At 73.1% G+C, this 111,322-nt stretch carries 103 protein-coding genes, 7 tRNA genes and 1 pseudogene (2 of these 111 running past the window's edge); 30 read left to right on the top strand and 81 right to left on the bottom strand.

Features of this window, described 5'->3' with window-relative positions; all coding sequences use genetic code 11:
* The 5 genes and pseudogenes from ABTZ91_RS14010 to ABTZ91_RS14030 all read right to left on the bottom strand — a co-directional run.
* Positions 1-267 (bottom strand): annotated as a pseudogene (locus ABTZ91_RS14010) (RNA-guided endonuclease InsQ/TnpB family protein) (it extends 731 nt beyond the left edge of the window).
* A 51-nt stretch (positions 268-318) separates the two neighbouring features.
* On the bottom strand, positions 319-783 hold the full coding sequence (gene ruvX / locus ABTZ91_RS14015) for a Holliday junction resolvase RuvX (protein ID WP_352077572.1): 465 nt from the start codon (positions 781-783) through the stop codon (positions 319-321).
* Between the two features lie 2 nt (positions 784-785).
* Positions 786-3,452, bottom strand: coding sequence for an alanine--tRNA ligase (alaS, locus tag ABTZ91_RS14020; RefSeq protein WP_352077384.1), 2,667 nt, complete (start codon positions 3,450-3,452; stop codon positions 786-788).
* Positions 3,452-3,799: a DUF6167 family protein gene (locus ABTZ91_RS14025; RefSeq protein WP_352077385.1), complete on the bottom strand. Its 348-nt coding sequence runs from the start codon at positions 3,797-3,799 to the stop codon at positions 3,452-3,454. Before ABTZ91_RS14025 ends, alaS begins: the two co-directional genes overlap by 1 nt.
* A gap of 5 nt (positions 3,800-3,804) precedes the next feature.
* A complete protein-coding gene (locus ABTZ91_RS14030) occupies positions 3,805-4,239 on the bottom strand; it encodes a DUF948 domain-containing protein (protein WP_352077386.1) in 435 nt (144 codons plus the stop codon).
* A 177-nt stretch (positions 4,240-4,416) separates the two neighbouring features.
* Here ABTZ91_RS14030 and ABTZ91_RS14035 point away from each other — a divergent pair, with 177 nt between their 5' ends.
* Complete coding sequence (locus ABTZ91_RS14035; RefSeq protein WP_352077387.1) at positions 4,417-6,582, top strand: AAA family ATPase; 2,166 nt, start codon at positions 4,417-4,419, stop codon at positions 6,580-6,582.
* Positions 6,583-6,616: 34 nt separating this feature from the next.
* On the opposite strand, the gene rpsD is transcribed toward ABTZ91_RS14035, so the two are convergent.
* The 5 genes from rpsD to ABTZ91_RS14060 all read right to left on the bottom strand — a co-directional run bounded on the left by rpsD (position 6,617) and on the right by ABTZ91_RS14060 (position 11,808).
* The gene (rpsD, locus tag ABTZ91_RS14040) at positions 6,617-7,231 is read right to left on the bottom strand and encodes a 30S ribosomal protein S4 (protein ID WP_352077388.1); all 615 of its coding nucleotides are present in this window, start codon (positions 7,229-7,231) and stop codon (positions 6,617-6,619) included.
* A gap of 384 nt (positions 7,232-7,615) precedes the next feature.
* On the bottom strand, positions 7,616-8,971 hold the full coding sequence (locus tag ABTZ91_RS14045) for a replication-associated recombination protein A (protein WP_352077389.1): 1,356 nt from the start codon (positions 8,969-8,971) through the stop codon (positions 7,616-7,618).
* A gap of 83 nt (positions 8,972-9,054) precedes the next feature.
* On the bottom strand, positions 9,055-9,681 hold the full coding sequence (locus tag ABTZ91_RS14050; protein WP_352077390.1) for a vitamin K epoxide reductase family protein: 627 nt from the start codon (positions 9,679-9,681) through the stop codon (positions 9,055-9,057).
* Positions 9,682-9,827: 146 nt separating this feature from the next.
* The gene (gene hisS / locus ABTZ91_RS14055; protein ID WP_352077391.1) at positions 9,828-11,090 is read right to left on the bottom strand and encodes a histidine--tRNA ligase; all 1,263 of its coding nucleotides are present in this window, start codon (positions 11,088-11,090) and stop codon (positions 9,828-9,830) included.
* A gap of 10 nt (positions 11,091-11,100) precedes the next feature.
* Entirely contained in the window at positions 11,101-11,808 is a 708-nt protein-coding gene (locus ABTZ91_RS14060) for an MBL fold metallo-hydrolase (RefSeq protein ID WP_352077392.1), read from the bottom strand.
* Between the two features lie 162 nt (positions 11,809-11,970).
* Between ABTZ91_RS14060 and ABTZ91_RS14065 the strand changes: the two genes are divergently transcribed.
* Positions 11,971-12,759 (top strand): peptidylprolyl isomerase, encoded by a 789-nt coding sequence (locus ABTZ91_RS14065; RefSeq protein ID WP_352077393.1) that lies wholly within the window; start codon positions 11,971-11,973, stop codon positions 12,757-12,759.
* A gap of 208 nt (positions 12,760-12,967) precedes the next feature.
* The gene (locus tag ABTZ91_RS14070; RefSeq protein WP_352077394.1) at positions 12,968-14,197 is read left to right on the top strand and encodes a DUF349 domain-containing protein; all 1,230 of its coding nucleotides are present in this window, start codon (positions 12,968-12,970) and stop codon (positions 14,195-14,197) included.
* 73 nt (positions 14,198-14,270) lie between these two features.
* Here the strand turns inward: ABTZ91_RS14070 and ABTZ91_RS14075 are convergent, their stop codons facing one another.
* From ABTZ91_RS14075 to pgsA, 16 genes are all read right to left on the bottom strand, one after another.
* Positions 14,271-16,736 carry a bifunctional (p)ppGpp synthetase/guanosine-3',5'-bis(diphosphate) 3'-pyrophosphohydrolase gene (locus tag ABTZ91_RS14075; RefSeq protein WP_352077395.1) on the bottom strand — a complete coding sequence of 822 codons (2,466 nt, stop codon included), beginning with the start codon at positions 16,734-16,736 and terminating at the stop codon, positions 14,271-14,273.
* 353 nt (positions 16,737-17,089) lie between these two features.
* A complete protein-coding gene (locus tag ABTZ91_RS14080) occupies positions 17,090-17,641 on the bottom strand; it encodes an adenine phosphoribosyltransferase (protein WP_352077396.1) in 552 nt (183 codons plus the stop codon).
* Positions 17,638-18,711, bottom strand: a complete 1,074-nt coding sequence (secF, locus tag ABTZ91_RS14085; protein WP_352077397.1) for a protein translocase subunit SecF — start codon at positions 18,709-18,711, stop codon at positions 17,638-17,640. Before secF ends, ABTZ91_RS14080 begins: the two co-directional genes overlap by 4 nt.
* Before the next feature lies 1 nt (position 18,712).
* Entirely contained in the window at positions 18,713-20,491 is a 1,779-nt protein-coding gene (secD, locus tag ABTZ91_RS14090; protein ID WP_352077398.1) for a protein translocase subunit SecD, read from the bottom strand.
* Between the two features lie 147 nt (positions 20,492-20,638).
* Entirely contained in the window at positions 20,639-21,103 is a 465-nt protein-coding gene (gene yajC, locus ABTZ91_RS14095; protein ID WP_352077573.1) for a preprotein translocase subunit YajC, read from the bottom strand.
* 180 nt (positions 21,104-21,283) lie between these two features.
* Positions 21,284-22,363 (bottom strand): Holliday junction branch migration DNA helicase RuvB, encoded by a 1,080-nt coding sequence (gene ruvB / locus ABTZ91_RS14100; RefSeq protein ID WP_352077399.1) that lies wholly within the window; start codon positions 22,361-22,363, stop codon positions 21,284-21,286.
* A 74-nt stretch (positions 22,364-22,437) separates the two neighbouring features.
* A complete protein-coding gene (gene ruvA / locus ABTZ91_RS14105; protein WP_352077400.1) occupies positions 22,438-23,067 on the bottom strand; it encodes a Holliday junction branch migration protein RuvA in 630 nt (209 codons plus the stop codon).
* Positions 23,064-23,594 (bottom strand): crossover junction endodeoxyribonuclease RuvC, encoded by a 531-nt coding sequence (gene ruvC, locus ABTZ91_RS14110; RefSeq protein ID WP_352077401.1) that lies wholly within the window; start codon positions 23,592-23,594, stop codon positions 23,064-23,066. Before ruvC ends, ruvA begins: the two co-directional genes overlap by 4 nt.
* Before the next feature lie 133 nt (positions 23,595-23,727).
* A complete protein-coding gene (locus tag ABTZ91_RS14115) occupies positions 23,728-24,480 on the bottom strand; it encodes a YebC/PmpR family DNA-binding transcriptional regulator (protein ID WP_345490221.1) in 753 nt (250 codons plus the stop codon).
* Positions 24,481-24,542: 62 nt separating this feature from the next.
* Complete coding sequence (gene pdxT, locus ABTZ91_RS14120; protein WP_352077402.1) at positions 24,543-25,133, bottom strand: pyridoxal 5'-phosphate synthase glutaminase subunit PdxT; 591 nt, start codon at positions 25,131-25,133, stop codon at positions 24,543-24,545.
* A 6-nt stretch (positions 25,134-25,139) separates the two neighbouring features.
* Positions 25,140-26,060: a pyridoxal 5'-phosphate synthase lyase subunit PdxS gene (gene pdxS / locus ABTZ91_RS14125; RefSeq protein ID WP_352077403.1), complete on the bottom strand. Its 921-nt coding sequence runs from the start codon at positions 26,058-26,060 to the stop codon at positions 25,140-25,142.
* A gap of 125 nt (positions 26,061-26,185) precedes the next feature.
* Complete coding sequence (locus ABTZ91_RS14130) at positions 26,186-26,728, bottom strand: hypothetical protein (protein WP_352077404.1); 543 nt, start codon at positions 26,726-26,728, stop codon at positions 26,186-26,188.
* Between the two features lie 11 nt (positions 26,729-26,739).
* Positions 26,740-27,372, bottom strand: coding sequence for an MBL fold metallo-hydrolase (locus tag ABTZ91_RS14135; RefSeq protein ID WP_352077574.1), 633 nt, complete (start codon positions 27,370-27,372; stop codon positions 26,740-26,742).
* 310 nt (positions 27,373-27,682) lie between these two features.
* On the bottom strand, positions 27,683-28,840 hold the full coding sequence (locus ABTZ91_RS14140; RefSeq protein WP_352077405.1) for a glycosyltransferase family 4 protein: 1,158 nt from the start codon (positions 28,838-28,840) through the stop codon (positions 27,683-27,685).
* Entirely contained in the window at positions 28,837-29,988 is a 1,152-nt protein-coding gene (locus tag ABTZ91_RS14145) for a phosphatidylinositol mannoside acyltransferase (protein WP_352077406.1), read from the bottom strand. The genes ABTZ91_RS14140 and ABTZ91_RS14145 overlap by 4 nt, the downstream gene beginning before the upstream one ends.
* Positions 29,985-30,644: a phosphatidylinositol phosphate synthase gene (pgsA, locus tag ABTZ91_RS14150; RefSeq protein ID WP_352077407.1), complete on the bottom strand. Its 660-nt coding sequence runs from the start codon at positions 30,642-30,644 to the stop codon at positions 29,985-29,987. Before pgsA ends, ABTZ91_RS14145 begins: the two co-directional genes overlap by 4 nt.
* Before the next feature lie 277 nt (positions 30,645-30,921).
* On the opposite strand from pgsA, the gene ABTZ91_RS14155 reads away from it, so the two are divergent.
* On the top strand, positions 30,922-33,129 hold the full coding sequence (locus ABTZ91_RS14155) for an elongation factor G-like protein EF-G2 (RefSeq protein WP_352077408.1): 2,208 nt from the start codon (positions 30,922-30,924) through the stop codon (positions 33,127-33,129).
* A 235-nt stretch (positions 33,130-33,364) separates the two neighbouring features.
* Positions 33,365-35,023, top strand: coding sequence for a hypothetical protein (locus ABTZ91_RS14160; protein ID WP_352077409.1), 1,659 nt, complete (start codon positions 33,365-33,367; stop codon positions 35,021-35,023).
* A 29-nt stretch (positions 35,024-35,052) separates the two neighbouring features.
* Here the strand turns inward: ABTZ91_RS14160 and ABTZ91_RS14165 are convergent, their stop codons facing one another.
* From ABTZ91_RS14165 to ABTZ91_RS14180, 4 genes are all read right to left on the bottom strand, one after another.
* Positions 35,053-35,616 (bottom strand): HIT domain-containing protein, encoded by a 564-nt coding sequence (locus ABTZ91_RS14165; protein WP_345490209.1) that lies wholly within the window; start codon positions 35,614-35,616, stop codon positions 35,053-35,055.
* Positions 35,617-35,738: 122 nt separating this feature from the next.
* Positions 35,739-37,715, bottom strand: a complete 1,977-nt coding sequence (thrS, locus tag ABTZ91_RS14170; RefSeq protein WP_352077410.1) for a threonine--tRNA ligase — start codon at positions 37,713-37,715, stop codon at positions 35,739-35,741.
* A gap of 89 nt (positions 37,716-37,804) precedes the next feature.
* Positions 37,805-39,160 (bottom strand): hypothetical protein, encoded by a 1,356-nt coding sequence (locus ABTZ91_RS14175; protein ID WP_352077411.1) that lies wholly within the window; start codon positions 39,158-39,160, stop codon positions 37,805-37,807.
* Positions 39,160-39,813, bottom strand: coding sequence for a DUF4365 domain-containing protein (locus ABTZ91_RS14180; protein ID WP_352077412.1), 654 nt, complete (start codon positions 39,811-39,813; stop codon positions 39,160-39,162). Before ABTZ91_RS14180 ends, ABTZ91_RS14175 begins: the two co-directional genes overlap by 1 nt.
* Positions 39,814-39,933: 120 nt before the next feature.
* On the opposite strand from ABTZ91_RS14180, the gene ABTZ91_RS14185 reads away from it, so the two are divergent.
* The gene (locus tag ABTZ91_RS14185; protein WP_352077413.1) at positions 39,934-40,662 is read left to right on the top strand and encodes a 3'-5' exonuclease; all 729 of its coding nucleotides are present in this window, start codon (positions 39,934-39,936) and stop codon (positions 40,660-40,662) included.
* An 86-nt stretch (positions 40,663-40,748) separates the two neighbouring features.
* Here ABTZ91_RS14185 and ABTZ91_RS14190 read toward each other — a convergent pair.
* Positions 40,749-40,820: transfer RNA gene (locus ABTZ91_RS14190), tRNA-Val, on the bottom strand.
* Positions 40,821-40,859: 39 nt separating this feature from the next.
* Positions 40,860-41,324, bottom strand: a complete 465-nt coding sequence (locus ABTZ91_RS14195) for an SRPBCC family protein (RefSeq protein ID WP_352077414.1) — start codon at positions 41,322-41,324, stop codon at positions 40,860-40,862.
* A gap of 82 nt (positions 41,325-41,406) precedes the next feature.
* On the opposite strand from ABTZ91_RS14195, the gene ABTZ91_RS14200 reads away from it, so the two are divergent.
* Positions 41,407-43,905 carry an SCO7613 C-terminal domain-containing membrane protein gene (locus ABTZ91_RS14200; protein WP_352077415.1) on the top strand — a complete coding sequence of 833 codons (2,499 nt, stop codon included), beginning with the start codon at positions 41,407-41,409 and terminating at the stop codon, positions 43,903-43,905.
* 64 nt (positions 43,906-43,969) lie between these two features.
* Here ABTZ91_RS14200 and ABTZ91_RS14205 read toward each other — a convergent pair.
* Positions 43,970-44,044, bottom strand: a tRNA-Val gene (locus tag ABTZ91_RS14205).
* A 54-nt stretch (positions 44,045-44,098) separates the two neighbouring features.
* The gene (locus tag ABTZ91_RS14210) at positions 44,099-44,545 is read right to left on the bottom strand and encodes a TIGR02611 family protein (RefSeq protein WP_352077416.1); all 447 of its coding nucleotides are present in this window, start codon (positions 44,543-44,545) and stop codon (positions 44,099-44,101) included.
* A gap of 189 nt (positions 44,546-44,734) precedes the next feature.
* Between ABTZ91_RS14210 and ABTZ91_RS14215 the strand changes: the two genes are divergently transcribed.
* A complete protein-coding gene (locus ABTZ91_RS14215) occupies positions 44,735-45,148 on the top strand; it encodes an SsgA family sporulation/cell division regulator (protein ID WP_015032345.1) in 414 nt (137 codons plus the stop codon).
* 194 nt (positions 45,149-45,342) lie between these two features.
* Entirely contained in the window at positions 45,343-45,900 is a 558-nt protein-coding gene (locus tag ABTZ91_RS14220) for a CGNR zinc finger domain-containing protein (protein WP_352077417.1), read from the top strand.
* A 19-nt stretch (positions 45,901-45,919) separates the two neighbouring features.
* On the opposite strand, the gene ABTZ91_RS14225 is transcribed toward ABTZ91_RS14220, so the two are convergent.
* Positions 45,920-46,108: a hypothetical protein gene (locus tag ABTZ91_RS14225; RefSeq protein ID WP_352077418.1), complete on the bottom strand. Its 189-nt coding sequence runs from the start codon at positions 46,106-46,108 to the stop codon at positions 45,920-45,922.
* A 122-nt stretch (positions 46,109-46,230) separates the two neighbouring features.
* Positions 46,231-46,659 carry a hypothetical protein gene (locus ABTZ91_RS14230; protein ID WP_352077419.1) on the bottom strand — a complete coding sequence of 143 codons (429 nt, stop codon included), beginning with the start codon at positions 46,657-46,659 and terminating at the stop codon, positions 46,231-46,233.
* Positions 46,660-46,814: 155 nt separating this feature from the next.
* Here ABTZ91_RS14230 and ABTZ91_RS14235 point away from each other — a divergent pair, with 155 nt between their 5' ends.
* A complete protein-coding gene (locus tag ABTZ91_RS14235; RefSeq protein ID WP_352077420.1) occupies positions 46,815-47,330 on the top strand; it encodes a DsbA family protein in 516 nt (171 codons plus the stop codon).
* Between the two features lie 36 nt (positions 47,331-47,366).
* Here ABTZ91_RS14235 and ABTZ91_RS14240 read toward each other — a convergent pair whose 3' ends face one another.
* From ABTZ91_RS14240 to ABTZ91_RS14250, 3 genes are all read right to left on the bottom strand, one after another.
* A complete protein-coding gene (locus tag ABTZ91_RS14240; RefSeq protein WP_352077421.1) occupies positions 47,367-48,203 on the bottom strand; it encodes a GNAT family N-acetyltransferase in 837 nt (278 codons plus the stop codon).
* Positions 48,204-48,311: 108 nt separating this feature from the next.
* Complete coding sequence (locus ABTZ91_RS14245; protein WP_352077422.1) at positions 48,312-49,142, bottom strand: aminodeoxychorismate lyase; 831 nt, start codon at positions 49,140-49,142, stop codon at positions 48,312-48,314.
* Entirely contained in the window at positions 49,139-50,209 is a 1,071-nt protein-coding gene (locus tag ABTZ91_RS14250) for a chorismate-binding protein (RefSeq protein WP_352077423.1), read from the bottom strand. The genes ABTZ91_RS14245 and ABTZ91_RS14250 overlap by 4 nt, the downstream gene beginning before the upstream one ends.
* A gap of 278 nt (positions 50,210-50,487) precedes the next feature.
* Here ABTZ91_RS14250 and ABTZ91_RS14255 point away from each other — a divergent pair.
* The 5 genes from ABTZ91_RS14255 (at position 50,488) to ABTZ91_RS14275 (ending at position 50,956) form a co-directional block, all read left to right on the top strand.
* Positions 50,488-50,560 (top strand) — tRNA-Gly (locus ABTZ91_RS14255).
* Positions 50,561-50,599: 39 nt separating this feature from the next.
* Positions 50,600-50,673 (top strand) — tRNA-Cys (locus ABTZ91_RS14260).
* Between the two features lies 1 nt (position 50,674).
* Positions 50,675-50,746 (top strand) — tRNA-Val (locus ABTZ91_RS14265).
* 35 nt (positions 50,747-50,781) lie between these two features.
* Positions 50,782-50,853: transfer RNA gene (locus ABTZ91_RS14270), tRNA-Val, on the top strand.
* A 28-nt stretch (positions 50,854-50,881) separates the two neighbouring features.
* Positions 50,882-50,956 (top strand) — tRNA-Val (locus ABTZ91_RS14275).
* A gap of 47 nt (positions 50,957-51,003) precedes the next feature.
* On the opposite strand, the gene ABTZ91_RS14280 is transcribed toward ABTZ91_RS14275, so the two are convergent.
* The 3 genes from ABTZ91_RS14280 to ABTZ91_RS14290 all read right to left on the bottom strand — a co-directional run bounded on the left by ABTZ91_RS14280 (position 51,004) and on the right by ABTZ91_RS14290 (position 52,679).
* Positions 51,004-51,273, bottom strand: coding sequence for a zf-TFIIB domain-containing protein (locus ABTZ91_RS14280; protein ID WP_352077424.1), 270 nt, complete (start codon positions 51,271-51,273; stop codon positions 51,004-51,006).
* Positions 51,274-51,312: 39 nt separating this feature from the next.
* Positions 51,313-52,314 carry an aminoglycoside phosphotransferase family protein gene (locus ABTZ91_RS14285; RefSeq protein ID WP_352077425.1) on the bottom strand — a complete coding sequence of 334 codons (1,002 nt, stop codon included), beginning with the start codon at positions 52,312-52,314 and terminating at the stop codon, positions 51,313-51,315.
* 197 nt (positions 52,315-52,511) lie between these two features.
* Positions 52,512-52,679, bottom strand: coding sequence for a hypothetical protein (locus ABTZ91_RS14290; RefSeq protein ID WP_352077426.1), 168 nt, complete (start codon positions 52,677-52,679; stop codon positions 52,512-52,514).
* Between the two features lie 448 nt (positions 52,680-53,127).
* On the opposite strand from ABTZ91_RS14290, the gene ABTZ91_RS14295 reads away from it, so the two are divergent.
* Positions 53,128-54,336 (top strand): serine/threonine-protein kinase, encoded by a 1,209-nt coding sequence (locus ABTZ91_RS14295; RefSeq protein ID WP_352077427.1) that lies wholly within the window; start codon positions 53,128-53,130, stop codon positions 54,334-54,336.
* Positions 54,337-54,371: 35 nt separating this feature from the next.
* Here the strand turns inward: ABTZ91_RS14295 and ABTZ91_RS14300 are convergent, their stop codons facing one another.
* From ABTZ91_RS14300 to ABTZ91_RS14335, 8 genes are all read right to left on the bottom strand, one after another.
* Positions 54,372-55,190 (bottom strand): RNA methyltransferase, encoded by an 819-nt coding sequence (locus ABTZ91_RS14300; protein ID WP_352077428.1) that lies wholly within the window; start codon positions 55,188-55,190, stop codon positions 54,372-54,374.
* A gap of 71 nt (positions 55,191-55,261) precedes the next feature.
* A complete protein-coding gene (gene cobA, locus ABTZ91_RS14305; RefSeq protein ID WP_352077429.1) occupies positions 55,262-56,503 on the bottom strand; it encodes a uroporphyrinogen-III C-methyltransferase in 1,242 nt (413 codons plus the stop codon).
* 169 nt (positions 56,504-56,672) lie between these two features.
* Entirely contained in the window at positions 56,673-60,167 is a 3,495-nt protein-coding gene (gene cobT, locus ABTZ91_RS14310) for a nicotinate-nucleotide--dimethylbenzimidazole phosphoribosyltransferase (protein ID WP_352077430.1), read from the bottom strand.
* 318 nt (positions 60,168-60,485) lie between these two features.
* A complete protein-coding gene (cbiE, locus tag ABTZ91_RS14315; RefSeq protein WP_352077431.1) occupies positions 60,486-61,673 on the bottom strand; it encodes a precorrin-6y C5,15-methyltransferase (decarboxylating) subunit CbiE in 1,188 nt (395 codons plus the stop codon).
* A 59-nt stretch (positions 61,674-61,732) separates the two neighbouring features.
* Positions 61,733-62,380: a GNAT family N-acetyltransferase gene (locus ABTZ91_RS14320; RefSeq protein WP_407077956.1), complete on the bottom strand. Its 648-nt coding sequence runs from the start codon at positions 62,378-62,380 to the stop codon at positions 61,733-61,735.
* A gap of 126 nt (positions 62,381-62,506) precedes the next feature.
* The gene (locus ABTZ91_RS14325; RefSeq protein ID WP_352077433.1) at positions 62,507-63,364 is read right to left on the bottom strand and encodes a MetQ/NlpA family ABC transporter substrate-binding protein; all 858 of its coding nucleotides are present in this window, start codon (positions 63,362-63,364) and stop codon (positions 62,507-62,509) included.
* Between the two features lie 85 nt (positions 63,365-63,449).
* Complete coding sequence (locus tag ABTZ91_RS14330) at positions 63,450-64,118, bottom strand: methionine ABC transporter permease (protein ID WP_345490186.1); 669 nt, start codon at positions 64,116-64,118, stop codon at positions 63,450-63,452.
* On the bottom strand, positions 64,115-65,173 hold the full coding sequence (locus tag ABTZ91_RS14335; RefSeq protein ID WP_352077434.1) for an ATP-binding cassette domain-containing protein: 1,059 nt from the start codon (positions 65,171-65,173) through the stop codon (positions 64,115-64,117). The genes ABTZ91_RS14330 and ABTZ91_RS14335 overlap by 4 nt, the downstream gene beginning before the upstream one ends.
* 565 nt (positions 65,174-65,738) lie before the next feature.
* On the opposite strand from ABTZ91_RS14335, the gene ABTZ91_RS14340 reads away from it, so the two are divergent.
* Together ABTZ91_RS14340 and ABTZ91_RS14345 are read left to right on the top strand one after the other, a co-directional pair.
* Positions 65,739-66,101, top strand: a complete 363-nt coding sequence (locus tag ABTZ91_RS14340) for a hypothetical protein (RefSeq protein ID WP_345490183.1) — start codon at positions 65,739-65,741, stop codon at positions 66,099-66,101.
* 2 nt (positions 66,102-66,103) lie between these two features.
* Positions 66,104-66,511 (top strand): hypothetical protein, encoded by a 408-nt coding sequence (locus ABTZ91_RS14345; protein ID WP_352077435.1) that lies wholly within the window; start codon positions 66,104-66,106, stop codon positions 66,509-66,511.
* Positions 66,512-66,673: 162 nt separating this feature from the next.
* Here ABTZ91_RS14345 and ABTZ91_RS14350 read toward each other — a convergent pair whose 3' ends face one another.
* Positions 66,674-67,072, bottom strand: coding sequence for a hypothetical protein (locus ABTZ91_RS14350; protein ID WP_352077436.1), 399 nt, complete (start codon positions 67,070-67,072; stop codon positions 66,674-66,676).
* A gap of 160 nt (positions 67,073-67,232) precedes the next feature.
* Between ABTZ91_RS14350 and ABTZ91_RS14355 the strand changes: the two genes are divergently transcribed.
* On the top strand, positions 67,233-68,198 hold the full coding sequence (locus ABTZ91_RS14355; protein ID WP_352077437.1) for a GlxA family transcriptional regulator: 966 nt from the start codon (positions 67,233-67,235) through the stop codon (positions 68,196-68,198).
* Positions 68,199-68,246: 48 nt separating this feature from the next.
* Here ABTZ91_RS14355 and ABTZ91_RS14360 read toward each other — a convergent pair whose 3' ends face one another.
* The 3 genes from ABTZ91_RS14360 to ABTZ91_RS14370 form a co-directional block, all read right to left on the bottom strand.
* Positions 68,247-68,729, bottom strand: a complete 483-nt coding sequence (locus tag ABTZ91_RS14360) for a GNAT family N-acetyltransferase (RefSeq protein WP_352077438.1) — start codon at positions 68,727-68,729, stop codon at positions 68,247-68,249.
* 37 nt (positions 68,730-68,766) lie between these two features.
* Positions 68,767-69,306 (bottom strand): sigma-70 family RNA polymerase sigma factor, encoded by a 540-nt coding sequence (locus ABTZ91_RS14365; RefSeq protein WP_352077439.1) that lies wholly within the window; start codon positions 69,304-69,306, stop codon positions 68,767-68,769.
* 238 nt (positions 69,307-69,544) lie between these two features.
* A complete protein-coding gene (locus tag ABTZ91_RS14370) occupies positions 69,545-70,732 on the bottom strand; it encodes a glycerophosphodiester phosphodiesterase (RefSeq protein WP_352077440.1) in 1,188 nt (395 codons plus the stop codon).
* A 232-nt stretch (positions 70,733-70,964) separates the two neighbouring features.
* Here ABTZ91_RS14370 and ABTZ91_RS14375 point away from each other — a divergent pair, with 232 nt between their 5' ends.
* Positions 70,965-71,639: a lysophospholipid acyltransferase family protein gene (locus ABTZ91_RS14375; RefSeq protein WP_352077441.1), complete on the top strand. Its 675-nt coding sequence runs from the start codon at positions 70,965-70,967 to the stop codon at positions 71,637-71,639.
* 64 nt (positions 71,640-71,703) lie between these two features.
* On the opposite strand, the gene ABTZ91_RS14380 is transcribed toward ABTZ91_RS14375, so the two are convergent.
* Both ABTZ91_RS14380 and ABTZ91_RS14385 read right to left on the bottom strand, forming a co-directional pair.
* On the bottom strand, positions 71,704-73,248 hold the full coding sequence (locus ABTZ91_RS14380) for an MFS transporter (RefSeq protein ID WP_407077957.1): 1,545 nt from the start codon (positions 73,246-73,248) through the stop codon (positions 71,704-71,706).
* On the bottom strand, positions 73,245-73,796 hold the full coding sequence (locus ABTZ91_RS14385; RefSeq protein WP_352077442.1) for a helix-turn-helix domain-containing protein: 552 nt from the start codon (positions 73,794-73,796) through the stop codon (positions 73,245-73,247). The genes ABTZ91_RS14380 and ABTZ91_RS14385 overlap by 4 nt, the downstream gene beginning before the upstream one ends.
* A gap of 85 nt (positions 73,797-73,881) precedes the next feature.
* Here ABTZ91_RS14385 and ABTZ91_RS14390 point away from each other — a divergent pair, with 85 nt between their 5' ends.
* Entirely contained in the window at positions 73,882-74,391 is a 510-nt protein-coding gene (locus tag ABTZ91_RS14390) for an HAD domain-containing protein (RefSeq protein ID WP_352077443.1), read from the top strand.
* A gap of 9 nt (positions 74,392-74,400) precedes the next feature.
* On the opposite strand, the gene argH is transcribed toward ABTZ91_RS14390, so the two are convergent.
* Both argH and ABTZ91_RS14400 read right to left on the bottom strand, forming a co-directional pair.
* Positions 74,401-75,828, bottom strand: a complete 1,428-nt coding sequence (gene argH, locus ABTZ91_RS14395) for an argininosuccinate lyase (protein ID WP_352077444.1) — start codon at positions 75,826-75,828, stop codon at positions 74,401-74,403.
* An 82-nt stretch (positions 75,829-75,910) separates the two neighbouring features.
* The gene (locus tag ABTZ91_RS14400) at positions 75,911-77,104 is read right to left on the bottom strand and encodes an argininosuccinate synthase (RefSeq protein ID WP_352077445.1); all 1,194 of its coding nucleotides are present in this window, start codon (positions 77,102-77,104) and stop codon (positions 75,911-75,913) included.
* A gap of 140 nt (positions 77,105-77,244) precedes the next feature.
* On the opposite strand from ABTZ91_RS14400, the gene ABTZ91_RS14405 reads away from it, so the two are divergent.
* The 3 genes from ABTZ91_RS14405 to ABTZ91_RS14415 are packed head-to-tail and all read left to right on the top strand — an operon-like array spanning position 77,245 to position 80,008.
* Entirely contained in the window at positions 77,245-78,612 is a 1,368-nt protein-coding gene (locus tag ABTZ91_RS14405) for a hypothetical protein (RefSeq protein WP_352077446.1), read from the top strand.
* A 51-nt stretch (positions 78,613-78,663) separates the two neighbouring features.
* Positions 78,664-79,263 (top strand): pyridoxamine 5'-phosphate oxidase family protein, encoded by a 600-nt coding sequence (locus ABTZ91_RS14410; protein WP_352077447.1) that lies wholly within the window; start codon positions 78,664-78,666, stop codon positions 79,261-79,263.
* A 37-nt stretch (positions 79,264-79,300) separates the two neighbouring features.
* A complete protein-coding gene (locus tag ABTZ91_RS14415; RefSeq protein ID WP_352077448.1) occupies positions 79,301-80,008 on the top strand; it encodes a L,D-transpeptidase family protein in 708 nt (235 codons plus the stop codon).
* 7 nt (positions 80,009-80,015) lie between these two features.
* Here ABTZ91_RS14415 and ABTZ91_RS14420 read toward each other — a convergent pair whose 3' ends face one another.
* From ABTZ91_RS14420 to argC, 5 genes are read right to left on the bottom strand one after another with little or no spacing between them, the layout of a single operon-like run.
* Positions 80,016-80,552, bottom strand: coding sequence for an arginine repressor (locus ABTZ91_RS14420; RefSeq protein ID WP_046911235.1), 537 nt, complete (start codon positions 80,550-80,552; stop codon positions 80,016-80,018).
* Positions 80,553-80,559: 7 nt separating this feature from the next.
* Entirely contained in the window at positions 80,560-81,756 is a 1,197-nt protein-coding gene (locus ABTZ91_RS14425) for an acetylornithine transaminase (RefSeq protein ID WP_352077449.1), read from the bottom strand.
* Positions 81,756-82,664, bottom strand: coding sequence for an acetylglutamate kinase (gene argB / locus ABTZ91_RS14430; RefSeq protein WP_352077450.1), 909 nt, complete (start codon positions 82,662-82,664; stop codon positions 81,756-81,758). The genes ABTZ91_RS14425 and argB overlap by 1 nt, the downstream gene beginning before the upstream one ends.
* Positions 82,661-83,827, bottom strand: coding sequence for a bifunctional glutamate N-acetyltransferase/amino-acid acetyltransferase ArgJ (gene argJ / locus ABTZ91_RS14435; protein ID WP_352077451.1), 1,167 nt, complete (start codon positions 83,825-83,827; stop codon positions 82,661-82,663). Before argJ ends, argB begins: the two co-directional genes overlap by 4 nt.
* On the bottom strand, positions 83,824-84,852 hold the full coding sequence (gene argC, locus ABTZ91_RS14440) for an N-acetyl-gamma-glutamyl-phosphate reductase (protein WP_352077452.1): 1,029 nt from the start codon (positions 84,850-84,852) through the stop codon (positions 83,824-83,826). The genes argJ and argC overlap by 4 nt, the downstream gene beginning before the upstream one ends.
* A 211-nt stretch (positions 84,853-85,063) precedes the next feature.
* Here argC and ABTZ91_RS14445 point away from each other — a divergent pair, with 211 nt between their 5' ends.
* A complete protein-coding gene (locus ABTZ91_RS14445; protein ID WP_352077453.1) occupies positions 85,064-86,665 on the top strand; it encodes an ABC-F family ATP-binding cassette domain-containing protein in 1,602 nt (533 codons plus the stop codon).
* A gap of 191 nt (positions 86,666-86,856) precedes the next feature.
* Here the strand turns inward: ABTZ91_RS14445 and ABTZ91_RS14450 are convergent, their stop codons facing one another.
* The 4 genes from ABTZ91_RS14450 to ABTZ91_RS14465 all read right to left on the bottom strand — a co-directional run bounded on the left by ABTZ91_RS14450 (position 86,857) and on the right by ABTZ91_RS14465 (position 90,841).
* Positions 86,857-88,143 carry a methyltransferase gene (locus tag ABTZ91_RS14450; RefSeq protein ID WP_352077454.1) on the bottom strand — a complete coding sequence of 429 codons (1,287 nt, stop codon included), beginning with the start codon at positions 88,141-88,143 and terminating at the stop codon, positions 86,857-86,859.
* 81 nt (positions 88,144-88,224) lie between these two features.
* Positions 88,225-88,800, bottom strand: a complete 576-nt coding sequence (locus ABTZ91_RS14455; protein ID WP_352077455.1) for a histidine phosphatase family protein — start codon at positions 88,798-88,800, stop codon at positions 88,225-88,227.
* Between the two features lie 69 nt (positions 88,801-88,869).
* On the bottom strand, positions 88,870-89,322 hold the full coding sequence (locus tag ABTZ91_RS14460) for a GNAT family N-acetyltransferase (RefSeq protein ID WP_352077456.1): 453 nt from the start codon (positions 89,320-89,322) through the stop codon (positions 88,870-88,872).
* Between the two features lie 82 nt (positions 89,323-89,404).
* Complete coding sequence (locus ABTZ91_RS14465; RefSeq protein ID WP_352077457.1) at positions 89,405-90,841, bottom strand: PLP-dependent aminotransferase family protein; 1,437 nt, start codon at positions 90,839-90,841, stop codon at positions 89,405-89,407.
* Between ABTZ91_RS14465 and ABTZ91_RS14470 the strand changes: the two genes are divergently transcribed.
* On the top strand, positions 90,840-91,865 hold the full coding sequence (locus ABTZ91_RS14470) for a DMT family transporter (RefSeq protein WP_352077458.1): 1,026 nt from the start codon (positions 90,840-90,842) through the stop codon (positions 91,863-91,865). The genes ABTZ91_RS14465 and ABTZ91_RS14470 overlap by 2 nt on opposite strands.
* Before the next feature lie 71 nt (positions 91,866-91,936).
* Complete coding sequence (locus ABTZ91_RS14475; protein WP_352077459.1) at positions 91,937-92,140, top strand: DUF1918 domain-containing protein; 204 nt, start codon at positions 91,937-91,939, stop codon at positions 92,138-92,140.
* A 60-nt stretch (positions 92,141-92,200) separates the two neighbouring features.
* Here the strand turns inward: ABTZ91_RS14475 and ABTZ91_RS14480 are convergent, their stop codons facing one another.
* Positions 92,201-93,445 (bottom strand): family 10 glycosylhydrolase, encoded by a 1,245-nt coding sequence (locus tag ABTZ91_RS14480; protein WP_352077460.1) that lies wholly within the window; start codon positions 93,443-93,445, stop codon positions 92,201-92,203.
* 179 nt (positions 93,446-93,624) lie between these two features.
* Here ABTZ91_RS14480 and ABTZ91_RS14485 point away from each other — a divergent pair, with 179 nt between their 5' ends.
* Positions 93,625-94,485, top strand: coding sequence for a 3-hydroxybutyryl-CoA dehydrogenase (locus ABTZ91_RS14485; RefSeq protein ID WP_345490129.1), 861 nt, complete (start codon positions 93,625-93,627; stop codon positions 94,483-94,485).
* 140 nt (positions 94,486-94,625) lie between these two features.
* Here ABTZ91_RS14485 and ABTZ91_RS14490 read toward each other — a convergent pair whose 3' ends face one another.
* The 10 genes from ABTZ91_RS14490 to infC all read right to left on the bottom strand — a co-directional run bounded on the left by ABTZ91_RS14490 (position 94,626) and on the right by infC (position 106,026).
* Positions 94,626-95,156 (bottom strand): NUDIX domain-containing protein, encoded by a 531-nt coding sequence (locus tag ABTZ91_RS14490; RefSeq protein ID WP_352077461.1) that lies wholly within the window; start codon positions 95,154-95,156, stop codon positions 94,626-94,628.
* Positions 95,157-95,280: 124 nt separating this feature from the next.
* The gene (locus tag ABTZ91_RS14495) at positions 95,281-96,663 is read right to left on the bottom strand and encodes a transcriptional regulator (RefSeq protein ID WP_352077462.1); all 1,383 of its coding nucleotides are present in this window, start codon (positions 96,661-96,663) and stop codon (positions 95,281-95,283) included.
* A gap of 271 nt (positions 96,664-96,934) precedes the next feature.
* Positions 96,935-97,867 carry a PP2C family protein-serine/threonine phosphatase gene (locus tag ABTZ91_RS14500; RefSeq protein WP_352077463.1) on the bottom strand — a complete coding sequence of 311 codons (933 nt, stop codon included), beginning with the start codon at positions 97,865-97,867 and terminating at the stop codon, positions 96,935-96,937.
* A gap of 438 nt (positions 97,868-98,305) precedes the next feature.
* Complete coding sequence (gene pheT, locus ABTZ91_RS14505; protein ID WP_352077464.1) at positions 98,306-100,837, bottom strand: phenylalanine--tRNA ligase subunit beta; 2,532 nt, start codon at positions 100,835-100,837, stop codon at positions 98,306-98,308.
* Entirely contained in the window at positions 100,837-101,964 is a 1,128-nt protein-coding gene (gene pheS / locus ABTZ91_RS14510; RefSeq protein ID WP_345490123.1) for a phenylalanine--tRNA ligase subunit alpha, read from the bottom strand. The genes pheT and pheS overlap by 1 nt, the downstream gene beginning before the upstream one ends.
* A 222-nt stretch (positions 101,965-102,186) precedes the next feature.
* On the bottom strand, positions 102,187-103,281 hold the full coding sequence (locus ABTZ91_RS14515; protein ID WP_407077959.1) for an ATP-binding protein: 1,095 nt from the start codon (positions 103,279-103,281) through the stop codon (positions 102,187-102,189).
* Between the two features lie 234 nt (positions 103,282-103,515).
* A complete protein-coding gene (locus ABTZ91_RS14520) occupies positions 103,516-104,355 on the bottom strand; it encodes an RNA methyltransferase (RefSeq protein ID WP_352077465.1) in 840 nt (279 codons plus the stop codon).
* Positions 104,356-104,514: 159 nt separating this feature from the next.
* On the bottom strand, positions 104,515-104,901 hold the full coding sequence (gene rplT, locus ABTZ91_RS14525) for a 50S ribosomal protein L20 (RefSeq protein ID WP_345282361.1): 387 nt from the start codon (positions 104,899-104,901) through the stop codon (positions 104,515-104,517).
* Between the two features lie 106 nt (positions 104,902-105,007).
* Positions 105,008-105,202, bottom strand: coding sequence for a 50S ribosomal protein L35 (gene rpmI, locus ABTZ91_RS14530; RefSeq protein WP_041128339.1), 195 nt, complete (start codon positions 105,200-105,202; stop codon positions 105,008-105,010).
* Between the two features lie 125 nt (positions 105,203-105,327).
* Complete coding sequence (infC, locus tag ABTZ91_RS14535) at positions 105,328-106,026, bottom strand: translation initiation factor IF-3 (protein WP_352077577.1); 699 nt, start codon at positions 106,024-106,026, stop codon at positions 105,328-105,330.
* Positions 106,027-106,336: 310 nt separating this feature from the next.
* On the opposite strand from infC, the gene ABTZ91_RS14540 reads away from it, so the two are divergent.
* Complete coding sequence (locus ABTZ91_RS14540; RefSeq protein WP_352077466.1) at positions 106,337-106,723, top strand: DUF1844 domain-containing protein; 387 nt, start codon at positions 106,337-106,339, stop codon at positions 106,721-106,723.
* Positions 106,724-106,807: 84 nt separating this feature from the next.
* On the opposite strand, the gene ABTZ91_RS14545 is transcribed toward ABTZ91_RS14540, so the two are convergent.
* Genes ABTZ91_RS14545 through ABTZ91_RS14555 form a run of 3 tightly spaced genes read right to left on the bottom strand, consistent with a single transcriptional unit; the run spans position 106,808 to position 109,686 of the window.
* Complete coding sequence (locus tag ABTZ91_RS14545; protein ID WP_352077467.1) at positions 106,808-107,545, bottom strand: SseB family protein; 738 nt, start codon at positions 107,543-107,545, stop codon at positions 106,808-106,810.
* A 42-nt stretch (positions 107,546-107,587) separates the two neighbouring features.
* Positions 107,588-108,766: a type VII secretion-associated serine protease mycosin gene (gene mycP / locus ABTZ91_RS14550; protein WP_352077468.1), complete on the bottom strand. Its 1,179-nt coding sequence runs from the start codon at positions 108,764-108,766 to the stop codon at positions 107,588-107,590.
* Complete coding sequence (locus ABTZ91_RS14555; RefSeq protein WP_352077469.1) at positions 108,763-109,686, bottom strand: hypothetical protein; 924 nt, start codon at positions 109,684-109,686, stop codon at positions 108,763-108,765. Before ABTZ91_RS14555 ends, mycP begins: the two co-directional genes overlap by 4 nt.
* Positions 109,687-110,868: 1,182 nt before the next feature.
* Between ABTZ91_RS14555 and ABTZ91_RS14560 the strand changes: the two genes are divergently transcribed.
* Positions 110,869-111,322, top strand: partial view of an amino acid deaminase/aldolase gene (locus ABTZ91_RS14560; protein ID WP_352077470.1) — the start only. The gene runs 749 nt beyond the window's last position; the window shows 454 of its 1,203 coding nt (coding positions 1-454); it begins with the start codon at positions 110,869-110,871; its stop codon lies off the right edge, out of view.

The following is a 111,322-nucleotide window of genomic DNA, read 5'->3' on the forward strand; positions in this document are numbered from 1 at the left end:
CAAGTGCCGCAGCGCCTGTTGCAGTGGCACGGAGGACACATCTCTCAGGTAGGCGAATTCGTCAGCCTTCTTCCATTCGGTGAGCATCGCCGAGCTCTGGACATAGGTGACGCGTTCGCGCCTCTGGTACCACGCCTCAGTGCGGGCATGAAGAGCAAGGTTGTACACCTTGCGCACGCAGCCAAAAGTGCGGGACAGCTCTGCCGCCTGCGCAATAGTCGGATAAAAACGGAATTTGAAGGCCCGTCTCACATACTTGCTCTTCACGACTCACACGTTAGCTTCGCAGCCTGCTGGCCACCGAGCCTTCGCGAAACGTCAGACAATCACTTCGACGCCCTCACCGGGCGGATTACCTGATACCCGTTCGGACTCAAGAGCGTTCTGAAGGATGATCACCGCGGCGGCCTGATCGATGACGGACCGCCCCTTCTTGGCCTTCACTCCCGAGGCCCGCAGCCCCTGCGTCGCCGTGACCGTCGTCATCCGCTCGTCCACCAGCCGGACCGGGACCGGGGCGATGCCCTTGGCCATTTCCCGGGCGAAGGCACGGACCTTGGTCGCGGCCGGGCCCTCCCGCCCGCTGAGCGAGCGGGGGAGGCCCACGACGACCTCGATCGGCTCGTACTCCTCGACGAGCCGGCGGAGCCGCCGGTGGGCGGCCGGGACGTCGCGTCCCGGCACGGTCTCCACCGGCGTGGCCAGGACCCCGTCGGGGTCGCAGGAGGCGACCCCGATCCGGGCGTCCCCGACGTCGACGGCGAGTCGTCGTCCTCGGCGCATCGTCACGCGGTTTCCACGACCAGGCGCTCGACCGCGTCGATGGCCTCGCCGACGGCCTGCGGGTTCTGGCCGCCGCCCTGGGCGACGTCCGGCTTGCCGCCACCGCCGCCGCCGAGGGTCTTGGCGGCGGTGCGGACCAGCTCGCCGGCCTTGAAGCCGCGCTCGCGGGCGGCCTCGTTGGTGGCGATGACCGTGAGCGGCTTGCCGCCCACCGTGCTGAACAGGGCCACGACGGCCGGGCGGTCCGACGGGATGCGGCCGCGGACGTCCAGGACCAGCCTGCGCAGGTCGTCGGCGCCGGTGCCGTCCGGCACCTGGCCGGTCACCAGGGCGACGCCGCGGATGTCCTTGGCGGACTCGACCAGACCGGCGGCGGCCTGGAGGACCTTCTCCGCGCGGAACTTCTCGATCTCCTTCTCGGCGTCCTTCAGCTTGCCGAGCATCGAGGAGATCTTCTCCGGCAGCTCCTCCGGGCGGCCCTTGACGAGCTCCTGGAGCTGGGCGACGACCGTGTGCTCCTTGGCGAGGAAGTTGTACGCGTCGACGCCGACGAGGGCCTCGATGCGGCGCACGCCGGAGCCGATGGAGGACTCGCCGAGCAGCTTCACCAGACCCAGCTGGGCGGTGTTGTGCACGTGCGTGCCGCCGCACAGCTCCTTGGAGAAGTCGCCGATGGTGACGACGCGGACCTTCTCGCCGTACTTCTCGCCGAACTCGGCGATGGCGCCCTGGCGCTTGGCCTCGTCGATCGGCATGACCTCGGCGTGCACGTCGAGCTCGCGGGCCAGGACCTCGTTGATCTTCTGCTCGACGTCCATGAGGACGGTGCCGGGGACGGCGTTCGGCGAGCCGAAGTCGAAGCGGAAGCGGCCGGGCTGGTTCTCGGAACCGGCCTGGGCGGCCGTCGGGCCGAGGGCGTCGCGCAGCGCCTGGTGGGTCAGGTGGGTGGCCGAGTGGGCGCGGGCGATGGCCCGGCGGCGGCGCACGTCGATGGCGGCGTAGGCGGTGGCGCCCACGGTGACCTCGCCGACCTGCACCGAGCCCTTGTGCACGGAGACGCCGGGCACCGGCTGCTGCACGTCGCGGACCTCGATGACCGCGCCGGAGTGCAGCTTGATGCGGCCCTGGTCGGCGATCTGGCCGCCGCCCTCGGCGTAGAACGGGGTGCGGTCGAGGACGACCTCGACCTCGTCGCCCTCGGAGGCGGCCGGCGACGGGACGCCGTTGACCAGCAGGCCGACGACGGTGGTCTCGCCCTCGGTGTTGGTGTAGCCGGTGAACTCGGTGGCGCCGGCCGCGTCGGCGATCTCGCGGTACGAGGTCAGGTCGGCGTGGCCGGTCTTCTTGGCCTGGGCGTCGGCCTTGGCGCGCTCCCGCTGCTCCTTCATCAGGCGGCGGAAGCCGTCCTCGTCCACGGTGAGGCCCTGCTCGGCGGCCATCTCGAGGGTGAGGTCGATCGGGAAGCCCCAGGTGTCGTGGAGCAGGAACGCCTTGTCGCCGGAGAGGACGGTGCCGCCGGCGGCCTTGGTCTCGGTGACGGCGGTGTCGAGGATGTTGGTGCCGCCCTTGAGGGCCTTGAGGAAGGCGGCCTCCTCGGCGAGGGCGACGGCCTCGATGCGCTTGCGGTCGGTGACGAGCTCCGGGTACTGCTCGCCCATCGTGGTGATCACGGTGTCGACGAGCTCGCCGACGACCGGGCCGGTGGCGCCGAGCAGGCGCATGTTGCGGATGGCGCGGCGCATGATGCGGCGCAGCACGTAGCCGCGGCCCTCGTTGCCGGGGGTGACGCCGTCGCCGATGAGCATCACGGACGTGCGCATGTGGTCGGCGACCACGCGCAGCGAGACGTCGCTGTCGTGGGCCTTGCCGTAGGTGACGCCGGTGAGCTCGGTGGCCTTGTCGATGACGACCTTGAGGGTGTCGGTCTCGTACATGTTGCGGACGCCCTGGAGGATCATCGCCAGGCGCTCCATGCCGAGGCCGGTGTCGATGTTCTTCGACGGCAGGTCGCCGAGGATCGGGTAGTCCTTGCCCGGGCCCTCGCCGCGCTCGTACTGCATGAAGACGAGGTTCCAGATCTCGACGTACCGCTCGTCGTTGACGGCCGGGCCGCCCTCGACGCCGAACTCGGGGCCGCGGTCGTAGTTGATCTCGGAGCAGGGGCCGCAGGGGCCGGGGACGCCCATGTCCCAGAAGTTGTCCTTCTTGCCGAGGCGCTGGATGCGCTCGGCGGGGACGCCGACGACGTCGCGCCAGATCTGCTCGGCCTCGTCGTCGTCCTGGTAGACGGTGATCCAGAGCTTCTCCGGGTCGAGCCCGTAGCCGCCGTGCTCGACCGAGGAGGTCAGCAGCTCCCAGGCGAGCTTGATGGCGCCTTCCTTGAAGTAGTCGCCGAAGGAGAAGTTGCCGCACATCTGGAAGAACGTGCCGTGGCGGGTGGTCTTGCCGACCTCTTCGATGTCGGGGGTGCGCACGCACTTCTGCACGCTGGCGGCGCGCGCGTAGGGCGGCTTGACCTCGCCCAGGAAGTAGGGCTTGAAGGGCACCATGCCGGCGGGGACGAGCAGCAGAGTCGGGTCGTCCGCGATGAGCGACGCCGAAGGGACGACGGTGTGCCCGCGCTCCTCGAAGAAGCTCAGCCAGCGGCGGCGGATTTCAGCCGACTCCATCAGTGGTCCTCATTCCGGTTGTACGTAAGCGAATAGGTGGTCGTGTCTGGGGTGGTGCGGGGTCCGAGCGCGGCCCTGCGGCGTGGTGCGCCGAGCTCGCGGTCGTCCCTGGGGCCGTCCGGGGCGTCGAGGCCGAGGGCCTCGCCGAGTTCGGCCTCCCGTCGGCGCATGTTCGCCTGCACGTCGAGGGCGAAGTCCTTCAGCCGGTGGCCCGCCTCGACGGCCTTGTCGGCCGCCTGTGCGGCGAGGCTCTCGGGGGTCAGTTGCTTGAGCTTGCGGTTGACCTTGGTGGTGGCCCACACACCGGCGGCCGCGCCGGCGGTGAACCAGAACGTACGGCGGAACATCGTGCTCAGCCCTTCTGCTTCCGGCGCCTCGCGGACGGCACGGTGCGACCGACGATCACCGTACGCCGCTCGCGTCGCGCGGGCGGCGCGTCCTGCCGGTCCCGGCCCAGCGCCTTGCGCACCCCGTAGCCGAAGGCGGCGACCTTGACGAGCGGGCCGCCGAAGGTGGAGGCGACGGTGGTGGACAGCGCGGAGGCGTTGGAGGTGACTTCCTGGACGTCCGAGGCGATGGCGTCGACCCGGTCGAGCTGGGTCCGTGCGGAGCGGACGGTCGCTGAGGCGTCGGCGAGCAGCGGGACGGCCTGCTCGGTCACGTCCGCCACGAGCTTGGTGGTCGCCTTGAGCGTCTGCGCCAGTCTCACCAGCACCACGGCGAGGAAGGAGACGAGAATCGCCCAGAACACGGCCACCAGGATCCCGGCTACCTCACCACCGGTCACGCTGCACCGCTCTCTGCTGTCGTCGGGCCCCGGACGGTCGTCGGACCCCTGCTGATAAACCTCCTCCGACCCTATCGCGCCCGGGCTCTTGTGCCGTACCGCATTACCGCGTGCGGGAGGCGAGCCGTCCGGGGCCGATTGTACGGAGCGCGCGCGGGTGAGTACGCTCCGTGTGCCATGCGACGGAGCAATCTCCCTGCGGAGCTGAATCGGTTCGTGGGACGGGCCGCCGAACAGGACGAAGTGGCCCGGCTGCTCGGCGAGTTCCGGCTGGTCACGGTGGTCGGGGTGGGTGGCGTCGGCAAGACGCGGCTGGCCCTGCGAGCCGCGGGAGCCCTGCAGAAACGCTACGCCGACGGTGTCCGGCTCGCCGAACTGGCTTCGCTGCGCGACCCGGAGCTGGTGGCCCATGCCCTGGTCGAGGCGCTGGGCCTGACCGACCACACCGTGCGCGGGCCGCGCGAGGTGCTCCTGGAGCACCTGGCGGAGCTGCGGCTGCTGCTGGTGGTGGACGGCTTCGAGCACCTGGTGGAGGAGTGCGCGGGGCTGCTGCGGGAGCTGCTTCGGGGCTGCCCGGGGCTCACGGTCCTCGCGGCGGGCCGCCGGCCGCTGCGGGTGGACGGGGAGGCGGTGTTCGGGCTCGCGCCGATGGGCGAGGCGGACGCGCTGGCGCTGCTGACCGGCCGGGCGGCGGAGGCGGGGGCCGCCGCGCCGGGCGACCCGGAGACGCTGCGGGAGCTGGTCCGGCGGCTTGACGGGATTCCGCTGGCGCTCGAACTGGCGGCGGCCCGGCTGCCGCTGCTCACCCCGGAGCAGATGCTGCGGCGGCTCGACGACCGCTTCCGGCTGCTCGACGGCGGCCGGCGGGGCGCGCTCCCCCGGCACCGGACGCTGCGCACGGCGATCGGGTGGAGCCATGAGCTGTGCACGCCCGAGGAGCGGCTGCTGTGGGCGCGGCTCTCGGTGTTCGCGGGGCCGTTCGACCTGGAGGCGGTGGAGTACGTCTGCGGGGGCCCGGAGCTGCCGGCGGACCGGGTGCTCGACGTGCTCGGCGAGCTGCTCGCGCAGTCCCTGGTGGCGCGGGAGGAGACGGCGGCGGGGACGCGTTACCGGATGCTCGACACGGTGAGCGCGTACGGGGCGGAGTGGCTGGCGGCGCTCGGCGACACCGGTCGGATGCGGCGCCGGCACCGGGACTGGTACATGGGTCTGGCCACCTGGTGCGAGCTGGAGTGGTTCAGCCCCCGGCAGGCGGAGGTGGCGGCGTGTACGGACGTGGCGCTGCCGAATCTGCGCGCGGCCCTGGAGCTGTGTCTGGAGTCGCCCGAGGAGGCCGCGCTCGCCCAGCATCTGGCGGGGACGCTGTGGTTCTACTGGGCCGGGTGCGGGCGGTTGTCGGAGGGGCGGCACTGGCTGGACCGGTCGCTGGCCATGCCGGGTGCCGGGGAGGTGACGCTGCAGGAGGACGCCCGGCTCAAAGCGCTGTGGGTGCTCGGCTATGTGGCGATCCTGCAGGGCGATCCGACGGCGGCGGTGGCGGCGCTGCACGAGTGCGCGGAGCGGGCCCGGATCACGGGGAACGAGGTGGCGCGGGCGTACGCGACGCACCGGATGGGCTGTCTGGCGCTGCTCTCGGACGACATGCCGCGGGCCGAGGAACTGATCGGCGGGGCGCTCGCGACCTACCGGGAGCTCGGCGAGCTGAACAGCAACGTGCTGATGGGCCAGGTCGAGCTGGCGATGGCGCGTGCCTTCCAGGGTGATCTGGAGGGTGCGGCGGCGCTGTCGGCGGAGGTGCGGGAGGTCTGCGAGGAGCGGGGCGAGCGCTGGACGCGGGCGTACGCGCTCTACGTGCTCGCGTACGCGGCGCTGACCGGGGGCGATCACGGGACGGCGCGGGAGCTGCTCGTCGAGTGCGTCTCGATCAACCACACCTTCCACGATCTGGTGGGCCTTGTCCTGGCGCTGGAGCTGCTGGCGCTGGTGACGGCGGCCGAGGGGGACGCGGCGGAGGCGGCGGTGCTGCAGGGTGCGGCGCGACCGGTGTGGGACTCGGTGGGGGTGCCGCTGTTCGGTTCGTCGTACTTCAACGGGCCGAGGGAGCTGTGCGGGCGGCAGCTGGGCGAGGTGCTGGGCGCCGACGGGTACGAGGTGCGCTATCGGGAGGGGCTGGCGCTGTCGCTGGACGAGGCGGTGGAGCGGGCGCTCGCCGACCGTGGGGATCGGGGCGGGGAGGGGCGTACGGAGGCGGCGCGTCCGTTCCGTACGGGCGGGTCTCCGGTCCCGGACGCGCGAAAGCCCGCCGGCTCCCCCACCGTGCGGGGCGGGGAAGCGGCGGGCTGAACACCGCGGGGGCGGTACTACGGGCCGGCTGGGATCAGCGGGCGTAGTACTCGACGACCAGCTGCTCGTCGCAGATGACCGGGATCTCCTTGCGGTTCGGGTCGCGGTCGAGGCGGAAGGCCAGGGCCTTCAGGTTGACCTGCAGGTAGCGCGGGGTCTCGCCCTCGGCGGCGAAGCCACCCTCGCGAGCGACCTGGAAGAGGGTCTTGCTGCGGGACTTCTCGCGGACCATCACGACGTCGTCGGGACGGACGCGGAAGGACGGCTTGTCGACCTTCTGGCCGTTGACCTGGATGTGGCCGTGGACGACCATCTGACGGGCCTGGTAGATGGTGCGGGCGATGCCCGAACGCAGGACCAGGGCGTCGAGACGACGCTCGAGCTCGACGACCAGGGCCTCGCCCGTCTTGCCCTCGGCCTTCTTGGCGCGGTCGTAGGCGCGGGCCATCTGGCGCTCGCTGATGTCGTACTGGGCGCGCAGACGCTGCTTCTCGAGCAGACGGACCTTGTAGTCCGAGTTCTGCTTGCGGCCACGGCCGTGCTCGCCCGGCGGGTAGGGGCGGGCCTCGAAGTACTTGACGGCCTTCGGCGTCAGGGCGATGCCGAGGGCACGCGACTTCTTGACCTTGGGACGGGACTGGTTCGGCATGAACCAACCTCTCTACTGTTTCGAATACGGCTTCACCAGGGTTCGGGAGGTCGCAATCCGCAGCCGGGGAAACCCGCCGGGTCCACGAGGGGACCTGCCGGGCAGCCGCTCCCTGGTCTGGGCACATACGTGCAGCACGCGAACGGCCCACCGCCGCTCCGGGGATTCCCGGTGGTGGTGGGTTGCCCGCGACACCTTCGAAGGTGCGCGACGCTCCTGGAACTCCGCACGGAGGCGGTGTTCCGGCTGACTGTCCCGCTCTGGTGATGTCGGCCGAGGCCGGACACGGAACGCAGCACTTCCGACCAGCATACCGGGTCCGCCGGCGCCTTCCGCACCGAGGTCGCCCGGCCCGGGGTCGGGAGCTTCCGGCCGGCGCCGCCGTCAGCCGCCCTCGCCCTTCAGGCGCTCCCTGACCTTCTCCACCACGTCCGCGTACCGCGCCTCGGCGCCGTACCGGGTCGGCTCGTAGTAGCGCCTGCCGTGGACGGTGTCCGGGGCGTACTGCTGGGGTGCGATGGCGCCGGGGACGTCGTGGGGATACACATAGCCCTGGGCGTGGCCGAGCTTGGCGGCGCCCTTGTAGTGGCCGTCGCGCAGATGGGGCGGCACGGGGCCCGCGAGGCCGTTGCGGACGTCGGCGCGGGCCGCCATGATCGCGTTCGTCGCCGCGTTCGACTTCGGGGCGAGGGCGAGGGCGATGGTGGCGTGGCTCAGGGTCAGCGCCGCCTCGGGGAAGCCGATCATCGCCACGGCCTGGGCGGCGGCGACGGCCAGCGGCAGCGCGTTCGGATCGGCCAGGCCGATGTCCTCACTGGCCGAGATCATCAGCCGCCGGGCGATGAACCGGGGGTCCTCCCCCGCCTCGATCATCCGGGCCAGATAGTGCAGCGCCGCGTCCACGTCCGAGCCGCGGATCGACTTGATGAGGGCGCTCGCCACGTCGTAGTGCTGGTCGCCGTCCCGGTCGTACGTCACCGCCGCGCGGTCGACGGTCTCCTCGAGCGTCGCCAGGGTGATCTCCGGCTCGCCCTTGTCGAGGGCCGCGCCCGCCGCCGCCTCCAGGGCGGTCAGGGCGCGCCGGGCGTCGCCGCCGGCGATCCGCAGCAGATGGGCCTCGGCGTCCTCGGGCAGGGTCACCGCGCCGCCGAGCCCCCGCTCCTCCTCCAGGGCGCGGCGCAGCAGCCCGCGCAGGTCGTCGTCGGTCAGCGGCTCCAGGGTGAGCAGGAGCGAGCGGGAGAGCAGCGGGGAGATCACCGAGAAGTACGGGTTCTCGGTGGTGGCGGCGATGAGCGTCACCCAGCGGTTCTCGACGGCCGGGAGCAGGGAGTCCTGCTGGGCCTTGGAGAAGCGGTGGATCTCGTCGAGGAAGAGGACGGTCTCCTTGCCGTAGCCGCCGGAGGCCCGCCGGGCCCCGTCGATGACGGCGCGGACCTCCTTGACGCCCGCGGTGATCGCGGAGAGCTCGACGAAGCGCTTGTCGGTGGCCTTCGACACGACGTACGCGAGGGTCGTCTTGCCGATGCCGGGCGGGCCCCACAGGATGACGGAGGAGGCGCCGGCCGGGCCGCCGTTGCCCTCGCCCACGAGCCGGCGCAGCGGCGAGCCGGGCTTGAGCAGATGCCGCTGGCCCACGACCTCGTCGAGGGTGCGCGGGCGCATCCGGACGGCCAGGGGGCTGCTGGACGGGTCCTTCTCCTGGCGTTCTTCGGCGGCGGCGGTAAACAGGTCGGGCTCCACGTCATGAAGCCTAAGTCAGAGCACTGACAACGCCGGACGGGCGGCGGCCGCCCGTCCTCCGGCCCGTCCGGTGGCCCGGCCCGTCAGCCGGTCCAGAAGTCCCACCAGCGGGTCAGGACCAGCATGCCGATGACGGCGGTGTGCAGCACGGGCAGGACCCAGGTGAACTCGTCGAGGAAGGTGCGCAGGCCCGCGGGCGCGGGCAGGACGCCTCGGCGGACGTTGTGCGAGGTGGTGTACCAGAACATGACGAGGGTGGCGACCCAGGCGAGGCAGCACCACAGGCACAGCGCGTTGATCTCGTACAGCGACTGGATCATGAGCCAGGTGCAGAAACCGACGCCGAAGAGGGTGCCGGCGTTGAGGCCGAGCCAGTACCAGCGGCGGTAGCGGGCGCCCGCGAGCAGGCCGACGCCGAGGGCGACGACGACGGCGTACGTGACGAGGCCCAGCATCGGGTTGGGGAAGCCGAACGCCGCGGCCTGCTCGCTCTTCATCACGCCGCCGCAGGAGACGATCGGATTCAGGCTGCACGCGGGCGTGAAGTTCGGGTCTTCCAGGAGCTTGAACTTGTCGAGCGTGATCACCCAGGAGGCGAGCAGTCCGGCGGCGCCGGTGATCACCAGGAGCCAGGCGAGGCCACGGCCGGCGCCGATGGCGCGGGAGTCCTCCCGCTCCGCGGTCCGGTTCGCTGCCGCTGCGTTCGTCATGTCGCTGTGCTCGCTCTTCTCGCTCTGTCGCGTCCGCCGACCGGCCACGGTCATTGTGCCGCACAGCGTGGCACGCCCGGCGTGAGCGGAGGTTAAAGGGCCCCGGCCGCCCATGGCCGGGGCCCTTCACGTGCCGCGGGGCGCGGTCAGGCGAGCTTGGCCTTGACCGCCTCGACCAGCGCGTCCAGGGCGACCGCCTGCTGCTCGCCGGAATCCATGTCCTTGAGCTGGACGACGCCCTCGGCGAGGTCGCGCTCGCCGGCGACGAGGGTGAGGCGGGCGCCGGAGCGGTTGGCGTCCTTCATCGAGCCCTTGAGTCCCTTGCCGCCGAAGGAGAAGTCGGCGGCGACGCCGGCCTTGCGGAGCTCGGTGACCTTGCCGAACAGCACCCGGCGCGCCTCCTCGCCGATGGCGACGGCGAAGACGCTGGTGGTCGCGGGCAGGTCGAGCGCCACGCCCTCGGCCTCCAGGGCGAGGACGGTGCGGTCCACGCCGAGCGCCCAGCCGACGGACGGCAGCGCGGGGCCGCCGATCATCTCGGACAGGCCGTCGTAGCGGCCGCCGCCGCCGACCGCGGACTGCGAGCCGAGGCCGTCGTGGACGAACTCGAAGGTGGTCCGGGTGTAGTAGTCGAGGCCGCGCACCAGCTTGGGGTCGTCCTCGAAGACCACGCCCGCCGCGGTGATCAGCGCGCGCACCTCCTCGTGGTACGCCTTGCACGCGTCGCACAGGTAGTCGCGCAGCAGCGGGGCGTCGGCCAGCTGCTTCTGCACCGACTCGCGCTTGTCGTCGAGGACCCGCAGCGGGTTGATCTCGGCGCGGCGCAGGGTGTCCTCGTCGAGGTCGAGGCCGCGCAGGAAGGTCTGCAGGGTCTCCCGGTAGACGGGGCGGCACTCCTTGTCGCCGAGCGAGTTCAGCAGGATGCGGTAGTCCCGCAGGCCGAGGGCGCGGTAGGCCTGGTCGGCCAGGATGATCAGCTCGGCGTCGAGGGCGGGATCCTCGGCGCCGATCGCCTCGGCGCCGACCTGGGAGAAGTGGCGGTAGCGGCCCGCCTGGGCCCGCTCGTAGCGGTAGTAGGAGCCGGAGTACCAGAGCTTGACCGGCAGGTTGCCCTGCTTGTGCAGGTTGGCCTGGAGGGCGGCGCGCAGGACGGAGGCGGTGCCCTCGGGACGCAGGGCGAGCTGGTCGCCGCCCTTCGTGGTGAGGGTGTACATCTCCTTGGTGACGATGTCGGTGGACTCGCCGACGCCGCGGGCGAAGAGGTTCACGTCCTCGAAGCCGGGGGTCTCGACGTAGCCGTAGCCGGCGTTCCTCACCTGGGTGGCGATCGCGTCGCGGACCGCCAGGAACACGGCGGAACGCGGGGGGATCAGGTCGTACGTGCCCTTGGGGGCCTGAAAGGTGCTCACGTGGGTCTCGTCACATTCCTCGTCGGGGAGCGTCCGCGCTCCCGAGGCCGGAGGCCACCTGCCGCAGATAGGGGTTGGTGGCGCGCTCCTGGCCGATGGTCGTCTGGGGACCGTGCCCCGACAGCACCACGGTCGAGTTGTCGAGCGGCAGGCACACGCGGGCCAGCGACCGCAGCATCTCGTCCATGTCACCGCCGGGCAGGTCGGTGCGTCCGATGGAGCCGGCGAACAGCAGGTCACCGGAGAAGAAGACGGAGGGGACCTCCGTGGTCTCCGGTGTCCGGAAGGTCACCGACCCCTTGGTATGACCGGGCGCGTGCGCGACGGAGAACTCCAGTCCGGCGAGCTTCAGCGCGGCGCCGTCGGTGAGCTCGTGCACGTCGTCCGGCTCGCCCACGGTCAGCTCGCCCATGAGGGGCATCCCGATGGAGCGGCCGAGGGCCTTCTCCGGGTCGCTCATCATGTACCGGTCGGCGGGGTGGATCCACGCGGGCACGTCATGGGCGCCGCAGACCGGGACGACGGAGGCGACGTGGTCGATGTGGCCATGGGTGAGGACCACGGCGACGGGCTTGAGCCGATGCTTCTTCAGCGTCTCCTCGACACCCTGGGCGGCCTGGTGGCCCGGGTCGATGATGACGCACTCCTCGCCTGCGGCGGGGGCGACCACGTAACAGTTGGTGCCCCAGGCCCCGGCGGGGAACCCGGCAATCAGCACGATCGTCCTTATTTGTCGTCCGGCAGAGGGCCGCTGCGGTGCGCTGTGCAGCGGAATGCAGCAGATCAGAGCCTACCGGCGCTGCGTATTCCACAGCCAACCCGTATACGGTACGGGCCATCCGGCCAGGACAGAACAGACGATCGACAAGGAGCGGACCCGGTGGTCACCAGCGATCAGCGGCGGCGGCAGCTCGCCAGAGAGAAGTACCTGCGGCAGCAGCAGCGGCGCGAGGAGGCGCGGCGCAGGTCGCGCCGGAACATCGTCATCGCCTCGACGCTGGCGGTGGTGCTCGCCGCGGGCGGCGCGGTGTGGGCGTCGGTGGCGCTGACCGGCGACGACGCGAAGGGCCCGGACGACGTGGCGTCCAGCCCGTCGGACACCCCGAGCCCGGAGCAGAGCACGCCCTCGCAGCCCGAGCCGAAGATGGCGATCGACACCAAGGCCTCGTACACGATGGCCCTGACGACCAACCTCGGGGACATCACGATCACGATGGACGCGGCGAAGGCCCCGCGCACCGTGAACTCCTTCAAGCACCTCGCGGACAAGAAGTACTTCGACGGCACCAAGTGCCACCGCCTCACCACCTCGGGCATCTTCGTGCTCCAGTGCGGCGACCCGAAGGGCGACGGCACCGGCGGCCCGGGCTACTCCATCCCGGACGAGAACCTGACCGGCCTCGGCAAGGCGGGGGCGGACGGCTCGGTGACGTACCCGAAGGGCACCGTGGCGATGGCCAACGCCGGCCCGAACACCGGCGGCAGCCAGTTCTTCCTGGTCTACAAGGACACCAAGCTGCCGCCGAGCTACACCCCCTTCGGCACCTTCGACGCGAAGGGCGTGAAGCTCGTCGAGGACGTCGCGAAGGCCGGTGTCGCGGGCGGCTCCGGCGACGGGGCGCCGCAGAAGGCCGTCACCATCCAGAAGGCCGCCGTCACCAAGAAGTGAGGCGCGGCGGCCCGGGAGCCGCACCCGCGCGTGACCGCCGAATTTCGGTCGCGCTGAGTGCGGACAGCCGGGCCGCCGTTCGCCTAGATTGGCGTTGTGCAGCGCAGGCCGTCGGCCGCGCTGTGGAGGGCGGGCGAGGCCCGCCGGGAAACCGTGGACGATGCCAGGGGGCGGGGCCCCCGAGTCGGCATCATGTTGAGGAGGCGCTGTGAGCAGCGACCCGTGGGGCCGCGTCGACGAGACGGGCACCGTGTACGTGCGTACGGCCGAGGGCGAGAAGGTCGTCGGTTCGTGGCAGGCCGGCAGCCCCGAGGAGGCGCTGGCCTACTTCGAGCGCAAGTACGAGGGCCTGGTGGTCGAGATCGGCCTCCTCGAAAAGCGGGTGAGGACCACCGACCTCTCGGCGAAGGACGCGCAGGCGGCCATCGACCACATCCGCCAGCAGGTCGACGAGCACCACGCGGTGGGCGACCTGGCCGCGCTGTCGGCCCGGCTCGACAAGCTGACGGAGACGGTGGAGGCGCGCCGCGAGGAGCGCAAGGCGCAGAAGGCGAAGCAGGCCGACGAGGCCCGCGCCGCCAAGGAGGCGCTGGTCACCGAGGCCGAGGAGCTGGCGCAGAGCGAGCAGTGGCGGGCCGCGGGCGAGCGGCTCCGGGCGCTCGTGGACACCTGGAAGGGCCTGCCGAGGCTCGACCGGAAGTCGGACGACGAGCTGTGGCACCGCTTCTCGCACGCCCGCTCGGCCTTCTCCAAGCGCCGCAAGGCCCACTTCGCGGCGCTGGACGCGCAGCGCGAGGAGGCCCGCAAGACGAAGGAGAAGCTGGTCGCCGAGGCCGAGGCCCTGTCGAACTCCACCGACTGGGGTGCGACGGCCGCCCGCTACCGCGAGCTGATGGCGGACTGGAAGGCGGCGGGCCGGGCCCAGCGCGAGCACGAGGACGAGCTGTGGAACCGCTTCCGCGGCGCCCAGGACGTGTTCTTCGCGGCGCGCGGCGAGGTCTTCGCCGAGCGCGACGCCGAGCAGACCGAGAACCTCAAGCTGAAGGAGGAGCTCGCGGCCGAGGCGGAGAAGCTGGTGCCGGTGTCGGACCTGAAGGCGGCCCGTGCCGCGTTCCGCTCCCTCAACGAGCGCTGGGAGGCCATCGGCCACGTGCCGCGCGACGCCCGCCCGAAGGTCGAGGGCCGGATGCACGCGGTGGAGCGGGCGATCCAGGAGGCCGAGGAGGCCGAGTGGCGCCGCACCAACCCGGAGGCGCGGGCGCGTGCCGCGGGTCTGACGGGCCAGCTGCAGGACGCGGTCGACAAGCTGCGGAAGCAGATCGACGCGGCCCGCGCGGCGGGCAACGACGCCAAGGCCGACAAGCTCGCCAAGGAGCTGGAGGGCCGCCAGGCGCTGCTCGACCAGGCTCTGAAGGGTCTGCAGGAGTTCGGCGGCTGAGAGGCTGAGACGCCGGCGCCGATACGCGAAGGGCCCCCGGGACGCGTCCCGGGGGCCCTTGCCGTACGTACGGCTACGGGCGCCGCGCGCTGGTGACCCGGTACACGTCGTAGACGCCCTCCACTCCCCGCACGGCCTTCAGGACGTGCCCGAGGTGCTTGGGGTCGCCCATCTCGAAGGTGAAGCGGGAGGTGGCCACCCGGTCGCGGGAGGTCTGCACCGCCGCCGACAGGATGTTGACGTGCTGGTCCGACAGGACCCGGGTGACGTCCGAGAGCAGCCGGGAGCGGTCCAGGGCCTCGACCTGGATGGCGACGAGGAACACCGAGGACTGGGTGGGCGCCCACTCGACGTCGAGGATCCGCTCCGGCTCCCGGGACAGCGACTCGACGTTGACGCAGTCGCTGCGGTGCACCGAGACGCCGCTGCCGCGGGTGACGAAGCCGATGATCGGATCGCCGGGCACCGGGGTGCAGCAGCGGGCCAGCTTCACCCAGACGTCCTCGACGCCCTTGACGACCACGCCCGGGTCGGCGCTGGAGCGGCGCTTGGAGCGGCCCCGCGAGGGCGGGGAGGTCTCGGCGATGTCCTCGGTCGCGGCCTCTTCGCCGCCGAGGGCCTGCACCAGCTTCTGGACGATGGACTGGGCGGTGACATGGCCCTCGCCGATCGCCGCGTACAGCGAGGAGATGTCGCTGTAGCGCATCTCGTGGGCGAGGGTGACCAGCGAGTCGCCGGTGAGGATCCGCTGGATCGGCAGGTTCTGCTTGCGCATGGCCCGCGCGATGGCGTCCTTGCCCTGCTCGATGGCCTCGTCGCGGCGCTCCTTGGAGAACCAGGCGCGGATCTTGTTGCGGGCGCGGGGCGACTTGACGAAGCCCAGCCAGTCCCGGGAGGGTCCGGCGCCGGGCGCCTTGGAGGTGAAGACCTCGACCAGGTCGCCGTTGTCGAGGGTCGACTCCAGCGGGACGAGCCGGCCGTTGACCCGGGCGCCTATGGTGCGGTGGCCGACCTCGGTGTGGACGGCGTAGGCGAAGTCGACCGGGGTGGCGCCGGCGGGCAGCGCTATGACGTCGCCCTTGGGGGTGAAGACGAAGACCTCGTTTCGGGAGAGGTCGAAGCGCAGCGACTCCAGGAACTCGCTGGGGTCCTCGGTCTCCTTCTGCCAGTCGAGCAGCTGGCGCAGCCACGCCATGTCGTTGATGTGGTCGTCCTTGCCGGGCTTCCGCGGCACGTCGGTGCGCACCTTGGAGGCGCCGGCGACGGCCTCCTGCTTGTACTTCCAGTGGGCGGCGATGCCGTACTCGGCGCGCCGGTGCATGTCGAAGGTGCGGATCTGCAGCTCGACCGGCTTGCCGTTGGGTCCGATGACCGTCGTGTGCAGCGACTGGTACATGTTGAACTTCGGCATCGCGATGTAGTCCTTGAACCGGCCGGGGACCGGGTTCCATCGCGCGTGGACGGTGCCGAGGGCCGCGTAGCAGTCGCGGACGGTGTCCACGAGGACGCGGATGCCGACCAGGTCGTAGATCTCCGCGAAGTCCCGGCCGCGGACGATCATCTTCTGGTAGACGCTGTAGTAGTGCTTGGGACGGCCGGTGACGGTGGCCTTGATGCGGGCGGCCCGCAGGTCGGCCTGGACCTCGTCGGTCACTATGGCGAGGTACTCGTCGCGCTTGGGGGCGCGCTCGGCGACGAGCCGGACGATCTCGTCGTACATCTTGGGGTAGAGGATCGCGAAGGCGAGGTCCTCCAGCTCCCACTTGATGGTGTTCATGCCCAGCCGGTGGGCCAGCGGGGCGTAGATCTCCAGGGTCTCGCGGGCCTTCTTCTCCTGCTTCTCCCGCTTGAGATAGCGCATGGTGCGCATGTTGTGCAGGCGGTCGGCGAGCTTGATGACCAGGACCCGGGGGTCCTTGGCCATGGCGACGACCATCTTGCGGACGGTCTCGGCCTGCGCGGCCTCGCCGAACTTGACCTTGTCGAGCTTGGTGACGCCGTCGACGAGCAGGGCGACCTGGTCGCCGAAGTCGCGGCGCAGGGTGTCGAGGCCGTACTCGGTGTCCTCGACGGTGTCGTGCAGGAGCCCGGCCATCAGGGTCGCCGGGTCCATGCCGAGCTCGGCGAGGATGGTGGTAACGGCGAGCGGGTGGGTGATGTACGGGTCGCCGCTCTTGCGCTTCTGGCCGCGGTGCCAGCGCTCGGCGACCTGGTAGGCCCGCTCGATCTGGCGGAGCGTCGCGGTCTCGATCTTCGGGTCGTTGGAGCGGACGATCCGCAGCAGCGGTTCGAGGACCGGGTTGTACGGGGAGGAGCGCTGGACGCCCAGGCGGGCGAGCCGGGCGCGGACCCGGCTGGAGGAGCCGCCGGAGCGAGCGGGCGCGGCGGGCGCGGGCCGGGCGGACGGGGCCGGTGCGGGTGCCGCGGGCCTGGGCCGGCCCTCCGCGGGCTGGTTCTGGGACGCGGCGGGGCCCGGCGCGGCCTTCTCGGCCTTGGGGTCGGGCTGCGCGGCGGAGAGTGGCTGGGCCTCGTCTGGCAAGAGCGCTCCTTGAGGGGTCCCCCCGGACGGACTCTGGGGGAGGTTCCGGGTCCCCCGGTCAGGCCCGGAAAGGCCATCGTATCGACCTGGAAGCGCCTGTGCTCAAACAGCCTGGAGGCTGAGACGCGCTGGTGCGGCCGAGGTGCCTCACCGGGTCCCCGTTCCGGGGCCTGTCCGGAAAACGACGGGGGCGGCCCGGGGATTCCCCGGGCCGCCCTGGTGCCGGTCGGGCCGGCGCCTGTGTCGTCGGTCCGTCGTCGGACGGTTCCGTCGTCGAACGGTTTCCGTCGTCCTCAGACGGTTCCGTCAATCGTCAGACGGTTCCGTCCGTCGTCAGACAGTTCCGTCCGTCGTCAGACGGTGATGAGCGCGGTGAGCGGAGCGCCGCCGAGGGCGGGCTCGAGCCGGGCCCGGCCCGGCAGGAAGCCGAGCTCCATGAGCACGGCGACACCGGCGACCTCGGCCCCGGCGCGCCGGATGAGCTCGACGGAGGCCTCGGCGGTGCCGCCGGTGGCGAGGACGTCGTCGATGACCATGACGCGGTCACCGGCGGCCAGGTCCTCGGCGTGCACCTCGATCTCGGCGGTGCCGTACTCCAGCTCGTAGGCCTGCCGCAGGGTGGCCCCGGGCAGCTTGCCGGCCTTGCGGACCGGGATGAAGCCCAGTCCGGCGCGGACGGCGACCGGCGCGGCCAGGATGAAGCCGCGGGCCTCCAGGCCGACGATCTTCGTGGCGCCCTGCTCGCGGCAGAGCGCCGCGAGGGCGTCGGTGAGCGCGGTGAACGCCTCCGGGTCCGCGAGCAGCGGGGTGATGTCCTTGAACAGCACCCCCGGCTTCGGGTAGTCGGGGACGTCCCGGATCCGGCTGAGCAGCAGCTCGGTGGTGCTCGGTGCGACGGCCGTCATCCGCGGCGCTCCGAGGAGCGGTCCCGGCGGGCCTGGCCGACGACGGCGGCCTCGCCCGCGAGGGCGTCCTCCTGGAGGTCGCCGTCGGACTCGCCCCGGGCCGTCCCGTCGGCCCGCCGGGCCAGGACCTTCCTCCGCAGGGACTTCATGGCCGGCTCGCGCTCCTTGAGGTCGGCGACGAGCGGGGTGGCGATGAAGATCGAGGAGTAGGCGCCGGCGGCGAGACCCACGAACAGCGACAGCGAGATGTCGTTCAGCATGCCGGCGCCGAGGACGCCGCCGCCGATGAAGAGCAGACCGGCGACCGGCAGCAGGGCCACGACCGTGGTGTTGATCGAACGGACCAGGGTGCTGTTGATCGAGCGGTTGGCGATGTCGCTGTAGGTCCAGCGGTTCTGCTTGCGGATGTCCTTCGTCTGTTCCTTGAGGGAGTCGAAGACGACGACGGTGTCGTACAGCGAGTAACCGAGAATGGTCAGCAGACCGATCACCGTACCGACCGTGACCTCGAAGCCGACCAGCGAGTAGATGCCGACCGTGATGGTGAGGTCGTGGATGAGCGCGATGAGGGCCGCGACCGCCATGCGCCACTCGAAGGCGATCGCCAGATAGATCACCACGAGGATCATGAAGACCCCGAGGCCCGTCCAGGCCTTCGTGGCGATCTGCTCACCCCAGCTGGGGCCGACGAGCTCGGCCGCGATCCTCGTCTCGGGGACGTTCAGGTCCTTGGCGAGCTCCGCGCGGACCTGGTCGGACTTCTCGGTGTCGAGACCGCCGACCTGGATGCGCAGGGTGCCGTTGCCGAGCTGCTGGACGATGGCGTCGTGGCCGGAGGCCTCTTCCGCGTACTCGGTGGCCTGGCTGACCGTGACGTCCGTCTTCGGGGTGGTGAAGACGGCGCCGCCCTGGAACTCGATGCCCATGTTGAGTCCGCGGACCGCGAGGGCGACGATCGCCGTGATGGTGATCAGGATCGAGATGCCGTACCAGATCTTGCGGTTGCCGATGAAGTCGTAGCCGACCTCACCGCGGTGGAGTCGGGCGCCGAGATCGCCGAGCTTCGACATCTCACGCCTCCTTCGGGTCGATGGGGCCGGCGGCCGGGGCGGACGGGCGGCGGGTGCGGCGCAGCGGCGGCTTGGCGCCGAGGCGCTTGGGGTCCAGACCGGACCACGCGTGGCCGTTGCCGAAGAACTTGGTGCGCGCGAGGAGCGTCATCACCGGCTTGGTGAAGAGGAACACCACCACGATGTCGAGCAGCGTGGTCAGACCGAGGGTGAACGCGAAGCCCTGGACCTTGCCGACGGTGACGATGAACAGCACGGCGGCGGCGAGGAACGACACGAAGTCGGAGACCAGGATGGTGCGCCGGGCCCGCGGCCAGGCGCGCTCGACGGCCGGGCGCAGGGTGCGGCCCTCGCGGACCTCGTCGCGGATGCGCTCGAAGTACACGATGAACGAGTCCGCGGTGATGCCGATGGCGACGATGGCGCCGCAGACGGCCGGCAGGTTGAGCGCGAAGCCGATGGCCGGGCCGAGCAGGGCCATGATCACGTAGGTGAGCAGGGCCGAGGCGCCGAGGCTGAGGATGGCGATCAGCGACAGGCCGCGGTAGTAGACCACCAGGTAGATGACGACCAGGGCGAGACCGATGGCGCCGGCGATCAGGCCGGCCTCCAGCTGCTCGCCGCCGAGGGCGGCGGTGACGGTGTCGACGCTCTGGGTGTCGAAGGAGAGCGGCAGGGCGCCGTAGGACAGGATGTTGCCGAGGTCCTGGGCCGACTGCTGGTTGAAGCTGCCGGAGATCTCGGCGCTGGCGCTCAGGGTCTGGCGCACGGACGGGGCCGAGACGACCTCGCCGTCCAGGACGATCGCGAACTGGTTCTGCGGCTCGGTCTGCTGCGACAGCTTGCTGGTGATCTTCTGGAACTTCTTCGAGCCCTCGCCCGTGAAGTCCATGGTGACGATCCACATGCCGCGCTGCTGGTCGAAGACGCCCTTGGCGTCGTCGACGTCCCTGCCCTCGACCTCGGCCGGGCCGAGCAGGTACTTCTCCCACTGGCCGATGGAGTTCTTGCCGCAGGCGACGGTCGGCTCGGTCGGCTTGACGCCCTGGCCGGCGGCGGAGCGCTGCTTGGGGTCGAGGCAGTTGAGCGCCGTGAACTTCTTCTGCAGGGCGTCGGTGGCGGCATCGCCGGTCCCGGTCGGCTTGGGCGTCGTGGACGCCTTCGGCGACGCGGAGGAGCTCGCGGTCGGCGTCGGGCTCGGGGCCTTCAGCGCCTCGGTGAGGGCGCGGCCCTGCGTGGAGGCGCTCGACGACGGGGTGGCGGTGGTGTCGCCCTTGCCCTTGTCCGCGGTGGCGCCGGAAGCGGTGGGCTTCGGCGAGGCGGAGGGGGAGCCGCTCGGCGAGGAGCTGGGGTTCGGCGCGGGCTGCTCGGCCGCGGCGACGGCCAGGACCGGCCGGAAGTACAGCTGGGCGGTCGTACCGACCTGCTCGCGGGCCTGCTTCTCGTTCGTCCCCTTGGGGATGTTCACGATGATGTTCTCGCGGCCCTGCGTCTGGACCTCGGCCTCGGAGACACCGAGACCGTTGACACGGCGCTCGATGATGCCGACCGCCGTGTTCATGTTGGTCTCGTTGACGGCGGACTCCTGTCCGGGCTCCGCCTTCGCCTTGAGCGTGATCGACGTGCCGCCGGCGAGGTCGATGCCCAGGCGCGGGGTGGTGTGCCCCGACCAGAACATGCCGCCGGTGAGCGCCACCATGGCGATCAGAATGAGTGCCAGGGCGCGGCCCGGCCGGCCCTGGCCCCCCGCCGGCCTTCGGCCCTTCTTCGGTGCTGCCACCTGTCGTTTCTCCCTGTCCAAACCGTCGCGGCGCCGGTGGGCGCGCGACGGCCACGAAGTGTGTGTGGGGACCTGCCCCCGCGGTCGAAACCGTCGCCGGAGCCGCGCGCCCGCCGGGTGGGCGTGACGCGCGGCTCCGGCAGCGAACTACTTCGCTTCGGTCTCGCCGTCGGCCTTGCCGCCCTTGTCGCCCTCGCCCGCGTCCGTCTTCTTGGTGAGATCGGCCTTGGCGTCCGCGGTGGTCTCGCCGCTGTCGTCTGCCTCGTCGGCCTTCTCCGCGGTCTCGGCGGGCTCGGCGGTCTCGGTCAGCGAGGAGGCGTCGTCCGGGACGACGGTGTCGTCGTCGCCGTGGACGATGCGGTTGTACTCGGCGTCCTCGAGGACGGCGCCGATGGCGTTCTTCGCGTAGACCGCGTGGACGCCGGGCGCGACCTCGAGGAGGACGGTCTCGTCGCCGACCTCCTTGACGGTGGCGTACATCCCCCCGATGGTGCGTACGCCGGAGCCGGGCTGCATCTGGTTGCGCATCTCCACCGCCTGCTGCTGCTTCTTCTTGGCAGAGCGGGTCATGAGGAACATGGCCCCGATGAGCACGATGAACGGGAGGAGCATGCCGATGTTATTCACGGGACGGAATTTCCTTCGCAAGGCCGGGGAAGACTCCGCGGCCTGATTCGGGGGTGGGTGCGCCGACCACAAGGAGCGGCATCGGCGGAGTCTAGGCGAGTCCGCATCGATGGAACAACGCCCAGCATCGCACCCCGGTTCCCGAACGGGCGAGTCTCCGCGCCGTCACGCCCCGAAGAGCCCCTGTTGTCCGGTTCCCGCGCCGTTCCCCGCCGCTGCCTGCGGCGGAGCCAGTCCGAGGTGGGTCCAGGCCGCCGGAGTGGCGACCCGGCCACGGGGCGTGCGGGCGAGCAGCCCCTCCCGTACGAGGAAGGGCTCGGCGACCTCCTCGACGGTCTCGCGCTCCTCCCCCACCGCGACCGCGAGGGTGGACAGGCCGACGGGGCCGCCGCCGAAGAGCTTGAGCAGGGCTTCCAGGACCGCCCGGTCGAGGCGGTCGAGGCCGCGGCTGTCGACCTCGTAGACGGCGAGGGCGGCGGCGGCGATCTCGCGGTCGATCACCCCGTCGGCCCTCACCTGGGCGTAGTCGCGGACGCGGCGGAGCAGCCGGTTGGCGATGCGGGGGGTGCCGCGGGAGCGGCCGGCGATCTCGGCGGCGCCGTCGGTGTCGATCTCGACGTCCAGGAGTCCGGCGGAGCGGCGCACGACCCGCTCCAGCTCGTGGGGCTCGTAGAACTCCATGTGGGCGGTGAAGCCGAAGCGGTCGCGCAGCGGGGGCGGCAGCAGACCGGCCCGGGTGGTGGCGCCGACCAGGGTGAAGGGCGGCAGTTCCAGGGGGATGGCGGTGGCCCCGGGGCCCTTGCCGACGATCACGTCGACGCGGAAGTCCTCCATCGCCATGTAGAGCATCTCCTCGGCGGGCCGGGACATCCGGTGGATCTCGTCGAGGAAGAGGATCTCGCCCTCCTGGAGGGAGGAGAGGATGGCGGCGAGGTCGCCGGCGTGCTGGATGGCGGGGCCGCTGGTGATCCTGATCGGGGCGTTCATCTCCGCCGCGATGATCATCGACAGGGTGGTCTTGCCGAGGCCGGGGGCGCCGGAGAGCAGGACGTGGTCGGCGGTGGCACCGCGCTGGCGGGCGGCCTTGAGGACCAGGTCGAGCTGCTGGCGGACCTTCTCCTGGCCGACGAACTCGCTGAGGTCCTTGGGGCGCAGCGCGGCCTCGACGGCCTGGTCGTCGCCTTCGGCGGCGGAGCCGACGATCCGCGCGTCCGGCTCGGCGGTGCTGTCGTCGTCCCAGTTCACGGGGGAGTCTGCCTTCTTGTGGGTGGGGTGGGCGGGGATGCGAAGGGGCCGCCGGAGAGGGCCCCCGGGGTGTGTCAGCGGGCGCGGTTCAGGGTCTGGAGGGCGGCGCGCAGGAGCTGGGGCACGGGGGCGGAGCCGGTCTCGGCGAGGGCGGCCTCGGCCTGCGGGGTGACGGCGGCGACGGCTTCCTCCGCCTCGCGGCTCGCGTAGCCGAGGCCGATGAGGGCGGCGGAGAGCTGCTCGGTCCAGGGGGCGGGGCCGGTCGCCCCGCGCTGCTGGCCGACGAGGCCGCTGCTGCCGAGCGGCTGACCCAGCTTGTCCTTCAGTTCGAGCAGGAGCTTCTGCGCGCCCTTCTTGCCGATGCCGGGCACGGCGGTGAGGGCCTTCTCGTCGCCGGTGGAGACGGCGAGCCGCAGCGCGTCGGGGCTGTGCACGCCGAGCATGGCCTGGGCGAGCCGGGGTCCGACGCCGCTGGCGGTCTGGAGCAGCTCGAAGACCTGCCGTTCGTCGTCGTCCGCGAAGCCGTACAGGGTCAGCGAGTCCTCGCGGACGACCAGCGAGGTGGCCAGGCGGGTGTGTTCGCCGACGCGGAGTCCGGCGATGGTGTTCGGGGTGCACTGGACGGCCATGCCGACGCCGCCGACCTCGACGACGGCGGTCGTGGGGGCGAGGGCGGCCACCGGGCCGCTGACGAAGGCGATCATGACGGGCGGCCTTTCGAGGCGTGCAGGGCGACGGCCTGCTGGAGGCGGTTCTGGGCGGGCGCGCGCCAGATGTGGCAGATGGCGAGGGCGAGGGCGTCGGCGGCGTCGGCCGGCTTCGGCGGGGCGGAGAGCCGCAGGAGGCGGGTGACCATGGCGCCGACCTGTGCCTTGTCGGCGCGTCCGCTGCCGGTGACGGCGGCCTTGACCTCGCTGGGGGTGTGCAGGGCGACGGGCAGTCCGCGGCGGGCGGCGCACAGGATGGCGACGGCGCTGGCCTGGGCGGTGCCCATCACCGTACGGACGTTGTGCTGGCTGAACACCCGCTCGACGGCGACGAGTTCGGGCTCGTAGCGGTCGAGCCACTCCTCTATGCCGCGCTCGATGCCGACCAGCCTGGGACCGGTGTCCGCGTCCGCCGGGGTCCGCACGACACCGACGCCGAGCATCGTCAACGGTCTGCCGGCCACGCCCTCGACGACGCCGACGCCGCACCGGGTGAGCCCCGGGTCCACCCCGAGTACGCGCACGTCGCCCCTCCCTGATCCCGCACCGATCGCAAGTCTGTTTGTGCAGGCTATCGGCTGCCACTGACAACGCAGCGGGCCGACGGGGTGTGTCCCGTCGGCCCGCTGGCACGGATGACCGTGTCGAAGCCCGCGATCAGGCGTCGACCTTCGCCATGACCTCGTCGCTGACGTCGAAGTTGGCGAAGACGTTCTGCACGTCGTCGCTGTCCTCGAGCGCGTCGATCAGCTTGAACATCTTGCGCGCGCCCTCTTCGTCGAGCTCGACCTGCATGGTCGGGACGAAGCTGGACTCGGCCGAGTCGTAGTCGATGCCGGCTTCCTGGAGCGCGGTGCGGACCGCGACCAGGTCGGTGGCCTCGCTGATGATCTCGAAGTTGTCGCCGAGGTCGTTGACCTCCTCGGCGCCGGCCTCCAGGACGACCTCCAGGACGTCGTCCTCGGTCAGTTCGCCCTTGGGGAGCACGACGACGCCCTTGCGGTTGAACAGGTACGAGACGGAGCCCGGGTCGGCCATGGAGCCGCCGTTGCGGGTCATGGCGACGCGCACGTCGGAGGCCGCGCGGTTGCGGTTGTCGGTGAGGCACTCGATGAGCACCGCGACGCCGTTCGGGCCGTAACCCTCGTACATGATCGTCGCGTAGTCGACGCCGCCGGCCTCCAGGCCGCCGCCGCGCTTGACCGCGGAGTCGATGTTCTTGTTCGGGACGGAGCTCTTCTTGGCCTTCTGGATGGCGTCGAAGAGGGTCGGGTTGCCGTCCGGGTCGGCACCGCCGGTGCGGGCGGCGACCTCGATGTTCTTGATCAGCTTCGCGAAGAGCTTGCCGCGCTTGGCGTCGATCACGGCCTTCTTGTGCTTCGTCGTAGCCCATTTAGAGTGGCCGGACATCTGCCTGTCTCCTTCGCGTAACCAATTTCCCTACGAACCCCAGAGATCCTACCGGGATCCGTTCACCGCTCCGCGCGCACCATGTCCACGAACAACTCGTGGATCCGGTGGTCGCCGGTGAGCTCGGGGTGGAACGAGGTCGCGAGGGCCCTGCCCTGTCGAACGGCGACGATGTGGCCCTCGTGCTCGGCGAGCACCTCGACCTCGGCGCCGACCGACTCGACCCACGGGGCGCGGATGAAGACGCCCTCGACGGGGGAGTCGATGCCGGTCACGGTGACACCGGCCTCGAAGGACTCGTTCTGCCGGCCGAAGGCGTTGCGGCGCACGATCATGTCGATGCCGCCGAAGGTCTCCTGGCCCGAGCGGGGGTCGAGGATCTTGTCGGCGAGCATGATCAGGCCGGCGCAGGTGCCGTAGACGGGCATGCCGTCCGCGATCCGCTCGCGCAGGGGCTCCATCAGGCCGAAGAGGACGGCCAGCTTGGAGATGGTGGTGGACTCGCCACCCGGCACAACGAGGCCGTCGACCTCGGCGAGCTCTTCGGGGCGCCGGACCGGCCTGGCCACGGCATCGGCCGCGGCCAGGGCGATCAGGTGCTCCCGTACGTCGCCCTGGAGGGCCAGGACACCGATCACGGGAGTGCTGCTCATCGGTGTTTACCAGCCCCGGTTGGCGTAGCGCTCGGACTCGGGCAGGGTGTCGCAGTTGATGCCGACCATGGCCTCGCCCAGGTTGCGGGAGGCGTCCGCGATGATCTTCGGGTCGTCGTAGAAGGTGGTGGCCTTCACGATGGCGGCGGCGCGCTTGGCCGGGTCGCCCGACTTGAAGATGCCGGAGCCGACGAAGACGCCCTCGGCGCCGAGCTGGCGCATCAGCGCGGCGTCGGCCGGGGTGGCCACGCCACCGGCGGAGAACAGCACGACCGGCAGCTTGCCGAGCTCGGCGACCTCCTTGACGAGCTCGTACGGGGCGCGCAGCTCCTTGGCGGCGGCGTAGAGCTCGTTGTTGTCGAAGCCGCGCAGCCTGGCGATCTCGTTCTTGATCTGGCGCAGGTGGCGGACGGCCTCGACGACGTTGCCGGTGCCGGCCTCGCCCTTGGAGCGGATCATGGCCGCGCCCTCGGCGATGCGGCGCAGGGCCTCGCCCAGGTTGGTGGCGCCACAGACGAAGGGGGTGGTGAAGGCCCACTTGTCGGAGTGGTTGACCTCGTCGGCCGGGGTGAGGACCTCGGACTCGTCGATGTAGTCGACGCCGAGGGACTGCAGGACCTGGGCCTCGACGAAGTGGCCGATGCGGGACTTGGCCATCACCGGGATGGAGACGGCGTTGATGATGCCCTCGATCATGTCCGGGTCGGACATGCGGGCGACGCCGCCGTCCTTGCGGATGTCGGCGGGAACCCGCTCCAGGGCCATGACGGCGACCGCGCCGGCGTCCTCGGCGATCTTCGCCTGCTCCGGGGTGACGACGTCCATGATCACGCCGCCCTTGAGCTGCTCGGCCATGCCGCGCTTGACGCGGGACGTGCCGATGGCCGAGGTCTCGGACTGGGGGGTGGTGGAAGGCGTGGTGGACACGGGGTACCTCACTCGTGACAACGGGGTTGACGACAAGAGTGAGGAAACAGGCCACGTGCGGTCCACATCAAGGGCCAATGTGCAGCCGGTGGATCGTTTTCGCGGCTTACGAAGGCGAGAGTCGCTCAGGCCGGACGATCCGCAAGGGCGACGGGCGGTTCGTCGTCCATTTCGAAGGCGAGCGGGAACGGGGCGTGGCCGGCGAGCCGGAACCAGCGGACCTTGCGGTGCCGGCGCAGCGCCCGTGCGGCCCGTACGGCGTCGTTGTGGAACCGCCGCGCCATCGGCACCCGCCGGACGGCGGCGGCCAGTTCGCCCGCGGCCTCCTCGCCTCCGGGCGCCTGCCGCAGGATCTCGACCTGCTCGGGCTCCCCGAACACGGCCCGCAGCGCCTGGCTGAGCTCGCTCTCGGCGACCTCCCGGTGGTCCTCCTCGGCCTGCCGGGCCGCGTGCGCGGCCTCGTAGAGGACGATGGAGGCGGCCGGGTCGAGGACGCCGGAGGTGGCCAGCTCCTGGGCGACCGAGGCGCGCCGCAGCAGCTGCGCGTCGAGCGCGGCCCGCGCGGCGTCGATCCGCGCGTGCAGCCGGTCGAGCCGGCCGGCGGTCCAGCTCAGGTAGACGCCGACGAGGATCAGCGCGACGACGGTCCAGATCAGGGTTTCGGTCACGGGCGCACAGGCTACCGGGGCAGCGGCAGCGTCCCTTCCCAGACGGCGTGGTCGTGCGCGAACAGCACCCGCACCGGCCGCCCCGCCGCGAGTTGCCCGAGCCGCCCGAGCCAGGGGCGGTACGGGGTCCCGAACTCGTGCGCGAAGTCGTACGCCTGTCCGGCGAGCACGGTCACGCGCTCGCCGTGGTCGAGGACGAGCGACTGGTGGCCTTCGGTGTGGCCGGGCGTGGGGACGATCCGGACCCCGGGCGCGATCTCGTGCTCCCCGTCGATCTCCTCGTAACGCACCCCCGGGAGCAGCGAGTCGATGGTGTAGTCACCGGCGAGGGCGGTGGCGAGCTCGGTGCGCTGGACGAGGACGGGGGTGCCGGGGAACCGCTGGTTGCCGCCGATGTGGTCGAAGTGCAGGTGGCAGTTGACGACCAGGTCGACGTCGTCCGGGCCGACGGGCAGGGGCTTGCGCACGGGCCGGTAGTGCGCGTCCGCCTCCGGTGAGCCCTCCCCCATCCCCGTGTCGAAGACGAGGGCGCCGCCCTCGTACCGCACGAGATAGCCGAGCGCCGGCTCCTCGCGGTCGTGGGGGCCGCCCCATTCGGCGGCGGGGCGGGTGAAGTACCCGAGGTCGAGCGTCTCGATGGACATCATGGGGGCAGCCTGCCCCGGGGGAGGGCGGAGGATGACGGGGTCCGCCGAGAGCGGACGGGGCGGGCCCTCGCGCGAGCGTGTGGCGGGCCCACCGCCGACCCTACGCACGCGCGCGTGGCGCGGGCTCACCGTAACCCCACGCACCGGCGCGTGACGCGGGCCCACCGCCAACCCCACGCACGCGCGCGTGGCACGGACCCACCCCAACCCCACGCACCGGCGCGTGACGCGGGCCCACCGCCGACCCCTACGCACGCGCGCGTGGCACGGACCCACCGCAACCCCACGCCCGCCATGCGGTCGCCCGCTACAGACCCAGCCTCGCGCGCAAACCCCCCGTCGCCCTCTCGTCCGTCGCCACCGAGGCCGCGCCGTCCGTCACCGTCTCGTAGACCGCCAGGATGTCCGCGCCGACCGTCGACCAGTCGAAGCGGCGGACGTGGGCGGTGCCGCGCTCGCGGAGTTCGTCGCGGCGGGGCTCGTCGGCGAGGAGGCGGATCGCGCGGGCGGCGAGGTCGTCGGCGTCCTCGTTGGTGAAGAGCTCGCCGGCGGCGCCCTGGTCGAGGACCTGGGCGAAGGCGTCGAGGTCGGCCGCGAGAACGGGGGCGCCGGCGGACAGGGCCTCGACGAGGATGATGCCGAAGCTCTCGCCGCCGGTGTTGGGAGCGACGTACACGTCGACGCTGCGCAGCAGCCGTGCCTTGTCCTCGTCGCTGACCATGCCGAGGAACTCGACCTTCGACCGCATCTCGCGCGGCAGACAGGCGACGGCCTCCTCCTCGTCGCCGCGCCCGGCGACGAGGAGCCGGGTGTCGGGCCGCTCGGCGAGGATCTTCGGCAGGGCCCTCATCAGGACGGGCAGGCCCTTGCGGGGCTCGTCGATGCGCCCGATGAAGCCGAGCGTCCCGCCCTGCCACTCCTTCTTCGGCTCGGCGCGGGCGAAGAAGTCGACGTCGACGCCGTTGGGGATGACGACCGCGTCGCCGCCGAGGTGCTCGACGAGCGTGCGCCGGGCGTACTCGCTGACCGCGATCCGCGCGCTGATCTTCTCCAGGGCGGGCTGGAGGATCGGATACGCGGCGATCATCGCCCGCGAGCGCGGGTTGGAGGTGTGGAAGGTGGCCACGAGCGGTCCCGTCGCCGCCCAGCAGGTGAGCAGTCCGAGCGACGGCGAGGTGGGCTCGTGGATGTGGACGACGTCGAAGGTGCCGTCGTGCAGCCAGCGACGGACCCGCGCCGCCGAGAGGAAGCCGAAGTTGAGCCGGGCGACGGAACCGTTGTACGGCACGGGCACGGCGCGGCCCGCGGACACCACGTACGGCGGGAGCGGGGTCTCGTCGTCGGCGGGGGCGAGGACGGAGACGTGATGGCCGAGCCGGATGAGGTGCTCGGCGAGGTCGCGGATGTGGAACTGGACGCCGCCCGGCACGTCCCAGGAGTACGGGCAGACGATGCCGATCCTCAAGACCGCCGCTCCCCCTCGCGCGCCTCGCGCACCTCGCTGGCCCCAGACGCCTCACTGGTCCCGGGCACCTCACCGGCCTCGCGCGTCCCGTCGGCCACATCGGCCTCACGAGTCCCTCGGGCCGCACCGGTCTCACGCGTCCCGCGTGCTCCGGGCGCCCCCCGCTCCTCCAGGTCCGCCAGCCACAGTCGCTGCAGCATGTGCCAGTCCTCCGGGTGGTCGGCGATGCCCCCGGCGAAGACGTCGGCGAGGGCCTGTGTCATCGAGGACGTCTTCTCGGCGCGGGTACCTGACTCGGGTACGCCGATCGGGGCGTGGACCCGGCCCCGCATGACGTCGGTGTCGTCGTACCAGAGCGTCACCGGCAGCAGCAGCGCCCCGGTCTGCTGGGCGAGCATCGCGGGCCCGGCGGGCATCCGCGCCGTCTCGCCGAAGAAGGAGACCTCCACGCCGGAGGCGGACAGGTCGCGGTCGGCGACCAGGCACACCAGGCCGCCGGCGCGCAGCCGCCGTGCGAGGGTGCCGAAGGCGGCGCCGCCGGTGTGCGGCAGCACCTCCATGCCCAGCGACTCGCGATAGGCGACGAAACGGTCGTACAGCGACTCGGGCTTGAGCCGTTCGGCGACCGTCGTGAACGGCACGCCCAGCGCACGGGTGACCCAGACGCCGGCGAGGTCCCAGTTGGCCATGTGCGGCAGGGCGATGATCACGCCGCGGCCGGAGGCGAGGCCGTCCTTGAGGTGATGGACGTCCTTGGGGTCGAAGCTGCCGGCGGCCCGCTCCTGGCTCCAGGTGGGGAGCCGGAAGGACTCCATCCAATAGCGCATGTACGAGCGCATGCCGGCCTTCGACAGCTCGGCGAGGCGCTCGGGGGACGCGTCGGGCACGACCCGCGCGAGGTTGGACTCCAGGCGCAGGACGCTCGCGCCGCGCCGCTTCCACACCGTGTCGGCGATCCGCCGGCCGAGGCCGCGGGCCACGGGCTCGGGCAGTTTCTTGACCGTCGCCCAGCCGAGGCCGTACAGCCCGTCGGTCAGTCTGTCCTTGAACCCGCTGTCCTTGGGCCCGCTGCCCTTGCGCTCGCTGTCCTTGGGCCCGCTGCCCTTGCGCTCGCTGTCCTTGCGCCCGCTGCCCGGGACCCCGCTCATGATGTCGCCTCGCTCCCCCTGGCGGCGGCGTCCGCCTCCGCCGACTCCCTGCGTACGGTCACCACACGCTGCCCCAGGGTCACGGCCGAGCCGACCGCCACGATCCACAGGGCGATGGGCAGCAGCACCTGGATGCCCGGCACACCGAAGCCGTGCAGTCCGGCGAGACCGGCCGCGACCAGCGAGATCACCAGCCGTTCGGCCCGTTCCACGAGGCCGTTGACGGCGACCGGCAGGCCGATCGACTCGCCGCGCGCCTTGGTGTACGACACGACCTGGCCGCTCGCCAGGCAGAAGATGGCGACCGCGCACAGCACGTTGTCGTCGCCCTTGCCCGCGTACCAGAGGGCGAAACCGCCGAAGATCGCCCCGTCGGCGACCCGGTCGAGGGTCGAGTCGAGGAAGGCGCCCCAGCGGCTGGAGATGCCCGCCTGCCGGGCCATGTTGCCGTCGACGAGGTCCGAGAAGACGAAGAGCGTGATGACGATGGTGCCCCAGAAGAACTCCCCGCGGGGGAAGAAGACCAGGGCGCCGGCGACCACGCCGGCGGTGCCGACGAGCGTGACCGCGTCGGGGCTGACGCCCCGGCGGAGCAGAAACGCTGCGAAGGGTGTGAGGACACGCGTGAAAAACGCACGCGCGTACTTGTTCAGCATGGCCTTCCCGAGGTTCGGTGGGCCGCGCGGCCCCTACGACCACCGGCTCACCCATCGTAGCCACGCGGGCCCCCGCCGAAGCGGCGGCACCCGGGGAGGGCGGCGGCCGGGCCGCGCGCATCCGACGTATGGACGCACCGTGACGTCGGTGCAAAGCTCGAAGGACAACCGCGGGCGTCGCCGGAGCCGCACGCGACAGCGGCCGTGCGCCGCCAGGTGCTGCCACTCCCCCGCGTCCGCGCCCCGCCTCACCGTACGAGCAGTCGGGAGGAACATCATGGGCGACAAGGCGAACACCCACTCCGGGGCCGCCGGCAGGGCTCCAACGGCCGACCAGCCCTCGGCCATACGGAACGTGGTGCTGGTCGGCCACAGCGGATCGGGCAAGACGACCCTCGTCGAGGCCCTGGCGCAGACCGCGGGCGCGGTGAACCGCGCCGGGCGCGTCGAGGACGGCGGGACGATCTCCGACTACGACGAGATCGAGCACCGCCAGCAGCGCTCCGTACAGCTCTCCCTCGTCCCGGTGGAGTGGGACGGCTGCAAGATCAACCTGCTGGACACGCCCGGGTACGCCGACTTCGTCGGGGAGCTGAGGGCCGGTCTGCGCGCGGCGGACGCGGCCCTCTTCGTCGTCTCGGCGGCCCAGGAGGCCGACGCGGTCGTCGGCTCGACCCGCGCGGTGTGGGAGGAGTGCGCCGCGGTCGGCATGCCCCGGGCGATCGTCGTCACCCACCTCGACACGGCCCGCACCGACTACACCCGGCTGACCGAGGTCCTCGCCGAGCTGTTCGGCGGCGACGACCCCGACGCCGTCCTTCCCCTGTACCTGCCGGTGCGCGGCGCCGAGGGCGCCGACGGGCACGCCCCCGCCACCGGTCTGGTGGGGCTGCTCACCGAGCGGATCTTCGACTACTCGACCGGGGTACGGCGCGAGGATCCGCCCGACGAGACGCAGAAGCCGCTGATCGCCGAGGCCCGGGCCCGGCTGATCGAGGGGATCATCGCCGAGAGCGAGGACGAGACCCTCATGGACCGCTATCTGGGCGGCGAGGACATCGATCTGAAGACGCTGATCGACGACCTGGAGAAGGCGGTCGCGCGCGGCACCTTCCATCCGGTGCTGGCGGCCGCCCCTGCCGCCGACGGCGGCCGGCAGGGACTCGGCACGGTCGAGCTCCTGGAGCTGATCACCCGCGGCTTCCCCACGCCGCTGGAGCGCGAGGCCCCGGCGGTCACCACGCCGGACGGCCGACCGCGGCCGGCGCTCACCTGCGATCCGGACGGGCCGCTGGTCGCCGAGGTCGTCAAGACCTCGTCGGACCCCTACGTGGGCCGGATCTCGCTGGTGCGGGTCTTCTCCGGCACCCTGCGGCCCGACGAGACGGTGCACGTGTCGGGGCACGGCCTCGCCGACCGGGGGCACGAGGACCATGACGTCGACGAGCGGGTCGGGGCCCTGACCTCCCCGTTCGGCAGACAGCAGCGCACGCTGGCGCACTGCGTGGCCGGTGACCTCGCGTGTGTCGGCAAGCTGGCGCGGGCGGAGACCGGCGACACGCTGTCGGCGAAGGACGACCCGCTCCTGATGGAGCCGTGGTCGATGCCGGAGCCGCTGCTGCCGCTGGCGATCGAGGCGCACAGCAAGGCCGACGAGGACCGGCTCTCGCAGGGTCTGGCCCGGCTGGTCGCCGAGGATCCGACGATGCGGCTGGAACAGAACCAGGACACCCGCCAGGTCGTCCTGTGGTGTCTGGGCGAGGCGCACGCGGACGTGGCCCTGGAGCGGCTGCGCGGGCGGTACGGCGTCCAGGTCGACACCGTGCCGCACAAGGTGGCGCTGCGCGAGACCTTCGGCGCGCCGTCGTCCGGGCGCGGCCGGCATGTGAAGCAGTCGGGCGGGCACGGCCAGTACGCGATCTGCGAGATCGACGTGGAGCCGCTGCCGCCGGGGAGCGGCATCGAGTTCGTCGACAAGGTGGTCGGCGGCGCCGTCCCGCGCCAGTTCGTCCCCTCCGTGGAGAAGGGCGTCCGGGCGCAGGCGGCCAAGGGCGTGGCGGCCGGCTACCCGCTGGTCGACATCCGGGTGACCCTGCGCGACGGCAAGGCGCACTCGGTGGACTCCTCCGACGCGGCCTTCCAGACGGCGGGCGCCCTGGCCCTGCGCGAGGCCGCCGCCGATGTCCCCATCCACCTCCTGGAGCCGGTGGCCGAGGTGCAGGTGCTCGTCCCGGACGACTACGTGGGGCCCGTGATGAGCGACCTGTCGGGCCGGCGGGGCCGGGTGGTCGGCACCGAGCAGGCGGGACCGGGGCGCACGGTGGTGCGCGCCGAGGTGCCGGAGATCGAGATCGGCCGTTACGCGGTCGACCTGCGCTCCGTCGCCCATGGCACCGGCAGCTTCGACCGCTCGTACGCGCGGCACGAGGCGATGCCGCCGCATCTGGCGGAGAAGATCCGCGCGGAGGCGCAGAAGGGTTCGTGAGCCCGGTGCCGTCGGCGTACGGACCGGATCCCGGCGGGACCTGTCGGACTCCGACCGGCTCCTGACGGGCCGACAGGTGGATGCCGCCCGCCGACTGCTCTGCCGCGGGCGGCATCCGGTCGTGCTTCCGTGCTCCGGTGACGCATCCGTCGCCACCCGGTTACGCTGTGGTGCCCAGCTCAGAAGGTGTGCGGGGCGCGGCAGTTGGGAACAGCCCGCACAGGGAACCGTGGCGATGGGGGCGGCAGTGACGATCGGCAGTTTCGGACCCGGGGCGCAGATTCCCCTGCAGGGCTCGGACGCGCAGACGGCGGCGACCGCTGCCCTCGCCTCCGTCGCGTACCGCGACAGCCCGGTCGAGGAGATCCTCAAGGCCAACAACGACCTGCACAAGTCGACGGTGAAGCCGGGCAAGTGGCAGAAGCTGTTCCGGCCCGATCTCGGGGAGGCCTTCTCCCGCGCCGTGCAGGTCCGCATGCTCGGCGGCGCCCGCAAGCCGCTCATCCAGTCCTTCGGCGCCGATCCGCAGCCCGTGGTGGAGCACTGCCTCGCGGCCACCGGCATCCGCAGGCAGCGCGATGTGAAGCTGACGCTGGTGACCCTCGTCTTCGGGGTGCTGTTCCTGCCGGGGCTGCTGCTCTGGCTCGGCGTGATCCAGCTCCGCCGGCTGGCCGCCGGCTCCGAGAACAAGCGCACCAGCGCGATCGGCACGGCCCTGATGATCGCGGCCGGGTTCATCGCCCTGCTGTTCCTGCTGAAGCTGCCCTTCGACGGCGTGCTTCCGAACTATCTGCGCGTCATGATCGTGGCCCCGGTGGCGGGCTGGTTCCTGGCGCGCCGGATCTGCGAGAACACCGCCCAGGTCCTGCGCGAGCGCTGGACGGCACTGCTCAGCGGCGGCGGGATCGGTGCCGCCGTCCCCCAGGCCGTGCCGAAGGACCCGACCGAGAAGTCGGCCGAGGAGCTGCGCCTCAACCTGGAGAAGCTGACCGCGGAGCAGCAGTCCAACATCGTCTTCTACGCGGGGCCCAAGGGAATACTGGGCATGGGCACGCGCTGGGGCAGCTGGGCCCTCGCCGAGGAGCTGGTCCCGCGCGAGGGCAAGGAGATCCACGACTTCCGCGCCTGGGACGTCGTCCGCCAGATCCACACCGAGCTGACGCTGCTCGAACGCGGTTCGCTGAAGACCGGCTTCCCGAAGCCGACCGTGAAGCACTGGATCGTCTCGCCGGTCGGCGAGGGCGCCGACGAGGTCGCGCGCCCCGAGGGCGAGAACATCGTCGCCTTCCAGGTGAAGCCGCACGAGATACAGCGCATCTGCAACGACCAGCAGTTCGGCGCGGGCAACCGGCACTATCTGGGCGTCCAGTTCACGCTGTGGGACGGGCAGTTGGTCCTGACGATGATGGTGACGGTCACCTCGCTCCACCGCACGCTGCGCGTCGAGGTCACGGGCCATGCCCTCGGCCCGGTGCACAGCCTGTTCACCACCAAGCCGGCGGCGAAGACGAAGGAGGTCTCCAAGACCGTCAGGTTCTGGGAGACCAAGGAGATCAAGCTGCCGCTGACGGACACGGACGACGTGGTGCGCCAGGCCGTGCGGGCCCCGCTCACCTGGTTCCCCCCGGTCCTGGACTTCCTCGGCGGGAAGCTGGTGCTGCCGGAGCCCTTCGGACTGCGCCACCCCTGGGCGAGTCCGCCGTGGAAGAACCGCTTCATGGCCGACGACGCGATCCGCGCGGCCACTCCGGTGCTGCGCGCGGTCCACGCCGCGACCATCCGGGTTCTCGACGATCACAACGTGGACACCGAGCGCTTCACCAACCGCTCGCTGGTCCTCAGCGGCGGCGTCCAGGAGGCCGGCCCGAAGAAGGCCGACGTCTACGACGCGTAGGGCCTGTCCTCCGGGTCGATCGGCTCGGATCAGATGCCGGCCGGCCAGGCGTCGGCCAGCATCCTGCGGGTGTCGGCGAGCAGCTGCGGCAGCACCTTGGTGTGGCCGACCACCGGCATGAAGTTCGTGTCCCCGCCCCAGCGCGGCACGATGTGCTGGTGCAGGTGGGCCGCGATCCCGGCGCCCGCCACCGTGCCCTGGTTCATCCCGATGTTGAAGCCGTGCGCACCGGAGGCGGACCGCAGCGCGACCATGGCCCGCTTGGTGAACTCCGCGAGCTCCTCGGTCTCCGCCGCGTCGAGGTCCGTGTAGTCGGCGACATGGCGGTACGGGACCACCATCAGGTGTCCGCCGTTGTACGGGTAGAGGTTGAGCACCGCGTACACGTGCGTGCCGCGCGCGATCACCAGACCGTCCTCGTCCGACTTCGACGGGATCGTGCAGAAGGGACAGCCGTCCTCGGCACCCGGCCCGGTCGGCTTGTTCTCGCCCTGGATGTACGCCATCCGATGAGGCGTCCACAGGCGCTGGAACGCGTCCTGCGTCCCCACTCCGATCTGCTGCTCCGGCTCAGTCGTCATGCTGAGCAGCATATGGCTTCGCCCGTTCGGATCGTGTCGCCGGGGCGGAGGATCCGTGCGGGGGCCGACGGGAGGAGGCCCCCGGGGACTCCCGGGGGCCTCCTGAGTCCGTCACGTCACGGGGCGGCGGGCCGTCAGACCTGGACGCGGTCCTCGACGATCTTGGCGATCTTGGCGATGGCCTCGTCGACCGGGACGCCGTTCTCCTGGGAACCGTCGCGGTAGCGGAAGGAGACGGCGCCGTTGGCCATGTCCTCGTCACCGGCGATGATCATGAACGGGACCTTCTGCTTCTGCGCGTTGCGGATCTTCTTCTGCATCCGGTCCGAGGAGGCGTCGACCTCCACGCGCAGCCCCTGCTTCTTCGCCTTGGCGGCGAACTCCTGCAGGTACTCCACGTGCGCGTCGCCGATCGGGATGCCGGTCGCCTGCACCGGGGCCAGCCAGGCCGGGAACGCGCCCGCGTAGTGCTCCAGGAGCACCGCGAAGAAGCGCTCGATCGAGCCGAACAGCGCGCGGTGGATCATGACCGGGCGCTGCTTGGTGCCGTCCGGGGCGGTGTACTCCAGGTCGAAGCGCTCCGGCAGGTTGAAGTCGAGCTGCACCGTCGACATCTGCCAGGTGCGGCCGATGGCGTCGCGCGCCTGCACGGAGATCTTCGGGCCGTAGAACGCGGCGCCGCCCGGGTCCGGGGTCAGCGGCAGGCCCTGCTTCTCGGCGACCTGCTGAAGGACGGCGGTGGCCTCCTCCCACACCTCGTCGGAGCCGACGTACTTCTCGGGGTCCTTGGTGGACAGCTCCAGGTAGAAGTCGGTCAGACCGTAGTCGCGCAGCAGGTTCAGGACGAAGGTGAGCGTCTTGTCGAGCTCGTCCGCCATCTGCTCGCGGGTGCAGTAGATGTGCGCGTCGTCCTGGGTGAAGCCGCGGGCCCGGGTGAGGCCGTGGACGACGCCGGACTTCTCGTACCGGTACACGGTGCCGAACTCGAACAGGCGCAGCGGCAGCTCACGGTAGGAGCGCCCGCGCGCGTCGAAGATCAGGTTGTGCATCGGGCAGTTCATGGGCTTGAGGTAGTAGTCCACGCCCTCGTCGAGCTGCATGGGCGGGTACATGCCCTCGGCGTACCAGTCGAGGTGACCGGACTTCTCGAAGAGCTTGCCCTTGGTGGCGTGCGGCGTGTAGACGAACTCGTAGCCCTCCTCCTCGTGCCGGCGGCGCGAGTAGTCCTCCATCACCCGGCGGACGATGCCGCCCTTGGGGTGGAAGACGGCGAGGCCGGAGCCGATCTCGTCCGGGACGGAGAACAGGTCGAGCTCGTTGCCGAGCTTGCGGTGGTCGCGCTTCTCGGCCTCGGCGAGGAAGTCGAGGTGGGCCTTCAGCTCGTCCTTCGACGGCCAGGCGGTGCCGTAGATGCGCTGGAGCATCGGGTTCTTCTCGCTGCCGCGCCAGTAGGCGGCGGCGTTGCGCATCAGCTTGAAGGCCGGGATGTTGCGGGTGGTGGGCAGGTGCGGACCGCGGCAGAGGTCCTTCCAGCACAGCTCGCCCGTCTTGGCGTCCAGGTTGTCGTAGATGGTCAGCTCGCCGCCGCCCACCTCGACGTTCGCACCGTCGTCGGTCGACGCGGCGCCCTTGATGCCGATGAGCTCCAGCTTGTACGGCTCGGAGCTGAGCTCCTCGCGGGCCTCCTCGTCCGTGACGACCCGGCGGGCGAAGCGCTGGCCGCGCTTCTGGATCTCCTGCATCTTCTTCTCGATGGCCTTGAGATCCTCGGGCGTGAACGGCTTCTCGACGTCGAAGTCGTAGTAGAAACCGTCCCGGACCGGCGGGCCGATGCCCAGCTTGGCCTCCGGGAACAGCTCCTGCACGGCCTGGGCCATGACGTGCGCGGTGGAGTGGCGCAGGATGTTCAGGCCGTCCTCGGAGGAGATCTCGACGCCCTCGACGACGTCGCCCTCGGCGAGCTCGTAGGACAGGTCCTTCAGCTCACCCCCGACACGGGCGGCGATGACGGTGCGGTCGTCGGCGAACAGGGCGCCGGCCGTGGTGCCCGCGCTCACCGTCCTCTCCTCTGGTCCCGAGGCGGACTGGACGGTCACACGGACTTCAGACACGGGTGCTCCATACATAGGGGCGCAGGCAGACACGAGGTGCCGGCGCCGGCGGTGCGCGGCAGAGACGAGGTGCCGCGCAGGCCTTGATCCTACCCGGGGGCCGTGCCGGGCCCGCGGTCCTCGCCCGGGCCGCACGCCTCCTCGAACAGTTCCAGGTCCTCCTGGAGCGACTTCATCAGCCGGTCCCGCACCGCCTCGTCCACCTGCACCGGTACGACCTCGGTGGCGTCGGTCAGGCGGCGGAAGCCGCCCCGGCTCTCCAGGCGGCCGACGACCCGGATCGGCAGGCCGACGAGGTGGGCGTGGCCCGCGGTGCGGTACGCCTCCTCGTCGAGGCCGACCCGGACGTGACCCACCTCGGCGCCGGCCAGCACCCGCAGCCGTACCGTGCCCCCGCCGCGCGGGCCGGAGCGGCGCATGCGGACGACGGCGCCGGTGATCCGGACCGGCACCGACGGCTCGTCGGTGAGATAGCGGGCGCCCGCGGCGCGCAGGGCCGGCAGGTCGCCGGGCGAGAACTCGACGGGCTCGGGCCGGGCGGCGCAGCCGCCCGGCGGGCCGGCGGCCGGGGACCACTCCAGGGCGATGCCGGCGCCCTCCGTGCCGCGGACCAGGGCGACCAGGGCCTCGGTGAGCTCGCGGCTCACCCCGGCCTCGACGGCGGTGTCGAACGCCTCCATGCGGCCGGTCGCCCGCTGGTAGTCGACGGCCTCCCGGGCCGCGTACAGCGCGTGGTAGAGCCGGACGGCGACGGGCCGGCCGGGGTCGACGGGCAGGAAGGCGGTCAGGCCGCGCCCGCCGGGGGCCGCGCCGACGACGACGCTCTCCAGGGACGCCTGGGCCCGTCGGCGGTTGCGGGCCCCGTGGTAGCCGGCCCGGCCGCGTACGGCGAGGGCGCCGGCGAGCAGCACCCCACGGGCGGCGGCCCTGAGCCGTTCCTGTACGGGCCAGGGCACGGCGCCCGCCGGGCCGGGCGGCACGTCGCGCCACCAGCGGATCTCGTCGCTGGGCACGGTGAGCCCGGTCAGCACCTCGCGGGCGGAGGGCGCGGCGCAGCGGGCGAGGGCGGTGAGCGCCTCGCCGAGCAGGTCCTCGCTGTCGGGGAAGGCGCGGCTCTCCGGTACGAGGAGGCTGGTGCCGCGGCTGCCCGCCTCGGGGCCGGGCGGCGACCAGCGGCTGTAGCGGCCGGCCGCGCCGCCGCGCCGCCGCCAGCCGTGCCGGGCGAGGAGCGCGCCGAGGACCCGGGGGTCGACGCGGCCGGGGTCGGGGATCTCCCCGGCGTCGGCCCAGGGCCCGGCGGGGGCGGCGGGCACTCCGGTCCAGTGGCCGGGGAGCTCGCCGGGTACCGGGTGGGGCTGCGGCCGGGGCCGCGGGTGGCTGAGCGGATACATGGGGGCGGGGCCGTGGCCCGCTCCGTTCTCCGGTTCGTCGGTCGGCCGGTGCATCAGGGTCTCCCTCCCACGCCGACCCGGGCCATGATCTCGCAGAGCGCCCGGTCGTCGAAGATCCGTGTCGTCGGGATGCGCACGGTGGTCCTCTGCCGTCCCGTGACCGGGTGGCCGGCCAGGTTGATCCAGTAGCAGCAGTGCCGCAGGTCGAGCCGGTCGTGCCCGGCCCGCAGCCAGTCCTCCCGGTCCCGCGGCACGAGCATCACGACCAGGATCTTGTGGACCGCCACGGGGGTCCGCGCGAGCTTGACCAGGTGCTCGTTGTCGAGCGTGAAGGAGAACGCTCCCGAACCCGGCCCGGAGCCGGAGCGGGATCCGGAGCCGGAGCGGGCGCCGGAGCGGGCGCCGGTACTGGTGCCGGTGCCGGAATCGGCTTCCGGCGAGCGCGGCGGTATCTGGTAGGTGCACTTCAGCTGCACCTTGATGGTCACTTCGTCGTCGATGGTGTGGCCGGGAGCGCTGTGGCTCACGTGCCAGTCGATGCCGTTGTCCGGAAACGGCTGCGACAGCGAGCAGCCCGCCGCCGCCGCGACCGCGTGGAGGTAACCGACCTGGAGGGTCTCCATGCAGGCGGTGGTGGCGAGTGAGCCGCGAAGCGGTGCTGCCCGCTGAGGCGGCAGCCCTCCCGATTCGGGCTGGGCGAGCGCCATGTCAATTTCCTTCCCCGTCCCCTGTGTTGTCACCGGTCCGCGTACGGCGCAAACAGCACGGGTATCAACGATTCGGGCAGGGGGTTGGCCATCTGCCCGGTGGGTGCGAGGAGTTCGGGGATGACGACGCACTGGTACGAGGGGCCCCTGGCCGCTTTCGACACGGAGACCACGGGAGTCGACGTCGAGGAGGACCGGATCGTGTCCGCCGCCCTCGTCGTCCAGGACGCGACGGGCATGCGCCCGCGGGTGACGCGCTGGCTGGTGAACCCGGGCGTCCCGGTGCCGCCGGAGGCCACCGCCGTACACGGACTGACGGACGATCACCTCCAGCGCAACGGGCGGTGGCCGTCGCCGGTGATGGAGGAGCTGGGCCGGGGGATAGCCGAACAGTGCGCGGCGGGGCGGCCGTTGGTGGTGATGAACGCGCCCTTCGACCTGACGATCCTGGACCGGGAGCTGCGCCGCCACCGCGCCTCCTCGCTGGGCCGCTATCTGGAGCACGTCCCGCTGTGCGTGCTCGACCCGCGGGTCCTGGACAAGCACCTGGACCGCTATCGCAAGGGCCGGCGGACGCTGACCGACCTGTGCGAGGAGTACGAGGTGGTGCTGGACGGCGCCCACGACGCGGCGGCGGACGCCCAGGCGGCGCTGGACGTCGTACGGGCTCTGGGGCGGCGGTTCGCCGCGCGGCTCGACCGGCTGTCACCGGCCGAACTGCACACGCTGCAGGCCGTCTGGCACGCGGCGCAGGCGCGCGGCCTGCAGGCGTGGTTCGCGCGGCAGGGCACCCCGGAGGCGGTGGACCCGGCGTGGCCGCTGCGACCGGAGTGGCGTACGGCGGCGTGAACCACCCCTGCGGCGGGCGGGGCGGCGCGAGCCTGCCCGAAAACGGCCGAGGCCGGTCCGTCGTCTGACGGACCGGCCTCTCCCGGTGGGCGATACTGGGATCGAACCAGTGACCCCTTCGGTGTGAACGAAGTGCTCTCCCGCTGAGCTAATCGCCCGGGAACGGGTTGAACCATACAGGGCTCACGGGGCTCGGTTCAAACCGGCCGCCGCCCTCGGCGCAGGTGGGCGGCGAGACCGCGGCGTCCGCCGCGCATCATCAGGGCGTGGTTGAACCGGAAGAGCGGGCGGCCCGGGACGGCGAGGGCGCGCATCAGGGGCCTGCGGACCTCGACCTCCTGCTCGTAGAGGGCGCGGGTGCCGCTGCCGCCGGGAAGGGCGGTGAGGGTCCAGCGGGCCCAGCCCTCCAGGTCGCCGTGGAGCGCGCTCTCCAGGACCCCGGCGGCGGGGTCGCGGCGGCGGGCCGCGACGGTGACGACGAGGTCGTACGGGAGGAGGGAGCGGAGGCGGGCGGTGCCGGTCGTGTCGTCGTGGGCCACGGCCTCGCGGACCTGGGGCCACCACCGCGGGTAGTCCTCGGCGCGCTCCAGGACGGCGTAGACCGCGTCGGGCGGGGCGGCGAGGCGCCAGACGCTGCGGAAGCGGTAGCGGCACCAGTCCATGGCTCCAGTGTGGGCTACTCAGAGGCGGATCTGAGTACGCGTGCGCATCCCCTTCCCGTGTGTCCGGCGCCACACTCCGCCTATGGACTCCTCCCTGCCTCCCGCGGAAGAGCTGGTGCTCGTCGACCGCGAACTGGCCCGACTCGACGCCCGGCGGGCCCAGTTGCTGGTCCGCCGGGACTGGCTGCTGCGGACGCTGCACGCGCAGGCGGGCGCGCCGCCGGTCGCGCCGGCGCCGTTCCCCGTGCCGCCGCGGGTGCCGCCCCGGCCCGAGGCGACGCCGCGCAGCACCCAGAACGTGCTGCTGACCCTGGGCGGGGTGCTGCTGACCGTCGCCGCGCTCGTCTTCACGCTGGTGAGCTGGGGCACGATGGGCATCGGCGGCCGGGCGGCCGTGCTGGCGGTCGTGACCTCGGGCGCGCTGCTCACCCCGGTTGCGCTGCTGCGCCGGGGCCTCGCGTCCACGGCGGAGGCGGTGGCCGCGCTCGGTCTGGTCCTCACGCTCCTGGACGCGTACGCGCTGCACCGGGTGGCGCTGCCGGACACGGGCGGGCCGGCCTACGCGGCGGTGGCCTCGGCCGTCCTCGCGGGGGCGTGGGCCTCGTACGGCTCCGTGCTGCCCCGGCTGCGCGTCCCGCTGCCGGCGGCCGTGGTCGCCGCCCAACTGCCGCTGCCCCTGGGGGTGCTGGCCGCAGGCGGCGGTGTGCTCGCCTTCGCGTGGGCGGCCCTGGTCACGGCGGTGCTCGACCTGGTGGTGGTCCTGCGGGCCGGGGCGCCGCCCGTGCGGGTGACCGCCGGAACCGGCGCGGCCGCGCTGGGCGGCTGGGCCCTGCTGACCGGCCTGGGCCTGTCGGTCAGCGGTCCGGGCCGGGCCCTCCCGCTGCTCCTCGCGACCGCCGCGGTCCTGCTGCTGCTCGCGGCCCGTCACGTCCCCTCCGCCCTCGCCTCGACCGCCGTCGCCGGTCTGGCGGTCGTCGCCGCCGTGGGCGGTCTGCTGCGGTCCGTGCTGCCGGACGACTGGACGGTGCCGGGGTACGCCCTGTGCGCGGTGGCCGTGGCGGCGGTTTCGCTGTGGGGCCGGGGAGCGGACGGTACGGCTCCGTCCGGTGGCCGGTTCGTGCCGTCGCGGGGCATGCGGCAGGGCCTGGCCGCGGCGGGCGGCGGCGTGCTGGCGGTCGCCGCGGCGTGGGCGCTGCCGCCGGTGGTCGCGGGGCTCCTCGGGCCGCTGGCGCGGACGACGGACGTCTGGTCGGGCGCGCACGCGGAGCCGGTCCTCGCCGGGTATCCGGCGACCGCCCCGCTGGTGCCGCTGCTCGCGGCCGCCGCCCTGGCGGTGGTGCCGCGCCTGTGGGCCCGCTGCGGCGCCCTGGTGCTGGTCTGGGCGGTGCTCACCGCCCTGCCGGTGTCCCTGGGCCTGCCGTACGCGGTGACGCCGGTGCTCCAGCTCCTGACGGTCGCGGCGGGCCTGGCGCTCGCGGTGCGTCCGGCGCCGCTGACCCGGGGCCTGCGGGCCGGCCGGGGTTCGGCCACCGAGGCCGCGGCGTCGGTGACGGCAGGGGCGTGGCCCGGGTGGGCGCCCGGCCCGCGGGGGTCCGCGATCCGGCGCGTGGCGCCTGAGGGGGTCGTGGGGTGGGTGGCGTACGGGTGCGGCCTCGTGTCCGCGACCGCGGCCGTGGCGCTCGCCCTGGACACGAGGGCGGCGACGTTCGGGGTGCTCGGTGTGCTGGCCGTGCTGTTCGGCGCGGTGGCGGTGCTCGGCACCGGTGGGCGGCGGCTCGTCGGGGCCGTGGGCGCGGTGCTCGCGACGGCCGGTCTCGTGGGGGCCGGGGCGGCGGCCGCGCACCTGGGCGCGGCGGTGAGCGGCCTGGTGCTGCTCGCCGTGCCCGCGGGGACCGCCGCGGTCGGTGCGCGGCTGCGGCGGCATCCGGTGGCCGTGGCGGTGGAGGGCGCGGGCGCGGCCGTGGGGCTGTGCGCCGTCGGCCTGACGGCGGGACGGCCGGCGCTGCTCGCCCTGGCGCTGGCGCTCGGCGGTGTGGTCGCGGCGGCGACGGCGGTACGGCCGGAGCGCCGGGCGGTGGCCTCGTGGGTGGCGGCGGTGCTGTTCCTGCTGGCCACGTGGGTGCGGCTCGCGGTGTGGGAGGTGACGACGCCGGAGGCGTACACGCTGCCGGTGACCGTCCCGGCCCTGGTGGTGGGTGCGCTGCGGCGGCGCCGCGACGCGGAGACCTCGTCCTGGACGGCGTACGGGCCGGGGCTGGCGGCGACGCTGGTGCCGAGCCTGCTGGCGGCCTGGGTCGACCCGCACTGGGCGCGGCCGCTGGCCCTGGGGCTCGCGGCGCTCGTGGTGACGCTGCTGGGCGCGCGGTTCCGGCTGCAGGCGCCGCTGCTGCTCGGCGGGACGGTGCTGGCCCTTGACGGGCTGCACGAGCTGGCGCCGTACGTGGTGCAGGTGGTGGGTGCGCTGCCGCGCTGGCTGCCGCCGGCCCTGGCGGGTCTGCTGCTGCTCGCGGTGGGCGCGACGTACGAGCAGCGGCTGCGCGACGCGCGGCGGCTGCGGGAGCGCCTCGGCCGGATGCGCTGAGGCGGCCGGGCGGACAGACGCCGAGGGCCCGGAGACGGTGTCGTCTCCGGGCCCTCGGTCCGGGTGGTGGGCGATACTGGGTTCGAACCAGTGACCTCTTCGGTGTGAACGAAGCGCTCTCCCACTGAGCTAATCGCCCGGGCGCACCGCACACATTACCCCATGTCAGCGGGGCTCCCGAACCGCGTTCGGATCAGCGGTCGATCTTCCACGGCATGACGAAGCCGAACTTCCACAGGTAGACGCCCAGGAGCACGGCGGTGATCACCAGGCCGATGGTGGTGAGGATGAGGTTCCGGCGCCGGACCTTGGGGTCGAGGGCGCGCTGGGCGGCCTCGGTGACCTTTCGCTTGGTCCAGCGCAGCACCAGCTGGGCCCAGACGAACTCGGTGGCCCAGATCGCCATGCCGGCGAAGATCACCAGCCAGCCGGGGCCGGGCAGGGGCAGCATCACGATGCCGGTGCCAACCACGGCGAGTCCGACGATGAAGACGCCGACCTGCCAGCTCAGGTGCAGGGTCCGGCGGGCCTTGATGAACTCCGGGGCCCGTGAGCCCAGCGGGGTCTCCTCGGGCTGTTCGGCGCCGCTTCCCCCGCCGGCCGCGGACTGTCCGGCGCGCTCGTCACTCTCCGCATGCATGGGCCCAACTTACCGGACCGGCGCCGACTGCCCGAATGGCGGTATTACCCAAAGTCACACGCGTCCAGACGAGCTACCTGAACGATCACAAAACAGACAGAGGGGTTTACAACGGCACCGTAGGTGGCATGTCGATTTCGCCGACGTGCGAATCCCCGAGCGCACACTGAGCGAAAGGCCCTGGCGCTTATGAACACCACGGTCAGCTGCGAGCTGCACCTGCGCCTCGTTGTGTCGAGCGAGTCCTCACTGCCTGTACCCGCGGGCCTGCGGTATGACACGGCCGATCCGTATGCCGTGCACGCCACCTTCCACACCGGAGCCGAGGAGACGGTCGAATGGGTTTTCGCCCGCGACCTTCTCGCCGAGGGGCTGCACCGGCCCACCGGCACCGGCGACGTCCGAGTCTGGCCGTCGCGCAGCCACGGTCAGGGCGTCGTCTGCATCGCACTGAGTTCCCCCGAGGGCGAAGCCCTGCTCGAGGCCCCGGCGAGGGCCCTGGAGTCGTTCCTCAAGCGGACCGACGCTGCCGTGCCGCCTGGCACCGAGCACCGGCACTTCGACCTCGACACGGAGCTCTCCCACATCCTGGCCGACAGCTGAGCCAGGCCGAGAGCCGCCGCACGGCGCCGTCCGACTCGGGGAGACGGCGCCGCGCGGGCAGCCCCATACGCCTTCCTTCGGCGCCTCACACCGCGCAGCCGGCGCGGTGAGGGGCGCCGATGCCCGTTTCCGGGTCGCGCTAGAGTCAGCGCAATTGCGCGGGCGCCCGCCCGCAGCCGGCCAGGGAGCGAATCGTGCTGATCCCCCACGACACCCGGATCGCCCTCGACACCGTCGTCGATCTGGTGAACACCGCCCCCCAGGGCGACCGCGACGACGAGCTCGGGGACCTTCAGGCTCTGCAGTCCTTCGTGCACGCGCACAAGATCAGTGACGTGGGCGAGCTCGGCGCCGAGGACCTGCGGGCCGTGCGGGAGGTGCGGGACCGGTTCACGGCCGTCTTCTCCGCCCCCGACGCCAGGATCGCCGCCACGCTGATCAACCAGCTGGTCGCCGCCGCGGGCACGACGCCTCAGCTCACCGACCACGACGGCTACGACTGGCACGTGCACTACTTCGCGCCGGGCGCCTCGGTCGCCGACCACCTGGCCGCCGACTGCGGCATGGCGCTCGCCTTCATCGTGGTCGCGGGCGAGCAGGAACGGCTGCGGCGCTGCGAGGCCCCGGACTGCGGCCGGGCGTTCGTCGACCTCTCCCGCAACCGCTCGCGGCGCTACTGCGACAGCCGCACCTGCGGCAACCGGCTGCACGTCGCCGCGTACCGGGCCCGCCGCAAGGAGGCCGCCGGCTGACCGGCGCGGGGATACGGGATCACAGCAGGAACAGGTCGTGGACGGCGGCCATGAGCAGCAGCCCGCCGATCACCGCCAGGAAGATCATGAGCGGTGGCTGGGAGAGCGCGAACAGGCAGCCGCGCGGCTCGTCGGCCTCGGAAGGGGCCGGGGCGGGAACGGCGCCCGGGGCGGGAGCGGGAACGGGGTCTCGCGAGGTATCCAGCATCTCGGGGGGATGATGGCGCACCCGAGGCCCCGGAGATCACGCAACACGCCCCGCCTCAGCGGTCGTTCATCCCATCCCGTGGCCGCACGGAACGGGAAGAGGTCGAGAAGGGGCAGAAGCGGTCATATTCCGTGCTTCTTCAGAATGGCCTCGATGTCGCTGAAGTCGTCCTCGGCGGCGGCTCCGGCCCGCGGCTTCGCGGCCGTCCCGCGCCGGCCGGCCCCGGGGGACGGCGTCCGTGCGGCCGGCGCCACGGCCTGCCGGTCCGCTCCCTTGGCCGTCTCCTTCCGCCCCGCCCGGCGCCGCTCGACCACCCGCGTGGACGAGAACAGCAGCCAGGCCGCGCCCAGCAGGCCGAAGCCGATCCAGGCGGTCGGACTGAAGGCCGTACGGGCAAGCCACTCGACCGCGCCCGTCAGCACCAGACCCAGCGGCACCAGCGCGTACGCGGCGATCCTGGCCGCGGTCATGAACCGCCTGCGGTAGGCCGTGATCGCGGCGATGCCCAGGCCCGCCGCGGCCACCGCGGAGCACATCGTCTCGGCGAGCATGCGATCCTCCTGGTCCGACTGTGACGTCCCTTCCATCCTGCACCGCCCCGCCCGCGCACGGCCATGCCCCGCGGAGCGGATCAGGGAGATCTCCGGGTCGCCCCCCAGGGACCGCGGGAGGCCGCGGGCGGGGACGCGGATGGGAGACTCTTCCCATGAGTGAGTCCACCACCCCCGCCTCCCCCGTCGTCCTGGAGGCCTGGTTCGACCTGCAGTGCCCCGACTGCTTCAAGGCCCTCGACGACGTCCGCGCGCTGCGCGAGAAGTACGGCGAGCGCCTCGACGTCCAGCTGCGCCACTTCCCGCTGGCCAAGCACAAGCACGCCTACGCCGCCGCCCAGGCCGCCGAGGAGGCCTTCGCGCAGGGCAAGGGCTGGGCGTACACGGAGGCTCTGCTCGCCAGGACCGCGGAGCTCGGCGAGCGCGGCGAGCCGGTGCTCCTGGAGGTGGCCCGCGAACTGGGCCTGGACGCCGAGGAGTTCGACACCGCCCTGATCGACGGCCGGCATCTGTTGACCGTCGACGCGGACGAGGCCGAGGGCAAGGCCGTCAAGGTCACCGGAACCCCCACGTACGTCATCGGCGGCGAGCGGCTCGACGGCGGCCAGAGCCAGGACGGCCTGCGCGCCCGTATCGAGGAGATCGCGGACCGGCTGCTCGCCGGCGCCTAGGAAGCCGCACCGGGAAGCGGCTCCCGAGCCCCGGGCCTACAGCGGCTTGAAGCTGTTGACGTGCGTCGTGCGGTAGCCCAGGGACTCGTACAGGCGGATCGCCGGGGTGTTGCCCGTGAAGACGTGCAGTCCGAGCAGGCGCTCCCCGGCTCTGAGGACGACGCCCTCGGCGAGCAGCATCAGGGCCCGCCCGTAGCCCTTCCCCCGGTGCTCCTCGGCGACCTCGACGTCGTACACGTAGCCGCCGCTCACCCCCGGCTCCAGCTCGCGGACGCCCGTCCACACCCGGCCGACCACCCGGCCGTCCACGACCGCCAGGTCGATCGCCGTGCCGGGGGTGGCGAGGCCCAGCGGCAGCAGCTCCCGGTGGCTCGCGTCCGCCTTGGCGCGGGCCTGGTCCTCCGGCACGCCCCGGCTGATCCAGCTCTGGGCGAACGTCTCCCTCGCCTGCGCCTCCCACCCCGCGAACTCCGCCTCGCTCATCGGGCGGACCTCCAGGCCGGACGGCAGGGCGGGGGGACGCTCCGGCAGCTCCTTCACCATGTTCCGGCTGCGCTCGGTGTAGCCGAGCGAGCGGACCATCCGCAGCGCCGCCTCCGCGTCCGCGGGCACGGACACCTGGACCTGCCGGCAGCCCCAGTCCCGCAGCACCTCCTCGGCGGCGAGCGCCGCCACGGTGCCCCGGCCCCGGCCGCGGTCCGGTTCGTCGACCCGCAGGCCCTCGATGACGGCCGAGCCGGCGCCGAAGGCGGGGTCGGTGGCGAGGCGGACGGAGCCGACCCGGCGGCTGTTCACGCAGATGTCGTACGTACGCGAACGGCCGCCGCCGGCGGACTGCTGGAGCGGCTCGGACGGCCGCAGGGTGGTGGTCATCACCCGTGTTCTACCCACCGCCGCCCCCGTCCGTCATCCGGTTTCCGCGAGGATCCGGACAGAGCCGGACGGGGGGCGGACGGGGCGGGGCGGACGGCCGGGGCGCGGTCAGCCGAGCCGCGGGTCCCGGTCCCGGGCCGCCCGCTCGTCGAAGATCCGCATGGCCTTGGCCGTGACCGGTCCCGGCGCCGGGGCGAGCTCCCGGCCGTCCACCCGGTGCACCGCCTGGATGTCGCGCAGGGTCGAGGTCAGGAAGATCTCGTCGGCGCTCCGGAGGACGTCCAGCGGAAGGTCGGCCTCTTCCGCGCCGGTCCACTCCACGGCGAGGGCGCGGGTGATGCCCGCCAGGCAGCCGGAGGAGACGGGCGGGGTGAGGATCCTGCCGTCGACCACCACGAAGACGTTGGAGCCGGTGCCCTCGCAGAGCCAGCCGACCGTGTTGGCGAAGAGGGCCTCGGAGGCGCCCTGCTCGCGCGCCCTGGCGAGGGCGACGACGTTCTCCGCGTACGAGGTGGTCTTCAGGCCGGTGAGCGCGCCGCGCTCGTTGCGGGTCCAGGGGACGGTGATCACGGCCGTGGAGTCGGGGCGCCGGGCGGTCTCGCCGAGGGCCACGACCAGGCTGGGGCCGGCGTCGCCGCGCTCGGAGCCGAGCGGCGACAGACCGCCGGTGTACGTGATGCGGAGCCGGCCGAGCTCCATCGGGTTGGCGGCGAGCACGGCCGCGCAGGCGCGGCGGACCTCGTCGAGATCCGGGTCGGGCAGGCCCAGGCCCCGGGCGGAGCGGGTGAGCCGCTCCAGGTGGAGGGTGAGGGCGAACGTTTCGCCACGCTCGGCCTTGACCGTCTCGAAGACGCCGTCGCCGACCGTCAGACCGTGGTCCAGGACGGAGACCAGAGCCGTCCCGGCGTCGTGCAGTCCGCCGTTGACCCAGAGTTTCATCGAGATATGGCCTTTCCGCTCGCCTCGTACGCGCCGCTCGCCTCGTACGCGCCCGACGCTATCGCGACCAGGCGGGAGGCCTTCAGTTCGGTCTCCGCCCACTCGCGCTCGGGATCGGAGCCCCAGGTGATCCCCGCGCCGGTCCCGAAGCGCAGCACGCCCTCGGGGCGGTCGATCCAGAAGGTGCGTATGCCGACGGCCAGCTCGGCGGTGCGCCGGTCGGCGTCGACCCAGCCGATGCCGCCGCAGTAGGGGCCGCGCGGGGCGGTCTCCAGGGCGTCGATGATCCGCAGGGCGCTGGACTTGGGGGCGCCGGTCACGGAGCCGGGCGGGAAGGTCGCGGCGAGCAGGTCGCCCCAGCCGGCGTCCTCGCGGAGCTCGCCGCGGACGGTGGAGACCAGGTGGACGAGCCCCGGGTGCGCTTCGACGGCGCAGAGCTCGGGCACGGTGACCGATCCGGTGGCGCAGACGCGGCCCAGGTCGTTGCGCACGAGGTCCACGATCATCACGTTCTCGGCGTGGTCCTTCTCCAGCAGGTCCTCGGCGGTCCGGCCGGTGCCCTTGATCGGGCCGGACTCGACCGTGCCGCCCGTGCGCCGCAGATAGAGCTCGGGAGAGGCGGTGGCGATCTCCACGCCGTGCGCGGGCAGGCGGATCGTTCCGGCGTACGGGGCGGGGTTGCCACGGGCCAGGAGGGCGGTCAGCGCGTCGACGTCGGCGCCGGCCGGGTCGGGCAGCGGCGCGGACAGCACACGGCAGAGGTTGGCCTGGTAGACCTCCCCGCGCGCGATGTGCTCGCGCACCCGGCGCACGCCCGCGGTGTACGCGGCGCGGTCGAGGGAGGACGTCCAGTCGCCGGCCGCCGGGCCGCGCCAGGCACCCGGGACGGGAGCGGGAACGGGGTCGGGCCGTACGTCGCCGAAGCGGGCGCAGGTGAGGCGGCCCTCGAAGTCCGCGCAGACGGCCCAGAAGCCGGCGGAGTCCAGCGCCTCGGGATCATGGGTGACGTCCCGGAGGTCGGTGGCGAGGAGGCCGCCGAAGCGGGCCAGAGGAGCGAGGGTGTGCACTCTTGCGAGTCTAGGGGCGCCGGGCCGGGCGGGCGGGGGCCGTGATCCCGGCCGTGATCCTGGCCGGATCCGGGCCGCCACCGGCCGCGGTCGCGGGGTCAGGGGAGGCGGCGGGGTGCCACCCGGGGAACACGTGGAGTGAACGCCGTACGAACGCTCCCGGACCCCTCGGAGGGGGCGCAGGTCAGCACGCTGCGGAAACGCGTTTTTGTACTGGCCCAGGAATCCGCTAGAGTTCAACACGTCGCCGGGACGCGCAAGCGAAACGGAAACGACAAGCGGACGTGGCTCAGTTGGTAGAGCATCACCTTGCCAAGGTGAGGGTCGCGAGTTCGAATCTCGTCGTCCGCTCGATGTGGGGGATCTTCCCGAGCCCCCGTATTCACTCCGGGTGGAGTGGCCGAGAGGCGAGGCAACGGCCTGCAAAGCCGTCTACACGGGTTCAAATCCCGTCTCCACCTCCAAGGACGATTAGCTCAGCGGGAGAGCGCTTCCCTGACACGGAAGAGGTCACTGGTTCAATCCCAGTATCGTCCACTGGACCCTCGGGTCCCTGGATCTTCGGATCCCCCGCGCGATTAGCTCAGCGGGAGAGCGCTTCCCTGACACGGAAGAGGTCACTGGTTCAATCCCAGTATCGCGCACGCAGTACCCGCACCCTCGGGTGTACCCGCGCGATTAGCTCAGCGGGAGAGCGCTTCCCTGACACGGAAGAGGTCACTGGTTCAATCCCAGTATCGCGCACCACACGAAGCCCCCGGCCGCTCCTCGCGGCCGGGGGCTTCTTCGTGCGCTCAGGAGGAGAAGAGCATGCGGCCGAAACCGCGGGGACGGTGGCCGTGGTGGCCGCCGTGGTGCGGGGCGCCCCAGGCCGGAGCGGCGGGCTGCGCCGGGTAGGCCGGCGGGGCGGGCGGCGCCTGCTGCACCCACTGCGCCTCCAGGCGGGTCAGCGCCTCCAGCTCGCCGTAGTCCAGGAAGATGCCGCGGCAGCCGCTGCACTGCTCGATCTGGACACCGTTGCGGTTGTAGGTGTGCATGGGCGCATGGCACTTGGGACACTGCATGCTGGACTCAACTCCCTGCCTTCGGATGGGACTCTCACCCTAGGGGGACGCCTGCGGAGCCAACTCGGTTCGGACCGAGGCGATTCGGGCACACGTGTCGATCATCACGTCCTCCACCTCGTCCAGCGCCCGCCCCTCCACGGTCGACTTCGCCACGGCGAGGGCGGCGGTCTGCACCGTCAGGGCACGGGCCGGCCCGTCGAGCCGCACCCAGGGGTCGGCCGGGCCCGCGCCGGTCTCCGCGGGGCCTGTGGTCGCCGGGCCGCCGGCCGCCTCGTACGCGCCGAGGAAGCGCGACCAGACCTCCGGCGGCAGCAGCCCGGCCGCGAACCACGCCGCGGGACGGGCCAGGTCCCAGGCCGGGTCGCCGGTCCCCAGGTCGTCCACGTCGATCAGCCGCCAGCACGGGCCACCGCCCGGCCGCACCAGCTGACCGAGATGGAAGTCGCCGTGACACAGCGCCGGGCGGCCCCCGCCCGTGTCCCCGGCCGGAAGGGTGGCCCACGCGGCCAGCACCGTGGCCGCGGCCGGATGGTCCGGAGCCGTACGACGCATCCGCTCCACGGCCAGCGCCACCTTGACCCGCGCTCTCATCGGCGGCAGGCCGGGCGGCACCGGAGTCCGGTGCAGCAGGGCCAGCAGCCGCCCGGCCTCCTCCCAGGGAGCCGCGTCCGGGTCCTCCGGGTCGACCGGCACCCCGAAGGGCCAGAACGTCAGCGGACGGCCGTCCGCCGGCTCGTCAGGCCCGTCCGACAGTGTCCCCGGTCCCGGTACGGGCGGCAGCAGGACGCCGGCCAGGGCCGGCAGGCCGGCGAGCGCGACCCGCGCCCGCAGCTGTGCCGTGTCGCTGTCCGGCGCGTGCGCCTTCAGGACCACTCCCCCGTGCCGGACGACCGTGCCGTCGTCCCGGTCCGCGAGAAGGGAGACGGGACAGGCGCACGTCCGGCCGGCCACGTCGGCCACGTCCGCCTCAGCCGCGTCGAGCGGGTGCGCGGCGGCGCGGGCGAGGGCGTGCAGCTTCCGGAGCGCGGTGTCGTCCACGCGGGGAGCCTACGCGGCGACCGCGCAGCGCCGCGGGCGCGGGCCCGGGCGCGACCGCTCCCGTACCGGGAAGCGCGAGGGCCGGTCAGCTCCCCAGCTGACCGGCCGCACGCTGCCGTCCGCCGCACCCCCGTCCCCACGGGGCTGAAGGCTCGATGTCCCCGACCCGGGCCGCTCTCCCGGGTCCGGGGCGCCGCTCAGCGCCCCAGCATCACGCCCACGGACGACGCCTGTGTGACCACCGCTTCCCAGCCGCCGAAGACGACCACGAGCAGGGTCGCGAGAGGGAGGACCATGGCGGTCGCCACCAGCGGGTGACGGCGGCCGGAGGGGCGGGGGGCCATCCGCGGGGCCGGGTACGCCATGGTTCCTCTCCTGTCGTGTCTGGACGCGGCGGGTGCGGTGACCTCGGGGGACGAGTGCTGCACCCGCCGCTCGACCTCAAATCTAGGCAGCGTCGGCCGCCCGGACGTCATGCCCGCGTACCGACTTCCGGGCCTCCCGGAGGATGACGCCCCGCCGCCCGGCGTACTCCCCTGGGTGGAGACGGCTCCCCCGGAATGAGGGTCTTCCCGGAAGGGTCCCCCGAGGCCGCGTGACGTCCCTCACGTTTGCCGCCCGGCCCCGGGGTGTCGCCAGGGCCTCGGACCAACCACGCTGATACGAAGGGGTGTTGACGGCCGCGCGGGCTGACCGGGCCTCAAGTGTGCCCCTCAGCACTGACAATCGAAGCGGCCGCGAGGGCGCGGCCTGTGAGCACGCCGGGGCGGCGGTACGTAAGCTGTGCCACGTCGAACGGACGAGGGGACGGACATGGCGATGATGCGGCTCCGGCGCGAGGACCCGCGGATCGTCGGGTCGTTCCGGCTCCACCGCAGGCTGGGAGCCGGCGGCATGGGAGTCGTGTACCTGGGCTCCGACCGGCGCGGTCAGCGCGTGGCGCTCAAGGTGATCCGGCCCGACCTGGCCGAGGACCAGGAGTTCCGCTCCCGGTTCGCCCGCGAGGTCTCCGCCGCCCGGCGGATCCGCGGCGGCTGCACCGCCCGGCTCGTCGCCGCCGACCTGGAGGCCGAGCGCCCCTGGTTCGCCACCCAGTACGTGCCCGGACCCTCCCTGCACGACCGCGTCGCCGAGGAGGGCCCGCTGCGGGCCGCCGACGTCGCCGCCATCGGCGCCGCCCTCTCCGAAGGGCTCGTCGCCGTGCACGAGGCCGGCGTCGTCCACCGCGACCTCAAGCCGTCCAACATCCTGCTCTCCCCCAAGGGCCCGCGGATCATCGACTTCGGGATCGCCTGGGCCACCGGCGCCAGCACCCTGACCCACGTGGGCACCGCCGTGGGATCGCCCGGCTTCCTCGCCCCCGAACAGGTCCGGGGCGCGGCCGTCACCCCCGCCACCGACGTCTTCTCGCTCGGGGCCACCCTGGCGTACGCCGCCATGGGCGACTCCCCGTTCGGCCACGGCAGCTCGGAGGTCATGCTCTACCGCGTCGTCCACGAGGAGCCGCAGCTCCACGGCGTACCCGACGCGCTCGCCCCGCTCGTCCGGGCCTGCCTCGCCAAGGATCCGGAAGAGCGCCCCAGCACCCTCCAGCTGTCCATGCGGCTCAAGGAGATCGCCGCACGCGAGGCCCAGGGGCTGCCCGCCGCGCCCCGGGCGCCCGGCCAGCGGGAACGCGTCGAGGAGCGCAGCACGCTGCGGCCCACCGAGCGGTACACCGAACGCAGCACGGAGCGGTCCGGCGGGCGGACCGGTGAGGGGGGTGCGGGTGACCGGCCCACCGGCGGGCACGGGCGTGCGACGGGCGCCCGGCCGTCCGGGTCCCGGCCGTCCTCCCCCCGTACGGGAGCGGGCTCGCGGGCCGCGAAGCCCCGCCCCGGCACGCGGCCCGGGGCGCGCAACACCTCCACCGGGCGCCGGCCCGCCAACCCTCGGCTGCTGCGTCAGCGGCTCTTCGTCTTCGTCGTCGTGACGCTCGTCGTCGCCCTGGGCATCGCCGCGGCGCAGGCGCTGCAGGGGTAGGCGCGGCGGGGGCAGGCGCTGCGCGGGCAGGTGGGTTACGGCTGCGGGCGGCCGCTCGTGACCGCGTAGAACGCCACGGCCGCCGCCGCGCCCACGTTCAGCGAATCCACCCCGTGCGCCATCGGGATGCGCACCCACTCGTCCGCCGCGCGCAGCGCCTGCGTCGACAGGCCCTCGCCCTCCGCGCCCAGCATCAGCGCGACCCGGTCGAGGCGGTGCGGCGCGGCCTCGTCGATGGACGTGGCCTGCTCCGCCGGGGTCAGCGCGAGCACCTTGAAGCCCGCCTCCCGTACGGTCTCCAGACCGCGCGGCCAGGTTTCCAGGCGCGCGTACGGGACGGAGAACACCGCGCCCATCGACACCTTCACCGACCGGCGGTAGAGCGGATCGGCGCAGTCCGGGGAGAGCAGCACGGCGTCCATGCCGAGCGCGGCGGCACTGCGGAAGATGGCACCGATGTTGGTGTGGTCGTTGACCGACTCCATGACCGCGACGCGGCGGGCCGAGGCGAGCAGTTCCGTCGCGTCCGGCAGCGGCTTGCGCTGCATCGAGGCCAGGGCGCCGCGGTGCACGTGATAGCCCGTGACGCGCTCGGCGAGGTCCGGCTGCACCGCGTACACCGGGGCCGGGACCTCGTCGATCACGTCCCGCATGGCGTCGACCCACTTGGCCGACAGCAGCATCGACCGCATCTCGTACCCCGCCTGCCGCGCGCGGCGGATCACCTTCTCGCCCTCGGCGATGAACAGCCCCTCGGCGGGCTCGCGCCGGCGGCGCAGTTCGACGTCGGTCAGACCGGTGTAGTCGCGCAGGCGCGGGTCGTCGGGGTCGTCGATCGTGATGAGTTCGGCCACGGGGTGATACTGCCTTGTCCGGTGGGTGGTGCCAATGCGTGCGGGCTGAGGGCGGGGCGGGACGCCCGTGGTCACTTCACCAGCTTGTCGGGGCCCTCGTTCACGACGTCGCCGATGACGATGACCGCCGGCGGGCGGACCTCCTGGGCCTTCACGGTCTCGGCGACCGTCGCGAGCGTCGCGTCGACGCGGCGCTGGGTGGCCGTGGTGCCCTCCTGGACCAGGGCCAGGGGCGTGTCCGGGGACTTGCCGTGGGCGATCAGCGCCTCCGCGATCTTTCCGATCTTGTCGACGCCCATCAGGATCACGAGGGTCCCGGTGAGCTTCGCGAGGGACGCCCAGTCCACCAGGGACCGCGGGTCGTCGGGGGCCACGTGGCCGCTGACCACCGTGAACTCGTGCGCCACCCCGCGGTGCGTGACCGGGATGCCCGCGGCGCCCGGCACCGAGATCGAGCTGGAGATGCCCGGCACGACCGTGCAGGCGATGCCCTCGGCGGCCAGTGCCTGGGCCTCCTCCATGCCGCGGCCGAAGACGAACGGGTCGCCGCCCTTGAGGCGGACGACCGACCTGCCCTGCTTGGCGTGCTCGATCAGCGCGTTGTTGATGGCCTCCTGGGCCATGAATCGGCCGTACGGGATCTTCGCCGCGTCGATCACCTCGACGTGCGGAGGGAGCTCCGACAGCAGGTCGCGCGGGCCCAGTCGGTCCGCGATGACGACGTCCGCCTCGGCGAGGAGCCGGCGGCCCCGGACGGTGATCAGGTCGGGGTCGCCCGGGCCGCCGCCGACGAGCGCGACGAACGGGGTGCGGGAGCGGTGGGAGGGAGCCGTGATCGAGCCGTCGCGGAGGCTCTCGACGACGGCGTCCCGGACGGCCGCCGAGCGGCGCGGGTCGTGGCCCGTGAGGACGGCGACGGTCACGCCCTCGCTGTGGCCGGTGGCCGGGGTCCAGGCGGTGGCCGCCTCCGCGTCGTCGGAACGCACGCACCAGGTGCGGGTCCGCTCGGCCTCGGCGGAGATGGCGGCGTTCGCCACCGGGTCGGTGGTGGCGACGAGGGCGTACCAGGCGTCGGCCAGGTCCCCTTCCTCGTAGCGGCGCTTGATCCAGGTGATCTCGCCGGCCTCGGCCATCGCGTCCACGGACGGGGTGGCGGACGGCGAGATCAGGGTGATCGACGCGCCTGCCGCGATCAGGGCCGGGAGCCGGCGCTGGGCGACCTGGCCGCCGCCGAACACGACGACGCGGCGGCCGGCGAGGCGCAGTCCGACGGGGTAGGCGGGGTGCTCGGCGGGGACGGCGTGCTCGGCCATGGTGCGGGCGGCTCCTTGAAAAGGGGCGGTGTGTGCCCCAAACGATATCGGTGACCTGCGGGTTTCTCGCTGTGACGGATCTCCCCCGGGGCCGAGCGCCGTCGGTCGGTGCGAGGGGGGACGCGCACGGCCCCCACTCCCGGTGGGCGGGAGTGGGGGCGCGTGGCTGCTACTTCTCCGTGACGCCCGCGGAGTCGAACGTGGCGACCTCGTGCATCGCCCGCGCGGCGCTCTGCACCACCGGGAGCGCCAGGAGGGCTCCGGTGCCCTCGCCGAGGCGCAGGTCCAGGTCGACCAGGGGGCGCAGGCCCAGCTTGTTGAGGGCGGCGACATGGCCCGGCTCGGCGCTGCGGTGGCCCGCGATGCAGGCGGCCAGCGACTCGGGGGCGATGGCACGGGCCACGAGGGCGGCCGCGCCGGTGGAGACGCCGTCGAGGATGACCGGGGTACGGAGCGAGGCCGCGCCCAGGATCAGGCCGACCAGCGCCGCGTGCTCCAGGCCGCCGAGCGCCGCGAGGACGCCGATCGGGTCCGCCGGGTCCGGCTTGTGCAGGTCGAGGGCGCGGCGGACCACGTCCACCTTGCGGGCGTGCATCTCGTCGTTGATGCCCGTGCCGCGGCCGGTGACCTCGGTCGGGTCCACGCCCGTGTAGACGGAGATGAGGGCCGCGGACGCGGTGGTGTTGGCGATGCCCATCTCACCCGTGAGCAGCGCCTTGTTGCCGGCGGCGACGAGGTCGCGGGCGGTCTCGATGCCCACCTCGACGGCCGCGACCGCCTCCTCGCGGGTCATGGCCTGGGTGATCGTGAAGTCGGCGGTGCCCGCGCGGACCTTGCGCGGCAGCAGGCCCGGCGTCGCGGGGAGGTCGGTGGCGACGCCCACGTCGATGACGCAGACCTCGGCGCCCACCTGGTTCGCGAAGGCGTTGCAGACCGCCCCTCCGCCGAGGAAGTTCGCGACCATCTGGCCGGTCACCTCCTGCGGCCAGGCGGTGACGCCCTGGGCGTGCACCCCGTGGTCGCCGGCGAAGATCGCCACGGCGGCCGGCTCCGGGATCGGCGGCGGGCAGATCCGGGAGAGGCCCGAGAGCTGGGCGGAGATGATCTCCAGCATGCCCAGGGCGCCCGACGGCTTGGTCATGCGCTTCTGGCGCTCCCACGCCTCGCCGAGCGCCTTGGCGTCCAGCGGGCGGATGTTGGCGACGGTCTCCTGGAGCAGGTCGTGCGGCTCCTCGCCGGGCAGGGCACGGCGTCCGTACGTCTCCTCGTGGACGACCCAGGACAGCGGGCGGCGCTTGGACCAGCCCGCCTGCATCAGCTCCGGCTCCTCCGGGAACTCGTCGACGTAGCCGACGCACAGGTACGCGACCACTTCGAGGTGCTCGGGCAGGCCGAGGGCGCGGACCATCTCACGCTCGTCGAAGAAGCTGACCCAGCCGACGCCGAGGCCCTCGGCGCGGGCGGCGAGCCACAGGTTCTCGACGGCGAGCGCCGAGGAGTACGGGGCCATCTGCGGCTGCGTGTAGCGGCCGAGGGTGTGGCGGCCGCCCCGGGTCGGGTCGGCGGTCACGACGATGTTGACCGGGGTGTCGAGGATGGCCTCGATCTTCAGTTCCTTGAACTGCTTCGCCCGGCCCTTGGGGAGGGACTTGGCGTACGCCTCGCGCTGGCGCGTGGCGAGCTCGTGCATCGTCCGGCGGGTCTCGGCGGAGCGGATGACGACGAAGTCCCAGGGCTGCGAGTGGCCGACGGAGGGGGCCGTGTGGGCGGCCTCCAGGACGCGCAGGAGCACCTCGTGCGGGATGGGGTCGGAGCGGAAGCCGTTGCGGATGTCGCGGCGCTCGCGCATCACGCGGAGCACGGCCTCCCGCTCTGCCTCGTCGTAACCGGGGGCACGGTCGGGGGACGCGCCGGCGGTCTGATCCTGGGCCTCTCGCGTCTCGGGGGCCGGCTCCTGGGTGGCCTGCGCCTCGGCGACCTGCGCCTCGGCGGCCGGGTTCTGGGGGGTCGGGTCCTGGGCGACCTGCGCCTCGGCGGTCGTGTCCTGTGCGACCTGCGCCTCGGCGGGGGTCGCCTCGGCCGTCGAAGCCTCGGCCGGCGGCTCCTCGGTGGGCAGCGTTTCGGCGGGCAGCGCGTCGGGGGCGGGCTCCGCGGCGGGAGCCGTCTCGGCGGACTGCGCGTCCGGGGCGACCACCGCGGCCGACTGGGCCTCGGCCGGCGGCTCCTCGGCGGGGAGGGCCTCGGCCACCGGGGCCTCGGCGGGCTGGGCCTCGGCGGGCTGGGCCTCGGCGGGCTGGGCCTCGGCGGGCAGCTCTTCGACCGTGGGCGCCTGAACCACGGGTGCCTCGGGCGAGGCGGCTTCGGGCGCGGACGCTTCGGGCAGCGGCTGCTGGGCGGCCGGGGACTCGGCCGCCGGGGCCTCGGGAGTGGCCTGCTCGGCGGCGGGGGCCGCGTCCGACGGGGCCTGGCTCACCGGCTCCTGAGTGACCGGCTCCTGGGGCGCGGGGGCCTCCGCCGCCGCGTCCTCCACGACCACGACCGCGGCGGGACCCTCCTGGGCGGCGGCCGGGGTCTCCTCGGCGGGAACCGGGGCCGGGGCCTCCGCCACGGGGGCGGCCTCGACCGGGACCTGCGCCACCGGCTCCGCCTCCGGCTCGCGCGGGGCGGGGACCTCGGCGACGGGCTCGGGAGCCTGTTCGGCCACGGGCGCCTCAGCGGGAGCCTGTTCGGCCACGGGTGCCTCGGCGACGGCCGGGGCCGGCTCCTCGGCGGATGCGGGGGCCGGGGCGGGCTGCTCCGCGACCGGGACGGCCTCCGGCTCGGGCTGCGGGGTCGGGGCGAGATGCGGGGTCGTCGGGACGGAGCCCTCGACCGGAACGAACTGGGCGACCGGCGGGACGACCGTTTCTGCGGGGGCGGCTTCCGCGGGGGCGGCGACGGGCTCCTGGGGCTGCGCCGGCCACGGCATCGCGCCCTGCGGCGCGGTCTGCTGGTCCTGGGGCGCGGCCGGCTGGTCCTGCGCCGGCACGTCGAAGTACTGCGGGCCCTCGGTCGGCGGGCCCGGCGTGCGGACCGGGATCGGGGCGGGCGCCGTCGCCGCGACCGGGGCGGGCTGCGGGGCAGGAGCGGCGGGGCCGCGGTCGGCCAGCGAGCGCACCACACCGGCACCGGCCTCGGGGACGGGCGGGCCCATGTGCAGGGGGCGGCGGGCGGGCGGCGGGGTCGGCGCGCCGGCCTCCGGCATGCGGACCGCGCCCAGGTCGACGGAGCCGGAGTCACGGCCCGCGGCCTCATGGGCACCGGTGTCGAGGACCCCCGGCTCGTAACCGTGGTCGAACCCCGGCTCCATGGGCACGCCGTGCGCCGGAGTGCCCTGCTGGGGGACCTGCACACCGTGCGGCGGGGTGCCGGTCACCTGCTCGATGGGGGCGGTGAGCGGGTCGACCGGGGCGGGCACCGCCACCGGCGGGGCGGGCTGGACGCCCGGCTGGTGCTCGCTCCAGGCACCCTGCGAGCCCGGCATCAGGAGCAGGTCGTCGTCCTCGGCTGCGTTCTCGGAGGGGTCCAGGAAGGTGTACGCCTCCGGAGCGGGGATGCCCGGCTGCTCGACCATGCCTGCGTTCTCCGGCAGCCCCTCGCCCGGGATCTGGCCGGTGTCCGTCATGCTGCGTACCCCTCGCCCATCGGTTGTGCTCCTTCAGACCTTGCCCGTCAACAAGAACGAGCGTGCGCGCCGCGCGGCACGAGGCACGCGGACACCCATGCATTGTCGCGGCCTCGGGCCATCGTGGCAGGCGGATCCGCCACGGTGCGCTGTGGACTGCGCCACGTCGCGCCGTCCCCCACTGCTCCGTACCACATCAGCGGCCCAATGGGGCCACAACTTCCGGACATTGGAGGCCAAACCGCCTCACGCCTGGGTGCGGTACAACAATCGGCCAGCCTACCCCGCCCCGCCGACAACGCGATCACGGGTGGGGCCTCAGGTCCTGCGGCCGGACAGGAGGAAGACGACGGAGCGGGCGCGCTCGGTCCAGTCGCCCGGGTCGAGGCCGACGGTCTGGAGCAGGGCGCATTCGACGTCGTAACCGCCCTCGGCGAGGGCGGCGCCGACGGCCTCGGCCTCGTCGCGGGTGGCGGCGTGCGCGACGATCCGCTCGGGCCTGCGGTCGGTGCAGGCGGTGACGACGGGGACTCCCCCGCCGCCGATGCGGACGACGTCCGGCTCGGGCAGGCTCTCCAGGACGTGCGGCGCGCGGCCGTGGACGGTCTGGAGCTGGACGCCGGCGCCGCGGGCGGCGGCCGAGGTCCGGGCGCAGGCCTCCGGGTCGAGGTCGACGGCGATGACGGCGGCGCCGAAGCGGGCGGCGTCGACGGCGAAGGTGCCGTCGGCGCAGCCGATGTCCCAGACGAGGTCGCCGATCCGGGGGCCGAGGCGGGCGAGTTGGGCGGCGCGCAGGGTGGCGTCCTGGCCGGTGCGGCCGCCGGTCTCCCCGGTGGGCAGGGCCCAGCCGCGTACGGCGGGCGTGTCGTGGCCCATGAGCCAGCCTCCGGCGGTGCTGACGCCGATGCCGCCGATGACGAGGACGACGTTGGGGTCGCGCCAGGCGTGGTCGGCGGCCTTGTCGGAGGTGAGGACGCTGACCTGTTCGCGTTCGGTGCCGAGGGCCTCGCAGATGACGAAGGTGCGGTGGACGCCGTCGAGGAGGAGGGCGAGTTCGGCGGGTCCCGCGCCGGGCGAGGTGAGGACGGCGACCTTGGGGTGGGCGCGGCAGACGTTGACGGCGCGGCGCAGGGTGCGCTGGTGGGCGACGACGATCCGGGCGTCGTCCCAGGGCATGCCGGCGCGGGCGAAGGCGGCGGCGACGGAGGAGACGGCGGGGACGACCTCGACCTCGAGGCCGTGTTCGGGGGCCCGCAGGGTGCGGACGACGCCGAAGAAGCCGGGGTCGCCGTCGGCGAGGACGACGGCGGTGCCGCGGTGGGCGGCGATGCGGCGGGCGGCGAGGTCGACGCTGCCGAGGCGGACGCGTTCGGCGGTGGGCGGCACTTCGGGCAGCGCCAGGTGGTGCGCGGCGCCGGCCACGAGGGTGGCGGCGGCGAGGGCGGACCGGGCCGCCGCGGTGAGGGGTGAGCCGTCCCAGCCGATCACCGTGACCCGGTCGGCCATCTGTGTCTGTCTCCCTCAGGTCGTGCAGGTCAGGGGCTGGTCCGAGCCTACCGGGGCGGTCAGCTCCAGTCGGCGTAGGTGGAGTAGCCGGCCTCGGACATCTGGTCGGCGACGCCGTCGAGGTCCTCGGGGAGGAGGCTCCAGACGATGAGGTCGGTGCGGATGTCGGTCCACTCGCCGGACTCGGTCTGGCTGCGCGCTATCCATGCGTTGCGCAGGACGCCCTCGCTGATGCAGCCGATCTTCTGGGCGACCTGCTGGGAGGCGGTGTTGTCGGCGGCGGTGCGCAGTTCGAGCCGTTCGAAGCCGCGGTCGCCGAAGAGCCACTGGGCGACGGCGAGGACGGACTCGGTGGCGTATCCCTCGCCGCGGGCCCAGGGGGCGGTCACGTAGGCGACCTCGGTGGCGCGGGTGCGCCAGTTGGTGTTGTGGAGGTGGACGGTGCCGACGAGGCGCTGGGTGAGGAACTCGGTGACGGCGAAGACGATGCCGCGGCCTTCGGTGCGTTCCGCAGGAGCGATCCTGCGGACCCATGTCTCGGCGTCCGCACGGGTGTACGGGTGCGGTACGGAGGTCCAGGCGACGACGAGTTCGTCGTTCATCATCTCCACGAAGGCGGGGATGTCGGCCTCTTCGTACGCGCGCAGCACCAACCGGTCCGTGCTGATGGAGATGGACGGGAAGGTCGTAGTCATGCGCAGCTCCATACGTGAAGACCGTGAACGCACAGCATGCAGCATGGGGATGCCGCCGCGCATGCGCGGGTGAGCCGAAGGCCCCGCGTGCCGGACGGGGCGCGCGGGGCCTTCGGTGCGGGGGCGGTACCGCCGGGACTACTTCGCGGGGGTGCCGAAGGCCGGGACGACCGAGCCCTTGTAGGTGTCCTCGATGTACTTCTTCACCTCGGGCGAGTTGAGGAGCTTGACGAGCTTCTGGACGCGGGCGTCCTTCTCGTTGCCCTCCTTGACCGCGAGGAAGTTGGCGTAGGGGTTGCCCTCCGCCTTCTCCAGGACCAGGGCGTCCTTGGCGGGCTGGAGCTTGGCCTCGATGGCGTAGTTGCCGTTGATGACGGCGGCGTCGACGTCGTTCAGGGCGCGGGGCACGGTGGCGGCCTCCAGCTCCTTGAACTCCAGGCCCTTCTTGTCGGTGATGTCGGAGAGCTTGGCGTCGGTGCCGACGCCCGCCTTGAGGGTGATGAGCCCGTTGTCGGCGAGCAGGTGGAGGGCGCGGCCCTCGTTGGTGGTGTCGTTGGGGACGGCGACGGTCTGGCCGGCCTTGATGTCCTTCACCGACTTCAGGCTCTTGGAGTAGAGGCCGAGCGGCTCCAGGTGGACGTTCGCCACCGGGACGATGTGGGTGCCGTTCTTCTTGTTGAAGTCGTCGAGGTACGGCTTGTGCTGGAAGAAGTTGGCGTCGACCTGGCCGGTCTCGGTGGCGGTGTTCGGCAGGACGTAGTCCGTGAACTCGCGCACCTCCAGCTTCAGGCCCTCCTTCTCGGCGAGGTTCTTCTTGACGAAGTCCAGGATGTCGGCGTGCGGCGTCGGGGACGCGGCGACGACGAGGGGCTTGTCGGCGGAGCCGGCGCCGTCCTTGGTGGAGGACGGGTCGGAGGAGGTGCCGCAGGCGGTGAGGCCGAGGGCGAGGGCGGCGGTGGCGGCGATGCCGGCGGTGAGCTTGATGTTCTTGCGCACGAAGAGTGCCTCTTTCCGGTGGAGCGGTGGTCGCCTGGACAACAAGTCCGGGCTCTTCTTCGGGGTACGAAGTCGGGGGGTGCCGTTACGCGGTGCGGCCGCGGCGGGCGAGGAGGCGGACGATCCCGTCGCCGATGAGCTGGACGACGGTGACGATCACGACCAGGACGACGACGGTGACCAGCATGAAGGTGGTGTCGAAGCGCTGGTATCCGTAGGTGACGGCCTTGGAGCCGAGTCCTTCGCCGCCGACCGCGCCGGCCATCGCGGAGTAGCCGATGAGCACGATCACGGTGGTGGTGACGGCGGAGACGAGGGAGGGCAGGGCCTGCGGGAGCAGGACCTTGCGGACGATGGTGGGGATGCCGCCGCCCATGGCCTGGACGGCCTCGACGAGCCCGTGGTCGACCTCGCGGATCGCGGTCTCGACGAGCCGTGCGAAGAAGGGGATGGCGCCGATGGCGAGCGGCACGATCATCGCGGTCGGACCGATGAAGGTGCCGACGACGAGGGTGGTGAAGGGGATCAGCGCGATCAGCAGGATGATGAAGGGCAGCGAGCGGCCCACGTTCACGATCGCGCCGACGACCTTGTTCACCGGCAGGTTCTGCAGCAGTCCGCCCTTGTCGGTGAGGACGAGGAGGATGCCGAGCGGGAGGCCGCCGATGACGGTGACGACGGTGGCCCACAGGACCATGTAGAGGGTGTCGACGGTGCCCTGCTCGAGCAGCGGCTGCATCTCGGACCAGGTCACTTGGCACCTTCCTTCGCCAGGACCGGGGCCTCGGCGGGCGCCGGGCGGTCCTCGGGTTCGACGATCTCGATCTGGAGGCCCTGCTCGCGCAGGAAGCCGACCGGGACGACGTTGTCCTCGTAGCGGCCGGGGAGTTCGATCCGCATGCGGCCGATCTGGCGGTCGCCGACGGTGTCCATGGCGGCGCCGAGGATCGAGATGTCGATGTTGTACGTACGGGAGAGCTGGGAGATCACCGGCTGGGTGGCGGTCTCGCCGTGGAAGGTGACGTCCACGACGGTCCGGTCGGGGCCGGTGGCGGCGCCGCTGACGGGGAAGAGCTCGGCGGCCAGCTGGGAGCCGGGGGTGGCGAGCAGTTCGCCGACGGTGCCTGCCTCGACGATGCGGCCCTTCCGCATGAGGGCGGCGGAGTCGCAGATGGTCTTGACGACGTCCATCTCGTGCGTGATGAGCAGGACGGTGAGGCCGAGCTGCTGGTTGAGGTCGCGCAGCAGCTGGAGGATGGAGCGGGTGGTCTCCGGGTCGAGGGCGCTGGTGGCCTCGTCGGAGAGGAGGACCTTGGGCTTGCCGGCGAGGGCGCGGGCGATGCCGACGCGCTGCTTCTGGCCGCCGGAGAGCTGGCCGGGGTAGGCCTTGGCCTTGTCGGCGAGGCCGACGAGGTCGAGGAGTTCCAGGGCGCGGCGGCCGCGTTCGGCGCCGGAGACGCCGAGGATCTCCAGGGGCAGCTCGATGTTGTCCTTGACGGTGCGCGAGGACAGCAGGTTGAAGTGCTGGAAGACCATGCCGATGCTGCTGCGGGCGCGGCGCAGGTCCTTGCCGGCGCGGCGGCTCTTGCCGGCGAGGGCGGTGAGGTCGACGCCGTCGACGGTCACGGTGCCGGAGGTGGGGCGCTCCAGGAGGTTGACGCAGCGGATGAGCGAGGACTTTCCGGCGCCGCTCTGGCCGATCACGCCGAAGACCTCGCCCTCGCGGACATGGAGGTCGACGCCGTCCAGAGCGGTGACCTGGCGGCCTCGCGACTCGTAGACCTTGGTCAGGCCCGAAGTGGTGATCACAGGTTTTCCGTCACTGTCGAGTGCGCGGCGCGGGGTCCGCCGTGCACGGGGCATTCGTCGTTCGGACAGTCAGGCGCAGGCGGTCGCTGTCGCGGCTGGTGGCCGGGAGGCAGCGCGTGCGCGGGGCGGGGCTCGGTCCGGGACCCGGGGGTGCGGACCGGCTCGGCCGTCGGGGACTCGCTTCGGGGCGCGGGTCTCTGGCGGGGGCCCTCAGATGGCGCACATTCGACACATACAACGAGCACCGGGCGGCGTGATCGCCTCGGTCGCAAGGGTGCGGCTGCTCGTCGTGGTCATGGCTGCAAGTAAAGCATGCACATGTGCGAACGAAAGCGGAGTGTCCGTATAGCGGACAGGAGTGAGACGCCATGCGGACAGTCCGGTCGGGCCGGGCGGGGCGGGCCGGCCCCGCTTCCCCGTGGCCGGCCTGGCACGGCATCGGTCCCCACGGGGGGCGCGCCGGGGCCGTTCGCACGCGCGGTTGTGGCCAAGGCCACGGTGTCCGGGCTCCGGCGTCCGGGGGCCGCGCGCATCGGGCCATTCGGCCCGTAATACCCTCGGGCGCATGCTTGACGCCCTGACGGTCGCGGTCTCGGTGGCCGCGCTCGCCCTCGCCGCCTGGTGCGGCTTCGCCTTCACCCGGGACCAGCCCACCAAGGACTGGCACTTCATCGGCATGGCCGTGGTGACCTTCCTCGCCCTGGTGCAGCTGGTGGTCGGCATCGTGCAGCTGGCGCGCGGCGAGAAGGCCGAGGAGGGCGCGACGATCTTCGTCGCCTATCTGCTGGGCTCGCTGTGCGCGGTGCCCGCGGCCGGTCTGCTGTCGCTGACCGAGCGCAGCAAGTGGGGCTCGGCGACGGTGGCGGCCGGTGCGGTGGTCCTCGCCGTGCTCGAAGTGCGTCTCCACGACATCTGGACGGTGGGCTGACCATGACCGCGACCGAGGGTGCCGGCCGTCTGGTCAAGGGGCCGGGCATGCTGCTGGTGTGGCTGTACGGCGTGATGTCGGTGGGGGCGGTCTCCCGCTCGGTCTACCAGATCGCCACCGAGTTCGACCGGGCGCCGCTCGCGTACGCCCTGTCGGCGGTGGCGGCCGTCGTCTACGCCTTCATCACCTACACGCTGGTACGGGGCGGGGAGACGGCCCGGAAGGCGGCGCTCGTGTGCTGCGCCGCCGAGCTCGCCGGTGTGCTGACCGTGGGGACCTGGACGCTGGTCGAGCCGTCGGCGTTCCCGGACGCGACGGTCTGGTCGGACTACGGCTACGGCTACATCTTCATCCCGGTGCTGCTGCCGCTGACCGGCATCTGGTGGCTGCGCCGCTCCCGCAGGGCCTGAGCCGCTGCCGACGCCGGCCGGTCGGCCTGAGCCGCTGCCGGACGCGGCCGGTCGGTCTGAGCCGCTGCCGGACGCGGCCGGTCGGCCTGAGCCGCTGCCCGACGCGGCCGGTCCCGGCCTGAGTCGCTGCCGGACGCGGCCGGTCCCGGCCGGAGCCGTCCGCTAGAGCGCGGCGAGGACGAGGGCGAGCGCGCCGCAGGCGTCGAAGACGCCGCACCACTCCGACCACTGCCGGGGCGCGACCCGCGCCTTCACGAAGTGCACGGCGTCCCACACGGCGTGGCCCAGCCAGCCGGCCGCGAGGACGAGCAGGGCGAGCGTGCCGTCCACGGCCACGGCGAGCAGCGCGACGGCGGCGAAGCCGACGAGAGCGGCGAGCTGTACGGCGAGGACGCGCGGGGGCCGCAGTTCGCCGCGCAGCGCGCCGAAGAACAGGTAGAACAGCGGCATCGCGGCGAGGACCGCCGCGAGGAACGCGGGTGACGGCCCGCCGTCGAGGAACGTGAGGGCCGCCAGGGCCAGGGCGACCAGGGTGGGCCAGCGGTGCGCGAGCGTGTGCATGGGTGCCTCCGGGGCGGACGGACCAGCGGGCGGGCGCGGCGCCTGCGGCCACGCGCGCGTGAGGACCACTGTCCCGGACGTCCCGGGCCGCCGGGAAGCGGTGTGCGGCCCGGTGTCCGTTCCCTTGGGGTACCCGTCCTTCCGGCATAGGGTCGGGCGCATGGCGGAGCGGCTCATGGTGGTGGTCGGCTACGAGGCGGCCGAACTGTTGGACATCGCGTGCGTGACCACGACGCTGGCCATGGCCAACGGGATCGGGGCGCCCGAGGTCCCGTACCGGGTGCTCCTCGCGGGTCCGGGCGGCGGCCCGATGGTCTGCGGCTCGGGCCTCGTCCTCGGCGGCGAGCAGTCCCTCGAACAGCTGACCGGCCCCCTCGACACGCTGATCGTCTCGGGCGGTACGGGCTTCGAGCGGGCGGCCGCGGACACCCGGCTCGTCGGGCACGTGCGGCGGCTCGCGCGGGAGAGCCGGAGGGTGGCGTCGGTGTGCACGGGCGCGGGGGTGCTGGCGGCCGCCGGGCTGCTGGACGGCCGGCGGGCGACCACGCACTGGCGGTTCGCGCGTCAGCTCGCCGAGCGGCACCCGGAGGTGACCGTGGACCCCGCCCCCATCTACGTCCGCGACGGACACGTCTACACGGCGGCGGGGGTCACCAGCGCCCTCGACCTCACCCTCGCCTTCGTCGAGGAGGACCACGGCCCGGAACTGGCCCGCCAGGTCGCCCGGGACCTCGTGGTCTATCTGCAACGGCCGGGCAACCAGGCGCAGATGAGCCTGTTCACCTCGACGCCGCCGGCCCGTGACGACGTGGTCCGGGGGCTCGTCGAGCACATCGCGGCCCATCCTGACGGCGATCTGAGCACACCGGCGCTCGCCGCCCGGGCGGGGGTGACGCCCCGTCATCTGACCCGGCTCTTCACGGAGCAGCTGGGCCGGTCGCCGGGCCGCTATGTGCGGCAGGCCCGCACCGAGGCGGCGGCGCAGCTGCTCGCCTCGACGACGCTGCCGATGGCGGGGGTCGCGGCGCGCTGCGGGTTCGGCAGCGCGGAGGCGCTGCGACAGGCGTTCACCGAGCGGTTCGGGATCGCCCCGTCCCGCTACCGGGCGGCGATGCGGCCCGTCTGAGGAGACGGGCCGCGCAGGAGCGGACGGGACGGGCCGGAGCGGGCTCGGCTAGGCGGCCTTCTCCAGGGTGACGAGGGTGAGGCGGGGGCCGATCTGGCGGGTGGCGACCTGCTCGTATCCCTTGCTGCGGTAGAGCCGCAGGTTGCCCTCGCTACGGTGGCCGGTGAAGAGCTGGAAGCGCTTGGCGGCGGGGGCGGGCTCGCCGGCGAAGTGGCTCTCGATGGCGTCGAGCAGCCGGCCGCCGAGGCCGTGGCGCTGGAGGCGGGGGTGGACGATGAGCTTGGAGATCCGTACGGTGCCGTCCTCGTCGAGCCGGCCGCGTACGGAGGCGACGATCTCGTCGCCGAGGCGGGCGACGAAGCCCCGGCCCTCGACGAGTTCGGCGCGCAGGGCGTCGAGCGACTGGGTGAGCGGCTCGATGGACCAGTCCTGGTAGATCTCGGCCTCGCGCTGGTAGCAGAGGTACTGCAGCTTGAGGATGTGCTCCGCGTCCTGCGCGTCTGCCGCTGAGATGGTCACGCTCATGCCCATGTGCGCATGCCTCCCGCTCACCTGGTCCGCCGTCGGTCTACGGCACCCTTCCCCGTGCGACCGGGGCGGGAACCTCCGCTGCGAGCATTCTGCGCAGGCATCCCAGGCAACGGGAACGCATCGGCCCCAGACTGCCCTGTGAGATACCCAACGCTCCTGCGATTTCCCGGTAGGTGGGGTCGCCGGGGTGCAGCATCGCGGTGAGCAGCCGGGGGCAGTGGCCGGGGGTGCGCCGGACCGCGGCCCGCAGGGTGCGGCGGCGTTCGGCGACGAGGGCGGAGTGTTCGGGCGAGCGTTGTGTCTCGTGCGCCGGCTCGCCCCGGTACGGGCGTTCGCGGGCCGAGGCCCGCCGGGCGCGACGGGCCTCGGCGCGTACGGCCCGGCGCAGCCAGTCGGCGGGGTGTTCCGGGGCGCCGTCCTCCTGGAGCCGTTCCAGGAGGCGCAGCCAGACGGCCTGTTCGAGGTCCCCGGCCTCGACGCCGGCGCTCGGGGCCTCGGCCCGGGACTCGGCGGCGAGCAGGGGCGTGAGGGTGGCGAGCAGCGTCTCGCGGGAGGCGCGGTGCGTGGGGGAGGTCATGCCCGCCACGATGCGGGGCGGGCCGGACCCGGTTGCGGGCCCGGCCGGGAACCACCCGGTCGGCGTACACGGGTGGATATCGGATCCGATATCCACAATCCGAATCCGATCCCGGGCATGGGATCTCGGATCCAATATCCAGGATCCACTCGGCTCCGCTCGGACCCGCTCGGACCCGCACGGATCCACTCGGCTCCGCACGGACCCGCTCGGATCCAATATCCAGGATCCAGCCGCCTCAGCGTGCCGAGAAGTCCGCCGCCGCCAGCAGGGCCGTGTCCGGGTTGTCGGAGAAGATGCCGTCGATCCCGGTGGCGAAGTACCGCTGGAGGGCGCCGAAGGAGTCCCCGTACGCGGCCGGGTCGGTGCCCCGGCGGTGGTCGGCCGGCAGGAAGGTGTTCTCGTTGCGATGGGTGTACGGGTGGAGGATCAGGCCCTTCGCGTGGGCGTCGCGGACCAGGGTGGTGGGGCTGCCGAGCCTGCCGTCCTTGTCCTTGGGGATGACGAGGTCGAGCAGCGGGCCGATGCCCTGGGCGTAGGAGGCGATCCAGGCGAGGCCCTCGGGGGTGATCAGGTCGGCGACGGTGCGCGGGTCGCCGGCCTCGCGGAAGTCCCAGGGCCGGTCGTCGGCGGTCCACAGCAGGACGACGCGCGGGGTGGCGACGAGCTTGGACATGCGCTGCATGCTGGTCGGCTCGAAGGACTGGAGGAAGGTCGGCGAGTCGGCGCGGTGGCGCCCGTAGCGGCGAAGGAGCCGGGCGAGCCGCTCCTCGAGGCCGAGGCCCAGGGAGCGGAAGTAGGTGGGGTGCTTGGTCTCGACGTGCAGCCACACCTCGCGGCCGCGGCGGCGGCCCTCCTGCTCGGCCCAGCGGAGCACCTCCTCGAAGGTGGGGATCGTCCAGCGGCGGTCGTAGAGGGTGTTCTCCTGGCGGGTGGCGGGGATGCGCTCCTTGGCCCGCAGGGTCTTGAGCTCGGCGAGGGTGAAGTCCTCGGTGAACCAGCCGGTGAGGGTGGTGCCGTCGACGGTCTTGGTGGTCTTCCGGGAGGCGAACTCGGGGTGGTCGGCGACATCGGTGGTGCCGGTGATGTCGTTCTCGTGACGGCACACCAGATGGCCGTCCCTGGTGGGGACCAGGTCCTGTTCGATGACGTGGGCGCCCAGGTCGAGGGCGAGCTGGTAGGAGCCGATGGTGTGTTCGGGGCGGTAGCCGCTGGCGCCCCGGTGGGCGATGACGGTGGGGACCGGCAGGGAGCGGTGGCCGCGGCCGGTGCGGTGGGCGGTGCCCGGCTCGGTGTCGGCGGCGACGGCCTGCTGGACGGCCTGCGCGGTGCCGCCGGCGAGGGCGGTGGAGCCGCCCAGGACGGCGGCTCCGGCCGCTCCGAGGACCGCTCGTCGGGCCGGGGTCCGGCGCTCGGGCTGTGTCATGAACACTCCTTGGGTCTGGTCGGTGTGATGTCCCGCACCTGTCAAAGCTGTCCACGACGCTAGGCACTGATGCCCTACGGACGGCAGACCTGGGCGGAACACGTCGGAAACACACGTCAACACGGCGTATCCATTCGGTGAACCCGATGTGCGACCGGACGTGACCCGCGAGTATCGTCGCCAGCTGCACCGTCGGCTCCGCCGAGCCGCCCACCCGACACCGGAGGAACCGTTGTCCCGTCTCGCGATCATGAAGGCCGTCCTGGGCCCGGTCCTGCGCCTCATGTTCCGCCCACGCGTCGAGGGCGCCGAGAACGTCCCCGGCACAGGGCCGGTCATCCTCGCGGGCAACCACCTGACCTTCATCGACTCGATGATCATGCCGATCTGCCTGGACCGCCAGGTGTTCTTCATCGGCAAGGACGAGTACGTCAAGGGCAAGGGCCTCAAGGGCCGTCTGATGGCCTGGTTCTTCACCAGCACCGGCATGATCCCGGTGGACCGCGACGGCGGTCGCGGCGGTGTCGCCGCGCTGATGACGGGCCGTCGGGTCCTGGAGGAGGGCAAGATCTTCTCGATCTACCCCGAGGGCACCCGCTCCCCCGACGGCCGCCTCTACCGCGGCCGTACCGGCATCGCCCGCCTCACCCTGATGACGGGCGCCCCGGTGGTGCCGTTCGCGATGATCGGCACCGACAAGATCCAGCCGGGCGGCGCGGGCATCCCGCGCCCGGGCCGGGTGACGGTCCGCTTCGGCGAGCCGATGGAGTTCTCCCGCTACGAGGGCATGGACCGCGACCGGTACGTGCTGCGGGCGGTGACGGACTCGGTGATGGCGGAGGTCATGCGGCTCTCGGGCCAGGAGTACGTCGACATGTACGCCACCAAGGCGAAGGAAGCGGCGTAACGCACCGATACGACGGAGGGCGCCCCCCGGGATCGGGGGGCGCCCTCCGTCGTATCGACGGGCGTCAGTGCTCCACGCCGTCGGCGAGCTTCTGGCCCTTCAGCAGGAACCAGGCCGCGACCGCCGTCGCCAGGAGGACCGCCGCGCCGACCCCGGCCGCGATGCGCAGGCCGTCGATGAAGGCCTCCTGGGCGGCAAGGACGAGGGCGTCGGCCTGGGCCGGGGCGAGGCCGGCGGACGCCTCGACGGCGCCGCCGAGCGAGTCGTGGGCCGCGGCCGCGGTGCCTTCGGGGATGCCGGCCGGGGTGGCGAAGCCCCGGTAGACACCGGTCACGATGGAACCGAGGAGCGCGATGCCGAGGGCCGCGCCCAGTTCGTACGCCGTCTCGGAGACCGCGGACGCGGAACCCGCCTGCTCCTTGGGGACGCTGGAGAGGATCACGTCGGCGGTGACGGTGAAGGCGAAGCCCGCGCCCACGCCGACGACGAGCAGGCTCGCGCCGAGCAGGGGGTAGCCGGTGTGCTGCCCGATGAGGGTCAGGGCCGCCAGGGCGAGGCCGATCGCGGCCAGGCCGCCCGCGACGACGGACCGCACGGTGAACCGCCGGGCGACATGTCCCGCGATCAGACCGGCCGTCACCGCGCCGACGGCGGCGGGCAGTTCGGCGAGTCCGGCCTCCAGCGGCTGGCGTCCCTGGACCAGCTGGAAGAACTGGGACAGGAAGAACACCAGGCCGGACAGGCCCAGGATGGTCAGCAGGTCGGCGAGGACGGCGGCGGAGAAGCCGCGGTTGCGGAACAGCCGCATGTCCAGGAGCGGGATCGGCAGGGTGAGCTGACGGCGGACGAAGCCGGTCAGGCCACCGATGCCGACGAGCGCGGCGACGGCCACGTCCAGGGTGAGGCCGTGGGAGGCCAGCTCCTTGACCGCGTAGACGACGCCGATCATGCCGACGAGGGACAGGCCGACGCTGGGCAGGTCCCAGGGGCCGGGGTTCGGGTTCTTCGACTCGGGGATCAGCTTGACCCCGATGAGGACCAGAACGGCCATCACCGGCAGGTTGATGAGGAAGACCGACCCCCACCAGAAGTGTTCCAGCAGGAATCCGCCGACGACCGGGCCGACGGCGGCGCCGGCCGAGGCCATGGCACCCCAGATGCCGATGGCGAGACTGCGCTCGCGCGGGTCGTGGAAGAGGTTGCGGATCAGGGCGAGCGTCGACGGCATCAGGGTCGCGCCGGCGACACCGAGCAGGGCGCGGGCCACGATCATCATCTCGGGGCTGGTGGCGTAGGCGTTGAGCACCGAGACCGCGCCGAAGGCCACGGCTCCGGTGAGCAGCAGCTTCTTGCGGCCGATGCGGTCGCCGAGGCTGCCCATGGAGACGAGGAGACCGGCGATGACGAAGGAGTAGACGTCGCCGATCCACAGCAGCTGGGTGCCGGACGGCTTGAGGTCCTCGGAGAGGAACGGGGTCGCCAGGCCGAGCACGGTGGCGTCCACGGCCACGAGCAGCACGGCCAGGACGAGCACGGCGAGGGCGAGCCACCGGCCGGGACGGCGCACGCCCTCGGTATGGCTCTCCTGCTGTACGGTTTCGGTGATCACTGCTCCACGCTCCTGCGCGCTCCGCCGAGCAGCAGCTCGGCGATCATGTACTGGTAGTCCTTGGCGGCGACCCGCCCGTCGGCGATCGCCCAGGCACCCGAACCGACCAGCCCGTAGAAGGCCTCGCTGAGCCAGGCGGGCGTCAGGTCGATCCGGAAGACGCCCTCCTCCTGGCCGCGCCGGAAGAGCCCGGCGATCCGGGCGTCGAGCCGGGCCCAGCCCTCGTTCTGCTGGTCGCCCTCGAAGAGCTGGTTCTCGGTGACGAGGAAGGCCAGCAGCGGCGCGACCGGCTCCGAGGCGCCGACCAGCCTGCGCACCGCCTCGTCGGCGGGCCCCTCGTCGATCCGGGCCGCGTCGAGCGCACCCTCGGTCTCCTCGATGCACATCTGCTCCAGCGCCCGAATGAGCGCGTCCCGCCCCGCGAACTGCCGGTGCAGGGTGGCGCGGCCGATGCCGGCGGCCCGGGCGACCTCGTCCATGGTGGCGGTCGCCTTGCGGGAGAGCAGGGCTGCGGCGGCGTGGAGCACCTGGGTGCGGTCGACTGACATGAGACAACCATACACCGAATGAGACATCAATGTCTCATTCGAAAATCGCATGCCTCACAAGGGCAGGGGGAGGAACGCTGTGGACATGACGAAGCCGCTGCTACTGATCGACGTGGACGGGCCACTGAACCCCTATGCGGCGCAGGCCGAGCGCCGGCCCGAGGGGTACACCACCCACCGGATGAACCCGACGGGCTGGACGGGTGCCAGGCCGCTGCGGGTGTGGCTGAACCCCGGCCACGGGGACGAGCTGCGGAGACTCGCGGGCGCCTACGAGCTGGTCTGGGCGACGACGTGGAAGGGCGAGGCCAACGAGTGGATCGGTCCGCGGCTCGGGCTGCCCGAGCTGCCGTACATCGACTGGCCCCAGATGCACGGAAAGGCCCCTCGCGGGACGTTCTGGAAGACTCAGTACGTCCTGGAGTACGCGGCGGGGCGGCCGTTCGCCTGGGTCGACGACGACATCACGTCGTACGACCACGAGTATGCGGAGCACAACCACCTCGCCGCCGCCCTGTTGCTGCACGTCGATCCCCGGCACGGACTGCTCCGGCCGGACTTCGACGCGCTCGCGGACTGGGCGGCGGCGCTGTGACGCGGGATCTCAGTTCTTGGCGGTGGCCCAGGCGTGCTGGATCACCAGGTCCGCCTTGACCTCGACCAACTGGGTGGCGACCGCCGAGGGGGCCGTGCCGCCCCGGCCGCTGCGGGAGGCGAGGGCGCCGGGCACGTCGAGGACCGTACGGACCTCGGGGGTGAGGTGCTCGGAGATCTTGGCGAACTGCTCGTCGGTGAGCTCGTCGAGCTCCTTGCCCTCCGCCTCGGCGACCTTGACGCACTCGCCGGCCACCTCGTGCGCCACCCGGAACGGCACGCCCTGCCGGACCAGCCACTCGGCGATGTCGGTGGCGAGGGAGAAGCCGGCCGGTGCGAGCTCCTCCATGCGCTCCCGGTGGACCGTGAGGGTGGCCATCATGCCGGTGAAGGCCGGGAGCAGGATCTCCAGCTGGTCGATGGAGTCGAAGACCGGCTCCTTGTCCTCCTGGAGGTCCCGGTTGTAGGCCAGCGGCAGGGCCTTGAGCGTGGCCATCAGACCGGACAGGTTGCCGATGAGGCGGCCGGACTTGCCCCGGGCCAGCTCGGCGATGTCCGGGTTCTTCTTCTGCGGCATGATCGACGAGCCGGTGGAGAAGGCGTCGTGCAGGGTCACGAAGGAGAACTCCTTCGTGTTCCAGATGATGATCTCCTCCGCGATCCGGGAGACGTTCACGCCGATCATCGCCGTGATGAAGGCGAACTCGGCGACGAAGTCCCGCGAGGCGGTGCCGTCGATGGAGTTGCCCGCCGAGCCGCGCTCGAAGCCGAGGTCCTTGGCGACCGCCTCCGGGTCGAGGCCCAGCGAGGAGCCGGCGAGCGCGCCGGAGCCGTACGGGGAGACGGCGGTCCGGGTGTCCCACTGGCGCAGCCGCTCGGCGTCCCGGGACAGCGCCTGGGCGTGGGCGAGCACATGGTGGGCGAAGAGCACCGGCTGGGCGTGCTGGAGGTGGGTGCGGCCCGGCATGGCGACGTCCGGGTGGGCTTCCGCCAGCCCGACCAGGGCGTCCTGGAGGTCGGCGATCAGACCGCCGATGATCCGGGCGTGGTCGCGCAGGTACATGCGGAAGAGGGTGGCGACCTGGTCGTTGCGGGACCGGCCGGCCCGCAGCTTGCCGCCGAGCTCGGCGCCGAGGCGCTCCAGGAGGCCGCGCTCCAGGGCGGTGTGGACGTCCTCGTCGGCGATGGTGCCGGTGAAGGAGCCGTCGGCGACGTCCGCCTCCAGCTGGTCGAGGCCGGCCAGCATGCGGGTCAGCTCGTCCTCGGTGAGGAGTCCGGCCTTGTGCAGCACGCGCGCGTGGGCACGGGAACCGGCGATGTCGTACGGCGCGAGACGCCAGTCGAAGTGGACGGACGCGGACAGCTTCGCCAGGGCCTCGGCGGGCCCGTCGGCGAACCGGCCGCCCCAGAGCCGGACGTCACCGTTGTTGCTGCTCACTGCTGCTGCTCCTCAAGACGGTGGGTGTGCGGCCGCCTCCCCACCACGGGGGGTGAGGAGGCGGCTGTGGAACGAGTCGCGCCTACGCCAGGTCACGCTTGGCGGCGATCTTCGCGGAGAGCGCGAAGATGTCGATGAAGCCCTGGGCCTTCGACTGGTCGAAGGTGTCGCCGGTGTCGTAGGTGGCGAGGTTGAAGTCGTAGAGCGACTCGGCGGACTTCCGGCCGGTGACGACGGCCCGGCCGCCGTGCAGGGTCATCCGGATGTCGCCGGTGACGTGCTGGTTGGCCTCCTCGATGAAGCCGTCCAGGGCGCGCTTGAGCGGGGAGAACCACAGGCCGTCGTAGACGAGCTCGCCCCAGCGCTGCTCGACCTGCCGCTTGTAGCGGGCGAGCTCGCGCTCGACGGTGACGTTCTCCAGCTCCTGGTGGGCGGTGATCAGGGCGATCGCGCCGGGAGCCTCGTACACCTCGCGGGACTTGATGCCGACGAGCCGGTCCTCGACCATGTCGATCCGGCCGATGCCCTGGGCGCCGGCGCGCTCGTTGAGCTGCTGGATCGCCTGGAGGACGGTGACGGGCTTGCCGTCGACGGCGACGGGCACGCCCTCCTTGAAGGAGATGACGACCTCGTCGGCCTCGCGGGCGACCGCCGGGTTCTGGGTGTACTCGTAGATGTCCTCGATCGGGGCGTTCCAGATGTCCTCGAGGAAGCCGGTCTCGATGGCCCGGCCGAAGACGTTCTGGTCGATGGAGTACGGGGACTTCTTGGTGGTCGCGATCGGCAGGTTCGCCTTCTCGGCGAAGGCGATGGCCTTGTCCCGGGTCATCGCGTAGTCGCGGACCGGGGCGATGCACTTGAGGTCCGGGCCGAGGGCCTGGATGCCGGCCTCGAAGCGCACCTGGTCGTTGCCCTTGCCGGTGCAGCCGTGGGCGACGATCGAGGCGTTGTGCTTCTTCGCGGCGGCGACCAGGTGCTTGACGATGGCCGGCCGGGAGAGGGCGGAGACCAGCGGGTAGCGGTCCATGTAGAGGGCGTTGGCCTTGATCGCCGGGAGGCAGTACTCGTCGGCGAACTCGTCCTTGGCGTCCGCGACCTCGGCCTCGACCGCGCCACAGGCGAGCGCGCGCTTGCGGATGACGTCCAGGTCCTCGCCGCCCTGGCCGACGTCCACGGCGACGGCGATGACCTCGGCACCCGTCTCCTCGGCGATCCAGCCGATGGCGACGGAGGTGTCCAGGCCGCCCGAATAGGCGAGTACGACGCGCTCGGTCACGGGGTTCTCCTTACCTTGCAACCACTGATGGGTATAACTATGCAGTCCTCTGTATGTTTTGTCAACGCGGTCCGGGGAAGCCCGCCCGCCGGGCGGAAAACCCCAGGCGGGAGCGGGTGCGCGGGCTCTAGGCTCCGTGCATGACGAGCGAGGAGAGGCCGCTGGACGCGGCGATACGTGGGCTCGCGCGCGGGCGCCGGCTTCCCCGGACGCTGGAGCTGTGGCGCCCGGCCACCTGGACCGAGCTGGACGCGCGCGTCCGCGACGGCCACCCCTGGTCCTCCGCCGACCGGCCCGGCCACGACTGGCTGACCGGGAACGGCCGTGCCGCCGCCCCGCGCGCCGTGTTCGGCGGCCCCCGGCCGAGCACCGGACAGCTGATCCTCGCCCTCTGCGACGGCGACGGACGCGTCCGCGAGGCGGCGCTCGCCCACACCGTCGGGCGGCCCGCCGTGCTCCCGCTCGTCGCCGTGCGCACGGCCGACTGGGCCGAGCCGGTACGGCGGCGGGCCCGCCAGGTCCTGGCGGCGGCCCTGCCCGGGGCCGACGAGCCCACCCTCGCGGTCACCGTCCCCGTGATGATCCGGGTCGGACGCCGGCTGCGCGGCGCCGAGAGCACCGCGCTGCTGGCGGAGTTCCTGGACAGCGCCCCGGACACCACCGTCCGCGCCCTGCTGCGGAGCCCGGACCGGCCCACCCGGCGGCTCGCGCTTGACCTCGCGGTCGGGCGGGAACTGCTTCCCGCGGGCGAGCTGGCCCGGCTGGCCGCGTACGACGAGGACACGGCCGTACGGGGCAAGGCGGCCACCGCCGCGCTCGCCGCGGGCGTGCCCGACGAGACGCTGCCCCTGCTGCTCGGCGCCCGCTCCGGCGACGTGCGCTCGGCCGGGGTGACCGCCCTGCGCCGGGCCGGCCGTGCCGCCGAGGCCGAGCCGTTCCTGTACGACCGCTCCGGCCTCGTGCGGGCCTGCGCCCGCTGGGTGCTGCGCCAGGACGGCCGGGACCCCCTCCACCTCTACCGGACGGCCTGCGCGGACCGGGAGACGGTGCCCGACCGGGCGCCGCTCGGGCTCGCGGAGTGCGGTGAGCGGACGGCCGACCTTCCCCTCCTGTGGGAGCTGGCCGGCCACGAGCGGGCGCCGGTCCGCGCCTTCGCCGTCGCCGGTCTGCGCGTCCTGGAGGCCGCCGACCCCGCCCGCCTGCTGCCCCTGCTCGACGACCCCGCGCCCGGCGTCGTCCGGGAGGCTGCGCGGGCCCTGCTGCCCTGGGCGGACCGGCTGCCGGAGGAGGAGCTGCTGCGCCGCACCGGCCCCGGCCGGCCCCTGCACGTCCGCGTGCGCGCGCTGCGACTGCTGCGCGAGAGCGGTACGCGCGCGTACGAGGAAACGGCACGGCGGCTCGGCGAGGACCCCGATCCGGTGGCGCGGCTGCGGTTCCGGCGGGCCCTCGGGATCGAGGCGGCCGACCCCCGGCGGCGGAGCGATCGGCTCCGTTTCTGGCGCCCCTGACCGGCCGCCCCGCCCGGTTCGCGGGACGGCCGTCCACGGAGAATGATCGTCATGGGAAAAACGTACGAACGCCTAGACGGTCGCCTCCGCGCCTTCATCGAAGCCCAGCCGCTGTTCTTCACCGCCACCGCCCCGCTCGCCGGTGACGGCCATGTGAACCTCTCCCCCAAGGGCCGCCGGGGGACCCTGGTCATCCTCGACGAACTCACCCTCGCCTACGTGGACTTCGGCGGCAGCGGCGCCGAGACCGTGGCCCATCTGCGCGAGCCGGGGAACGGGCGGATCACTCTCATGTGGACCTCGTTCTCGGGACCGCCGACGGTGGTGCGGGTGCACGGCACCGGCGAGGTCGTGCTCCGTGACGACCCGCGCTTTACGGAACTGTTCGCCCGCTTCCCGGCGGAGGCCGTCGAGGGGCAGGGCGGGGTGCGGGCGATCATCGTGGTGCACGCCCGGCGGATCAGCGACGCCTGCGGCTTCGCCGTCCCCCTGATGGAGTACCAGGAGGAACGCCGGCTCCACGCGGACTACTTCAACCGCAAGTCGGAGGAGGAGTTCGACGCGTACTGCGCGCGCAAGGTGGCCACCAGCCTCGACGGTCTGCCCGGGCTGCCGCTTCCGCTGCCGCCGCTCCCCCGGACGGCCCCGTGACCTGGCGGTCGTCCGGCGGCCCGCCTAGCGTCGCGCCATGCGTACCCTTCTCGCACTCGGGGCCCTGACCGCGACGCTGGCCGCGCCCGGAGCCGTACCGCTGCCCGCGCCGGGCCCCGTGCCCCTGCCCGCACGCATGGCGGACACCGGCGGCGGCACGCAGCTGATCACCGCCGTGGCCGGTGACACCGCCGCCACGACCGGCACCCTCACCTGGTGGGACCGGCGCGGCGGGCGGTGGGTGAAGGCGGGCTCGGCGCCCGCCCGGTTCGGCGCGAAGGGCCTCGCCGAGGGCAGCAGCCGGCGGCAGGGCACGAACACCACGCCGACGGGCCTGTACGACCTGCCGTACGCGTTCGGGATCGAGCCGGCGCCCGCCGGGACGGCGTACCGCTACGCGCGCGTGACGGACCGGTCCTGGTGGTGCCAGGACAACGACGCGCGCGCCTACAACCGGTGGGTGGAGCCGCTGCCCCGGGACTGCCGGGCCGCCGAGGCCGAACACCTCGTCACGTACGGGACGCGGTACGCGCACGCGCTGGTCGTGGGCTTCAACTACGACCGTCCGGTGCGCGGCCGGGGCGCGGGCATCTTCCTGCACGTGAACGGGAAGGGGGCGACGGCCGGGTGCGTGTCCGTGCCGAAGGACGCGATGCGGCGGATCCTGGCCTGGGCCGATCCGGCCCGCCGTCCGCACATCGCCGTCGGCACGCGGGGCGGGCCGACGGCGATCACGCGTTACTGAGCGGTGCTCAGCGCTCCTTCTGCGCGAGGCGCAGGAGGTGGTCGGCGAGGGCCTGTCCGCCGACCGGGTCGCGGGAGATGAGCAGCAGGGTGTCGTCACCCGCGATCGTGCCGAGGATCGCGTGGAGTTCGGCCTGGTCGATGGCCGACGCGAGGAACTGGGCGGCGCCCGGAGGGGTGCGGAGCACCACCAGGTTGGCCGAGGCCTCGGCGGAGATCAGCAGTTCGCCGGAGAGGCGGCGCATGCGCTCCTCCTTGGCGGACTCGCCCAGCGGGGCCTGCGGGGTGCGGAAGCCGCCCTCGCTGGGCACGGCGTAGATGAGTTCGCCGCCCGTGTTGCGGATCTTCACCGCGCCGAGCTCGTCGAGGTCACGGGAGAGCGTCGCCTGGGTGACGCTCAGTCCGTCGTCCGCGAGCAGCTTGGCGAGCTGGCTCTGCGAGCGCACCGGCTGCCGGTTGAGGATGTCGACGATCCTGCGGTGGCGTGCGGTGCGGGTCTGCGGGACCGACGGCCCTCCGTGCTCGTTTTCCTGCGCGTCGGTCATCGTCGTCTCATTCTCCGGTTCGTCCTTGCCCGTTCGCCACGTCGAGGACACCGGGCAGGGCCTGGAGGAAGGCGTCCACCTCCGCGTCGCCGATGACGAGCGGCGGCATGAGCCGTACGACATCGGGGGCGGGCGCGTTCACCAGGAGACCGGCGTCCTGAGCCGCCTGCTGCACCTGCGGCGCGAGGGACTCGGTGAGCACGATACCCAGCAGAAGACCCGAGCCACGGACGTGGGAGACCAGCGGGTGGCCCGAAGCCTCGATTCCGTCGCGCAGCTTCTCGCCGAGCCGCTTGACCTCGTCGAGGCGGCCGTCGGCGGCGAGGGTGTCGAGGACGGCGAGTCCGGCGGCGCAGGCGACCGGGTTGCCGCCGAAGGTGGTGCCGTGGTGGCCGGGCGAGAACAGGTCGGCCGCCGGGCCGAAGGCGACGGTCGCGCCGATCGGCAGGCCGCCGCCGAGGCCCTTGGCGAGGGTGACGACATCGGGGTCGACGCCCTCGTGGGCCTGGTGCTCGAACCAGTGTCCGGTACGGCCGATGCCGGTCTGGACCTCGTCGAGGACGAGCAGGGTGCCGGTGGCGCGGGTGATCTCCCGGGCCGCCTTCAGGTAGCCGGCGGGCGGGACGACGACGCCGTTCTCGCCCTGGACGGGCTCGATGACGACGAAGGCGGTGTCCTCGGTGACGGCGGCGCGCAGGGCGTCGGCGTCTCCGTACGGCACGTGGGTGACGTCGCCGGGCAGCGGCAGGAACGGGGCCTGCTTGCCGGGCTGGCCGGTCAGGGCGAGGGCGCCCATGGTGCGGCCGTGGAAGCCGCCGGTGGTGGCGACCATGTGGCGGCGGCCGGTGAGCCGGCCGAGCTTGAAGGCGGCTTCGTTGGCCTCGGCGCCGGAGTTGCAGAAGAAGACCCGGCCCGGGCGGCCGAAGAGCTGGAGCAGCCGTTCGGCGAGGGCGACGGGGGGCTCGGCGACGAAGAGGTTGGAGACGTGGCCGAGGGAGGCGATCTGCCGGGAGACGGCCTCGACGACGGCCGGGTGGGCGTGGCCGAGGGCGTTGACGGCGATGCCGCCGACGAAGTCCAGGTACTCCTTGCCGTCGGCGTCCCACACCCGGGCGCCCTCGCCGCGGACGAGCGGCAGCCGGGGCGTGCCGTAGTTGTCCATCAGCGAGTCCTGCCACCGCTGGGTCAGGTCGGCGTTGCTCATCACGACTCCCCCGTCGTCTCGTCGGGCACGACCATCGTGCCGATGCCTTCGTCCGTGAAGATCTCCAGCAGGATCGAGTGCTGGACGCGGCCGTCGATGACGCGGGCCGTGGTGACGCCGTTGCGTACGGCGTGGAGGCAGCCCTCCATCTTGGGGACCATGCCGCTGGAGAGCTCGGGCAGCAGTTTCTCCAGCTGGCTCGCGGTGAGCCGGCTGATGACCTCGTCGCTGTTCGGCCAGTCCTCGTAGAGGCCCTCGACGTCGGTCAGGACCATCAGCGTTTCGGCGCCCAGCGCCGCAGCGAGTGCCGCAGCCGCCGTATCAGCATTGACGTTGTAGACATGGTCGTCGTCCTGGGAGCGGGCGATGGAGGAGACGACGGGGATCCGTCCGTCGTCGAGGAGCGCCTGGATGGCGCCGGTGTCGATGGCGGTGATCTCACCGACGCGGCCGATGTCGACCTGTTCGCCGGCGATGACCGGCTGGTGCCTGGTGGCGGTGATGGTGTGGGCGTCCTCGCCGGTGAGGCCGACGGCGAAGGCGCCGTGCCGGTTGAGCAGGCCGACGAGCTCGCGCTGGACCTGGCCGGCGAGGACCATCCGTACCACGTCCATGGCCTCGGGGGTGGTGACCCGCAGGCCCGCCTTGAACTCGCTGACCAGGCCCGCGCGGTCGAGGGCGGCGCTGATCTGGGGGCCGCCGCCGTGCACGACGACCGGCCTCAGGCCGGCGTGGCGCAGGAAGACGACGTCCTGGGCGAAGGCGGCCTTGAGGTCGTCGTCGATCATGGCGTTGCCGCCGAACTTGATGACGACGGTCTTGCCGTGGTGGCGGGTGAGCCAGGGCAGGGCCTCGATGAGGATCTGCGCCTTGGGCAGGGCCTTGTGCTTCCGCGTGGTGTTGGTCATGACGAGTACGCGCTGTTCTCGTGGACGTAGTCGGCGGTGAGGTCGTTGGCCCAGATGACGGCGGACTCGGACCCGGCGGCGAGGTCGGCGGTGATGACGACCTCCCGGTAGCGCATGTCGACGAGCTCGCGGTCCTCGCCGACGGAGCCGTTCTTGCAGACCCAGACGCCGTTGATGGCGACGTTGAGGCGGTCGGGCTCGAAGGCGGCGGAGGTGGTGCCGATGGCGGAGAGCACCCGGCCCCAGTTGGGGTCCTCGCCGTGGATGGCGCACTTGAGGAGGTTGTTGCGGGCGATGGACCGGCCGACCTCGACGGCGTCGTCCTCGGTGGCCGCGTTGATCACCTCGATGCGGATGTCCTTGCTGGCGCCCTCGGCGTCGCCGATGAGCTGGCGGGCGAGGTCGGCGCAGACCTCCCGTACGGCCTCGGCGAAGTCGTCCTGGGCGGGGGTGACGCCGGAGGCGCCGGAGGCGAGGAGCAGGACGGTGTCGTTGGTGGACATGCAGCCGTCGGAGTCGACCCGGTCGAAGGTGAGCCGGGTGGCCTGCCGCAGCGCCGAGTCCAGGTCCTTGGCGTCCACGTCGGCGTCGGTGGTGAGGACGACGAGCATGGTGGCGAGGCCGGGGGCGAGCATGCCGGCGCCCTTGGCCATGCCGCCGACGGTCCAGCCGTCCTTCGTCACCACGGCGGTCTTGTGGACGGTGTCGGTGGTCTTGATGGCGATGGCGGCCTTCTCGCCGCCGTGCTCGGAGAGCTCGCCCGCGGCCTTCTCGACTCCGGGGAGCAGCTTGTCCATCGGGAGCAGGACGCCGATGAGGCCGGTGGAGGCGACGGCGACCTCACCGGCGCCGACGGGCGTGCCCTGCGCGCTGAGGACCTCGGCGACCTTCTCGGCGGTGGCGTGGGTGTCCTGGAAGCCCTTCGGTCCGGTGCAGGCGTTGGCGCCGCCGGAGTTGAGGACGACGGCGGTCAGTTCGCCGTCGGCGAGGACCTGCTGGGACCACAGGACGGGGGCGGCCTTGACGCGGTTGGAGGTGAAGACTCCCGCGGCGGCGCGGCGCGGCCCGGTGTTGACCACGAGGGCCAGGTCCGGGTTGCCGTTCTCCTTGATTCCGGCCGCGATGCCCGCGGCCGTGAATCCCTTCGCTGCGGTGACGCTCATGGAGCGACTCCAATCGTGGAAAGTCCGGTCTCCTCGGGGAGTCCGAGGGCGATGTTCATGCTCTGCACCGCGCCGCCGGCGGTGCCCTTGGTGAGGTTGTCGATGGCGCTGATCGCGATGATCCGGTTCACGGCCTCGTCGTGGGCGACCTGGAGCTGTACGGCGTTGGAACCCTGGACGGAGGCCGTGGACGGCCACTGCCCCTCGGGGAGCAGGTGGACGAACGGCTCGTCGGCGTAGGCCTTCTCGTACGCGGCGCGCAGGCTCTCGGCGGTGACGCCGGGCCTCGCGGGGGCCGAGCAGGTGGCGAGGATGCCGCGGGGCATGGGCACGAGGGTCGGCGTGAAGGACACGGCCACCCGCTCGCCGGCCACGGCGCTGAGGTTCTGGATCATCTCGGGGGTGTGCCGGTGGCCGCCGCCGACGCCGTACGGGGTGACGTTGCCCATCACCTCGCTGCCGAGCAGGTGCGGCTTCAGGGCCTTGCCGGCGCCGGAGGTGCCGGTGGCGGCCACGATCACCGCTTCCGGCTCGGCGAGCCCGGCCGCGTAGGCGGGGAAGAGGGCGAGCGAGACGGAGGTCGGGAAGCAGCCGGGCACCGCGACGCGCTTGGACCCCTCCAGCGCGGCGCGGGCACCCGGCAGTTCGGGCAGGCCGTACGGCCAGGTGCCGGCGTGCGGGGAGCCGTAGAAGCGCTCCCAGTCGGCGGAGTCCTTCAGCCGGAAGTCGGCGCCCATGTCGATGACGAGCGTGTCCGGGCCGAGCTGCTCGGCGACGGCTGCGGACTGCCCGTGCGGGAGGGCGAGGAAGACGACGTCGTGGCCGGCGAGGACGTCGGCCGTGGTGTCCTCCAGGACGCGGTCGGCGAGCGGCAGCAGGTGCGGCTGCAGTGCGCCGAGGCGCTGACCGGCGTTGGAGTGGGCGGTCAGGGCGCCGATCTCGACGCCGGGATGGGCGAGGAGGAGGCGCAGGAGTTCTCCGCCCGCGTATCCGCTCGCGCCCGCGACTGCTGCTCGTACCGTCATGGAAACCCTCCTCATGGATGGCATGACTATACGCACGACCGCAGTTTTATGCAAAGAGGGGTGAGGGGCGGACCTCGCGCGCGGAAAAGCGGATGCGTCCGCACGGGCCCCTCACCTACCCTCGTGCGCATGTCGACGCCCCGAATTTCCTAGCTGAGGACCCGCTACCACGCCACCCGTGTGTCCTTCAGCCTGTTCGGAGCGTTATCCCATGATCACCGTTCGCGGTGTCGACGTGCGCGTCGGCGCCCGTCTCCTGCTGTCCGATCTCTCCTTCCACATCGCGCCCGGCGACCGGGTCGGCCTCGTCGGCCGCAACGGCGCCGGGAAGACCACCCTCCTGCACACCCTGGCCGGGCTGCGCGCACCGGCCGCCGGCAGCGTGGCCCGTACCGGTCCCGTGGCGCTGCTCGCGCAGGACTCGCGCGCCGCCGATCCGTCGGTGACCGTCACCGACCGCATCCTGTCGGCGCGGGGCATGGACGTCGCCGTCCGCCGGCTGCGGGAGGCCGCCGACCGGCTCGCCGAGTGCCCGGACGACCGGACGATGGACGCGTACGCGCGCGCGGAGGCCGCGTTCGAGGCCTGCGGCGGGTACGCGGCCGAGGCCGAGGCGGCCCGGGTCGCCGCCGGTCTCGGACTGCCGGCGGAGGCGATGGCCCGGCCCGTCGGCTCCCTGTCGGGCGGACAGAAGCGGCGGGTGGAGCTGGCCAGGATCCTGTTCGCCGGGCACGGCCGCGCGGGCACGCTGCTCCTGGACGAGCCGACCAACCACCTCGACGCGGACGCGGTCGGCTGGCTGCGCGGCTTCCTCTCCGCCCACCAGGGCGGCCTGGTCGTCATCAGCCACGACCTCGACCTGATCGCCGCCACCGTCAACCGGGTCTTCCACCTCGACCCGCTGCGGACGACCGTCGACGTCCACAACACCGGCTGGCCCGCCTACCTCGCCCAGCGCGACGCCGACGAACGCCGCCGGAACCGCGAGCGCGCCAACGCCGAACGCAAGGCGGCGGCGCTGCACGCACGCGCCGAGCGGATGAAGGCCCGCTCGTCGACCTCGGTCACCGCGCGCAGCATGGCCCGCCGCGCCGACCGGCTGCTCGACGGCCTGGAGGAGGTCCGGCGTACCGACAAGGTGGCCCGGATCCGGCTGCCGGAGCCCGCGCCCTGCGGCCGTACGCCGCTGGGCGCCGTCTCCCTCACCAAGGCGTACGGACCCGGCCGGCCGGTCCTCGACGGCGTCGACCTGGCGGTGGACCGGGGCGCGCGGCTCGTCGTGCTCGGGCTCAACGGCGCCGGGAAGACGACCCTGCTGCGGCTGCTCGCCGGCCGGGAGGCCCCGGACGCGGGCCGCGTGGTGCGCGGGCACGGGCTGCGGCTCGGCTACTTCGCCCAGGAGCACGAGACGCTCGACCCGCACCGCACGGTCCGGGAGAACCTGGCCGCGGCGGCACCGGACCTGACGGACGGGGAGGTGCGGAGCGTGCTCGGCGCGTTCCTGTTCCGGGGCGACGACGCCGACAAGCCGGCCGGGGTCCTCTCGGGCGGCGAGAAGACCCGGCTGGCCCTGGCGGGCCTGGTGCACTCGGGGGCGAACGTGCTGCTGCTCGACGAGCCGACCAACAATCTGGACCCGGCCTCGCGCGACGAGGTCCTGGCGGCCGTGGGCACGTACCCGGGCGCCCTCGTCATGGTGACCCACGACGAGGGCGCCGTCGACGCGCTGCGCCCGGACCGGGTGCTGCTGCTCCCGGACGCGGAGGAGGACCTGTGGAACGAGGGCTACCGGGAGCTGGTCGGCCTCTCCTGAGCGCCTCGGTCGCGTTGCCGCCGGGGCGGCCTCGGTCGCCCTGCCCGCCTGGGCGGCCGTGGTCCCTGGGCCGCCGTGCCGCCTGGGCCGTCTCGGGCGCTCTGCCCGCCTGGGCGGCTCTGGCCCTCTGGCCCGTCTGGTCCGCCCGGGCGGTTCTGGCCCGTCTGGTCCGCCTGGGCCGTCTCGGCCTCCTAGGCCGGCTTGGCGGCCTTGGGGGCCTTGGGGGCCTTGGGGGCCTGGGGGGCCTGGGGGGCCTGGGGGGCCTGGGGGGCCTTGGGGGCCTGGGGGGCCTGGGGGGCCTGGGGGGCCTGGGGGGCCTGGGGGGCCTTGACCGCCCTCAGGACCACGAACTTCGGGTCACCCGCGACCACTTCCGCGTTGCCGAAGATCCGCCGCAGGGTGACGTGGTAGCCGAGGTGCCGGTTGCCGACCACCCACAGCTCACCGCCGGGCCGCAGGGCCCGGCGGGCGTCGGCGAACATCCGGCGGGCGGTGCGGTCGGTGGTGGCGTGGTGGCTGTGGAACGGAGGGTTGTTGAGCACCAGGTCGACCGACCCGGGCTCGACCCCGGCGAGCCCGTCCCCGACGACGAACCGGGCCTCGCGCCCCTCCCCCGCGTGCGCGCGGAAGTTCTCCTCGGCGGAGGCGACGGCCTGGTACGACTCGTCGGTGAAGAGCAGTTCGGCCTCGGGCTCGGCGAGCGCGACGGCGAGTCCGACGACGCCGTTGCCGCAGCCGAGGTCGACGACCGTGGAGCGGCCGAGGCCCGTGGGCAGGTTCCGCAGCAGGAAGCGGGTGCCGATGTCCAGGCGGTCGGCGCAGAAGACACCGGCCTGGTTCACGACGGTGCGCCCAGCGAGCCCGGCGGGCGCGTCGGCGGGCAGCGCGTAGCGGTAGGGCCACGGGTTCGCGCCGGGCTCCGCTCCGGGAGCGGGCGTGGTGTGGATGAGCCGGGCCTTCTTCACGGCGAGGGAGGTCCGGGTCGGCCCGAGGATCGTCTCGAACAGCTTCAGGGTCGAGGTGTGGATCTCCTTCACCATCCCCGTACCGACGATCACCGTCCCCTCGTGGACGGCGGGCGCGAGCCGGTGCAGCTGGTCCTCCAGGAGCGCGAGGCTCTTGGGCACGCGGACCAGCAGCACGTCGACCCGCTCGGGCGGCGGGTCCTGGGTGGTGAGCAGCCGTACCGCGTCCGGGGCGGCCCCCGAGCGGGCCAGGTTCTCGCCGGTGGCGCGCCGCCCGAGGTACGAGTCGGAGATCTGCACCAGCTCGCCGGGGCCCGCGGCGGCGAGTGCGGTCACCAGGGCGCCCCAGCGGTCGCCGACGACGGCGACGGTGCCGGACAGGTCGGTGCCGCTCTCGGCGAGGTGCTGGAGCAGGTATTCGTCGGCGGCGTCCCAGGCGCGCAGCTGGTCGCGCGGGTCGGCGGGAAAGCGGGTGAGTGGGAAAACGCCCCATGACGTGGTCAGACGGTTCATCGTGCCCCCAGGCTAGCCGGTCGTGGGGGCCCGCCCCCCGGCCGTGCGGGGGGCTCCTCGCGGCCGCTTCCGACCGGCGGGCTACGCCGCGGCCGCCTCCAGCTGGAGGTGCCACAGGCCCGGCCGCCCGGTGAGGGTGACGGTCGACAGCGGGCGGACGTCGACGTTCCAGTACGTGGCGGGCGGAGCCTTCAGCGCGTAGACGAGGGCGGCCCGTACGACGGCGGGTTCGGCGACGGCGACGATGGCGCCGTCGTCGGCGGGGCGGGTGTCGAGCCAGCTCCCTATGCGCAGGATGAAGGAGAGCAGGGTCTCGCCGCCGTGCGGGGCGGTGCGCGGGTCGGCGAGCCAGGCGTCGACGGCGGCCGGTTCGAGGGCGGCGACCTCGACGAGGGTGAGGCCGCGCCAGCGGCCCATGTCGCAGTCGCGCAGGGCCGGCTGGACGAGCGGGGCGTAGCCGAGGGCCGTGCCGGTGGCGCGGCTGCGGGGCGTCGGGGAGCAGTAGCGCAGCTCGGCCGCACCGAGCGGAATCAGCCGCGGCGCGGCGAGCTGCACCTCGTACCAGCCGGCCTCGTCGAGTGGCCGGTCGTCGTCGAAGCGTTCGGCGAGCAGGGAGGAGCTGCGCGCCGCCGCGACGAGCGTGACCCGAAGACCCATGGCCGCGATCGTGAGGCCGGTGGCCCCGCTGGTCAAGGGGTGGTTTCGCGGGTCCTGGGAGGCGGTCGCTCAGTGCTGTCCGAGAGCCATCCAGTTGTCCGGATTCTCGAGTGGCGTGAATCCGACCTTCTCGTACACGCCGTGCGCGTCGGCGGTGGCGAGCGCGATGCGGCGCAGCCCGTACGGCTCCAGGTGGTCGCGGACGGCGGCGACGAGCGCGGTGCCGAGGCCGCAGCCGCGGGCCGGGCGGTCGACGTAGACGTCGCAGAGCCAGGCGAAGGTGGCGTAGTCGGTGACGACCCGGGCGTAGGCGGCCATCTCGCCGGTGGCGCGGTCGTAGGCGCCGAAGTTGAGCGAGCCGGCGATGGCGCGGTCCTGCTTCTCCCGAGGTCGGCCCATGGCCCAGTAGGAGTCGGTGCTCAGCCAGTGGTGGACACGGGCGGCGTCGATCCGGGCGGGGTCGGCTGAGATCTCGTACGTCCCGTGCATGACGGTGCCGTCCGCGGAGGTGAGGTCGCTCATGGGCGAAGGCTGCCAGGGGCCGCCGTCCCGTGTCAGGCGAATATCCCCGGGGCGATGCCCGCTCCGGGGACGGCCGGCCGCCCTACCCGGTGAGCTCGTCGATCGCCGCCCGCAGCCGGCGCACGCCCTCGATGATCTCCGCGGGCCCGGCGACACCCGCGAAACTCAGCCGGATGTGGCCGGCGGGCGGCTCGGCGGCGAAATAGGGGCGGCCGGGGGCGACGGCGACTCCGGCGCGCAGGGCGGTGGGCAGGAGGGCGGCTTCGGGGAGGGTGTCGGGCAGGCGCAGCCAGAGGTGGTAGCCGCCGGAGGGGATGTGGGGCAGGGCGAGTTCGGGGAGGTGGAGCGCGAGGGCGCCGGTCATGGTGTCGCGGCGGTTCTTCAGTTCCTGGGTGACGGCCCGCAGGTGGCGGCCCCAGGCGGGGGAGCCGACGAGTTCGAGGGCGGCTTCCTGGAGGGGGCGGGGGACGAAGAAGCTGTCGACGACCTGGATGGCGCGGAGTCGTTCGAGGACCGGGCCGCGGGCGGCGAGCGCGCCGACCCGGAGGCTCGCCGAGGTGATCTTGGTGAGGGAGCAGACGTGGACGACGACGCCGTCGGGGTCGTCGGCGGCGAGCGTCGGAGGCAGCGGGGAGGCGTCCTCGTGGACGAGGCGGCGGGCGAAGTCGTCCTCGATGACGAAGGCGCCGGCGGCACGGGCGATCCGGACGACGGCGGCCCGGCGCTCGACCGGGAGCGCCGCGCCGGTCGGGTTCTGGAAGAGCGGCTGACACACGACGACACGGGCGCCGGTGGCGCGGAAGGCGGCTTCGAGGAGTTCGGGGCGGATGCCGTCGGCGTCGGTGGGGACGGGCACGGGCCGCAGTCCGGCGGAGCGGGCGACGGCGAGCATGCCCGGATAGGTGGGCGACTCGACGAGGACGGGGGTGCCGGGCGGGGCGAGGGCGCGCAGGGCGGTGGTGAGGGCGGACTGGCCGCCGGCGGTGATGAGGATCTCGGCGGCGGTGACGCTGCCGCCGATCTCGCGGGCGAACCAGGCGCGCAGCTCGGTGAGGCCGTCGGCGGGCGGGCGGCCCCAGGCGCCGGGCCGGCGGCCGGCCCGGGCCAGGGCGGCGGCGAGGGCGCGTTCGGGCTGGAGGCTCGGATGGAGGTAGCCGCCGTTGAACTCGACGACGCCGGGCGGGGGTGCGGACAGGGTGACGAGGACGCCGGAGGCGTCGACGGCCCGGGGGACGAGTTCGGTGGCGGTGTCGGCGCTGAGCGCGAGCTCCTGCCAGGAGGTGTCACCGGCGGCGGGGGCCGTGGTGCGGGTCTCGGCGCGGTAGGCGCCGGCGCCGGGGCGGGTGACGACGAGGCCTTCGGCGGCGAGCTGGGCGAGGGCGCGGGTGACGGTGACCGGGGAGACGCGGTAGCGCTCGACGAGGGTCCGACTGGACGGCAGCTTCTCCCCAGGGGAGTAGCGGTTGAGCTCCGCCTTCAGGGATTTCGCCAGGTCCGCGACGCTGCTACGCTCATGCATGAGAGCACAGAATAGCGCTACTACTCCGAGCACGATAGCGGTTGCACCCCTTGGAGACGCCGCATCCGCCGACGGTGAAGCCGTCGCCACCGGCCCGGCGGGTCCGACCGGAGCCGGCGCCACAGCGCCGACGGATCCGGCCGGCGCCGACGCCACCGGCCCCGCGGCCGCCCGCCGGGGCACCCTGCTCGCCGCGCTCGGCGTGGTCTCCTTCTCGCTGACCTTCCCCTCCACGGCCTGGGGCCTGGAGAGCTTCGGGCCCTGGTCCCTGGTGGCCGTCCGCTCGGTGCTCGCCGCGCTGATCGCGGGCGCCTTCCTGCTGGCCGGCCGGGTGCCGCTGCCGGAGCAGCGCCACTGGGCCGGGCTCGCGGTCGTCGCGGGCGGTGTGGTGGTCGGCTTCCCGCTGCTCACGACCCTGGCGCTGCAGACCTCGACCACCTCGCACGCCGCCGTCGTGGTGGGCCTGCTGCCGCTCACCACGGCGACCTTCGCCGCGATCCGTACGGGCCGGCGCCCGTCCCGTACGTTCTGGATCGCGGCGGTCTCCGGGGCCGTCGTCGTGCTCGCCTTCACCCTCCAGCAGAGCGGCGGGGCCCTGTCGACCGGCGACCTCTACCTCTTCGGCGCGCTGCTGGTGTGCGCCGCCGGATACACCGAGGGCGGCCGGCTCGCGCGGCTGATGCCGGGCTGGCACGTGATCGGCTGGGCGCTGGTGTTCTGCCTGCCGCTGATGACGGTGGGCTCGGCGGTCGCCCTCGCGTACGAGCCGGTGCACCTGACGGCGCACGGCATCGCCGGTCTCCTCTGGGTGGCGGCCGGCTCCACCTTCTTCGGCCTGTACGTCTGGTACCGGGGCATGGCCGCGATCGGCATCCCGCGCGCGAGCCAGCTCCAGCTCGCCCAGCCGCTGCTCACCCTGTTCTGGTCGGTGACCGTGCTCGGCGAGGAGCTCGCCCCCGCGGCCCCGCTCGCGGCCGTGGCGGTGCTCGTCTGCATCGCGGTGACCCAGCGGGCGAAGAGCTGAGACACGGGTCACAATGGCAGGAGAAAGCCGCAGTGCGGAGCAGGGCGAGCCCGGCCGCGAGGAGGTCACCGATGCGTGCGTCCGAGGGCGACAAGCTGGTGGTGCACGGCCGTACGGTCGGTCAGCACGACCGCACGGCCAAGGTCCTGAAGGTACTGGGCGAGAACGGCGGCCCCCCGTACCAGGTCAAGTTCGACGACGACGGCCACGAGGCCCTGATGTCGCCGGGTCCCGACACCGTCGTACGCCACAAGCCGGAGGCCGGGGGCCAGTGAGCCCCCGGGTCCCCCCGGCCCCGGCCCCGTCCGTTCCCGCCGTCCCCGCCGCCCCCGCCGTCAGGCCTCGACGGCGGCGGTGAGCGCGCCCAGCGGGTCCTCGGCGACCTCGCGGGCCGCGAAATACAAGTGGCCCGCCACGGTCGGGTGGCGGCGGGCGAGTTCGACGTGCCGCGCCAGCTCCCGCGGATCCTGCCAGGCGGCGGGCTGCGCGGGATCGCCGACCTTGTAGAGCGCCTCCCCCACGTAGAGGCGCACGCCGGTGCCCCGGACCACCGCGTCCCACCAGGGCACGAGCTTGGCGTAGTCGGCCGTGCGGAAGCCGATGTGCCAGTAGAGCTGCGGGGCGACGTAGTCGATCCAGCGCTCCTTGACCCAGCGGCGGGTGTCCGCGTACAGGTCGTCGTAGGTCTGCACGGTCGGCCCCGTGTCGGAGCCGGCCGGGTCCGTGGAGGCGTGGCGCCACACGCCGAAGGGGCTGATACCGAAGGCGACGCCGGGCCTGACCTCCTTGATCCGCGCCGCCATCTCCGAGACGAGCAGGTCGACGTTGTGCCGCCGCCACGCCGCCCGGTCCGAGAACCCCTCCCCGTACCTGCGGAAGGTCTCGTCGTCGTCGAGCCGCTGCCCGGCCACGGGATACGGATAGAAGTAGTCGTCCCAGTGGAGGGCGTCGATGTCGTAGCGGCGGACGGCGTCCAGCATCGCGTCCTGGACGTGGCGCCGGACCTCGGGCAGGCCCGGGTCGTAGAGCAGCTTGCCGTCGTAGGTGAGGGCCCAGCCGGGATTGCGCCGCACGGGGTGGCCGGGGGCCAGCCGGTTCGGGTCGGCGTGGGCGGCGACGCGGTACGGATTGCACCAGGCGTGCAGCTCCAGGCCGCGGGCGTGCGCCTCGGTCACGGCCGTGCCGAGCGGGTCCCAGCCGGGGTCGGTGCCCTGGACGCCGGTGAGGCACTGCGCCCACGGCTCGTACGGCGAGGGCCACAGGGCGTCGGCCGAGGGACGGACCTGGAGGACGACGGCGGTCATGCGGCGGCGCACGGCGAGGTCGAGCAGGGCTTCCAGCTCGGCGCGCTGCTCGCCGGCGGTCAGTCCGGGCCGGGAGGGGAAGTCCCGGTTGCTGATCGTGGCGATCCACATGCCCCGGAAGTCACCGGGGGCCCGCCCGTCCCCGTCCCCGTCGTCGCGCTCACGAGCGGAGCGGCGCGGCTCTCGGCCCGCCGCGGCGTCCGCTCGTCCCGCCCCGACCGCGAGTGCCGTCAACGCGACTCCGGTGACGAACCCTCTTCTACCGATTGGCGTCATATGTCACCCCTGGCCCTTCCTCGCTATCGGATACGTCACAGCCCATCGGACAGCATGCCCACCCCAGACGATCGATCATTTGCTCCGTCGGGAGTAACGTCGTGGGGTCGAGGCGGACGCACCGGAATCACACGGGCCCGCCGCCAGCAATGAGCGAAAGGCACGAGGTGACGGACTCCATGGCCGACATTGAGCGCGTCGGAGTGGTGGGCTGCGGCCAGATGGGCGCGGGCATCGCGGAGGTGTGTGCCCGCAGCGGTCTCGAGGTGAAGGTCGCCGAGACCACCGGCGAGGCGCTGGAGATCGGCCGCACGCGGCTCTACAACTCGCTGGCCAAGGCCGCCGAACGCGGCAAGATCAGCGAGGCGGAGCGCGACGAGACGCTCGCGCGGCTCAGCTTCACCACCGACCTGGGCGAGTTCGCCGACCGCGACCTCGTGATCGAGGCGGTCGTGGAGAACGAGCAGGTCAAGACCGAGATCTTCCAGGTGCTCGACCAGGTGGTGACCCGGCCGGACGCCATCCTGGCCTCCAACACCTCCTCGATCCCGCTGGTGAAGCTGGCGGTGGCGACCTCGCGCCCCGACCACGTCATCGGCATCCACTTCTTCAACCCGGCACCGGTGCAGAAGCTGGTCGAGCTGATCCCCGCCCTCACCACCTCCGAGGGCACGATCAGCCGGGCGCAGCTGTTCGCCGAGAAGACCCTCGGCAAGCACGCGATCCGCGCCCAGGACCGCTCGGGCTTCGTGGTGAACGCGCTGCTCGTGCCGTACCTGCTGTCCGCGATCCGGATGTTCGAGTCGGGCATCGCGAGCCGTGAGGACATCGACAACGGCATGGAGTTCGGCTGCGCCCACCCGATGGGGCCGCTGAAGCTCTCCGACCTGATCGGCCTGGACACGATCGCCTCGATCGCCGACTCGATGTACGCCGAGTACAAGGAGCCCCTGTACGCCGCTCCCCCGCTGCTCCAGCGGATGGTGGACGCGGGCCGGCTCGGCCGCAAGACGGGGTCGGGCTTCTACCCGTACTCCTGAGGCGCCGTGCTCCTGAGGCGCTGCACTCCTGAGATGCTGCACTCTGAGACATGAGTGTCTTCTGAGACATGAGTGTCTCCCGGACGGCCCGTACACCGCACAGGTCCGGGCCGTCCGGCGCGTTCCGGGCCCGCCCGTGGTCAGCCGAGCCGCAGGTGATGGAGCATCAGCAGGCCCGCGGCCGTGTTGGCGGCCGGGACCTCGCCGCGGGCGATCAGCTCGGGGACGAGCTTGAGGGGGACCCATGCGAGGCGGGAGGACTCGAAGGCGTCCTGGGGCGGGCCGGTGCGGGTGGCCTGCTCGGCCCAGTAGAGGTGGTGCCGGGCGTCGGTGAGGCCGTTGGAGGGCTCCACGGTGAGCAGGGGGCGCAGGGGGCCGGGACGCCAGCCGGTCTCCTCCTCCATCTCGCGGGCGGCGGCGGCCTCGATGTCCTCGCCGTCCTCGACGACGCCGGCGGCCAGCTCCCAGCCCCAGCTGTCGGTGATGAAGCGGTGGCGCCAGAGCAGCAGGACCTCGTCGGCGTCGTTGACGGCGGTCGCGGCGGCGACCGGGCGGAGCCGGATCAGATAGTGGTCGAGGCGTCGGCCGTCGGGGAGTTCGACGTCCGCGAGGTTGACCCGGAACCACCGGTTCTCATAGACGAGCTGTTCACTTAATTTCGTCCACTGCACGGTTTTGCCACCTTCCGACTGGTCGGTGATTACTTGGTGGCAATATCGCAGCAGTGACGGGGGCGCAAGGAAAAGCTCACCGGGTCACCCGAGGGGGCGCTCACCGGGGCACCGGCCACGGTGCTCACAGGGGTACGCGGAGCGCGCCGTCGATGAGCTCCGCCGCCTGGCGGGCGTCCCCTCCCCCGCTGGCGAGCAGATGCTCCCGCACCAGCCGGAGCCGGTCGCGCAGCCGCTGCGACTCCATCCCACGGGCCCGCTCGGTCATCTCCACCGCCGTCCGCGCGGCCCGTTCCGGCTCCCCCTGCCGCAGCTCGATCTGGCAGAGCACGGCCAGCCGGTGCACCCGCCCCCGGTCGTGGGCCGGCGTCCCGACGGCCGCCGTCGCGTGCTCGTGGGCCGCCGCAAGTTCACCCAGACGGAGGAGGGCCTCGGCGACCTGCACATTGACGAGGCCCGGCTGCACATAGCCCGTCTCGGCGGGCTCGTGGCCGGGGCTGATCCGCTCGGCCTCGCTCTCCGCCCGCCGGACGCAGGCGAGCGCCGCCGCCCGGTCGCCGAGACGCGCGTACGCCTTCGCCTGCATCGCGGTCAGGTCGGCGGCGAGGGCCGGCGTGATCCGCTGCCCCGCGGAGCGCAGCGCCGCCTCGGCGAAGGCCACCGCCTGCCGGTACTCCCCCATGAACAGCGACTGGTTGACGAGCAGCGCCACCACGTAGGCGCCGAGCCCACGGTCGCCGCTCGCCTTCGCCAGGCGCAGCGCCTGGTGGAAGTAGCGCTGGGCGAGGCCCTGGGCGTCGGAGTCGTACGCGCAGATCCCGGCCACCGCCACCAGGCCGCCGGTGGCCCGGTGCAGCCGCCGGCCGAGGGCGTCGCCGTACGCGCCGCGCAGCAGCGGCGCCGTCTCGGCGTTGAGGAAGCCGACGATCCTGGCCCGCGTCGCCATGCCGCCGGCCCTGCGGTACATCTGCTCGTAGTGGGCCCGGGCGGCGCTCAGCATGGTGACGTCGGCGGCCGAGACACGGGTGCGGCCGTCACGGGAGACGTCGGTGTCCTCCGGCGGGTTCTCCCACTCCCACACCGGCATCACCGCCGGCGTCCCGGTCACCGCCTGCGCGGCACGGAGGTGCGGGCGCCGCTGCTCGTCGGAGCGCCACAGGGCGGTGGCCCGCTCGACGAACCCGGCGAGCGGTGTGCCGGGGGCGGGCAGCCCCGTACCCGTACCGTCGGGCACGCCGAGGCCGATGTCGTCGAGGGTGACGGGGCGCCGCAGCCGGGCGGCGAGCACCTCACAGATCAGGTCGGGCACCTGGCCGCGCGGCCGCTGGCCCTTCAACCAGCGGGCGACGGCGGTGTGTTCGTAGCGCAGGGCGAGGCCACGGGCCCGGCCCGCCTGGTTCACGCGGGAGGCGAGTCCGGCGTGCGAGATGCCCGCCTCGTCGAGCAGGGCGTCGAGCAGGGCGTTGGGGGCGGATCGCGGGGTGTGGGGTGAGGAGTGGGGTTGCATGGGACCGCTCCGGTGATTCGGTGCGCTCAGAGTAGTGAAGGACGCTTTCGCACGGGGTGTGAACGAAGTGCTCTTTCCTGCCTTCCGTGCGCGGTGCCGAAGTCGCCCCGCCGCCGGTTGACTTGGCCCCCTCGCCGAAAGGCGAGGGCCGGGCCGCCGGCTCCCCCTCTGACAGTGCGGCCGCCCGGTGCGCGCCGCCCGCGCTGTTGATCTGCCCGACACTCCGTGGCAGCGCGGGCGGCGCCGGCCACCCGTCCTCTCCGTCCGACCGCTAGTACGGGGAGGGCGCGGGCCGGGTACGGCGCAGCCCGGGTTCGGCGGGCTGCGCCGGTACCCGCACCCGGTCGTTGCGGACGACGAGCAGGGCCACGTCGTCGGCGAGCCGGCCGCCGGTGTGGCGCAGCAGCGCGGTGTGGACGCGGTCGACGAGCGCCGCCGGTGACTCGCGTGCCGCGTCGGCGAGGACCTTCTCCAGCGGGAAGTAGCGGCCCCGGTGGTCCCGGGCCTCCTCGGCACCGTCGGTGTGGAGCACCAGCGTCTCGCCGGGCAGCAGCCGGGTCGCGCGGTGCGGGACGAGGTCGGCGGGGAGCGGGAAGGCGCCGAGCGGCGGCAGCGGGTCGCCGACGGGGACGGCTTCGACGCGACGGCCGAGGCGGTACGGGCCGGGGTGGCCGCAGTCGAGGGCGTCGACCTGGCCGTCGGGGCGGATCTCCAGGAGCAGCAGGGTCACGAACTCCTCCGCCGCCGGGTGCTCGGGCGGGTGCCCGGTGCTTGCCGGGTGCTCCTCGCGGGCCCGCTCGCGCAGATGCCGGCCGAGCGCCCGGTCAAGACGCCGCAGGACGCCCGCGAGTTCGGGTTCGTCGTGGGCCGCCTCGCGGAAGCTGCCGAGGATCGCGACCACGGCGCCGAGCGCGGCGAGCCCGTGGCCCCGCACGTCCCCGATGACGATCCGCACCCCGTACGGCGTGGCCGCCGCCTCGTACAGGTCGCCGCCGACCACGGCCCCGCGCGACGCGGACAGCTGCCCCGCGGCGACGGCCAGGCCGTCGAGCCGCGCGGGCGGCGGCCGCAGCAGCACCTGCTGCGCGGCCTCGGCCACGGCTCGCACCCGCGCCAGCTCCCGCGCGAGCCCGCGCCGCGCCCCGAGGACGAGGACCGCTCCGACGGTGAGGAACACGGCGCTGGTGGCGATCCGCAGGGGCATCCCGGGCTCCCTGGCCAGCGGAGACCACCACCGCCACGCGACGGCCCCGGCCCCCCACACCGCGGGAGCCGCCAGCGGCGCCATCCGCCGCAACCGGGAGCCTTCGGCAACCACCGACCTGTCACGGAACATCCACGGCGCCCTTCCCGAGGCCCGCCAGCGCCCGAAGACCCTGCGGCACACAGGCCCGCCCCTGTGGCCGCGTCGATTCTTACGGTGCGGGAGGGCACGGGGGAACGCCCACCGAGGATCCCACCCGAAGGAGTGAGCGGGCTCGTACGGGAGTACGGGGGGGTACGTGCGGCACGGGAGTGCGTGGGGCACGGCTCCGACCTGGAGCGCTGCTCGTACCAAGCGGATGTCGGCAGCGGCCACGCAACGCGAAGGGCCCCGGCCCGGGTTGTTCACCCGGGCCGGGACCCCTTCTCGTCGTGGCCGTCAGGCGCCGCGGAGGACCGCGCCCGTGTGTTCCGCGGCCAGGGCGACCGCGGCGTCGCGGGCCGCGGTGGCCTCGTCGACGGTGAGGGTGCGGTCGGGGGCGCGGAAGCGGAGGGCGTAGGCCAGGGACTTCTTGCCCTCGCCGATCTGGTCGCCGGTGTAGACGTCGAACAGCCGGATGGACTCGAGGAGTTCACCCGCGCCGCCGGCCAGGTAGTACTCCACCGCCGCCGAGGGCACGTCCTGGTCGACGACCAGGGCGACGTCCTGGGTGGCGACCGGGAAGGCGGAGATGCGCGGGGCCTTGACCGGGCCCTCGCTCGCGCGCTCCAGGACGTCCAGGTCCAGCTCCATGGCGCAGGTGCGGGCCGGCAGGCCGAGGGCCTTCACCACGCGCGGGTGGAGCTCGCCGCCGTGGCCGGCGAGGGTCAGCTCCCCGTCGATCACGACCTGGAAGGAGGCGCAGCGGCCCGGGTGCCACGGGGCGTGCTGGTCGGCGTCGACCACCAGCTCCGCACCGAACTCGGCGGCCACGATCCGCGCCGCCTGGATCGCGTCGGCCCAGTCGGACGGGCGGCCCTTGCCCCACCAGCCGGCCTGCTCGCGGGCCCCGGAGAGGACGACGGCCGCGCGGCGCGGCTGCGCGGGCAGCGCGGCGTTGACGCGGGCGATCTCCTCGTCGCCGGGGCGGCGGTCGACGGGCAGACGGACGGCGACGCCCGGCTGTCCGTCGGTCGGCCGGAAGACCAGACCCGTCTCGAAGAGGGCCAGGTCGTGGCTGCCGCGCCCGTCGTTGCGGCGCAGCGCGCCGAGCAGGCCCGGGAGCAGCGTCGTACGGAGGGCGGGCTCCTCGTCGGAGAGCGGGTTGACCAGCTTCACGACCCGGCGGCGGGCGTCGTCCGCGTCCAGGCCGAGCTGGTCGAAGACCTGCTCGCCGATGAAGGGGTAGTTCAGCGCCTCGACGTAGCCGGCGCCGGCCAGCGCGCGGCCCACCCGGCGGTGGGTGCGCTGGCGCTCGGTGAGGCCGCGGCCCGCGGGGGGCTTGGGCAGCGTGGAGGGCAGGTTCTCGTAGCCCTCGAGCCGGATGACCTCCTCGGCGAGGTCGTTCGGCTCGTTCAGGTCGGGGCGCCACGAGGGCACGGTGACCACGAGCTCGTCCTGGCCGTAGACGTCGCAGCCGACCTCCTGGAGGCGGCGCACGACGGTCTCGCGGCCGTAGTCCACCCCGGCCACCTTGTCGGGGTGGTTCGCCGGCATGGCGATGGTGCGCGGCGCGGACGGGGCGATGACCTCGGTGACGCCGGCCTCGGCGGTGCCGCCCGCGAGGAGCACGAGCAGGTCGACCGTGCGCTGCGCGGCCGCGGCCGCGGCCTGCGGGTCGACGCCGCGCTCGAAGCGCTTGGACGCCTCGGAGGACAGCTTGTGGCGGCGCGCGGTGCGGGCGATCGAGATCGCGTCGAAGTGCGCGGCCTCGACGACGACCTCGGTGGTGCCGGAGACGATGCCGGTCTCGGGGTCGGTCGTCGGGTCGGCGATCTCGGTGTTGGCGCCGCCCATGACGCCCGCGATGCCGATCGGCCCACGGTTGTCGGTGATGACCAGGTCCTCGGCGTCCAGGACGCGGACCGTGCCGTCAAGGGTGGTGATCTTCTCGCCGGCCTCGGCGCGGCGGACCCCGATGGGGCCGTCGAGCCGGGTGCGGTCGTAGGCGTGCAGCGGCTGACCGAGTTCGAGCATCACGTAGTTGGTGACGTCGACGGCAAGCGAGATCGGGCGCATGCCGGCCTTCTGCAGGCGGCGCTGGAGCCAGATCGGGCTGCGGGCCTCCGGGTCGAGGCCGACGACGGTGCGCGCGGTGAAGCGGTCGCAGCCGATCGGGTCGGCGATCTGGACCGGGTAGCCGTACGCGTTGGGCGCGGGCACGTCCAGGAGCGCCGGGTCGCGCAGCGGCAGGCCGTAGGCGATGGCGGTCTCGCGGGCGACACCGCGCATCGACAGGCAGTAGCCGCGGTCCGGGGTGACGGCGATGTCGAGGACCTCGTCGTACAGCTCCAGCAGGACGGTGGCGTCGGTGCCGACCTCGTGCTCCGGCGGCAGCACGATGATGCCGTGCGAGCCGTCGTCGCCCATGCCGAGCTCGTCGCCCGAGCAGATCATGCCGCGGGAGACCCGGCCGTACGTCTTGCGCTCGGCGATCCGGAAGTCGCCGGGCAGCACGGCGCCGGGCAGGGCCACGACGACCTTGTCGCCCTCGGCGAAGTTCCGGGCGCCGCAGATGATCTCCTGCGGCTCGCCGGTGCCGTTGGCCTGTCCGACGTCGACGGTGCAGAAGCGGATGGGCTTCTTGAACTCGGTCAGCTCCTCGATGGTGAGGACCTTGCCGACCACCAGCGGGCCGGTGAGGCCCGCGCCGAGCTGCTCGACGGTCTCGACCTCGAGTCCCGCCGAGACGAGCTTGGCCTGTACGTCACGGCCGGTCTCCGTCGCCGGCAGGTCGACGTACTCCCGCAGCCAGGAAAGCGGGACCCGCATCAGATCTCCATCCCGAACGGCCGGGTGAACCGGACGTCACCCTCGACCATGTCTCGCATGTCTTCGACGTTGTGGCGGAACATCAGCATCCGCTCGATGCCGAACCCGAAGGCGAATCCGCTGTACTTCTCGGGGTCCACACCGCAGGCGACGAGCACCTTCGGGTTGACCATGCCGCAGCCGCCGAGCTCGATCCAGCCCTCGCTGCCGCAGGTGCGGCAGGGACGCTCCGGGTTGCCGACGGACTCGCCGCGGCAGACGTAGCAGAGCATGTCCATCTCGGCGGACGGCTCGGTGAAGGGGAAGAAGTTCGGGCGGAGCCGGGTCTTCATGTCCGGGCCGAAGAGCGCCTGGACCATGTGGTCCAGGGTGCCCTTGAGGTCGGCCATGGTGAGGCCCTCGTCGACGGCCAGCAGCTCGATCTGGTGGAAGACCGGGGTGTGCGTGGCGTCGAGCTCGTCGGTGCGGTAGACGCGGCCGGGGCACACCACGTAGACCGGGGGTTCCCGGTCGATGAGGGTGCGGGCCTGCACCGGCGAGGTGTGGGTGCGCAGCACGACGCCGGACTCGTCGCCGCTGGTGCCCTCGGGGCCCTGGACGAAGAAGGTGTCCTGCATCTGCCGCGCCGGGTGGTCCGGCACAAAGTTGAGGGCGTCGAAGTTGAACCACTCGGCCTCGACCTCGGGGCCCTCGGCGACCTCGTAGCCCATGGAGACGAAGACGTCGGAGACGCGCTCCATGAGGGTGGTCAGCGGGTGGCGGGCACCGGCCGGGACGCGGTCGTACGGCAGGGTGACGTCGACGGCCTCCTCGACGAGGACGCGGGCGTCGCGCTCGGCCTCGAGTTCGGCCTGGCGGGCGGCCAGCGCCTTGGAGACGACCCCGCGGGCCTGGCCCACGAGCTTGCCGGCCGCGGCCTTGGCCTGCGGGGGCAGGGCGCCGATCTCGCGGTTGGCGAGCGCCAGCGGCGAGGTGCCGCCGGTGTGCGCGGTCTTCGCGTGGGCGAGCGCGTCGAGGTCGCCTGCGGCGGCGAAGGCGGCGAGCGCCTCGTCCCGCATGCGCTCGATCTCTTCCGGTTTCAAGGCCTCGACCTCGACCGGGTCGTACGACTTATTGGGTGCCGACATCTCTTCCCGTGCTTCCGTTGGCTGGCTGGGCGGCCCCGCTCGACGTCAAGGGCGCAAACGTGCCAAAGGACGAGTCTAACGGGGTGAGGGGACGCGATTGGGCCCGTGGGCGGTCCGGGGGGCTCCTGAGCTCGTATGTTCTCGCCTGGTGAGACGTCCGAGGGGACTCGGCGGGGACTTCGCCGGGTCTCGGCGGGGTCTCGGCGAAGGCGCGGAGGAGGCTCAGAGGAGGTGGGCCGGGGTGCCGACGGGCAGGATAAATCGGAACTCGGCTCCGCCACGGGGGCCGCGTCCGACGGTGATCGTGCCGCCGTGGGCCTCGACGACGCCCTTGACGATGTAGAGGCCGAGTCCGGTGCCGCCGCGCTTGCTGCCCCGCCAGAAGCGGGTGAACACGCGGCCCATCGACTCCTCGGGGATGCCGGGGCCTTCGTCGCTCACGGTGACCTCCGTCCCCTTCTCTCCGTCGGTGGTGGCCGTGGTGGGTGCCACCTCGATGGTGACGGTTCCCTCGCCGTGGCGCACCGCATTTTCGAGCAGGTTGCCGAGGATCTGGTCGATCTTGTCGGGGTCGGCCCACAGTTCCGGCAGGTCGGGGTGGACCCGGACGAAGAAGCGGTCCGGCGACTGGCCGCCGGTGGTGTGGGCGTGCACGTGGCGACCGACGGCGGCGGCGATGTCGACGGGCTGCCGGCGCACCTCCAGGCGGCCGGAGTCGATCCGGGAGATGTCGAGGAGCTCGGCGATGAGCCGCTTGATGCGGCCCGCGTCGGCGTCGACGGTCTCCAGCATCAGCCGCTTCTGGTCGTCGGTGAACCGCTCCCACTTGTCGAGGAGGGTGGCGGTGAAGCCCTTGACGGAGGTGAGCGGCGAGCGGAGCTCGTGCGCGACGGTGGCGATGAGCTCGGCGTGGCTGCGTTCGGTGCGGCGGCGGGCCTCGGTGCCGCGCAGGGTGACGACGACCCGCCGGACCGGTCCGGTGGGGTGGGCGCGGACGTAGCGGGCGGAGACGAGCACCTCGCGCCCGCCGGGCAGCAGCAGGTTCCGCTCGGGCTGGCCGCGCCGGGTGGCGAGGCCGCCGTACGGGTCGGTGAGCGCCCACCAGCGGTGGCCCTTGAGGTCTTCCAGCGGCAGCGCCTGGTCGAGCGGCCGGCCGACGGCCTCGTCACCGGGTACGGCGGTGATGCGGCTGGCGGCAGCGTTGAAGCAGATGACCAGGCCGCGTTCGTCGGCGACGACGAGCCCGTCGGGCAGGTCGTCGGGATCGATGCCGGGCCACGGGGACGCGGCGGCGTCGGGGTCGGGCATGGGGGCCATGGCCTGGGCCGGCGTCGGGGCGCGGTCCTGCGCGGGCGGGGCCGCCTCCGGGCCGTGAGGGGGGTCCTGGTGGGCGGGGGGCGGCTCCGGCGCGTGCGCCGGGGCGCGTTGTGCCTGTGCGGGACTGCCCGTGCCGACCGTCATCCCCGTCATCCCACCCCTCCGTGTATCGCAGTGGGCCCCGAGTCCGTCACCCTACTAGGCGAGGGGGTCCGGCGGGGGCTCGGGGAGCGCTCAGGAGGTGGTGCGGGGGCGCTGGGCGCGCGCGGAGGCGTAGAGGCAGACGGCGGCCGCGGTCGCCAGGTTGAGGCTCTCGGCCTTGCCGTGGATGGGCACGCGGACGACGGCGTCGGCGAGGGCGCGGGTCTCCTCGGGCAGCCCCCATGCCTCGTTGCCGAAGACCCAGGCGGTGGGGCCGCCCATGGTGCCGGCGTCCAGCTCGTCGTCGAGGTCGTCCTCGCCCGCGCCGTCGGCGGCGAGGATCCGTACGCCGACGCCCTTGAGGCCGGCGACGGCCTGTTCGACCGGGACGCCGACGGCGACCGGGAGGTGGAAGAGGGAGCCGACGGAGGCGCGTACCGACTTGGGGTTGTACAGGTCCACGGAGGCGTCGGTGAGGATCACGGCGTCGGCGCCGGCCGCGTCGGCGCAGCGCAGCACGGTGCCGGCGTTCCCGGGGTCCCGGACGTGGGCGAGCACGGCGACCAGCTTGGGCCGGGCGGCGAGGATGTCCTCGAAGGGCGAGTCGAGGAAGCGGCAGACGCCGACGAGCCCCTGCGGGGTGACGGTCTGGGAGACCTCGGCGAGGACGGCGTCGGAGGCGAGGTGGACGCGGGCGCCGGAGGCGCGGGCGGCGTCGACGATGCCGGCGTACCGCTCGGCCGCCTCGACGGTGGCGAAGAGCTCGACGAGGGTCGGCTCACCGGTGCTGCCGCGGTGCTCGACGGCCTCGCGGACGGCCTGCGGGCCCTCGGCGATGAAGAGGCGGTCCTTGCCCCGGAAATTGCGCTTGGCGAGCCGCCGGGCGGCGACGACGCGCGGCGAACGCGGGGAGATCAGCTCGGGGGTGGACATGTGCCTGCGGCTCTCTGACTCGGCTCGGCCCGACTCGGGTACGGCCGCGAGACGGCGGCCGAAGCGGAAGCGGAAACGGAAGCGGAAACGGCGGTCAACGCGCCGGACCCGCAGGCGCGGGGCCTGCGGGTCCGGGCAGAAGCACTGCGACCTGGAAGATCAGGCGGCGGCCTTCGGGGCGTTGACGTCGGCCGGGAGGGCCTTCTGCGCGACCTCGACCAGCGCGGCGAACGCGCCGGCGTCGTTGACGGCCAGCTCGGCGAGGATCTTGCGGTCCACCTCGATGTTGGCGGCCTTCAGACCCTGGATGAGGCGGTTGTACGTCATGCCGTTCAGGCGGGCAGCGGCGTTGATGCGCTGGATCCACAGCTGACGGAAGTCGCCCTTGCGCTTCTTGCGGTCGTTGTAGTTGTAGACCAGCGAGTGGGTGACCTGCTCCTTGGCCTTGCGGTACAGGCGCGAACGCTGACCGCGGTAGCCGGAGGCCTGCTCGAGGATCGCCCGGCGCTTCTTGTGGGCGTTGACTGCCCGCTTGACGCGTGCCACTTCTTAACTCCTTGTAGCGGGGTCGTGGTGGTCCTCACACGACCCGGAAATCGGATGGGTCCCGGACGGTGCCGGATGCCCTCGTCGCCGAGGGCGGGAGATCAGATCAGATGCCCAGCATCTTCTTGATCTTGGCGGAGTCACCCGGGGCCATCTCGGCGTTGCCGGTGAGGCGACGCGTGAGCTTGGACGACTTGTGCTCGAGCAGGTGGCGCTTGCCGGCGCGCTCGCGCAGGATCTTGCCGGAGCCGGTGACCTTGAAGCGCTTCTTGGCACCGGAGTGCGTCTTGTTCTTCGGCATAGCGCCGTTATCTCCTCGTCAGTGGCGCTCCCCCGGTGCGGGCACCGGACGACTGGGAGCGTCAGATCTTCGTTTGGTGTTCCGGGGCGGAACCCTGGGGCTGCCACGAGGGCAGCCCCGCGGGATCACGCCTCGGGGTTCTCGGCCGACGTGTCGGCCGGAGCCTGCTCGGCCGGGGCCTCCGCGGCGGGCGCCTCGATCGAACCGCCCTGGCGCTCGGCCTTGCGCGCGGCCTGGGCCTCGCGGGCCTCGGCCATGGCCTCGGTCTTCTTCTTGTGCGGACCGAGAACCATGATCATGTTCCGGCCGTCCTGCTTCGGGTTGGACTCGATGAAGCCAAGCTCCTGAACGTCCTCCGCGAGGCGCTGCAGCAGTCGGTAGCCGAGCTCCGGCCGGGACTGCTCACGACCACGGAACATGATCGTGATCTTGACCTTGTCACCCTGCTTGAGGAACCGGACGACGTGACCCTTCTTGGTGTCATAGTCGTGCGGGTCGATCTTCGGCCGGAGCTTCATCTCCTTGATGACCGTGTGCGCCTGGTTCTTGCGCGCCTCACGGGCCTTCATGGCCGACTCGTACTTGAACTTCCCGTAGTCCATGAGCTTGCACACGGGCGGACGGGCGTTCGCCGCGACCTCAACCAGATCGAGGTCGTACTCCTGCGCGAGCTCCAGGGCCTTGGCAAGCGGGACGATGCCCACCTGCTCGCCACTGGGGCCGACAAGACGCACCTCGGGAACGCGAATCCGCTCGTTGATGCGGGGCTCGGCGCTGATGGATCCTCCTCGGTAGCACCACGCGACCGCCTGGCGGACGGACACGTACACGGTAGAACTGTCGAGACCAACCGAGCGGCGCACGAAAAAATGCCCCGACGGGACACAGGCGGGGCTCCACGGAAAACCGGAGCACCGCCGCGGTCAACCGCGGGGCGCACATCGGGCGGCTCCATCGTCCGTACGGAACGATGGTGACCACCTGACCGGTGACCCGCCGCCCGCGAGGGCGGCAAGGTGGGAAGTCGGAGCCTCCACTTGTGGGCCGGGCACACAGGTGTCCGGCCGGTCGTTACACAAGGTTAGCAGGACCCGCCGGTCGGCGCGAACCGTACGTCCGCTTATCGTGTGGGGCATGAGCGAGACGCCCCAGCACGAGTCCACGGACTCCTCCGCTTCCCCGGAAGCTCCCGACTTCGCCGCCATGACCCGCGACATCGCCGAGGTCCCGGCGGTCGAGGTGATCGTGACGGTCGCCGTCAACCTGATGAGCGCCGCCGCGGTGAAGCTCGGACTCACCGAGGAGGGCGACGAGCACAAGGACCTCGACGAGGCCCGCAAGCTGATCCACGCCCTGGCGGGCCTGCTCGACGGCGGCGCGACGGAGATCTCCTCCTTCCACGCGGCACCGCTGCGGGACGGCCTGAAGTCCCTGCAGCTGGCCTTCCGCGAGGCCTCCATCGTCCCGGACGAGCCGGGCCAGGGGCCGGGCGAGAAGTACACCGGGCCGGTGTACGGGTAGGACCGGCCGGCCAGGCGGGGGTACGGGGGTCGCCCCCCGGAGGACCGCGGCCACGGGGCCGGTGTACGGCTAGGACGACGAGGGTCAGTCCGTTTTTACGTAGAAGGGCTCGCCGGGAGGCGTGGCCGAGGCCGGCAGCAGTGCCAGGTCGAGGCCGCGCACCAGGCGGGCCCTCAGTGTTTCGTCGGCGGCGATCCGCCGGGCCACCCGCTGGGCGGCCTCGGCGGGAGCGGCGTCCTCGGCGAGGACCAGGGCGAGGGTGCCGTCGGCGGCGCCGGGGCCCAGGTGGGCGCGCAGGACGGCCGGCTCGGCGGCGACCGCGTCGCGGACCGCGTCCCGGACGGCGGGGTCGTCCAGCGGGTCCGCACTGCTGCGGCCCTCGGCGAGCGCGAGCAGCGCGGAACCGGTGATCTGGTACGGCACGGGGCCGGCCAGGTCGAGGACCAGGGTGTCGGCCTTCTCGTGGACGAGGGCCGCGAGCGCCTGCCGCAGCGGGACGGCGACGGGCCGGGCGGCCGGGTCCCACAGGGCGAGCGACGCGATCGAGGTGAAGGCCGGCAGCGCCCGCCGGTCCCCCGCCGTCAGCGTCGGCACGGCCATGTCGCTGGTCTTCTCCTGGCGCAGCCCCGTCACGGGGTCGACCTCGACCTCGCCGAGGACCGCGACGACGGGCACGAGCAGCCGCGCGTCCCGGAGGGCTTCGAGCACGGGCCCGTGCGCGGTGCGGTCCTCCGCCCACGCGGCGAGCGCCGCGGCGAGCCGCGGGTCGGCGGTGCCGTCGTCGTCGGAGAAACCGGGGTCGGGGATGTTCTTGAGCGCCACGCACCGAGCCTAACCGCCGGGCTCCGGGGTCCCCGACCTGGGTCAGCGCGGGTGGCTGCCGCGCCAGAGGGCGACGGCGGCGGCGAGGAAGAGGATGCCGACACCGCCCGCGAGAGGGGCGAGCAGGCCGATGGGGTGGGTCTCCTCGGGGGCGGGCTGGGGGCCGGGGCCGAAGTAGCGGGCGGTGTGGCCGGCCGCGACGGTCTTGAGGTCGGTGCCCTTCAGCCGGGCGCCCTCCTCGATGGCGGCGGCCGGGTCGACCGTCCCGTACCCCTTCTCGTCGCTGCGGCCGCCCTGGGGGCGGCTGCGGGCGGTGTCGATGAGGAGCCGTTTGATCTGGGCCGGCGTCAGGTCGGGGTGGGCGGCGCGGACCAGGGCGACGGCGCCGGAGACGAACGCGGCGGCGGCGCTGGTGCCCCAGCCCTCGTAGTAGCGGCGGTCCGGGTCGGCGATGACGATGTCGACGCCGGGGGCGCTGACCGTCGCGTACCAGCGGCTGGTGGAGAAGGACGCGCGGGTGCCCCAGCGGTCGACGGCGGTGACGGCGATCACGCCGGGGTAGGCGGCGGGGAAGGAGATGTGGTCGCCCTTCTCGCCGCCGTTGCCGGCGGAGGCGACGACGGAGACGCCCTTGGCGAGGGCGTACTGCACGGCGGCGTCCTCGCCGGCGTCGGGGTGGGCGGACTCGGAGTCGTCGCCCAGGGAGAGGTTGATGACGTCGGCGCCGTGGTCGGTGGCCCAGCGGATGCCTTCGGCGAGGGCCGTGCCGCGGGTCTTGCGGGCCTTGTCGCGGGCCTTGTCGGTGCCTTCGAGGATGACCCGCACGGGGAGGATCCTCGCCTTCGGGGCGACGCCGAGGACGCCGTCCTGGCCGCCGGGCCCGTGGCCGTGTCCGGCGATGATGCCGGCCATCGCGGTGCCGTGGCGGGCCCAGGCGCGGTCGCCGCGGGCGGCGCCGAAGCCGACGAGGTCGGTCCCGGGCAGCACGGAGCCCGCGAGGTCGGGGTGGGTGGCGTCGACGCCGGTGTCGAGGACGGCGACCGTGATGCCCTCGCCGCGGGTGGTCCGCCAGGCCTGGGTGGTGTGCAGGGCGTCGAGGCCCCACTGGCGGGCGCGGATGGTGTCGGCGTACGCGGGGGTGGTGGCCGCGGGGAGGACGGTGAAGGCGGCGGCGAGCAGCGCGGCGGCCGCGGCGCGGCCACGGTGGCGGCGGAGCTTCACTCCTGGTCCTCCTTCAGGGTGGCGGCGACGGTCTTGCGCAGGGCGCGTTCGACGGCTTCGCCGACGCCCTTGGCCTCGTGGCCGAGGCCGGCCTGGGCGACGGGGGTGGTCCGCTTGGGGGTCATGGCGCGGTCGGCGGGTTCGGGTTCGGTGACGGCGCGGCCGTCGGCGAAGCCGGAGACGGCGGTGACGACGACGGGCAGGTCGGGCAGGACGTGCCGCCACCAGCTGGCCCGCTGCCGGTCGCCGAACCGGGCGGCGACGGTGCCGGGGCCGGAGAGTGCGGGCGCGGGTTCGTCGGCGGCGCGGGAGCCGAGGGTGCGCATGGTGGCGGGGTCGGCGTGGGTGAAGACCAGGGCGACGGTGGTCACGTGGGAGGAGGTGGCGTCGGTGTAGGTGGCGCGCAGGACGCGCTCGCAGCCGACGCTCTTCAGGGCGGTGTGGAGACCCTGGGGGAGGGTGGCCGGCGTGCAGGGCGCGTCGGGCGCGACGACGATCCGCGTCCACGTACGGGCGGAACCGCCGGGTCCGGCGGAGGGGCCGGGGAGGGTGCGCGGGAAGAGGGTGTCGACGGGGGCGTTGTGCCAGAGCGCGCGGGCCGGGGTGTAGCCGGCCGGCTCGTCCGGCTCCCCGGCCCCGCTGCCGGCGAGGACCGCCCCGGTCACGGCGAAACCGACGAGCCCCAGGGCGAGCACCCCGCACACCGCGGCGGCCACGACCCTGCCGGGCTTGCGGTCGCGTACGGGGCGCAGCCGGGTGGTCGTCTCGGCGGGCGCCTCGGCGCCGAGCGCCCACGCGTCGTAGGGGTACGCGGCTGCGGGCGCGGCGACCGGAGGCTGCGCGGGCCGGGGCACGGGACGGCTGTCCCGTACGGGCCGGAGCCGGGTGGTGGTCTCGGCGGCCGTCTGGACGTGCCCCACGGCTCCCCTCGGCGGCTGCTCGGGCGGCAGCGGCTGCGCGGGGCGAGAGGACGGGGCGGGGCGAGAGGACGGGGCGGGCGCCGGCGCGGCGGGGACGGCGGGAGCCGTGGGGGCGGGGCGCGCGGGGGCGGCGGAGGCCGTCGGGGCGGGACGCGCGGGGGCTGCCGGCGCGGAGTGGGCGGAGGCGGAAGCCGGCGGCGCGGGGCGCTCCTGGGGCAGCAGGGCCTCCGTGATCCGGGAGGTGCGGTGCTCCGCCCGGGGCGCGGGCGCAGCCGGTGCCGGGGCAGGGACGCGGGGCGCGGCGTCGCCGGGCGGCATCGGCGGTCCGGGGCGCGTGGCGGGAGGAGTCGCGGGTGCCGGTCCGGCGGACGGCGACGGGGGCTGTTCCGCCCGGGGCGCGGGCGCAGCCGGCGCCGGGGCGGGAACGCGGGGCGCGGCGCTGCCCGGCGGCAGCTGGGACGCGGCGGCCGTCGGGCCGTCGGGCCCGGCCGGCGAAGCGGCGGAGCGGTCCGCCGGGGCCGCAGGGGTCGGCTGGGCCTGGCGGACCCCAGGGGTCGCGGAGCCCGTGAACGCCGTGGCCGGCTCGGCATGACGGTCCCCGGGAGTCGCGGAGCCCACGGACGCCGGGGTGGACCGAGCCTGGCGGGCTCCGGGAGCCGCAATCGACGTCGGCTGAACCGTCGAGGTCGCGGACGCCGTCGCAACCGCAGGAGTGGACGGAGCCTGGCCGGCACCCGGAGCCGCGGACGGGCGATCCGTCGAGGTCGGCTGAGCCTGGCGGGGACCGCCGGCACCCGGAGCCGCGGACGGGCGATCCGTCGAGATCGACGGAGCTTGGTGGGGACCGCCGGCCCCCGGCGCGGACGGGCGATCCGCCGGGGCCGGCCCAGCCTGGCGGGCACTGCCATCCCCCGGCGCGGACGCGCGGTCCGTCGAGGTCGGCTGGGTCGGCTGGGGGGCGCGGGGGCCGGAGGCCGGCGAGGGGTGGGGGTCGGGCGGCAGCAGGGCCTCGGTGATGCGGGACGTGGGGCGCTGTGGCTCGGTGCTCATCCCCGTCCCCTTGGTCGATCTGCGAAAGCAATGGCCGCCACTCTACGGGCTGTTCCCGGTGGGGCGGGAACCGAGGGGGGCGGGCGGATCAAGGGGCTACCCACGCGTAAACCTGTCTGGCAAGCTCGGGCCATGACTCCCCGTGCCGCCGACCGCGCCCGGTACGACCGGGCCACCGCTCATCTCGACGCGCCCCTCGCCGTCGTCGATCTGGAGGCCTTCGACGCCAACGCCGAGGATCTGGTCCGCAGGGCCGGCGGGAAGCCGGTGCGGGTCGCGAGCAAGTCGGTGCGGTGCCGGGCGTTGTTGGAGCGGGTGCTGGGGCGGGACGGGTTCGCGGGTGTGATGTCGTTCACGCTGGCCGAGTCGCTGTGGCTGGCCAGGGCCGGGTTCGAGGACGTGCTGCTGGCGTATCCGTCCGCGGACCGGGCCGCGTTCGCGGAGCTCGCGGGGGACGCGAAGCTGGCCTCGGCCGTGACCGTGATGGTCGACGACGTGGCGCAGCTCGATCTGATCGAGGCGTCGCGGGCGGGCGGCGCGGAGGAGGTCCGGGTCTGTCTGGAGCTGGACACCTCGCTGCACCTGC

It is taken from the genome of Streptomyces sp. NPDC126499 (assembly GCF_040302485.1).
Lineage (GTDB): Bacteria > Actinomycetota > Actinomycetes > Streptomycetales > Streptomycetaceae > Streptomyces.

Excerpts from the sequence above, each read along its gene's own strand:
- ruvX (WP_352077572.1), bottom strand. The coding sequence starts at position 783 with ATGCGCCGAGGACGACGACTCGCCGTCGACGTCGGGGACGCCCGGATC.
- alaS (WP_352077384.1), bottom strand. The coding sequence starts at position 3,452 with ATGGAGTCGGCTGAAATCCGCCGCCGCTGGCTGAGCTTCTTCGAGGAG.
- ABTZ91_RS14025 (WP_352077385.1), bottom strand. The coding sequence starts at position 3,799 with ATGTTCCGCCGTACGTTCTGGTTCACCGCCGGCGCGGCCGCCGGTGTG.
- ABTZ91_RS14035 (WP_352077387.1), top strand. The coding sequence starts at position 4,417 with ATGCGACGGAGCAATCTCCCTGCGGAGCTGAATCGGTTCGTGGGACGG.
- rpsD (WP_352077388.1), bottom strand. The coding sequence starts at position 7,231 with ATGCCGAACCAGTCCCGTCCCAAGGTCAAGAAGTCGCGTGCCCTCGGC.
- ABTZ91_RS14050 (WP_352077390.1), bottom strand. The coding sequence starts at position 9,681 with ATGACGAACGCAGCGGCAGCGAACCGGACCGCGGAGCGGGAGGACTCC.
- ABTZ91_RS14080 (WP_352077396.1), bottom strand. The coding sequence starts at position 17,641 with ATGACGGCCGTCGCACCGAGCACCACCGAGCTGCTGCTCAGCCGGATC.
- secF (WP_352077397.1), bottom strand. The coding sequence starts at position 18,711 with ATGTCGAAGCTCGGCGATCTCGGCGCCCGACTCCACCGCGGTGAGGTC.
- yajC (WP_352077573.1), bottom strand. The coding sequence starts at position 21,103 with ATGCTCCTCCCGTTCATCGTGCTCATCGGGGCCATGTTCCTCATGACC.
- ruvA (WP_352077400.1), bottom strand. The coding sequence starts at position 23,067 with ATGATCGCCTTCGTCAGCGGCCCGGTGGCCGCCCTCGCCCCCACGACC.
- ABTZ91_RS14115 (WP_345490221.1), bottom strand. The coding sequence starts at position 24,480 with ATGTCCGGCCACTCTAAATGGGCTACGACGAAGCACAAGAAGGCCGTG.
- pdxT (WP_352077402.1), bottom strand. The coding sequence starts at position 25,133 with ATGAGCAGCACTCCCGTGATCGGTGTCCTGGCCCTCCAGGGCGACGTA.
- ABTZ91_RS14135 (WP_352077574.1), bottom strand. The coding sequence starts at position 27,372 with ATGTCCATCGAGACGCTCGACCTCGGGTACTTCACCCGCCCCGCCGCC.
- ABTZ91_RS14145 (WP_352077406.1), bottom strand. The coding sequence starts at position 29,988 with ATGAGCGGGGTCCCGGGCAGCGGGCGCAAGGACAGCGAGCGCAAGGGC.
- pgsA (WP_352077407.1), bottom strand. The coding sequence starts at position 30,644 with ATGCTGAACAAGTACGCGCGTGCGTTTTTCACGCGTGTCCTCACACCC.
- ABTZ91_RS14155 (WP_352077408.1), top strand. The coding sequence starts at position 30,922 with ATGGGCGACAAGGCGAACACCCACTCCGGGGCCGCCGGCAGGGCTCCA.
- ABTZ91_RS14160 (WP_352077409.1), top strand. The coding sequence starts at position 33,365 with ATGGGGGCGGCAGTGACGATCGGCAGTTTCGGACCCGGGGCGCAGATT.
- ABTZ91_RS14165 (WP_345490209.1), bottom strand. The coding sequence starts at position 35,616 with ATGCTGCTCAGCATGACGACTGAGCCGGAGCAGCAGATCGGAGTGGGG.
- ABTZ91_RS14175 (WP_352077411.1), bottom strand. The coding sequence starts at position 39,160 with ATGCACCGGCCGACCGACGAACCGGAGAACGGAGCGGGCCACGGCCCC.
- ABTZ91_RS14180 (WP_352077412.1), bottom strand. The coding sequence starts at position 39,813 with ATGGCGCTCGCCCAGCCCGAATCGGGAGGGCTGCCGCCTCAGCGGGCA.
- ABTZ91_RS14185 (WP_352077413.1), top strand. The coding sequence starts at position 39,934 with ATGACGACGCACTGGTACGAGGGGCCCCTGGCCGCTTTCGACACGGAG.
- ABTZ91_RS14195 (WP_352077414.1), bottom strand. The coding sequence starts at position 41,324 with ATGGACTGGTGCCGCTACCGCTTCCGCAGCGTCTGGCGCCTCGCCGCC.
- ABTZ91_RS14200 (WP_352077415.1), top strand. The coding sequence starts at position 41,407 with ATGGACTCCTCCCTGCCTCCCGCGGAAGAGCTGGTGCTCGTCGACCGC.
- ABTZ91_RS14210 (WP_352077416.1), bottom strand. The coding sequence starts at position 44,545 with ATGCATGCGGAGAGTGACGAGCGCGCCGGACAGTCCGCGGCCGGCGGG.
- ABTZ91_RS14215 (WP_015032345.1), top strand. The coding sequence starts at position 44,735 with ATGAACACCACGGTCAGCTGCGAGCTGCACCTGCGCCTCGTTGTGTCG.
- ABTZ91_RS14225 (WP_352077418.1), bottom strand. The coding sequence starts at position 46,108 with ATGCTGGATACCTCGCGAGACCCCGTTCCCGCTCCCGCCCCGGGCGCC.
- ABTZ91_RS14230 (WP_352077419.1), bottom strand. The coding sequence starts at position 46,659 with ATGCTCGCCGAGACGATGTGCTCCGCGGTGGCCGCGGCGGGCCTGGGC.
- ABTZ91_RS14235 (WP_352077420.1), top strand. The coding sequence starts at position 46,815 with ATGAGTGAGTCCACCACCCCCGCCTCCCCCGTCGTCCTGGAGGCCTGG.
- ABTZ91_RS14240 (WP_352077421.1), bottom strand. The coding sequence starts at position 48,203 with ATGACCACCACCCTGCGGCCGTCCGAGCCGCTCCAGCAGTCCGCCGGC.
- ABTZ91_RS14245 (WP_352077422.1), bottom strand. The coding sequence starts at position 49,142 with ATGAAACTCTGGGTCAACGGCGGACTGCACGACGCCGGGACGGCTCTG.
- ABTZ91_RS14280 (WP_352077424.1), bottom strand. The coding sequence starts at position 51,273 with ATGCAGTGTCCCAAGTGCCATGCGCCCATGCACACCTACAACCGCAAC.
- ABTZ91_RS14290 (WP_352077426.1), bottom strand. The coding sequence starts at position 52,679 with ATGGCGTACCCGGCCCCGCGGATGGCCCCCCGCCCCTCCGGCCGCCGT.
- ABTZ91_RS14295 (WP_352077427.1), top strand. The coding sequence starts at position 53,128 with ATGGCGATGATGCGGCTCCGGCGCGAGGACCCGCGGATCGTCGGGTCG.
- cobA (WP_352077429.1), bottom strand. The coding sequence starts at position 56,503 with ATGGCCGAGCACGCCGTCCCCGCCGAGCACCCCGCCTACCCCGTCGGA.
- cobT (WP_352077430.1), bottom strand. The coding sequence starts at position 60,167 with ATGACGGACACCGGCCAGATCCCGGGCGAGGGGCTGCCGGAGAACGCA.
- cbiE (WP_352077431.1), bottom strand. The coding sequence starts at position 61,673 with ATGGCCGACCGGGTCACGGTGATCGGCTGGGACGGCTCACCCCTCACC.
- ABTZ91_RS14320 (WP_407077956.1), bottom strand. The coding sequence starts at position 62,380 with ATGGAGCTGCGCATGACTACGACCTTCCCGTCCATCTCCATCAGCACG.
- ABTZ91_RS14340 (WP_345490183.1), top strand. The coding sequence starts at position 65,739 with ATGCTTGACGCCCTGACGGTCGCGGTCTCGGTGGCCGCGCTCGCCCTC.
- ABTZ91_RS14345 (WP_352077435.1), top strand. The coding sequence starts at position 66,104 with ATGACCGCGACCGAGGGTGCCGGCCGTCTGGTCAAGGGGCCGGGCATG.
- ABTZ91_RS14350 (WP_352077436.1), bottom strand. The coding sequence starts at position 67,072 with ATGCACACGCTCGCGCACCGCTGGCCCACCCTGGTCGCCCTGGCCCTG.
- ABTZ91_RS14355 (WP_352077437.1), top strand. The coding sequence starts at position 67,233 with ATGGCGGAGCGGCTCATGGTGGTGGTCGGCTACGAGGCGGCCGAACTG.
- ABTZ91_RS14360 (WP_352077438.1), bottom strand. The coding sequence starts at position 68,729 with ATGGGCATGAGCGTGACCATCTCAGCGGCAGACGCGCAGGACGCGGAG.
- ABTZ91_RS14365 (WP_352077439.1), bottom strand. The coding sequence starts at position 69,306 with ATGACCTCCCCCACGCACCGCGCCTCCCGCGAGACGCTGCTCGCCACC.
- ABTZ91_RS14370 (WP_352077440.1), bottom strand. The coding sequence starts at position 70,732 with ATGACACAGCCCGAGCGCCGGACCCCGGCCCGACGAGCGGTCCTCGGA.
- ABTZ91_RS14385 (WP_352077442.1), bottom strand. The coding sequence starts at position 73,796 with ATGTCAGTCGACCGCACCCAGGTGCTCCACGCCGCCGCAGCCCTGCTC.
- ABTZ91_RS14390 (WP_352077443.1), top strand. The coding sequence starts at position 73,882 with ATGACGAAGCCGCTGCTACTGATCGACGTGGACGGGCCACTGAACCCC.
- ABTZ91_RS14405 (WP_352077446.1), top strand. The coding sequence starts at position 77,245 with ATGACGAGCGAGGAGAGGCCGCTGGACGCGGCGATACGTGGGCTCGCG.
- ABTZ91_RS14410 (WP_352077447.1), top strand. The coding sequence starts at position 78,664 with ATGGGAAAAACGTACGAACGCCTAGACGGTCGCCTCCGCGCCTTCATC.
- ABTZ91_RS14415 (WP_352077448.1), top strand. The coding sequence starts at position 79,301 with ATGCGTACCCTTCTCGCACTCGGGGCCCTGACCGCGACGCTGGCCGCG.
- ABTZ91_RS14420 (WP_046911235.1), bottom strand. The coding sequence starts at position 80,552 with ATGACCGACGCGCAGGAAAACGAGCACGGAGGGCCGTCGGTCCCGCAG.
- ABTZ91_RS14425 (WP_352077449.1), bottom strand. The coding sequence starts at position 81,756 with ATGAGCAACGCCGACCTGACCCAGCGGTGGCAGGACTCGCTGATGGAC.
- argB (WP_352077450.1), bottom strand. The coding sequence starts at position 82,664 with ATGACCAACACCACGCGGAAGCACAAGGCCCTGCCCAAGGCGCAGATC.
- argJ (WP_352077451.1), bottom strand. The coding sequence starts at position 83,827 with ATGAGCGTCACCGCAGCGAAGGGATTCACGGCCGCGGGCATCGCGGCC.
- argC (WP_352077452.1), bottom strand. The coding sequence starts at position 84,852 with ATGACGGTACGAGCAGCAGTCGCGGGCGCGAGCGGATACGCGGGCGGA.
- ABTZ91_RS14445 (WP_352077453.1), top strand. The coding sequence starts at position 85,064 with ATGATCACCGTTCGCGGTGTCGACGTGCGCGTCGGCGCCCGTCTCCTG.
- ABTZ91_RS14450 (WP_352077454.1), bottom strand. The coding sequence starts at position 88,143 with ATGAACCGTCTGACCACGTCATGGGGCGTTTTCCCACTCACCCGCTTT.
- ABTZ91_RS14455 (WP_352077455.1), bottom strand. The coding sequence starts at position 88,800 with ATGGGTCTTCGGGTCACGCTCGTCGCGGCGGCGCGCAGCTCCTCCCTG.
- ABTZ91_RS14460 (WP_352077456.1), bottom strand. The coding sequence starts at position 89,322 with ATGAGCGACCTCACCTCCGCGGACGGCACCGTCATGCACGGGACGTAC.
- ABTZ91_RS14470 (WP_352077458.1), top strand. The coding sequence starts at position 90,840 with ATGAGAGCACAGAATAGCGCTACTACTCCGAGCACGATAGCGGTTGCA.
- ABTZ91_RS14465 (WP_352077457.1), bottom strand. The coding sequence starts at position 90,841 with ATGCATGAGCGTAGCAGCGTCGCGGACCTGGCGAAATCCCTGAAGGCG.
- ABTZ91_RS14475 (WP_352077459.1), top strand. The coding sequence starts at position 91,937 with ATGCGTGCGTCCGAGGGCGACAAGCTGGTGGTGCACGGCCGTACGGTC.
- ABTZ91_RS14480 (WP_352077460.1), bottom strand. The coding sequence starts at position 93,445 with ATGACGCCAATCGGTAGAAGAGGGTTCGTCACCGGAGTCGCGTTGACG.
- ABTZ91_RS14485 (WP_345490129.1), top strand. The coding sequence starts at position 93,625 with ATGGCCGACATTGAGCGCGTCGGAGTGGTGGGCTGCGGCCAGATGGGC.
- ABTZ91_RS14495 (WP_352077462.1), bottom strand. The coding sequence starts at position 96,663 with ATGCAACCCCACTCCTCACCCCACACCCCGCGATCCGCCCCCAACGCC.
- ABTZ91_RS14500 (WP_352077463.1), bottom strand. The coding sequence starts at position 97,867 with ATGCCCCTGCGGATCGCCACCAGCGCCGTGTTCCTCACCGTCGGAGCG.
- pheT (WP_352077464.1), bottom strand. The coding sequence starts at position 100,837 with ATGCGGGTCCCGCTTTCCTGGCTGCGGGAGTACGTCGACCTGCCGGCG.
- pheS (WP_345490123.1), bottom strand. The coding sequence starts at position 101,964 with ATGTCGGCACCCAATAAGTCGTACGACCCGGTCGAGGTCGAGGCCTTG.
- ABTZ91_RS14515 (WP_407077959.1), bottom strand. The coding sequence starts at position 103,281 with ATGGCCCCCATGCCCGACCCCGACGCCGCCGCGTCCCCGTGGCCCGGC.
- ABTZ91_RS14520 (WP_352077465.1), bottom strand. The coding sequence starts at position 104,355 with ATGTCCACCCCCGAGCTGATCTCCCCGCGTTCGCCGCGCGTCGTCGCC.
- rpmI (WP_041128339.1), bottom strand. The coding sequence starts at position 105,202 with ATGCCGAAGAACAAGACGCACTCCGGTGCCAAGAAGCGCTTCAAGGTC.
- ABTZ91_RS14540 (WP_352077466.1), top strand. The coding sequence starts at position 106,337 with ATGAGCGAGACGCCCCAGCACGAGTCCACGGACTCCTCCGCTTCCCCG.